At 43.6% G+C, this 94,829-nt stretch carries 97 protein-coding genes, 9 tRNA genes, 7 rRNA genes and 2 other annotated features (1 of these 115 only partly in view); of the genes, 9 read left to right on the top strand and 104 right to left on the bottom strand.

All coding sequences use genetic code 11. The features are described 5' to 3' along the window. Positions 1 to 135: 135 nt before the first annotated feature. Together ACZ5B7_RS00930 and ACZ5B7_RS00925 are read right to left on the bottom strand one after the other, a co-directional pair. Positions 136 to 1,685 (bottom strand): 16S ribosomal RNA (locus ACZ5B7_RS00930). 257 nt (positions 1,686 to 1,942) lie between these two features. Continuing rightward, on the bottom strand, positions 1,943 to 2,173 hold the full coding sequence (locus tag ACZ5B7_RS00925) for a hypothetical protein (RefSeq protein ID WP_213148243.1): 231 nt from the start codon (positions 2,171 to 2,173) through the stop codon (positions 1,943 to 1,945). A gap of 136 nt (positions 2,174 to 2,309) precedes the next feature. Here ACZ5B7_RS00925 and pdaB point away from each other — a divergent pair, with 136 nt between their 5' ends. Next, a complete protein-coding gene (gene pdaB / locus ACZ5B7_RS00920) occupies positions 2,310 to 3,062 on the top strand; it encodes a polysaccharide deacetylase family sporulation protein PdaB (protein WP_464492278.1) in 753 nt (250 codons plus the stop codon). Between the two features lie 21 nt (positions 3,063 to 3,083). Here pdaB and ACZ5B7_RS00915 read toward each other — a convergent pair whose 3' ends face one another. Next, on the bottom strand, positions 3,084 to 3,773 hold the full coding sequence (locus tag ACZ5B7_RS00915; RefSeq protein WP_464492277.1) for a KinB-signaling pathway activation protein: 690 nt from the start codon (positions 3,771 to 3,773) through the stop codon (positions 3,084 to 3,086). Positions 3,774 to 3,916: 143 nt separating this feature from the next. On the opposite strand from ACZ5B7_RS00915, the gene gerD reads away from it, so the two are divergent. Further along, the gene (gerD, locus tag ACZ5B7_RS00910; protein ID WP_464492276.1) at positions 3,917 to 4,513 is read left to right on the top strand and encodes a spore germination lipoprotein GerD; all 597 of its coding nucleotides are present in this window, start codon (positions 3,917 to 3,919) and stop codon (positions 4,511 to 4,513) included. A gap of 92 nt (positions 4,514 to 4,605) precedes the next feature. On the opposite strand, the gene ACZ5B7_RS00905 is transcribed toward gerD, so the two are convergent. The 3 genes from ACZ5B7_RS00905 to ACZ5B7_RS00895 form a co-directional block, all read right to left on the bottom strand. Beyond that, entirely contained in the window at positions 4,606 to 5,658 is a 1,053-nt protein-coding gene (locus ACZ5B7_RS00905; protein ID WP_464492275.1) for an Mrp/NBP35 family ATP-binding protein, read from the bottom strand. A gap of 146 nt (positions 5,659 to 5,804) precedes the next feature. After that, positions 5,805 to 6,536 (bottom strand): N-acetylmuramoyl-L-alanine amidase CwlD, encoded by a 732-nt coding sequence (gene cwlD, locus ACZ5B7_RS00900; protein WP_378588623.1) that lies wholly within the window; start codon positions 6,534 to 6,536, stop codon positions 5,805 to 5,807. 76 nt (positions 6,537 to 6,612) lie between these two features. Then, a complete protein-coding gene (locus tag ACZ5B7_RS00895; RefSeq protein ID WP_464492274.1) occupies positions 6,613 to 7,056 on the bottom strand; it encodes a YbaK family protein in 444 nt (147 codons plus the stop codon). Positions 7,057 to 7,312: 256 nt separating this feature from the next. On the opposite strand from ACZ5B7_RS00895, the gene ACZ5B7_RS00890 reads away from it, so the two are divergent. The 7 genes from ACZ5B7_RS00890 to ACZ5B7_RS00860 all read left to right on the top strand — a co-directional run bounded on the left by ACZ5B7_RS00890 (position 7,313) and on the right by ACZ5B7_RS00860 (position 12,905). Beyond that, a complete protein-coding gene (locus ACZ5B7_RS00890) occupies positions 7,313 to 7,606 on the top strand; it encodes a hypothetical protein (protein ID WP_464492273.1) in 294 nt (97 codons plus the stop codon). A 133-nt stretch (positions 7,607 to 7,739) separates the two neighbouring features. Continuing rightward, positions 7,740 to 8,816, top strand: coding sequence for a CotH kinase family protein (locus ACZ5B7_RS00885; protein WP_464492272.1), 1,077 nt, complete (start codon positions 7,740 to 7,742; stop codon positions 8,814 to 8,816). A 156-nt stretch (positions 8,817 to 8,972) separates the two neighbouring features. Then, positions 8,973 to 9,689, top strand: a complete 717-nt coding sequence (locus ACZ5B7_RS00880) for an SDR family NAD(P)-dependent oxidoreductase (protein ID WP_464492271.1) — start codon at positions 8,973 to 8,975, stop codon at positions 9,687 to 9,689. Next, the gene (locus ACZ5B7_RS00875) at positions 9,690 to 10,718 is read left to right on the top strand and encodes an S-adenosylmethionine:tRNA ribosyltransferase-isomerase (protein WP_464492270.1); all 1,029 of its coding nucleotides are present in this window, start codon (positions 9,690 to 9,692) and stop codon (positions 10,716 to 10,718) included. A 19-nt stretch (positions 10,719 to 10,737) separates the two neighbouring features. After that, positions 10,738 to 11,097: a VOC family protein gene (locus ACZ5B7_RS00870; RefSeq protein ID WP_464492269.1), complete on the top strand. Its 360-nt coding sequence runs from the start codon at positions 10,738 to 10,740 to the stop codon at positions 11,095 to 11,097. Positions 11,098 to 11,131: 34 nt separating this feature from the next. Then, positions 11,132 to 12,250, top strand: coding sequence for a GAF domain-containing sensor histidine kinase (locus ACZ5B7_RS00865; RefSeq protein ID WP_464492268.1), 1,119 nt, complete (start codon positions 11,132 to 11,134; stop codon positions 12,248 to 12,250). Between the two features lie 13 nt (positions 12,251 to 12,263). Further along, entirely contained in the window at positions 12,264 to 12,905 is a 642-nt protein-coding gene (locus tag ACZ5B7_RS00860) for a response regulator (RefSeq protein ID WP_378588639.1), read from the top strand. A 93-nt stretch (positions 12,906 to 12,998) separates the two neighbouring features. On the opposite strand, the gene ACZ5B7_RS00855 is transcribed toward ACZ5B7_RS00860, so the two are convergent. The 98 genes from ACZ5B7_RS00855 to ACZ5B7_RS00370 form a co-directional block, all read right to left on the bottom strand. Further along, complete coding sequence (locus tag ACZ5B7_RS00855; RefSeq protein ID WP_464492267.1) at positions 12,999 to 15,104, bottom strand: glycoside hydrolase family 3 protein; 2,106 nt, start codon at positions 15,102 to 15,104, stop codon at positions 12,999 to 13,001. A 185-nt stretch (positions 15,105 to 15,289) separates the two neighbouring features. After that, positions 15,290 to 15,682, bottom strand: coding sequence for a 30S ribosomal protein S9 (gene rpsI, locus ACZ5B7_RS00850; protein WP_127484434.1), 393 nt, complete (start codon positions 15,680 to 15,682; stop codon positions 15,290 to 15,292). Positions 15,683 to 15,701: 19 nt separating this feature from the next. Next, entirely contained in the window at positions 15,702 to 16,139 is a 438-nt protein-coding gene (gene rplM, locus ACZ5B7_RS00845) for a 50S ribosomal protein L13 (RefSeq protein WP_213148253.1), read from the bottom strand. 241 nt (positions 16,140 to 16,380) lie between these two features. Next, positions 16,381 to 17,118, bottom strand: a complete 738-nt coding sequence (gene truA / locus ACZ5B7_RS00840; protein ID WP_464492266.1) for a tRNA pseudouridine(38-40) synthase TruA — start codon at positions 17,116 to 17,118, stop codon at positions 16,381 to 16,383. A gap of 13 nt (positions 17,119 to 17,131) precedes the next feature. Next, positions 17,132 to 17,929 (bottom strand): energy-coupling factor transporter transmembrane component T family protein, encoded by a 798-nt coding sequence (locus tag ACZ5B7_RS00835; RefSeq protein ID WP_464492265.1) that lies wholly within the window; start codon positions 17,927 to 17,929, stop codon positions 17,132 to 17,134. Further along, positions 17,926 to 18,795, bottom strand: a complete 870-nt coding sequence (locus ACZ5B7_RS00830; protein WP_464492264.1) for an energy-coupling factor ABC transporter ATP-binding protein — start codon at positions 18,793 to 18,795, stop codon at positions 17,926 to 17,928. The genes ACZ5B7_RS00835 and ACZ5B7_RS00830 overlap by 4 nt, the downstream gene beginning before the upstream one ends. After that, positions 18,771 to 19,610, bottom strand: coding sequence for an energy-coupling factor ABC transporter ATP-binding protein (locus ACZ5B7_RS00825; RefSeq protein ID WP_464492263.1), 840 nt, complete (start codon positions 19,608 to 19,610; stop codon positions 18,771 to 18,773). Before ACZ5B7_RS00825 ends, ACZ5B7_RS00830 begins: the two co-directional genes overlap by 25 nt. Before the next feature lie 356 nt (positions 19,611 to 19,966). Continuing rightward, complete coding sequence (gene rplQ, locus ACZ5B7_RS00820; protein ID WP_464492262.1) at positions 19,967 to 20,329, bottom strand: 50S ribosomal protein L17; 363 nt, start codon at positions 20,327 to 20,329, stop codon at positions 19,967 to 19,969. Between the two features lie 41 nt (positions 20,330 to 20,370). Beyond that, entirely contained in the window at positions 20,371 to 21,315 is a 945-nt protein-coding gene (locus ACZ5B7_RS00815; protein ID WP_213121064.1) for a DNA-directed RNA polymerase subunit alpha, read from the bottom strand. A gap of 173 nt (positions 21,316 to 21,488) precedes the next feature. Continuing rightward, entirely contained in the window at positions 21,489 to 21,878 is a 390-nt protein-coding gene (gene rpsK / locus ACZ5B7_RS00810; protein WP_046524788.1) for a 30S ribosomal protein S11, read from the bottom strand. A gap of 22 nt (positions 21,879 to 21,900) precedes the next feature. Next, a complete protein-coding gene (gene rpsM, locus ACZ5B7_RS00805) occupies positions 21,901 to 22,266 on the bottom strand; it encodes a 30S ribosomal protein S13 (RefSeq protein ID WP_464492261.1) in 366 nt (121 codons plus the stop codon). Between the two features lie 21 nt (positions 22,267 to 22,287). Next, positions 22,288 to 22,401 (bottom strand): 50S ribosomal protein L36, encoded by a 114-nt coding sequence (gene rpmJ, locus ACZ5B7_RS00800; protein WP_000868344.1) that lies wholly within the window; start codon positions 22,399 to 22,401, stop codon positions 22,288 to 22,290. A 35-nt stretch (positions 22,402 to 22,436) separates the two neighbouring features. Beyond that, a complete protein-coding gene (gene infA / locus ACZ5B7_RS00795) occupies positions 22,437 to 22,655 on the bottom strand; it encodes a translation initiation factor IF-1 (RefSeq protein ID WP_007085268.1) in 219 nt (72 codons plus the stop codon). A 282-nt stretch (positions 22,656 to 22,937) separates the two neighbouring features. Then, positions 22,938 to 23,588: an adenylate kinase gene (locus tag ACZ5B7_RS00790; protein ID WP_213121066.1), complete on the bottom strand. Its 651-nt coding sequence runs from the start codon at positions 23,586 to 23,588 to the stop codon at positions 22,938 to 22,940. Positions 23,589 to 23,654: 66 nt separating this feature from the next. Next, positions 23,655 to 24,950: a preprotein translocase subunit SecY gene (gene secY, locus ACZ5B7_RS00785; protein ID WP_464492260.1), complete on the bottom strand. Its 1,296-nt coding sequence runs from the start codon at positions 24,948 to 24,950 to the stop codon at positions 23,655 to 23,657. After that, positions 24,950 to 25,390 (bottom strand): 50S ribosomal protein L15, encoded by a 441-nt coding sequence (rplO, locus tag ACZ5B7_RS00780; RefSeq protein ID WP_213148262.1) that lies wholly within the window; start codon positions 25,388 to 25,390, stop codon positions 24,950 to 24,952. Before rplO ends, secY begins: the two co-directional genes overlap by 1 nt. Positions 25,391 to 25,422: 32 nt before the next feature. Continuing rightward, entirely contained in the window at positions 25,423 to 25,605 is a 183-nt protein-coding gene (rpmD, locus tag ACZ5B7_RS00775) for a 50S ribosomal protein L30 (protein WP_213148263.1), read from the bottom strand. A 13-nt stretch (positions 25,606 to 25,618) separates the two neighbouring features. Further along, entirely contained in the window at positions 25,619 to 26,119 is a 501-nt protein-coding gene (rpsE, locus tag ACZ5B7_RS00770) for a 30S ribosomal protein S5 (protein ID WP_213121070.1), read from the bottom strand. Positions 26,120 to 26,142: 23 nt separating this feature from the next. Further along, positions 26,143 to 26,505 carry a 50S ribosomal protein L18 gene (rplR, locus tag ACZ5B7_RS00765; protein ID WP_464492259.1) on the bottom strand — a complete coding sequence of 121 codons (363 nt, stop codon included), beginning with the start codon at positions 26,503 to 26,505 and terminating at the stop codon, positions 26,143 to 26,145. Positions 26,506 to 26,537: 32 nt separating this feature from the next. Then, positions 26,538 to 27,074, bottom strand: coding sequence for a 50S ribosomal protein L6 (gene rplF, locus ACZ5B7_RS00760; protein ID WP_423800336.1), 537 nt, complete (start codon positions 27,072 to 27,074; stop codon positions 26,538 to 26,540). Positions 27,075 to 27,105: 31 nt separating this feature from the next. After that, entirely contained in the window at positions 27,106 to 27,504 is a 399-nt protein-coding gene (gene rpsH, locus ACZ5B7_RS00755) for a 30S ribosomal protein S8 (protein WP_213121073.1), read from the bottom strand. A 31-nt stretch (positions 27,505 to 27,535) separates the two neighbouring features. Further along, on the bottom strand, positions 27,536 to 27,721 hold the full coding sequence (gene rpsN, locus ACZ5B7_RS00750; RefSeq protein WP_009499044.1) for a 30S ribosomal protein S14: 186 nt from the start codon (positions 27,719 to 27,721) through the stop codon (positions 27,536 to 27,538). Positions 27,722 to 27,744: 23 nt separating this feature from the next. Continuing rightward, on the bottom strand, positions 27,745 to 28,284 hold the full coding sequence (gene rplE / locus ACZ5B7_RS00745) for a 50S ribosomal protein L5 (RefSeq protein ID WP_213148266.1): 540 nt from the start codon (positions 28,282 to 28,284) through the stop codon (positions 27,745 to 27,747). A 26-nt stretch (positions 28,285 to 28,310) separates the two neighbouring features. Next, a complete protein-coding gene (gene rplX, locus ACZ5B7_RS00740; RefSeq protein ID WP_213121075.1) occupies positions 28,311 to 28,619 on the bottom strand; it encodes a 50S ribosomal protein L24 in 309 nt (102 codons plus the stop codon). Positions 28,620 to 28,656: 37 nt separating this feature from the next. Next, the gene (gene rplN / locus ACZ5B7_RS00735; RefSeq protein ID WP_038538479.1) at positions 28,657 to 29,025 is read right to left on the bottom strand and encodes a 50S ribosomal protein L14; all 369 of its coding nucleotides are present in this window, start codon (positions 29,023 to 29,025) and stop codon (positions 28,657 to 28,659) included. Between the two features lie 38 nt (positions 29,026 to 29,063). Next, positions 29,064 to 29,327, bottom strand: coding sequence for a 30S ribosomal protein S17 (gene rpsQ / locus ACZ5B7_RS00730; protein ID WP_066321295.1), 264 nt, complete (start codon positions 29,325 to 29,327; stop codon positions 29,064 to 29,066). Between the two features lie 24 nt (positions 29,328 to 29,351). After that, positions 29,352 to 29,552, bottom strand: a complete 201-nt coding sequence (gene rpmC, locus ACZ5B7_RS00725; protein WP_213121076.1) for a 50S ribosomal protein L29 — start codon at positions 29,550 to 29,552, stop codon at positions 29,352 to 29,354. After that, positions 29,542 to 29,976 (bottom strand): 50S ribosomal protein L16, encoded by a 435-nt coding sequence (gene rplP, locus ACZ5B7_RS00720; RefSeq protein ID WP_423800335.1) that lies wholly within the window; start codon positions 29,974 to 29,976, stop codon positions 29,542 to 29,544. The genes rpmC and rplP overlap by 11 nt, the downstream gene beginning before the upstream one ends. Positions 29,977 to 29,978: 2 nt before the next feature. After that, positions 29,979 to 30,635 (bottom strand): 30S ribosomal protein S3, encoded by a 657-nt coding sequence (gene rpsC / locus ACZ5B7_RS00715; protein WP_213148268.1) that lies wholly within the window; start codon positions 30,633 to 30,635, stop codon positions 29,979 to 29,981. A 3-nt stretch (positions 30,636 to 30,638) separates the two neighbouring features. Further along, entirely contained in the window at positions 30,639 to 30,980 is a 342-nt protein-coding gene (gene rplV, locus ACZ5B7_RS00710; RefSeq protein ID WP_213121079.1) for a 50S ribosomal protein L22, read from the bottom strand. Between the two features lie 17 nt (positions 30,981 to 30,997). Next, positions 30,998 to 31,276, bottom strand: a complete 279-nt coding sequence (rpsS, locus tag ACZ5B7_RS00705) for a 30S ribosomal protein S19 (RefSeq protein ID WP_213121080.1) — start codon at positions 31,274 to 31,276, stop codon at positions 30,998 to 31,000. Between the two features lie 60 nt (positions 31,277 to 31,336). Then, positions 31,337 to 32,167, bottom strand: a complete 831-nt coding sequence (gene rplB / locus ACZ5B7_RS00700; protein WP_423800334.1) for a 50S ribosomal protein L2 — start codon at positions 32,165 to 32,167, stop codon at positions 31,337 to 31,339. Between the two features lie 27 nt (positions 32,168 to 32,194). Continuing rightward, entirely contained in the window at positions 32,195 to 32,479 is a 285-nt protein-coding gene (gene rplW, locus ACZ5B7_RS00695; RefSeq protein ID WP_277398412.1) for a 50S ribosomal protein L23, read from the bottom strand. Continuing rightward, positions 32,479 to 33,102 (bottom strand): 50S ribosomal protein L4, encoded by a 624-nt coding sequence (rplD, locus tag ACZ5B7_RS00690; protein ID WP_213148270.1) that lies wholly within the window; start codon positions 33,100 to 33,102, stop codon positions 32,479 to 32,481. Before rplD ends, rplW begins: the two co-directional genes overlap by 1 nt. A gap of 29 nt (positions 33,103 to 33,131) precedes the next feature. Then, positions 33,132 to 33,758: a 50S ribosomal protein L3 gene (gene rplC / locus ACZ5B7_RS00685; RefSeq protein WP_464492258.1), complete on the bottom strand. Its 627-nt coding sequence runs from the start codon at positions 33,756 to 33,758 to the stop codon at positions 33,132 to 33,134. A 38-nt stretch (positions 33,759 to 33,796) separates the two neighbouring features. Beyond that, complete coding sequence (gene rpsJ / locus ACZ5B7_RS00680) at positions 33,797 to 34,105, bottom strand: 30S ribosomal protein S10 (RefSeq protein WP_034676072.1); 309 nt, start codon at positions 34,103 to 34,105, stop codon at positions 33,797 to 33,799. A 384-nt stretch (positions 34,106 to 34,489) separates the two neighbouring features. Continuing rightward, the gene (gene tuf, locus ACZ5B7_RS00675; RefSeq protein WP_213148272.1) at positions 34,490 to 35,677 is read right to left on the bottom strand and encodes an elongation factor Tu; all 1,188 of its coding nucleotides are present in this window, start codon (positions 35,675 to 35,677) and stop codon (positions 34,490 to 34,492) included. A gap of 127 nt (positions 35,678 to 35,804) precedes the next feature. Continuing rightward, positions 35,805 to 37,886 carry an elongation factor G gene (gene fusA, locus ACZ5B7_RS00670; RefSeq protein WP_464492257.1) on the bottom strand — a complete coding sequence of 694 codons (2,082 nt, stop codon included), beginning with the start codon at positions 37,884 to 37,886 and terminating at the stop codon, positions 35,805 to 35,807. A 48-nt stretch (positions 37,887 to 37,934) separates the two neighbouring features. Next, positions 37,935 to 38,405, bottom strand: coding sequence for a 30S ribosomal protein S7 (gene rpsG / locus ACZ5B7_RS00665; RefSeq protein ID WP_213121086.1), 471 nt, complete (start codon positions 38,403 to 38,405; stop codon positions 37,935 to 37,937). 39 nt (positions 38,406 to 38,444) lie between these two features. Further along, entirely contained in the window at positions 38,445 to 38,867 is a 423-nt protein-coding gene (rpsL, locus tag ACZ5B7_RS00660; RefSeq protein WP_213121087.1) for a 30S ribosomal protein S12, read from the bottom strand. Between the two features lie 102 nt (positions 38,868 to 38,969). Then, positions 38,970 to 39,218, bottom strand: coding sequence for a 50S ribosomal protein L7ae-like protein (locus tag ACZ5B7_RS00655; RefSeq protein ID WP_213148275.1), 249 nt, complete (start codon positions 39,216 to 39,218; stop codon positions 38,970 to 38,972). Between the two features lie 134 nt (positions 39,219 to 39,352). Beyond that, positions 39,353 to 42,952 carry a DNA-directed RNA polymerase subunit beta' gene (rpoC, locus tag ACZ5B7_RS00650; RefSeq protein WP_464492256.1) on the bottom strand — a complete coding sequence of 1,200 codons (3,600 nt, stop codon included), beginning with the start codon at positions 42,950 to 42,952 and terminating at the stop codon, positions 39,353 to 39,355. A 127-nt stretch (positions 42,953 to 43,079) separates the two neighbouring features. Then, entirely contained in the window at positions 43,080 to 46,640 is a 3,561-nt protein-coding gene (gene rpoB / locus ACZ5B7_RS00645; RefSeq protein WP_464492255.1) for a DNA-directed RNA polymerase subunit beta, read from the bottom strand. 245 nt (positions 46,641 to 46,885) lie between these two features. Then, positions 46,886 to 47,494, bottom strand: coding sequence for a class I SAM-dependent methyltransferase (locus ACZ5B7_RS00640; RefSeq protein ID WP_213148278.1), 609 nt, complete (start codon positions 47,492 to 47,494; stop codon positions 46,886 to 46,888). Between the two features lie 109 nt (positions 47,495 to 47,603). Continuing rightward, positions 47,604 to 47,966 (bottom strand): 50S ribosomal protein L7/L12, encoded by a 363-nt coding sequence (gene rplL / locus ACZ5B7_RS00635; protein WP_464492254.1) that lies wholly within the window; start codon positions 47,964 to 47,966, stop codon positions 47,604 to 47,606. A 55-nt stretch (positions 47,967 to 48,021) separates the two neighbouring features. Continuing rightward, the gene (gene rplJ / locus ACZ5B7_RS00630) at positions 48,022 to 48,522 is read right to left on the bottom strand and encodes a 50S ribosomal protein L10 (RefSeq protein ID WP_464492253.1); all 501 of its coding nucleotides are present in this window, start codon (positions 48,520 to 48,522) and stop codon (positions 48,022 to 48,024) included. A gap of 33 nt (positions 48,523 to 48,555) precedes the next feature. Next, positions 48,556 to 48,700: a sequence feature (ribosomal protein L10 leader region), on the bottom strand. 62 nt (positions 48,701 to 48,762) lie between these two features. Next, positions 48,763 to 49,461: a 50S ribosomal protein L1 gene (gene rplA / locus ACZ5B7_RS00625; RefSeq protein WP_464492252.1), complete on the bottom strand. Its 699-nt coding sequence runs from the start codon at positions 49,459 to 49,461 to the stop codon at positions 48,763 to 48,765. A 114-nt stretch (positions 49,462 to 49,575) separates the two neighbouring features. Beyond that, positions 49,576 to 50,001 carry a 50S ribosomal protein L11 gene (gene rplK / locus ACZ5B7_RS00620; protein WP_042453928.1) on the bottom strand — a complete coding sequence of 142 codons (426 nt, stop codon included), beginning with the start codon at positions 49,999 to 50,001 and terminating at the stop codon, positions 49,576 to 49,578. A 405-nt stretch (positions 50,002 to 50,406) separates the two neighbouring features. Next, complete coding sequence (gene nusG, locus ACZ5B7_RS00615) at positions 50,407 to 50,940, bottom strand: transcription termination/antitermination protein NusG (RefSeq protein ID WP_213148282.1); 534 nt, start codon at positions 50,938 to 50,940, stop codon at positions 50,407 to 50,409. 203 nt (positions 50,941 to 51,143) lie between these two features. After that, positions 51,144 to 51,326: a preprotein translocase subunit SecE gene (gene secE, locus ACZ5B7_RS00610; protein ID WP_423800327.1), complete on the bottom strand. Its 183-nt coding sequence runs from the start codon at positions 51,324 to 51,326 to the stop codon at positions 51,144 to 51,146. A 48-nt stretch (positions 51,327 to 51,374) separates the two neighbouring features. After that, positions 51,375 to 51,521, bottom strand: coding sequence for a 50S ribosomal protein L33 (rpmG, locus tag ACZ5B7_RS00605; protein WP_213148283.1), 147 nt, complete (start codon positions 51,519 to 51,521; stop codon positions 51,375 to 51,377). A gap of 113 nt (positions 51,522 to 51,634) precedes the next feature. Beyond that, positions 51,635 to 52,285: an RNA polymerase sporulation sigma factor SigH gene (gene sigH, locus ACZ5B7_RS00600; RefSeq protein WP_213121098.1), complete on the bottom strand. Its 651-nt coding sequence runs from the start codon at positions 52,283 to 52,285 to the stop codon at positions 51,635 to 51,637. Between the two features lie 71 nt (positions 52,286 to 52,356). Then, positions 52,357 to 52,866 (bottom strand): NYN domain-containing protein, encoded by a 510-nt coding sequence (locus ACZ5B7_RS00595; RefSeq protein WP_213148284.1) that lies wholly within the window; start codon positions 52,864 to 52,866, stop codon positions 52,357 to 52,359. 3 nt (positions 52,867 to 52,869) lie between these two features. Beyond that, complete coding sequence (gene rlmB / locus ACZ5B7_RS00590) at positions 52,870 to 53,619, bottom strand: 23S rRNA (guanosine(2251)-2'-O)-methyltransferase RlmB (RefSeq protein ID WP_464492251.1); 750 nt, start codon at positions 53,617 to 53,619, stop codon at positions 52,870 to 52,872. After that, positions 53,616 to 54,041 (bottom strand): Mini-ribonuclease 3, encoded by a 426-nt coding sequence (locus ACZ5B7_RS00585; RefSeq protein ID WP_464492250.1) that lies wholly within the window; start codon positions 54,039 to 54,041, stop codon positions 53,616 to 53,618. Before ACZ5B7_RS00585 ends, rlmB begins: the two co-directional genes overlap by 4 nt. 5 nt (positions 54,042 to 54,046) lie before the next feature. Further along, positions 54,047 to 55,444, bottom strand: coding sequence for a cysteine--tRNA ligase (cysS, locus tag ACZ5B7_RS00580; RefSeq protein ID WP_464492249.1), 1,398 nt, complete (start codon positions 55,442 to 55,444; stop codon positions 54,047 to 54,049). Beyond that, the gene (gene cysE / locus ACZ5B7_RS00575; protein ID WP_464492248.1) at positions 55,425 to 56,093 is read right to left on the bottom strand and encodes a serine O-acetyltransferase; all 669 of its coding nucleotides are present in this window, start codon (positions 56,091 to 56,093) and stop codon (positions 55,425 to 55,427) included. Before cysE ends, cysS begins: the two co-directional genes overlap by 20 nt. 61 nt (positions 56,094 to 56,154) lie before the next feature. Beyond that, positions 56,155 to 56,419: a binding site (T-box leader), on the bottom strand. Positions 56,420 to 56,462: 43 nt separating this feature from the next. After that, entirely contained in the window at positions 56,463 to 57,923 is a 1,461-nt protein-coding gene (gltX, locus tag ACZ5B7_RS00570) for a glutamate--tRNA ligase (RefSeq protein ID WP_464494409.1), read from the bottom strand. Between the two features lie 197 nt (positions 57,924 to 58,120). Then, positions 58,121 to 58,603: a 2-C-methyl-D-erythritol 2,4-cyclodiphosphate synthase gene (ispF, locus tag ACZ5B7_RS00565; protein WP_464492247.1), complete on the bottom strand. Its 483-nt coding sequence runs from the start codon at positions 58,601 to 58,603 to the stop codon at positions 58,121 to 58,123. Positions 58,604 to 58,656: 53 nt separating this feature from the next. Further along, on the bottom strand, positions 58,657 to 59,355 hold the full coding sequence (gene ispD, locus ACZ5B7_RS00560) for a 2-C-methyl-D-erythritol 4-phosphate cytidylyltransferase (protein ID WP_464492246.1): 699 nt from the start codon (positions 59,353 to 59,355) through the stop codon (positions 58,657 to 58,659). A gap of 17 nt (positions 59,356 to 59,372) precedes the next feature. Continuing rightward, positions 59,373 to 60,461, bottom strand: coding sequence for a PIN/TRAM domain-containing protein (locus ACZ5B7_RS00555; protein WP_464492245.1), 1,089 nt, complete (start codon positions 60,459 to 60,461; stop codon positions 59,373 to 59,375). A 194-nt stretch (positions 60,462 to 60,655) separates the two neighbouring features. Further along, positions 60,656 to 61,729, bottom strand: a complete 1,074-nt coding sequence (disA, locus tag ACZ5B7_RS00550) for a DNA integrity scanning diadenylate cyclase DisA (RefSeq protein ID WP_464492244.1) — start codon at positions 61,727 to 61,729, stop codon at positions 60,656 to 60,658. 3 nt (positions 61,730 to 61,732) lie between these two features. Continuing rightward, entirely contained in the window at positions 61,733 to 63,115 is a 1,383-nt protein-coding gene (radA, locus tag ACZ5B7_RS00545; RefSeq protein ID WP_423800319.1) for a DNA repair protein RadA, read from the bottom strand. Between the two features lie 109 nt (positions 63,116 to 63,224). Beyond that, positions 63,225 to 65,666 carry an ATP-dependent protease ATP-binding subunit ClpC gene (clpC, locus tag ACZ5B7_RS00540; protein WP_423800318.1) on the bottom strand — a complete coding sequence of 814 codons (2,442 nt, stop codon included), beginning with the start codon at positions 65,664 to 65,666 and terminating at the stop codon, positions 63,225 to 63,227. Between the two features lie 4 nt (positions 65,667 to 65,670). After that, the gene (locus ACZ5B7_RS00535) at positions 65,671 to 66,753 is read right to left on the bottom strand and encodes a protein arginine kinase (RefSeq protein ID WP_464492243.1); all 1,083 of its coding nucleotides are present in this window, start codon (positions 66,751 to 66,753) and stop codon (positions 65,671 to 65,673) included. Positions 66,754 to 66,755: 2 nt separating this feature from the next. Then, positions 66,756 to 67,304 carry a UvrB/UvrC motif-containing protein gene (locus ACZ5B7_RS00530; RefSeq protein WP_464492242.1) on the bottom strand — a complete coding sequence of 183 codons (549 nt, stop codon included), beginning with the start codon at positions 67,302 to 67,304 and terminating at the stop codon, positions 66,756 to 66,758. A gap of 20 nt (positions 67,305 to 67,324) precedes the next feature. Beyond that, positions 67,325 to 67,786: a CtsR family transcriptional regulator gene (locus ACZ5B7_RS00525; protein WP_213148297.1), complete on the bottom strand. Its 462-nt coding sequence runs from the start codon at positions 67,784 to 67,786 to the stop codon at positions 67,325 to 67,327. Positions 67,787 to 68,349: 563 nt separating this feature from the next. Then, positions 68,350 to 69,225 carry an IS3 family transposase gene (locus tag ACZ5B7_RS00520; RefSeq protein ID WP_464494408.1) on the bottom strand — a complete coding sequence of 292 codons (876 nt, stop codon included), beginning with the start codon at positions 69,223 to 69,225 and terminating at the stop codon, positions 68,350 to 68,352. Positions 69,226 to 69,236: 11 nt separating this feature from the next. Continuing rightward, positions 69,237 to 69,530, bottom strand: a complete 294-nt coding sequence (locus tag ACZ5B7_RS00515; protein WP_213140605.1) for a transposase — start codon at positions 69,528 to 69,530, stop codon at positions 69,237 to 69,239. A gap of 283 nt (positions 69,531 to 69,813) precedes the next feature. Then, positions 69,814 to 69,930: ribosomal RNA gene (gene rrf, locus ACZ5B7_RS00510) — 5S ribosomal RNA — on the bottom strand. Between the two features lie 87 nt (positions 69,931 to 70,017). Next, positions 70,018 to 72,952: ribosomal RNA gene (locus ACZ5B7_RS00505) — 23S ribosomal RNA — on the bottom strand. A gap of 206 nt (positions 72,953 to 73,158) precedes the next feature. Further along, positions 73,159 to 74,708, bottom strand: a 16S ribosomal RNA gene (locus tag ACZ5B7_RS00500). Positions 74,709 to 74,887: 179 nt separating this feature from the next. Further along, positions 74,888 to 74,963 (bottom strand) — tRNA-Ala (locus tag ACZ5B7_RS00495). A gap of 7 nt (positions 74,964 to 74,970) precedes the next feature. Further along, a tRNA-Pro gene (locus ACZ5B7_RS00490) sits at positions 74,971 to 75,047 on the bottom strand. 15 nt (positions 75,048 to 75,062) lie between these two features. Beyond that, a tRNA-Arg gene (locus ACZ5B7_RS00485) sits at positions 75,063 to 75,139 on the bottom strand. Positions 75,140 to 75,151: 12 nt separating this feature from the next. Further along, positions 75,152 to 75,240 (bottom strand) — tRNA-Leu (locus ACZ5B7_RS00480). Positions 75,241 to 75,245: 5 nt separating this feature from the next. Beyond that, positions 75,246 to 75,320 (bottom strand) — tRNA-Gly (locus ACZ5B7_RS00475). Positions 75,321 to 75,330: 10 nt separating this feature from the next. After that, a tRNA-Leu gene (locus ACZ5B7_RS00470) sits at positions 75,331 to 75,415 on the bottom strand. 9 nt (positions 75,416 to 75,424) lie between these two features. Further along, positions 75,425 to 75,500: transfer RNA gene (locus ACZ5B7_RS00465), tRNA-Lys, on the bottom strand. Between the two features lie 99 nt (positions 75,501 to 75,599). Further along, a tRNA-Thr gene (locus tag ACZ5B7_RS00460) sits at positions 75,600 to 75,675 on the bottom strand. Between the two features lie 9 nt (positions 75,676 to 75,684). Further along, positions 75,685 to 75,760, bottom strand: a tRNA-Val gene (locus ACZ5B7_RS00455). Between the two features lie 10 nt (positions 75,761 to 75,770). Continuing rightward, positions 75,771 to 75,887 (bottom strand): 5S ribosomal RNA (gene rrf / locus ACZ5B7_RS00450). 87 nt (positions 75,888 to 75,974) lie between these two features. Then, positions 75,975 to 78,909: ribosomal RNA gene (locus tag ACZ5B7_RS00445) — 23S ribosomal RNA — on the bottom strand. 319 nt (positions 78,910 to 79,228) lie between these two features. Further along, a 16S ribosomal RNA gene (locus ACZ5B7_RS00440) occupies positions 79,229 to 80,778 on the bottom strand. The 16S, 23S and 5S rRNA genes sit together here with 9 tRNA genes alongside, the layout of an rRNA operon. A 350-nt stretch (positions 80,779 to 81,128) precedes the next feature. Beyond that, positions 81,129 to 82,625, bottom strand: a complete 1,497-nt coding sequence (gene lysS, locus ACZ5B7_RS00435) for a lysine--tRNA ligase (protein WP_464492241.1) — start codon at positions 82,623 to 82,625, stop codon at positions 81,129 to 81,131. 179 nt (positions 82,626 to 82,804) lie between these two features. Further along, the gene (gene dusB / locus ACZ5B7_RS00430; RefSeq protein WP_464492240.1) at positions 82,805 to 83,806 is read right to left on the bottom strand and encodes a tRNA dihydrouridine synthase DusB; all 1,002 of its coding nucleotides are present in this window, start codon (positions 83,804 to 83,806) and stop codon (positions 82,805 to 82,807) included. Between the two features lie 35 nt (positions 83,807 to 83,841). Continuing rightward, entirely contained in the window at positions 83,842 to 84,048 is a 207-nt protein-coding gene (locus tag ACZ5B7_RS00425) for a helix-turn-helix domain-containing protein (protein WP_213121119.1), read from the bottom strand. Further along, positions 84,000 to 84,527, bottom strand: a complete 528-nt coding sequence (gene folK, locus ACZ5B7_RS00420) for a 2-amino-4-hydroxy-6-hydroxymethyldihydropteridine diphosphokinase (protein WP_423800314.1) — start codon at positions 84,525 to 84,527, stop codon at positions 84,000 to 84,002. The genes ACZ5B7_RS00425 and folK overlap by 49 nt, the downstream gene beginning before the upstream one ends. Before the next feature lie 2 nt (positions 84,528 to 84,529). Continuing rightward, positions 84,530 to 84,889, bottom strand: a complete 360-nt coding sequence (gene folB / locus ACZ5B7_RS00415; protein ID WP_213148306.1) for a dihydroneopterin aldolase — start codon at positions 84,887 to 84,889, stop codon at positions 84,530 to 84,532. After that, positions 84,882 to 85,727, bottom strand: a complete 846-nt coding sequence (gene folP / locus ACZ5B7_RS00410; RefSeq protein ID WP_464492239.1) for a dihydropteroate synthase — start codon at positions 85,725 to 85,727, stop codon at positions 84,882 to 84,884. Before folP ends, folB begins: the two co-directional genes overlap by 8 nt. 106 nt (positions 85,728 to 85,833) lie before the next feature. Further along, entirely contained in the window at positions 85,834 to 86,763 is a 930-nt protein-coding gene (cysK, locus tag ACZ5B7_RS00405) for a cysteine synthase A (RefSeq protein ID WP_213148308.1), read from the bottom strand. 163 nt (positions 86,764 to 86,926) lie between these two features. Then, entirely contained in the window at positions 86,927 to 87,826 is a 900-nt protein-coding gene (locus tag ACZ5B7_RS00400) for a peptidyl-prolyl cis-trans isomerase (protein WP_464492238.1), read from the bottom strand. 24 nt (positions 87,827 to 87,850) lie between these two features. Continuing rightward, positions 87,851 to 88,729 carry an Hsp33 family molecular chaperone HslO gene (gene hslO, locus ACZ5B7_RS00395; RefSeq protein ID WP_464492237.1) on the bottom strand — a complete coding sequence of 293 codons (879 nt, stop codon included), beginning with the start codon at positions 88,727 to 88,729 and terminating at the stop codon, positions 87,851 to 87,853. 13 nt (positions 88,730 to 88,742) lie between these two features. Then, positions 88,743 to 89,528, bottom strand: coding sequence for a type III pantothenate kinase (locus ACZ5B7_RS00390; RefSeq protein ID WP_464492236.1), 786 nt, complete (start codon positions 89,526 to 89,528; stop codon positions 88,743 to 88,745). 111 nt (positions 89,529 to 89,639) lie between these two features. After that, a complete protein-coding gene (gene ftsH / locus ACZ5B7_RS00385; protein ID WP_464492234.1) occupies positions 89,640 to 91,580 on the bottom strand; it encodes an ATP-dependent zinc metalloprotease FtsH in 1,941 nt (646 codons plus the stop codon). A gap of 135 nt (positions 91,581 to 91,715) precedes the next feature. Next, on the bottom strand, positions 91,716 to 92,255 hold the full coding sequence (gene hpt / locus ACZ5B7_RS00380; RefSeq protein ID WP_277398324.1) for a hypoxanthine phosphoribosyltransferase: 540 nt from the start codon (positions 92,253 to 92,255) through the stop codon (positions 91,716 to 91,718). 25 nt (positions 92,256 to 92,280) lie between these two features. Beyond that, the gene (gene tilS, locus ACZ5B7_RS00375) at positions 92,281 to 93,666 is read right to left on the bottom strand and encodes a tRNA lysidine(34) synthetase TilS (RefSeq protein WP_464492233.1); all 1,386 of its coding nucleotides are present in this window, start codon (positions 93,664 to 93,666) and stop codon (positions 92,281 to 92,283) included. Between the two features lie 276 nt (positions 93,667 to 93,942). Continuing rightward, on the bottom strand, positions 93,943 to 94,829 hold the 3' portion of the coding sequence (locus tag ACZ5B7_RS00370; RefSeq protein WP_423800307.1) for a protein kinase domain-containing protein. Its footprint extends 127 nt past the window's final position; the window shows 887 of its 1,014 coding nt (coding positions 128–1,014); its start codon lies off the right edge, out of view; its stop codon occupies positions 93,943 to 93,945.

Below are 94,829 nucleotides of genomic sequence, written 5' to 3'. Positions count from 1 at the left end.
GCTGAGGATTCACTTCCTCGAGTTACTGCGGCGCAGGAGCAAAAAAATAAGGTTTTGAGAGATAATTCCCTCAAAACTAAACAAACAGAAAACAGTCAACTTCTTATCAGTCCAAAAGGACTGCATTATCCTTAGAAAGGAGGTGATCCAGCCGCACCTTCCGATACGGCTACCTTGTTACGACTTCACCCCAATCATCTGTCCCACCTTAGGCGGCTGGCTCCTTACGGTTACCCCACCGACTTCGGGTGTTACAAACTCTCGTGGTGTGACGGGCGGTGTGTACAAGGCCCGGGAACGTATTCACCGCGGCATGCTGATCCGCGATTACTAGCGATTCCGGCTTCATGCAGGCGAGTTGCAGCCTGCAATCCGAACTGAGAATGGTTTTATGGGATTGGCTTCACCTCGCGGCTTCGCTACCCTTTGTACCATCCATTGTAGCACGTGTGTAGCCCAGGTCATAAGGGGCATGATGATTTGACGTCATCCCCACCTTCCTCCGGTTTGTCACCGGCAGTCACCTTAGAGTGCCCAACTAAATGCTGGCAACTAAGATCAAGGGTTGCGCTCGTTGCGGGACTTAACCCAACATCTCACGACACGAGCTGACGACAACCATGCACCACCTGTCACTCTGTCCCCCGAAGGGGAAATTCCTATCTCTAGGAGTGTCAGAGGATGTCAAGACCTGGTAAGGTTCTTCGCGTTGCTTCGAATTAAACCACATGCTCCACCGCTTGTGCGGGCCCCCGTCAATTCCTTTGAGTTTCAGCCTTGCGGCCGTACTCCCCAGGCGGAGTGCTTAATGCGTTAGCTGCAGCACTAAAGGGCGGAAACCCTCTAACACTTAGCACTCATCGTTTACGGCGTGGACTACCAGGGTATCTAATCCTGTTTGCTCCCCACGCTTTCGCGCCTCAGCGTCAGTTACAGACCAGAAAGCCGCCTTCGCCACTGGTGTTCCTCCACATCTCTACGCATTTCACCGCTACACGTGGAATTCCGCTTTCCTCTTCTGCACTCAAGTCCCCCAGTTTCCAATGACCCTCCACGGTTGAGCCGTGGGCTTTCACATCAGACTTAAAGGACCGCCTGCGCGCGCTTTACGCCCAATAATTCCGGACAACGCTTGCCACCTACGTATTACCGCGGCTGCTGGCACGTAGTTAGCCGTGGCTTTCTGGTCAGGTACCGTCAAGGTACCGGCAGTTACTCCGATACTTGTTCTTCCCTGACAACAGAGCTTTACGACCCGAAGGCCTTCATCGCTCACGCGGCGTTGCTCCATCAGACTTTCGTCCATTGTGGAAGATTCCCTACTGCTGCCTCCCGTAGGAGTCTGGGCCGTGTCTCAGTCCCAGTGTGGCCGATCACCCTCTCAGGTCGGCTACGCATCGTCGCCTTGGTGAGCCGTTACCTCACCAACTAGCTAATGCGCCGCGGGCCCATCTGTAAGTGTCAGCCGAAACCGACTTTCAACCTTCCCTCATGCGAGGGAAGAAGTTATCCGGTATTAGCTCCGGTTTCCCGAAGTTATCCCAGTCTTACAGGCAGGTTGCCCACGTGTTACTCACCCGTCCGCCGCTAACCACCGGGAGCAAGCTCCCAGTGATTCGCTCGACTTGCATGTATTAGGCACGCCGCCAGCGTTCGTCCTGAGCCAGGATCAAACTCTCCAATAAAGTTGAGTTGATTAGCTCAAAAATGTTACGTTGGCTTCGTTTCAAATGAAACGAATATTATTTTTTGTTGACGTTTTTGTTTGTTTAGTTTTCAAAGAACCAACTTACTCCGTCACTCAAGAGCGACTTTATTAATATATCATCTGCTTACTTAAAAGTCAACAACTTTTTTTAAGTTGTTTTTGTGTCAGCAGCGACGTTTATTAATATAACAAGATAATAATCGAATGTCAACAGTCTTTTCAAAAAAACAAAGTTTATCCCTTTTTTTGTTCTTTCTTACCTCTGCGCATGTATTTAAAACACTCATTTGGTGAAGCAACTCTTCTAAATAAATCAAAAAGGATTTTGTATCTTTCCTCCATTGCTCTTTTCACAATATGATCAATACGTTCATCCCTTAAGTCAAAAAGAATTTCATCCATTTCTCTCTTTATTAAGTATTCTATTTCTTTTACTTCCTTCTCGTTGATTAAAAGCCCGTACATAGATAACCTCCAATAAATGGTATGTTATAGTAGTCTTTTCCATTTTGTTTACTTTTATAATAAAAATCTTTCATCATATTTTTAAAAATCTCATCATATGTTTGAGACAAGGATGGCAGTGGACGAGGTGGAAGCGATGAATTTCTTTTTTATTGTTAATGGTAAAGCGTTAAAAAGTGTTGTGTTAATTATGGTTGCCGCTTTCTTTACAGCTTGGTTTCTCTATATGGAGAACCTGACGCAAATCCCTGTATTTTCAACCAAGGATGGTCCAAAAGCCGTTTTCCGAGGTGAAAAGGATGTGGCCCTGACATTTAATATTGGCTGGGGCGACGTTAAAGCAGAGCCTATTTTGGATACGTTGAAAAAGGAAAATGTGAAGTCTGCCACATTCTTTTTATCCGGTTCCTGGGCGGAACGACATCCGGATCTTGTCAGCCGAATTGTCAAGGACGGCTATGAAATCGGCCTGCTTGGTTATAATTATGTAGACTATCGGGACGAAGAGGATGGAAAAATCAGCAAAGACATTTTAAAGGCCCAGGAGGTTTTTAAAAAGTTAAATGTAAAGGGGATTAAACTTCTAAGGGCTCCAACAGGACATTTTGATAAACGCACATTATCGATTGCGAAGCGTTACGGCTATACAGTCGTACATTGGCGTTTGGATTCAAAGGACTGGCAAAATCCAGGTGTTGCAAAGATTGTAGAAAATGTGAAGAATGCAGAAAAAGGTGATATTATTCTTCTGCATGCCTCCGATTCTGCCAAACAAACAGCAGAGGCTTTACCGCTAATCCTGCAGGATCTTAGGAATAAAGGCCTAGAATTCGTAACCGTATCCGAAATGATTGCAAACGGAGAAGTCCAATCTAAAGAAATAAAATAACCAAAAAAACCGTCCGAAATATTAAACGGACGGTTTTTTTGTTAATTTTTTACCTACTTTATTTTTTCCACGATTATTGGTTGATTGGCTTATGCGTTGCTCACGTTCCTTTACTGACTTGGCATTTAATTTATGAAGAACCAGCAGCTGGTAGGCGTTGCAGGCAAGTAACGCTGCCACCATTAAATAGACCCAGCTTTTTTCATTTTCCTGAAGAGCTGGCATCCACTCCACCAGAGTAACAACAACCATAAAGAAAAGAGCAGGAACAAACGCCTCCCGGTTGGTTTGTTTCATTTTATACCAGGCAGCAATCAATCCGACAGCTAATACAAAGACCGCCAACCCTACATAAGGAAGCAGCGAATCTCCCTCTTTTGCAAAATTGACATAGCGAAAATAAACTAAATCAAACAGGGCAAACAGAAGCAGAATGACCTGAACCCCATTCCAAAGGGCGACGGATTTAAATATACCTAATCCGAAGCGATGGACCGTTAAATAGGCAAAAAAGCCCATTTGGCTGATCAAGCTGAATAAAAAGCCCATGAAAAGCAGCCATACCGCTGTGGAAACGATGTCGATTATTTGAAAATCAATAAAATATGACTCAAATTCATTCCAGCGAACAATAAAACCCACAACAGCCGTCGTGATTCCGCCGACTAATAATGTGGTCATAAACAGTCTTACCCAGTTACGGCTTGTCACACTATAAACCCCCATAAAAAATAATACATTCTGATTGTACCAAGCAAAATTTGAAAAATCCATAAAATGAGTGAACCGCGTATAATCTTTCGACATTTTCTTCATTATAAAATTAAGGATTCTTATGTGAAAGGAGCTTCAAAATGAGAGCAAAATTTACTGTGCTCCTCCTGCCTGTTTTTGTTTTTTTAACTAGCTGTTCCGGTAACAACGATCTTAGCGCCGGGTTGCAGCCTGATTATGATCAGACCAAAAAAATGGTCGTGGATATTTTAAAGACGGATGATGGAAAGAAAGCTATCCAAGATGTCATGTCCGATGACAAAATGAAGGAAAAACTGGTGATGGACCAAAATGTCGTGGCTCAGACGATTGAACAAACATTGACCTCTGATAAAGCAACAGAGTTTTGGAAAAAAACCTTCAGCGACGCGAAATTTGCTCAAGGCGTTGCCAAGAACATGCGGGCAGAAAATGAAAAATTACTTAAGGATTTAATGAATGACCCTGAATATAGAGCCATGATGATCGAAGTGTTCAAGGAACCGGAAATTCAAAAGCAAATGGCCGATGCCCTGAAAACCAAGGAGTATCGTGAACAGCTTCAAAATGTAATAACTGAGACTATTGACAGCCCGCTTTATAAAGCAAAAATTCAGGAATTGCTTTTAAAAGCTGCCGAGCAGGCAAATACAAAAGCAACCACAAAAGACAGCAAAAGCGGTGATCAAGGTTCATAATTGTGTTAAAAAATAAAACCTCTTCCAGCCGGAAGAGGTTTTATTTTTGACTGCAGGCCTTTTTTCCATAGCAAGAGCCCATATTTAAAATATTACTTTCCAAGCCGGTCCGCGACTTTTTCGGCAATTTCTAAATAAATTTTTCCTAACTGATGGTCTTCCTGATAGATGGACGGCGCAAAGTCTTCATCGTTCCAGTCAGGCTGGTTAAGTGGCAGGCGTCCAAGCACTTCTGTATTTAGCTCGTCGGCCAACTTATCTCCGCCGCCGCGACCAAACACATATTCCTTTTCACCAGTCAGCTTGCTTTCAAAATAGGCCATGTTCTCAATAACCCCGAGCACTTCATGATCGGTTTTCATCGCCATCGCACCTGCGCGGGCAGCTACAAAGGCTGCGGTTGGATGCGGGGTGGTAACGATAATTTCTTTACATGCCGGCAGCATGCTATGAACATCTAAGGCAACGTCGCCTGTTCCTGGTGGTAAGTCTAGAAGTAAATAATCAATGTCGCCCCACTCTACCTCATTGAAAAAGCTATTCAGCATTTTTCCGAGCATTGGACCGCGCCAGATAATTGGTGAATTATCCTCCACGAAAAATCCCATTGAAATTACTTGAACACCAAAACGCTCAACAGGAATAATCTTTTCGCCTCGGACAACCGGCCGATTCGTAATGCCCATCATATCCGGTACGCTGAAACCGTAAATGTCGGCATCGATAAGCCCGACCTTTTTACCTAAGCGCGCCAGAGCAACAGCGAGGTTAACAGATACCGTCGATTTTCCTACTCCGCCTTTTCCACTGGCAATTGCGATAAAGGTAGTGGACTGGGAATTAAGGAGATTCTTTTCCTTTTCTGGTTCTGCCTGACGATGGGCAGCAAGCACTTCATCAGGCAGCTGGTTGAAGCGGATTCCTACTGTTGCGGCACCTGCCTCCTTCAACAGGTTCACAATTTGCGTTTGTAGCTGCAGCTGCTCACTTGTCCCTGTTCTAGCAATCGCTACCTTGACACTGACATGGCTTTTTTCTTCTTTAATTTTTATCTCTTCTATAGCATTTAATTCTGCTAAAGTTTTATGTAAAAATGGCTCTTTGAGGCTGCCAACAACCTCACGGATTCTTGCTTCAGTTAACATTGAAAAACACCTCACCAATTGAATTCGTTTCCATCTAACAGTATATCATAACTATGGCAATATACAGTTAATTGAATCACACATTAAAACCACCGCCATAGGAATAACCTCAAATAAAAAGAGAAGGTGTTCATTCCCGCCTTCCCCTAATCTGTTTCTTTTAATTCCTTTTCATTCGTGAAATATCTTATGATCCCTTTATATATAGAGGCTGCAACCTTCTCTTGATAGTCCTCCCGCTTTAATCTTGCCTTTTCAGCAGGGTTGGAGAGGAAACCAACCTCGACCAGAACACCCGGTTTTTTTGAATGTTTTAAAATATAAACGCCGCCTATTGGCTTGGCTTTTCGATTAGTATTTTCTAAGTTTTCCCTGAGCTCCTCTTGAATAAATTTGGCCGCCCTGGCATTTTCCTTAAAATGAGGGGCGTAAAAGGTTTGGGCGCCGCTCCATCTTGACGAAGGTATGGCATTTAAGTGAATGCTTACAAAGAAGTCATTATCCTCTTCATTAATCATCTTTAATCTGTTTTTCAGATCCTCCACTTTTCTCCTGCTGTAGCCCCTAGTATCAGCATCTGCCAAATCGGTATCGGTTTCTCTTGTCATCACAACAAGTGCACCCTGCTGCTGCAGATAATCTCTGACCTTTAAAGTGATGTTAAGAGCAATATCTTTTTCAAGCGTCTCGCCCGTACCTGCCCCGCCATCCGGGCCGCCATGGCCCGCATCCAGCAGAATAATTTTTCCGGAAAGCGGAAGACTCCATTCCTTCCAGGAATCGTCCTCGGCAAAATCATACTGTAAAATTAAAAATAGTGCTAATAAGCCAACTGAAAAAAAAATGATTTTTATTCTTTTTGTTACCAACCAAATCATTCCTTCCCGCTCGTCCCTTGTTCAATAATTTATATGGGACAAGGCGGGACTTTAGAACAGGAATGAAGGCATTGAATTAATGAAGCCGAAGCTTATGGCGTCTTTGCCCCTTTTCATAGCCCTCTCTCCACCAGATATGGACATATTGTTCACAGTGATAATAGAGCGATTCACTCATGACGCCCTCTTCGCCATTTCCCCAATAAAGAAGGAAATTAAATAACGTATCAATTAAATGCTTTTCTTCATTAAAGCAGCGCATTCTTACCTGTTCCATACTTTCCCCATGGTAGCCAAATTTGCTAAATTTAGCTCCTAATAGAAAAGCTTCAAGTGCAACATCATAACAGGCCTCTTCCACCCCAGAATTCATAATCAGGCTTGAGGCAATCTTGGTCGATCCAAAATATTGCCGCACTCTCTCTTTTAATGTATTAATGGATAGGTCCCGAAGCACGGACCGTTCGTATTTAATCTGTTTTTCACGTCTTTTTTCTTTAAAGGTTGTAATCACAGTCACTTCTTTTCACCTCTTAGGACTATTCTTCATCCTTCCTTACGAAGAAATGCAAAAGTCCCAGCCGTTTTCATTTCCAATTTTTATCCTAACTGGACAAATGGGCAAAACCTCTTCTTCCAAAATGCTATTCGCCCTTTTTAATGAAAAAAGTTCCTGTGGACAAAATTATACGTTTATACTAGTTCAATTGCCGTCTCTAAAGTACCCCTTTATTTATAAAATACAGTACAAGCCATCGAAAGGAGGTGGTTCTTAGATGCCCCACAGCCCAAGTGGTTCTAACAGCAGCCCAAGCAATACTGCTAGCCCAACAAACCCAGCTTTCCCTGCTGATTGTGCTAACGATGTAGCCGTTCTTGATGTGAATCCTGGAAACGGACGTGTTCAAGACGTTGACTTTGCCCCTGATAATATCGTTTTACAAGGTTGTACAATCACTACAACTGGAGCAAATGCAACTCCTTTGGCAGATGCCGTAAGATGCTTATCCCAAAATGGCTTCCGCTTTATAGGAAGCGTTGGCAACAGAGCGATCTTCATTAGATGCTAATCTAATGAAAACGATGGAAAACCAAGGGACTTTGCCCCTTGGTTTTCCTTGGTATTTTTCGGCGAATTATTTGACGATGTTAAAACTCTTTTTCCAATGAAGTCAAAATACAGTAGAAAGGAGTAACTTTCTAATGGACCAAAAACGGGAATTACCAGTGTACATGTTATCCTTTCATCGTTGGGATCTTCAGGAACTTTCGTTTCCTCTAAGACCCTACGATGATCCAGTTCCCGGAAATTTATATATTGAGGATATGAAATTTTCAATTGCCACCCAATTCAGAGGAAACTATACAAAAAAACTCCCAAAAAGATCCTATTTCGTTCAATTGCAGCGTCCACAACTCCTTAATGGGGCCCGCGAGTTGCATCTCAACGCTGAATACAAGGACCCCTCCTCCATTCGTAATAAGCTTTCCCTCGATTTGTTCCAGGTCTTTGGGGTTCTTTCACCCCGTTCCCAGCATGTTCGTTTGTACCTGAATGGCCAATATGAGGGCGTCTACTTGCATTTGGAATCTGTCGATGATTTATTTTTTAAAAAAAGAGGCCTTCAAGTCGATTCCATTTATTATGCGGTCAAGCCTGATGCCGATTTTTCACTCTACCGCTATAAATCTGAAGAATTGAAAGAGTCGCTTCTTCTCGGATACCAACGTAAATTTGGAACAACTTCTGATGACATCAAATTAATTGATTTTATCAATATAATTAATAACACTCCCCATGACAAATTTGAGGAAGTAATTTCGAGGCACCTCGATGTCGAAAAGTATCTCCGCTGGCTAGCTGTCGCCGTCTGTACCCAAAACTATGATGGTTTTAAAAAAAACTATGCCTTATACCGAAACCCAGAAACTCAATTATTTGAAATCCTCCCCTGGGACTATGATGGGACATTCGGCCGGGATTGGGATGCCGACATTATTAAACCTGATTTCCTATCCATCAATGGTAAAAATCATTTAACAAAGAAACTGTTGGAATGCCCTGCTTTTCGTAAGCAGTACCGGGGTTTGATGGAAGAACTTCTTGATACATTATTTACTCCTGACTATTTTGAACCAATCATCACTTCACTAACCGAATCTATCAGTCCATATCTTCTCTTTACAAATGAGGAACAGAGGGAAATTTTCGATGGGGAAAAAGATTTTATGCTCTCGTTTATAAAAGAGAGGAATCGATACTTAAGAAATTTAACATGAAACAGCTCCCCCCAATGCGGGGGTTTTATTATGTCTTACAGTTCCCCCTTTCGGATTTCAGCCAAAAGTCGTAGAAAAGTTCAAGCTTTTTTCTGACGGAAGATTTTCTAGAAATAGTTATGCTTAACTCATCAAGAATAAAGGGGAGAAACCGTTATGGAAAATCAAGTGGTGATGATTACTGGAGCATCAAAGGGATTGGGGAGAGCATTAGCTTTGGCTTTTGCCGCAAAAGGGGCAAAACTTGCAATCTGTGCAAGGTCAGCAGAAGCTCTATTCAAAGTAAAGGAGGAAGCTCAAAGGTTTGGAGCTGAGGTGTTGGCTGTTACTGGAGATATCTCAAACCCCCGCGATGTGGAACGGTTTGTTGCCATGGCCGAGAAAGCCTTTGGCCATATTGATGTTTTGATTAATAATGCCTCCATGTTGGGGCCAAGTCCAATGCCATTATTGCTTGATTACCCTGAAGAAGATTTTGCGGAGGTACTTCAGGGTAATGTGATGTCTACTTTTTCAGTAACAAGAAGAGCCATTCCTGGAATGCTCCAGCGAAATATCGGATCGATTATCAATGTGACCTCTGAAGCGGGCCACGTCGGCTACGCCGGATGGGGAGCATACGGAATTTCTAAATTTGCGGTTGAAGGCCTGACACAAACATGGGCAGATGAGTTAAGCGAAACAAATATCCGGGTCAACATGGTAGATCCAGGAGAAATGGATACCGACATGCATCGGTTGGCCGTTCCAGATTGCGATTACCCGCTTGCAAAACCGGAGGATATCGTGGACATATTTTTATACCTTGCTTCCGATAAGTCAGTAGGTGTTACCGGCAAACGGTTTGAAGCACAGTCAGAGGAGGGATTGTAAATGCCGGCAAAAGCGTTGGATTTCTATCTTCCCAATGAATTAAATGCCTCCCATCCTCCTGAAAAACGCGGAGTAAGGAGAGATCATGTCCGGATGATGGCACTTAACCGCTATACAGGCGAGGTTAAGCATGACCATTTCTTTCGACTGGCAGATTACCTAAAGCCTGGAGACCTGGTTATTTTAAATAACAGTCGGACCATTCCCGCTATATTACATGCTAAGTGGCTGAGAAGTGCCGGTCAAATTGCACCTAATATAGAAATCCGGCTGTCGAGGCGCAGATTCGGTGATACATGGGAAGCTCTTATTGTTGCCAATACCGTAAAAATTGGCGATGCACTTCAATTTTCACCGGAATTAACTGCAATGGTAATAGGTGAAAAAGCACACTCACCGTTAAAAATCATTCAGTTTTCAAAGAAAGGAACAGACTTATTTAATATCATCTATGCTCTTGGAGAGCCGGTCCGCTACGAATATATTGAGTATCCTTGGGAACTGGACTACTACCAAACAGTGTTTGCTTGTCATCCTGGCTCAGTGGAGATGCCCTCGGCAGGAAGAGCATTCAGCTGGGAGCTGATTTTTCAATTAAAGCGAAAAAACATCGAGCTTGATTTTATCCAGTTGCATACAGGATTAAGCTATCTCCTTGATGACAGCTGGCATCAGACACCAGCGGAGAATGAGGAAGAATATCATATTTCTGAACAAACAATAGAGCAGATTCGTCAAACAAAAGCTTCTGGTAATCGGGTTATCGCAGTTGGAACGACTGTGGTCAGAGCTCTCGAGACCGCTGCCCGAAACGGTGCCCTTTCAGGGGTGACAAATCTCTATATTGACCAACACTTTCCTTTAAAAATTGCCGATGGTATCATTACAGGTTTTCATGAGCCAAAAGCAAGCCACCTTGACATGCTTTCGGCCTTTATTCGGGAACAACATTTGCTTCAAGCATATGAGCAAGCGATAGCCTGCGGTTATTTATGGCATGAGTTTGGCGATATGAACCTTATTATCTAATGGAGAGGATGGGTATGGCATGCGATTTCACCATTATGCCTTGGAAGTGCACGAACTTGAGGAAGCCATTGCTATTTATAAAAGCTATTTTGGTTTTCAAGAAGAAGGCAGGCTCTCTTTCATGGATGAAGAGATTGTATTTCTTGTATCTGAAGATTTCCGGCTTGAGTTAATTTCTGGGCCTCAGCAAAATGAAAGGAACACACATCTTTGTTTTGAAGTAGACAATCTTCCCGATATGATGAAAAAGTTGGATGACGAAACAAGGATTGAGGGGCCCTACAAGCTTCCGAATGGCTGGGAGACCGTGTTTTATGAGGGGCCAAATCAAGAAATCATTGAATTTTTACAGACTTTTCGAACATCTAATACGCTATAATGACAGTAGATAATGTCGGTGGGAGGAGAATTCGATGTCTGCTGCGGCTGGGTACGAAGAAATCAGCATTTTAAAGGAAATCGCTGAGCTTTTAAACGAAGGAACAGATATAAGGAATATATTGTCCGGGGTATTGAAAAAACTCCTCCATGTAACGGGCTTGCAAACTGGCTGGATATTCTTAATGGACGAAAATGGTATGCATCAGCTCGCAGCTGATGCAGCCCTCCCGCCTGCTTTAGCCCAGGACGGAAAGCGGCGGATGTGCCAGGGCAAGTGCTGGTGTGTAAACAAGTACAATAACGGGCAGCTGAACAAAGCTACGAATATTATGGAATGTAAACGAATTGAAGATGCCATCGAGGAAAAGGCTGGAGAAACTTGCGGTTTAACCCACCATGCAACCGTTCCACTAAGGGCAGGAGCAGAACGGTTCGGCATCTTAAATGTAGGCTCACCATATAAAACCCATTTCGAAAAAAATGAACTTGCCCTGCTTGAAGCAGTTGCCTATCAAATTGGAACGGCCTTAAAACGAATTAAATTAACCCAGAGAGAACAAGAAACAGCGCTAGTTGCTGAGCGTAACAGGCTGGCGAGAGATCTTCACGATTCCGTGAACCAGCTGTTATTTTCCCTCAGCCTTACTGCAAGAGCCGGAGTGGAAATGGCACAAACAGATGATGTAAAGCAAACGTTCGGCTACATTCAGGATATGGCCCAGGAAGCACTCGGTGAAATGCGCGCATTGATTTGGCAGCTGAGACCGCATGGACTGGAAAATGGGATTGTCAGCGCCTTGAGAAGCTATGCTGAAATGCTTGGATTGTCAATTCAAACAAAGGTTGCGGGTGCGGCCAACATTCCCGGTAAGGTCGAAGAAGCATTGTGGCGAATTGGTCAGGAGGCACTGGCCAATTGTAAAAAGCATTCCCAGACAACGGCTGTTCAATTATTTTTCCAAATGTCCAGCGATAAAGTTCATTTGGTCATAAAGGATGCCGGCTGCGGCTTCCATTATGATGAAAGCCTAGAAATCCCCTCATTGGGGTTAAAAAGTATGAAAGCACGGGCAGAAGCGTTAAATGGGACCTTTCATTTAAAAAGCAAAACGGACAGCGGGACGGAAATCAAAATTGAAATTCCGTTGTAGGAGGGAAAATTCAGTGAGTATACGGATACTAATAGCAGACGACCATCATGTTGTTAGACGGGGATTGGCCTTTTTCCTGCGGACGCAAAACGACCTTGATGTGATTGGGGAAGCAGCAAACGGAGAAGAAGCGGTTGAACTGGCTAAATCATTGAAGCCGGATCTTATTTTAATGGATTTGGTGATGCCGGAAATGGATGGAATCCAGGCAACTACAATCATTAAAAAGGAACAGCCAGAAATCAAAATTATGATGCTGACCAGCTTTTCCGACCAGGACCATGTGATTCCCGCTTTGGAAGCAGGTGCATCAGGTTTCCAATTAAAGGACATTCAGCCAGATGAATTGGTAACGTCCATTAAAAGAATCATGAGCGGAGAAAACCAGCTTCATCCAAAAGCGACTTCGCATTTATTGGCTAATTTGTCCTCTAAAAATAAACCTGAACGGGATTTAATCGAGGAATTAACAAAAAGAGAGCTTGATGTGTTAAAAGAAATTGCCAAAGGAAAAAGCAATAAAGAAATTGCCGGTGCTCTTTTTATTACCGAAAAGACAGTCAAAACACATGTTTCAAACCTGCTTGCAAAGCTCGAACTCGCCGACCGGACACAGGCTGCTTTATATGCGGTCAGGAATCACTTAGTAGACTAAGGACGAATGTGGAATGATTACATTCGTTTTATTATGCAAAAAAGGCCCCAGTCAATTAAACTGAGAGCCTTTTTAGCCTGCTACTGAACGTTATTAATATGTTAGTCCATGACCAAGTTTATAGACGTTACCATCGCGATCTTCATAGGCATATTTAAGCCCTTCAGGCATATATTTGTCCTTGTCAAAGCCTGGCACATCGTTTCTTGATACACAGTCTCCATTTTCATCCACAGCAATAACTTCCTCACTCGCTGGCAATGTCAATGGCAATACGCCAATTGGTTTGAAATTACCTGCCATTACCTCAAACTGTGCATTATAGTACGTATCGTAACCAGCAATCAGGGCATCTGCAAGCGGTTCAACATTTCCAAGGATCCACGGCAAAATGAAATTAACACCTATAATGACCTTGCCTCCGCGATCATGAACACTATCGGCAACTTTCTTTAGATTAGCCATGTTACTTAGAGTCGTTTCTTCGTAATCAGTTCCATCCATTGCTTTTTCCGGTTTATTCTCGCAAATTTCCAGCTCTAACAACCCTGGTGTAGCATTAAAATAAGCACCGGATTTTGGATGTAAAAATAAAATCGCAGTTTCCGCTTCTTCATAGTTATCAGTCAAGCTAAACAAGCCAAGTTCCTGGCATTCCTTCCTAGCCTTTTCCGTATAAGAAGCTGCGCGTTCAGGTTCCTTATGGAAAACTTCCACATAAACTTTCTTCGCACCAGTTAAAGGCAATGTCTGATTTGAATTTTTCAAAACAGTTACTGATTTTTTATGAGCTTCATATGCAGCGTCCCAATTTGCTTGATTACTTATCACTGCAGCGGCATTTTCCGGTGACACGTATGTACGATCATCGAATAATCCTAACGCAAACATTTCGGTAAGTAGCCTTATGTTTGCTTCATCAATACGGTTTTCACTAATCAATCCATTTTGGATTGCTAATTTTAGATTTTCAACATCATTTGTATCGGAAACCAGATCCGTTCCCGCATTGACGGCTTTTGCAAAACGTTCTGCCTCAGTCTTATCTTCAACGCCCCAGCTCATTTTATTGGTGACGCCGCTATCGCTGTTGATATAGCCTTTGAATCCAAGTAATCCTCTAAGGATGTGTTGTAAAAAATACTGATTAAAGGTAAAGCCAACCTCTTCGAATGGGATATCTTCACCTTGGAATTTTTGAACTGCACTTTTTTTGATGCTAGGAATCGAGTAATATGGCATGAAGGATGAGCTGCCATGTTCTACTGCTGCTTGGAACGGCGGCAGGTGATACTTTTCTAAGCTTCCAGGAGTTGGGTATAGATTCCATTTCCCCTCTTCATAATGTGGATCAAAGCCATTTTCCCTTGCTCCGCCTCCAGGAAAATGCTTAGTTGTCATTGCAATACTATGACTGCCTAATTCTTCCCCTTGGAATCCGTCAATGACACGACCGATGACATCAGAAATAAATTCTGGGTCTTCACCAAAAGTTCCATATATCCGCTGCCATCTAGGGTCTGTGACGGTATCAGCCATATACATATAACCCTTCCTTATCCCAACAGCATCCCATTCAGTACGGGCTATTTCGGCAAATTGGCTGATTAACGAGGCGTCACCGCCATTTTTCATCTCTCCTTTAGCGGCTGCTGCAAGCCCTAAAGTCCCCGGCCATGTGGAAAAAATCCCAGCTGCATCATTCATACCAAAGATAAATTCAGTATTTTCATTTCTTGAATTAGATGCTATTAAGCAAGGAATACCAAGACGTGTTCCCTCGCATACTTCATTCATGGTATTGACCCATTCTGCCATTTGAGCTGGACTCCAATTGTCCCGAAGGATGAAGTGGCGCAAATGCATATTTTCAATTGTATGAGTTGTACCGTATACCTTGGCCAAGGCAAAAATCGTTTCGCCCTTTTCCACAATCCCCTCATCTAACACACCATCATGACTTGTCTTGCTTTTATCCTTTTGCGTAAGACCCATCTGACGGGTATTGATTAACATCATCCCGACCTTTTCATCGAGATTCATCAATGAAACAAGATTCTCGGCACGTTCTTTCGGGCTCAAGCGCCAATCCTTATAAGGCTCTAATTTCCCACTATTATTCAAATCCTTAAATTTTAATCCATCAACTTCAATCAGTTTCTTTACCCTAACTTCCAACCTCGGTTGCTTATGCTCCAATTTGTTTACCTCCTAAACTAATTCATTCTAATTATATACTAATTTGAAGCACGGGGACGCTTCTTATGCTTCCCAATTTTGAAATTTAGATGAAGGAGTAGGAAAAGAATTTTAAAACATTAATACTAAATACAAAAAAGACCCCCAACCAATAGAGTTGAGAGTCTTTGAACGTTTGCAAAAGATTAACGCTTTGAGAACTGAGGCGCACGACGAGCACCTTTAAGACCGTATTTTTTACGCTCTTTCATACGTGCATCACGAGTTAATAGACCAGCGCGCTTTAATGTTGGACGGTATTCTGGGTCAGCTTGAAGTAATGCGCGAGCAATACCGTGGCGGATTGCGCCAGCTTGACCAGTGTAGCCGCCGCCGCTTACGTTTACAAGAACATCGTAGCTGCCAACAGTTTCAGTAGCTACTAATGGTTGTCTTACAACAACACGTAAAGCTTCGAATGGGATATAAGTGTCGATGTCACGATCGTTAATAACAATTTTACCTGTGCCTGGAACTAAGCGTACACGAGCAACTGAGCTCTTACGACGGCCAGTACCGATATATTGAACTTGTGCCAAGTTAATTCCCTCCTCTTAATTAACCGCGAAGTTCGTAAACTTCAGGTTGTTGTGCTTGGTGTTTATGTTCTGCACCAGCATAAACGTGTAATTTTTTGAACATTTGACGGCCAAGAGAATTCTTTGGAAGCATGCCTTTTACAGCTTGCTCAAGCATTTTCTCAGCATAGTTCGTACGCATTTCAAGAGCAGTTCTCTGCTTTAAACCGCCTGGGTGATTTGTGTGACGGTAGTAGATTTTGTCGTTTATTTTGTTACCAGTTAATTCAATCTTAGATGCATTAAGAATGATGACATGATCACCAGTGTCAACATGTGGTGTATAAGTTGGCTTATGTTTACCACGTAGGATAGATGCTACTTCAGAAGCAAGACGTCCAAGAGTTTTGCCCTCAGCATCAACTACGTACCATTTGCGCTCGATATTGTTGGCATTTGCCATAAACGTTGTACGCATGAGTTTCCCTCCTATTAAATCGTAAAAATAATATTTTCGCACCTTCACTGGCTATTTCCGTTCAATTCTGTTCCGGGAATGAACAGGACGCCACTTTGTGCAGTCATTTTCAAAAGCTATATTTTCAATCACGATGAAGACTTTCCGGGGCTTTATCGTGGGATTAAAAACACACACATATAATATAATAAATACTTAAGGTAAAATTGTCAAGAAGATGTTACACCTGGATGGGTTGTTTTTAATAAAGCACTTCCCAAAGGTATAACCCACGTGCTGGAGCAGTTTTTCCGGCAGCAGACCGGTCCTTCTTTTCCAAAATGGAAGGAATTTCTTCAGGTGACAGGTCACCAGATCCCACCGCCAACAAAGTCCCCACAAGAATCCGCACCATGTTGTATAAAAAACCATTGCCGACAAAGCGGATAGTCAAAAGATCGCCATCCAATAAAAAGTCTATCTCCTTAATTGTCCTAACCTTGTCCTGAACCTCCGTCTTAGCGGCGCAAAAGCTGGTAAAGTCATGGGTTCCAAGCAGATACCTGCTTGCCTCCCGCATTGCCTCCAAGTTCAAAGCATAGGGATAGCGGTACACATAATTCCGCTGAAACGGGTCCCTAAAACCAGATAATTGCAATTGATATCGGTATTCCTTTCCCACAGCATCAAAACGTGCATGAAACGCATTATCAGCCTTGTCAACAAATAAAACGGCCAAATCCTCTGGAAGCAAAGAATTAAGGGCAACTACCCAGCGATCTTCAGGAATTGCCAGCGGTGAATCAAAATGAATCACCTGCCCCTTGGCATGGACCCCCGCATCCGTTCGGCCGGAAGCAGTTACCTTCACAGGGACGCCCTTATGAATTTTCGCCAGGGCTGCTTCAAGCTCTGCCTGCACCGTCCGCCCTTTTGGCTGGACCTGATAACCGAGAAACCCGGTGCCGTCATATGAAATAATTGCTTTATACCTCTGCATCAGCCTATCTCCATTATGAACGTAATAGGACCAACAAAATCGTTAATACTGCAAGAAGAATGATTTGTATGGTATCTGCAGCAGCCCAGCTTAACTGGCGGTATTTTGTCCGGCCTTCTCCGCCGCGGTAACCCCTTGCTTCCATGGCGACCGCCAGCTCCTCGGCACGCTTAAAGGAACTGACAAACAGCGGAATGAGAAGCGGAATAACAGCCTTGATCCGCTCTTTTAGAGGGCCGCTCGCAAATTCCACACCGCGGGCAATCTGTGCTTTCATAATTTTGTCGGTTTCCTGCATAAGAGTTGGAATAAACCGTAATGAAATCGACATCATTAGTGCCATTTCATGAACAGGAAAGCGGACTTTCTTTAAAGGATTTAATAATGTCTCTAATCCATCCGTTATCTCAATCGGAGTCGTCGTTAACGTCAACAAGGAGGTCATTAAAATCAAAAAGAAAAATCGCAAAGAAATAAAAATTCCCATCTTGAGGCCTTCTTCGTAGATCTTCACGGGCCCCCAGTGAAAAATAAGACTGCCACCTTTAGTAAAAAACAATTGCAGAATAAAAGTAAACAGGACAAGCCATATGATTGGCTTCAGGCCGCCATATAAAAACCGAATAGGAATTTTTGATAATCCCAGCATTAAAAAAGTATATATACCAATAAGTGCATAAGTTAGCCCATTGTTTGCCAAAAAGATGACACAAACAAACAAGAAAATAATAATCAGTTTGGAACGAGGGTCCATTTTATGAATAAGAGAATCAGCCGGTACATAGCGTCCAAAAATCATTTTTTCCATCATGAGCGGACACCTCTCTTTAAAAGTTCTGAAATGGCAGCCGATAGCTCTTCAATGGAAAGGTAAATTTTATCCAGCTTACTTCCTATTTTTTCTTCAAGCTTCAGCTGAAAACGGACGACCTCAGGTACATCTAGTCCCATTTGAATTAATTCGGCAGTCTCTGAGAAAATCTCTTCTGGAGTGCCCTTTTTGGCGACCTGGCCCTGCTGCATGATGACGATTTGGTCAGCGTACCTTGCTGCGTCCTCCATGCTGTGAGTGACAAGAATAGTTGAGAGGCCCCTCTCCTTATGAAGCGAATAAAACATATCCATAATCTCTTTTCGGCCGCGCGGATCCAGACCGGCAGTAGGCTCGTCCAAAACGATGACATCAGGACCCATTGCCAATACCCCGGCAATCGCAACCCGCCGCATTTGTCCGCCAGAGAGATCGAATGGTGATTTTTCTAAGATTTCTTCACCGAGTCCAACCTGTTTTAAGGCAACTCGTGCCCGCTTTTTTGCCTCTGATTCGGAAACGCCAAAATTCATCGGGCCAAAAATAATATCCTTTTCCACTGTTTCCTCAAATAATTGATGTTCAGGGAATTGGAATACAATTCCGACCTTTTGCCGGACTGCCTTTAAATTTTTATTTTTTTGATGAGCCTTTATTTCCTGGCTGCCAATTAGCACCGTTCCTTCTGTCGGCTGCAAAAGAGCATTTAAATGCTGCAAAACAGTGGATTTACCTGAGCCGGTATGGCCGATTAAAGCGAGATAGGTTCCGGATGGAATATCAATCGAAACATCAGAAATAGCAAGTCTTTCAAATGGGGTATTAGCTTGATAACGGTACTCTACAGATTTAAGCGAGATGTCCATAACTCTGTCACCAACTCTTCTTCCGATAAATAATTCTTTGTAAACGTAAGACCCATTTGACGAAATGCCTTTGTCATTTTCACTGAGAATGGAATATCCAGCCCCAGTTCAACTAATTCTTCATCAAGTGAGAAGATTTCTTCGGGAGTACCCTCCCGGTAAACCTCTCCTTTATTCATCACAATAATTCGGTCAGCTTTCGCCGCCTCATCTAAATCATGCGTAATGGAAATAACCGTCAACTGTTTTTCTGCCTTTAAATCTCTAACCGTTGCTAAAACCTCTTCTCTTCCTCTAGGGTCCAGCATTGATGTTGCTTCGTCTAATATAATGATTGCGGGTCGTAACGCCAGAACACCAGCTATCGCGACACGCTGCTTTTGACCGCCCGAGAGATGGTGGGGCTCTTGATATAGAAATTGATCCATCTTCACCTTTTTCAAGGCATCCTCAACACGATGAACCATTTCATTCCGTGGTACCCCCATATTTTCTAAACCAAAAGCCACATCATCTTGGACTGTGGTTCCGACGAATTGATTATCTGGATTTTGAAAGACCATTCCCAGTTGTTTTCGGATATCCCAGATTGTCTCTTCATTCAAAGGTAAACCGCAGACGGTTATTTCACCGGACTTAGGAAACTGCAGCCCATTAAGAAGCTTGGCCATCGTAGATTTACCGGAACCATTATGACCGACGATCGCCAGCCACTCACCTTCAAAAATATCAAATGTAACGTTATTTAAAGCATACCGTTCCTGATCATCATATTGAAACGAAACTTCCCTCAAGCTGACGATTGACTTTTTCATCCTGCTTCCCCCCTCGCCTCAACTCTGCTCTTTTATTATAAAAAAATCCATATATACAAAAAAAGCCTGCACCTCATCCCCAGGCAGGAACGATTTTCAACTGCCTTTACAAAACATTTCCATTTAGGAAATAGGAGGAGGTGCATGAGCTAGACGAGTCGCAAAAAAGATTACCAAAAGTTATTCTTTCCGGAAGCAAATGGAGCTTGCTTATTTCGCTCCAGCTAGTGGAGTCACGCTCATCGTAACGCTCTTTTTGGCTTGGTTCGTACATATATACTTGTATTTACAGAAAAAGGGCACAGAACAAGTTTGTTCTTAAACTGTCCAATACCCTTGTTGTCTGTTAGAAAATATTAAACTAACTCGATAATAACCATTGGTGCACCATCACCGCGGCGTGGTCCAAGTTTCATAATGCGGGTATAGCCGCCTTGGCGCTCTTGGTAACGTGGAGCAATGTCAGTGAAAAGCTTTTGTAATGCATCAGTACCTGTTTCAGTATTTGCTACTTCGTTACGAACGTATGCAGCAGCTTGACGACGGGCATGTAGGTCACCGCGTTTGCCAAGAGTGATCATCTTCTCAACAGTTGAGCGAAGTTCTTTCGCACGAGTTTCTGTTGTTTCAATGCGCTCGTTGATGATTAAATCAGTTGTTAAATCACGAAGCATAGCTTTACGCTGTGCGCTTGTGCGTCCTAACTTTCTGTATGCCATGAAGGGTTCCCTCCTTTTTGAAGTCGTTGAACGGATTTAGACTAGTCGTCTTTACGTAAGCCTAATCCAAGCTCTTCTAGTTTTGCCTTCACTTCTTCAAGTGATTTGCGGCCTAAGTTACGTACCTTCATCATATCTTCTTCAGTCTTATTCGCTAATTCCTGAACAGTGTTGATGCCTGCACGCTTTAAGCAGTTATAAGAACGAACGGATAGATCGAGTTCTTCAATGGTCATTTCAAGAACTTTTTCTTTCTGATCTTCTTCTTTTTCAATCATGATTTCAGCATTTTGAGCTTCATCAGTAAGACCAACAAAGATGTTTAAATGCTCAGTCAAAATTTTCGAACCAAGTGCAATCGCTTCTTTTGGCCCAGTGCTTCCATCTGTCCAAACATCAAGCGTTAGCTTGTCATAGTTTGATAATTGACCTACACGGGTGTTTTCTACCTGATAAGAAACACGAGCAACAGGAGTGTAAATGGAATCAATCGGAATGACACCGATTGGCTGATCCTCTCTTTTGTTTTGATCAGCTGGCGTATATCCGCGACCGCGTTTAGCAGTCAAACGCATATGAAGATGTCCATTTGCAGATAATGTTGCAATATGAAGGTCTGGATTTAAAATCTCCACATCACTGTCATGCGTAATGTTGCCAGCCGTAACAGGTCCTTCACCTTGAACATCAATTTCAAGTGTCTTTTCTTCATCAGAATAGATTTTTAAAGCTAATTTTTTAATGTTTAAAATGATGGATGTTACATCCTCTACGACGCCTTCAATTGTTGAGAACTCATGAAGTACCCCATCGACCTGAATCGAAGTAACAGCGGCACCTGGGAGTGAAGATAATAGGATACGACGTAAGGAGTTACCCAAAGTGGTACCATATCCACGCTCAAGTGGCTCTACGACGAATTTGCCGTATTTGGCATTTTCGCTGATCTCAACCGTTTCGATTTTTGGTTTTTCTATTTCGATCATCCAATAACCCTCCTTCAAAACGTCGAAACCTCGATTAGAGTTCTAATCGAAATTCCCCCATGTATACGTTCCCGTTTTGTGCACAACAACTGGAATAAGATTTCTGTATAAAAGTCAATAAATTCATATCATATCCCATTATAGACAGATGATATAAATTCTATACAGAAAAATTACACACGACGGCGTTTTGGCGGACGGCATCCGTTATGTGGAACAGGAGTAACGTCTTTAATTGCCGTAACTTCAAGACCAGCAGCTTGAAGAGCACGAATAGCTGCTTCACGACCTGCACCAGGGCCTTTAACTGTTACCTCTAAAGTTTTCATACCATGTTCCATTGATGTTTTTGCTGCAGTTTCAGCTGCCATTTGCGCTGCGAATGGAGTAGATTTACGAGAACCTTTAAATCCAAGCGCACCTGCACTAGACCAAGAAATTGCATTTCCATGAACATCAGTGATGGTTACGATCGTATTGTTAAATGTTGAGCGGATATGAGCAACCCCAGCTTCAATATTCTTTTTAACACGACGCTTACGTGTATTAGTTTTACGAGCCATTTAATTTAACCTCCTTTGCCGATTACTTCTTCTTGTTCGCAACAGTCTTACGAGGACCTTTGCGTGTACGGGCGTTGTTTTTCGTATTTTGTCCACGAACCGGTAAGCCGCGACGATGACGCAATCCGCGGTAGCAGCCAATTTCCATTAAACGTTTAATGTTAAGTGAAATTTCACGGCGAAGGTCACCTTCAACCTTTAGCTTGTCAACGATATCACGGATTTTGTTTAATTCATCTTCAGTTAAATCACGTACACGAGTATCTTCAGAAACAGCAGCTTCTGCTAAGACTTTTTGTGCAGTTTTTTTGCCAATACCATAAATGTAAGTTAAAGAGATAACTACACGTTTTTCACGTGGAATATCTACACCAGCAATACGTGCCATATATGTGCACCTCCTTGTCGATTAACCTTGTTTTTGTTTATGTTTAGGGTTTTCACAGATAACCATTACTTTGCCGCGTCTGCGGATAACTTTGCACTTTTCGCAGATCGGTTTAACAGATGGTCTTACTTTCATTATCCTAACCTCCTTGAGTTTCGGAGTGCAAACAATTATTTGAAACGATAGGTAATTCTACCGCGCGTTAAGTCATATGGAGAAAGCTCAACAGTCACTTTGTCACCTGGCAAGATCCTGATAAAGTGCATGCGGATTTTCCCGGAAACGTGAGCCAGCACAGTATGACCATTTTCCAATTCTACCTTAAACATTGCATTTGGCAAAGTTTCAATGACTTTACCTTCAATTTCAATTACATCATCTTTGGCCACAGTCTCGTCCCCCTTCTCTTTAAAGAATTATCGTTCGTAAGACTAGTAATGTAAAGCGAGTCTTCTCGTTCGTACGTAGTTAGCAACCCTACAATTTTAACATATTGTTGTGTCTTTGTCCGCAAGTAATTTCTGCATAAAAGAAGAATAATTTCTTCAGTCATTCTTGCCCAACTCTCGGTTCTGCATACCCAGTACAATAGAAAAGCCAGTTACTTGCACATACAATTGAATTCTATGAGAGAAAAGCGAGAGTCGCGTGCCAATTGGAAATGATGAGCATTAACGAAGACCCCGCAAAAGTTCTTCAATATCAGCAAATACTTTGTTAATATCCTGCTGACCATCAAGAGTACGCAAGTACCCTTTCTCTTCATAAAAAGATAATAATGGTTCTTGCTGTTTGATATTGACATCTAATCTGTTTTGAACTGTTTCAGCGTTATCATCTGCTCTCTGATATAGCTCACCGCCGCAACGGTCGCATACACCCTCTTTTGCAGGAGGATTGAATACTAGATGATAGGTTGATCCACATTCCTTACAGATACGACGGCCAGTCAAACGCTCCATTAAAATGCTTTTATCAACATTTATATTGATTACGTAGTCGATTTTTTTATTTAAATCTACTAGTAAATTTTCTAATGCATCTGCTTGAGGTACTGTTCTAGGAAAGCCATCAAGTAAAAAGCCATTTTGACAGTCTTCTTTACTTAACCGTTCACGAACGATGCCGATTGTTACTTCATCAGGAACAAGCTCGCCTTTGTCCATGAAGGATTTAGCTTTTAAACCCAGTTCAGTTCCTTCCTTCATTGCTGCACGGAACATATCTCCAGTTGAGATATGAGGGATGCGGTATTGTTCAACAATTTTTTCAGCCTGAGTGCCCTTACCTGCACCAGGTAGCCCCATTAATACTAAATTCACACATATTCCCCCTCGTGCTATATGTGAGGTTTATTGGGGCCCATTAAAGGGTCCCGCAAAACCCTTTTATTTAATAAATCCTTTATAGTGACGTTTAACTAATTGTGCTTCAAGCTGCTTATACGTTTCTAGTGCAACACCGACGACGATCAGCAAGCTTGTTCCGCCAATTTGTGCCGATTGTGGCAGATTCGCAATTTTAATAAATAAAACTGGAAGTACTGCAATAATAGCAAGAAAAATGGCGCCGATAAAGGTCAACCGATATAGGACGCGTGTTAAATATTCCTGCGTGCTCTTTCCAGGACGAATTCCAGGGATATAGCCGCTCTGCTTTTGTAAGTTTTCCGCTGCTTGTTCAGGGTTAACTTGAATAAAGGCATAAAAATAAGTAAACGCGATAATTAACGCTGCATAAAGTGTCATCCCGATTGGATGAGAATAATCAAAAACTTTCATAATCCATAGCGTTACATCATTCGTTGGGAAGAAGGATGCAATCGTTCTTGGCGTAACAATAAACGAAACGGCAAAGATTACAGGGATTACTCCAGCTGCATTTACTTTTAATGGCATATGGGTAGACTGGCCGCCCACAGGATTACGTCCTACTGCCATCCGTTTCGCATATTGAATTGGAATTTTCCGAGTTGCCTGTTGGATGAAAATTACACCCACTACAATAGCAATAATTGCTACTGCAATTAGAACAACAGTCACGATACGTAGGAATAATTGCTCGCCTGCATTTTCAAACTGCTGAACATACATTTGATTTAAAACATTTGGGATTCCGGCAACAATACCTGCAAAGATGATGATAGAAATACCATTTCCAACACCTTTAGCAGTAATTTGCTCCCCTAACCACATTAAGAACGATGTACCGGCAGTCAGCACAACGGCAATTAATAAATACGTTCCAATTCCAGGGTTTTCAATCAATTGTCCTTGAGACAAATTGTTAAAGCCGTATGACATACCTAATGCTTGGATAAACCCAAGCACGACGGTAAAATATCGAGTGAATTGGGCAAGCTTCCGACGCCCTGCTTCACCTTGCTTTGACCACTCCGTAAACTTTGGAACAACGTCCATCTGCAGGAGCTGAATAATAATTGAAGCAGTGATGTAAGGCATAATCCCCATTGCAAAAATAGAGAATTGCTTTAATGCGCCTCCGCCGAATGTATTTAAAACACCGAAAACACTTAGCTTATCTTGTGCAGCTAGCGCTTCAGCATTTACATTCGGAACTGGAATGAAAGTGCCGATTCGAAATACGACTAACATTAAAAGGGTGAATATGATCTTTCGACGTATATCACCCACGCGCATAAAATTGGAGATTGTCTGGAACATTAGATCACCTCAGTAGTTCCACCGGCAGCTTCGATCGCTTCCTTAGCAGCAGAGGAGAATTTATGAGCTTTAACTGTAAGCTTTTTCTCTACGTTCCCTTTAGCAAGAATCTTGATTCCTGCTTTTTCGTTACTTACCACACCTGATTCGATAAGAAGTTCTGGAGTAACTTCTGTACCTTCTTCAAAGCGGTTCAATGCATCAAGATTAACTACGGCGTACTCTTTACGGTTAAAATTGGTGAAACCGCGTTTTGGTAAACGACGGAATAATGGTGTTTGACCACCTTCAAAACCGATACGGACACCGCCGCCTGAACGAGCATTTTGTCCTTTATGACCTTTACCTGCAGTCTTACCTTGACCAGAGCCGATACCACGGCCTAAACGCTTACGCTCATGACGAGAACCTTCGGTAGGCTTTAATTCATGAAGTTTCATATTGGCACCTCCTTATGAAAGAAAACAATGAATTATTGTTCTTTTACTGTTACAAGGTGAGCAACTTTAGTAATCATACCGCGAATAGCAGCGTTATCTTGATGCTCAACTGTTTGATTTAATTTACGTAAACCTAGCGCTTTAACTGTTTCGCGTTGGTCTTGTGAACGACCGATTACGCTGCGGCTGAGGGTAACTAAAAGTTTATTCGCCATTTGATTTCCCTCCTTATCCTAACAGTTCTTCTACTGATTTACCACGTAATTTTGCTACGTCTTCAGCACGTTTAAGTTGTTTTAATCCTTCTACAGTAGCACGTACCATGTTAATTGGCGTGTTAGTACCTAATGATTTAGATAGGATATCCTGAACACCTGCTAATTCTAGTACTGCACGAACAGGACCGCCGGCGATAACTCCAGTACCTTCAGAGGCAGGCTTTAGAAGTATTTCACCAGCACCAAAACGTCCAATTACTTGGTGAGGAACAGTTGTTCCAACCATTGGCACTTCTACTAGGTTTTTCTTTGCATCTTCGATTGCTTTGCGGATTGCATCAGGTACTTCCTGCGCTTTACCAGTACCGAAACCGACATGGCCGTTTTTATCTCCCACTACGACAAGTGCAGAGAAACGGAAGCGACGTCCACCTTTAACAACCTTCGCAACACGGTTAACTGTAACTACGCGTTCTTCAAGTTCAAGTTTGTTTGGATCAATGCGACGCATCTAATTTGTCCCTCCTTTGTCTATTAAAATTGTAAGCCATTTTCGCGGGCAGCATCAGCTAATGCTTGAATACGTCCATGGTAAAGGTATCCTCCACGGTCAAATACAACTGCAGAGACTCCTTTTTCCACCGCACGTTTAGCGACTAATTCTCCAACCTTTTGTGCAGCTTCAATATTGCTAGTTGACTCAAGGCTAAGTTCTTTATCTAATGTAGAAGCACTTGCTAAAGTAACTCCATTAGTGTCATCGATTACCTGTGCATAAATATGCTGGTTAGAACGAAACACGTTTAGACGTGGACGAGCAGAGGTACCGCTAAGCTTCGCACGAACACGAGCGTGTCTTTTACGGCGAGTAGCGTTTTTATCTTGCTTCGTAATCATTTACGTCACTCCTTTCGTTTACTTATGCGGCATTACTTACCTGTTTTACCTTCTTTGCGACGAACAAATTCGCCTTCGTAACGGATTCCTTTGCCTTTATACGGCTCTGGAGGACGAACTTGACGGATATTTGCTGCTAATGCACCAACACGTTCTTTGTCAGTACCTCTTACAGTAATTTTTGTATTTGCAGGAACTTCAATTTCAAGACCTGTTTCAGGTTCGATTTCAACTGGATGAGAGTATCCAACGTTTAGTACAAGCTTGGTACCTTGCTTTTGAGCACGGTAACCAACCCCGATCAACTCTAATCTCTTTTCGAAGCCTTTAGAAACACCTTCAACCATATTTGCGAGTACCGCACGAGTTGTACCGTGCAATGCGCGGTGTTCTTTCACATCTGATGGACGAGAGATGGTTACAACATTCTCTTCAACGTTAATTGTAATATCTGGATTAAAAGAACGAGAAAGCTCGCCTTTTGGTCCTTTAACAGTAACAGTGTTGTTGTTCACAGCAACTGTTACACCTGCTGGGATTTCAATAGGTTTTTTTCCTACGCGAGACATTTAGTGCACCTCCATTCATTCAAAAAATCTCTTACCAAACGTATGCTAAAACTTCTCCGCCGATTTGTTTAGCACGAGCTTCCTTATCAGTGATCACGCCTGTTGAAGTAGAAACTAGCGCAATACCAAGTCCATTTAAAACACGCGGCACTTCGTTAGATTTTGCATAAACGCGAAGACCAGGCTTGCTTATACGCTTCAATCCAGTAATAACACGTTCGTTATTTGCACCGTATTTTAAGAAGATACGGATGATACCTTGTTTATTGTCTTCGATATATTCCACGTCACGGATGAAACCTTCACGCTTTAGAATTTCAGCGATTTCTTTTTTGATATTAGAAGCAGGTACTTCTAATTTCTCGTGACGCACCATATTCGCATTACGAATGCGAGTGAGCAAATCAGCAATTGGATCTGTCATGACCATTGTTTTTTACCTCCTTCCACAAACTCTAGTTTTACCAGCTAGCTTTTTTAACACCAGGAATTTGTCCTTTGTATGCTAATTCACGGAAACAAATACGGCAAAGCTTAAATTTACGATATACAGAGTGTGGACGACCACAGCGTTCGCAGCGTGTGTACTCTTGTACTTTGTATTTAGGCGTGCGCTTTTGTTTCGCAATCATTGACTTCTTAGCCACGTTTTCGCCTCCTTATTTAGCGATTACTTTTGGAACGGCATTCCGACTTGAGTTAACAATTCACGAGACTCTTCATCAGAATTTGCAGTTGTTACGATAACGATATCCATACCACGAACCTTGCTTACCTTATCGTAATCAATCTCAGGGAAAATTAGCTGTTCTTTAATACCCAATGTGTAGTTGCCGCGACCATCAAATGCTTTTTTAGAAACACCACGGAAGTCACGTACACGTGGTAAAGAAACAGAAACTAACTTATCAAGGAATTGATACATACGCTCACCGCGAAGAGTGACTTTTGCACCAATTGGCATTCCCTCACGAAGACGGAAACCAGCGATAGATTTTTTCGCACGAGTTACTAAAGGCTTTTGACCAGTGATCATTGCTAATTCTTCAACTGCATTATCAAGAGCTTTAGCATTTTGAACTGCGTCACCAACACCCATGTTAATAACGATTTTTTCAATCTTAGGTACTTGCATAATGGATTTATAGTTGAACTTGCTCATAAGAGCAGGCGTGATTTCTTTTAAATACTTTTCTTTTAGGCGGTTCATAGAGTGTACCTCCCTTCTTCTTTAGACTATTTATCTAATAATTCACCGGATTTTGCTACTCGGACTTTCTTGCCATCTACCGATTTGTAACCTACACGTGTAGGGTTACCTGTTTTAGGATCGATAGGCATTACATTTGATACATGAATTGGAGCCTCGAAGCTGATAATGCCGCCCTGTGGGTTTGCTTGTGAAGGTTTAGCGTGTTTTTTCACGATGTTCACGCCTTCTACAAGAACACGGCTTTCTTTAGGATAAGCAGCCAGGATTGTACCTGTCTTGCCTTTATCCTTACCAGAGATGACTCTGACCTTATCACCTTTTTTTACATGCATCCGTAAGCACCTCCTTAAAGGCAATTGGAATTTATAATTATAGTACTTCTGGAGCTAGAGAAACAATCTTCATAAAGTTATTGTCGCGAAGTTCGCGGGCAACTGGTCCAAAGATACGAGTTCCACGTGGGCTCTTATCTTCTTTAACAATTACACATGCATTTTCATCAAAACGGATGTAGGAACCGTCAGGACGGCGGACACCGCTCTTTGTACGTACAACAACAGCCTTAACAACATCACCTTTTTTAACAACGCCACCAGGTGTTGCTTGTTTCACTGTACAAACGATAATATCGCCGATGTTAGCCGTTTTTCGGCCAGAACCACCAAGAACTTTAATGGTAAGCACTTCACGTGCACCAGAGTTGTCAGCAACTTTCAAACGTGATTCTTGTTGAATCATGTGTGTAACCTCCCTTCGGAAAAACTATCTCCGAACAATTAAATAATAACTGCTTTTTCTACTACTTCAACTAAACGGAAGCGTTTTGTAGCTGAAAGCGGGCGAGTTTCCATAATACGTACGATGTCGCCAACTTTTGCTTGATTTTGCTCATCATGAGCTTTGTACTTTTTAGAGTACTTTACGCGTTTACCGTAAAGGGGATGCTTTTTGTATGTTTCGACAAGAACAGTTACAGTCTTATCCATTTTGTCAGAAACAACGCGTCCAGTGTAAACCTTGCGCTGGTTACGTTCACTCATCACTCGTGAACCTCCTCTCGGATTTTACTTATTAACGCTGATTTCTCTCTCGCGAATCACAGTTTTCATGCGAGCGAGCGATTTCCGTACTTCACGGATACGAGCTGTATTTTCAAGTTGTCCAGTCGCCAATTGAAAGCGAAGGTTGAAAAGCTCTTCTTTTAACGATTTTACTTTTTGTTCAATTTCAGCAGTGGTAAGGTCACGAATTTCATTAGCTTTCATTTGATTCACCACCAATTTCTTCACGTTTTACAAACTTACACTTTACAGGAAGTTTGTGTGCTGCAAGACGAAGAGCTTCACGAGCAGTTTCCTCAGAAACGCCGGCAATTTCAAACATGATTTTTCCAGGCTTAACTACTGCTACCCAGCCTTCAGGTGAACCTTTACCGGAACCCATCCGTACTTCTAGAGGCTTTGCAGTATATGGCTTGTGAGGGAAAATCTTAATCCAAACTTTACCGCCACGTTTCATGTAACGAGTCATCGCACGACGAGCAGCTTCGATTTGACGGTTAGTCACCCAGGATGCCTCCATTGATTGCAAACCGAATTCACCGAATGATACTTCAGTACCGCCTTTTGCGTTTCCACGCATGTTACCACGATGTTGACGGCGGAATTTTACGCGTTTTGGCAATAACATGATTATTTGCCTCCTTCCCCAGTTTTCTTCTTAGTAGGAAGGATCTCTCCACGATAGATCCATACTTTTACACCAAGTTTACCGTAAGTTGTATCGGCTTCTGCTGTAGCGTAGTCGATATCAGCGCGAAGTGTATGAAGTGGAACAGTTCCTTCGCTATAATGTTCTGAACGAGCGATATCGGCACCACCAAGACGGCCGGATACCATTGTTTTAATACCCTTTGCGCCAGCACGCATAGCACGTTGAATTACTTGCTTTTGTGCGCGGCGGAAAGATACGCGGTTTTCTAATTGACGAGCAATGTTTTCAGCAACTAACTTCGCATCAACATCAGCCTTCTTGATTTCAAGAATGTTGATATGAACGCGTTTGCCAGTTAATTGGTTTAATGCTTTACGAAGTGATTCCACTTCAGTACCGCCTTTACCGATTACCATACCAGGCTTCGCTGTATGGATTGTAACGTTAACGCGGTTCGCAGCACGTTCGATTTCAACTTTAGACACAGAAGCATCTTTTAAACGCTTCGTGATGTATTCACGAACCTTAATGTCTTCGTGTAAAAGATCAGCAAAGTCTTTACCTGCGTACCATTTAGATTCCCAATCACGGATGATTCCGATACGCAAACCGACTGGATTTACTTTTTGACCCACAGCTTATCCCTCCTTCTTCTCTGATAAAACGATTGTAATGTGGCTTGTGCGCTTGTTGATTTGGCTTGCACGGCCCATAGCGCGTGGACGGAAACGTTTTAAGGTTGGACCTTCATCAACAAATGCTTGGGATACTACCAAGTTATTTACGTCCATTTCATAATTGTGCTCAGCATTTGCCATAGCGGATTTTAAAACTTTTTCAACAACTGGAGAAGCAGCCTTCGGAGTCAGATTTAAAATCGCCACCGCTTCACCAACTTGCTTTCCTCGAATTAAATCGACGACTAAGCGGACTTTACGAGGAGCAATTCGGACTGTTCTTGCAACAGCTTTAGCTTGCATTGGGATGCCCTCCTCTCTTAACGTCTTGTTTTCTTATCATCGTTACCATGACCTTTGTAAGCACGTGTTGGAGCGAATTCTCCAAGCTTATGTCCTACCATGTCTTCAGTAACATACACAGGCACATGTTTACGGCCATCATAAACGGCGATCGTATGACCGATAAATTGTGGGAAAATCGTAGAACGACGAGACCAAGTCTTAATCACTTGTTTCTTATCGGATTCATTTAACTTTTCAACTTTAACCATTAAATGATCATCAACGAATGGTCCTTTTTTTAAGCTGCGACCCATGAATGAACCTCCCTTCGTGAGCGGTCTACGGCTCTGTCTTTGAACCGTAGTTCAATCACGTTATTTTTTACGACGACGAATAATAAGTTTGTCGGATTTGTTTTTCTTCTTACGAGTTTTGTAACCAAGAGTCGGTTTGCCCCAAGGAGACATTGGAGACTTACGTCCGATTGGTGAACGTCCTTCACCACCACCGTGTGGGTGATCGTTAGGGTTCATAACAGATCCACGGACAGTTGGACGCACGCCTAACCAGCGAGAACGACCAGCTTTACCGATTTTAATAAGTTCATGCTGTTCGTTTCCTACTTGACCGATAGATGCACGGCATTCAGAAAGAATCATGCGAGTTTCACCAGAAGTTAAACGTACAAGTACGTATTTACCTTCTTTACCAAGTACTTGAGCGCTTGTTCCAGCAGAACGAACTAACTGGCCGCCTTTACCTGGTTTTAATTCGATGTTGTGTACTACTGTACCAACAGGAATGTTTGCTAATGGAAGTGAGTTACCTACTTTAATATCTGCCTCAGGGCCAGACATTACCTCCATGCCTACTTCAAGATTTTTTGGAGCTAAGATATAACGCTTTTCACCATCAGCATAGTTGATTAGTGCAATGTTTGCAGAACGGTTTGGATCGTATTCGATAGTGGCAACGCGTCCAGGAATGCCATCTTTGTTACGTTTAAAGTCGATTAAACGATATTGACGCTTATGGCCGCCACCTTGATGACGAACAGTTAACTTACCTTGGTTGTTACGGCCGCCTTTGCTCTTTAATGGAGCTAAGAGTGATTTTTCTGGAGTACTTGTTGTGATTTCAGCGAAATCAGAAACAGTCATCCCACGACGTCCGTTAGAGGTAGGTTTGTACTTTTTAATCGCCATTTTATTTCCCTCCTCTTATATTAGATTTTAGCTTTCAAAGAATTCGATTTCTTTGCTGTCAGCAGTTAGTTTAACGATTGCCTTGCGGCGTTTGTTTGTGTAACCACCAAATTTACCCATACGCTTGAACTTACCTTTGTAGTTCATGATGTTGACTTTATCAACTTCTACGCCAAAGATTTCTTCGACAGCATCTTTAACTTGAGTTTTATTAGCCTTAACATCCACTTCAAAAGTATATTTCTTTTCAGCCATTAGGTCAGTAGTACGTTCAGTGATAACGGGGCGCTTAATGATATCGCGTGCATCCATTATGCAAGCACCTCCTCTACTTTTTCAACCGCTGCTTTAGTCATGATTAATTTATCATGATTTACAACGTCTAATACGTTGATTCCATCAGCAGTTACAACTGTTACACCAGGAATGTTGCGAGCAGATAATGCTACGTTTTCATCAAGGTCAGCTGTAACGATTAACGCTTTTTTCTCAACAGAAAGACCATTTAAAACAGCTTTGAAGTCTTTTGTTTTTGGAGCATCGAACGCTAAGCTTTCAAGTACTAACACTTTTTCTTCTAGAACTTTAGATGATAGTGCAGATTTGATTGCTAAACGACGAACCTTTTTCGGTAATTTATAGCTGTAGCTGCGTGGTTGTGGACCAAATACAGTACCACCTCCGCGCCATTGTGGAGAACGGATAGACCCTTGACGAGCACGACCTGTTCCCTTTTGGCGCCATGGTTTACGACCACCGCCGGCTACCTCAGAACGATTTTTAACTTTATGAGTTCCCTGACGTAAAGAAGCTCTTTGCATAATGATCGCTTCAAATAATACGTGTTGGTTAGGTTCAATACCAAATACGGATTCGTTTAACTCGATTTCACCAACTTGTGAACCGTTTTGGTTAAATAATGCTACTTTCGGCATTCCTATGTTCCTCCTTTCTTATGAAGTGATTATGCTTTAACCGCACCTTTGATTTTTAGTAACGCTTTTTTCGCGCCTGGAACGTTACCTTTGATTAAAAGTAGATTGCGCTCAGCGTCAACCTTAACGATTTCAAGGTTTTGAACAGTAACTTGCTCTCCGCCCATACGTCCAGGTAATAATTTACCCTTGAATACACGGTTTGGAGCAACTGGTCCCATTGAACCAGGACGACGGTGGTAACGAGAACCGTGAGCCATTGGGCCGCGTGATTGTCCGTGGCGCTTGATAGAGCCTTGGAAACCTTTACCCTTTGAGATTCCTGTTACATCTACTAAATCGCCTGCAGCGAAAATATCAACTTTGACTTCTTGACCAACTTCATAGCCTGCTAAGTCATCTCCGCGGAATTCGCGAACGAAGCGCTTAGGAGCAGTATTTGCTTTTGCAGCATGTCCCTTTTCAGGTTTGTTAGCTAACTTTTCACGTTTATCTTCGAAACCTACTTGAATAGCTTCATAGCCATCAGTTTCCGCAGATTTCTTTTGAAGAATAACGTTTGGAGCTACCTCAACTACTGTTACAGGAATTAAGTTCCCGTTCTCAGCAAATACTTGAGTCATACCAATCTTTCTTCCTAAGATTCCTTTGGTCATGTAAGTCACACCTCCTAATTTTGTAAAATTTTATTTGCTTATAATTTGATTTCGATATCTACACCGGATGGTAAATCTAATCTCATTAATGCATCAACTGTTTGTGGAGTTGGATTAACGATGTCGATTAGACGCTTATGTGTCCGCATTTCAAATTGCTCACGAGAATCTTTGTACTTGTGAACCGCACGAAGAATCGTATAAATAGATTTTTCAGTTGGAAGCGGAATCGGACCAGACACAGCTGCACCTGAACGCTTTGCTGTTTCAACGATTTTTTCTGCAGATTGATCAAGGATTCTGTGATCATATGCTTTTAAGCGGATACGAATTTTTTGTTTTGCCATTATTTTCCCTCCTTTATTCGCCTATTTTTAAAATAGACATTTCTCAGTGAGAATTTCCCTAACACAGCGCCATGGCAAAGCGGCCGGGTGTGTCAGCAACCTCCCACATCATCGCAGTCAAAGACCAACATTGTCTATTATACATAAAACATAAAGCAAACGCAACATTTATTACGATTTTTTTTAGTCTTATGTCCTGAACACTTTTATTATTATAAAGGTTGATATACATGATTTCAACACATAATAATAATCTCCAGTAATCTCCTAATTAAATTACATTTAAACATTCATAATTATATAGAAGAAACACGGAAAATTTTTTTAAAGAACAATATAAAAAAGCAGCTGGATCGTCACCCAGCTGCTTCTGTTATTGATTAATTACTCAATGATTGTAGTGATTGAACCTGAACCTACAGTACGTCCACCTTCACGGATAGAGAACTTAGTTCCTTCTTCAATCGCAACTGGTGCTATAAGCTCAACAGTCATTTCTGTGTTATCGCCAGGCATGATCATTTCAGTACCTTCTGGAAGAATGATGATACCAGTGATATCAGAAGTACGGAAATAGAATTGTGGACGATAGTTTGAGAAGAATGGAGTATGACGTCCACCTTCTTCTTTAGATAATACGTAAACTTGTGCTTTGAACTTTGTGTGTGGAGTGATGGACTTTGGCTTAGCCAAAACTTGTCCACGCTCGATTTCTTCACGGGCTACACCACGAAGAAGGGCACCGATGTTGTCACCAGCTTCAGCAAAGTCAAGAAGCTTACGGAACATTTCTACACCTGTTACAGTTGTAGATTTTGGCTCTTCAGTGAAACCAACGATTTCAACTACGTCACCAACTTTAACTACGCCACGCTCAACGCGTCCTGTAGCTACTGTACCACGACCAGTGATAGAGAATACGTCCTCAACTGGCATCATGAATGGCTTGTCAGTGTCACGAGTTGGGTTTGGAATATAGCTGTCAACAGCATCCATAAGTTCGATAATTTTTTCTTCCCATGCTGCATCGCCTTCTAATGCTTTAAGAGCAGAACCTTTGATAACTGGAGTGTCATCGCCAGGGAAATCGTATTCAGAAAGAAGGTCACGAATTTCCATTTCTACTAATTCAAGTAATTCTTCGTCGTCAACCATGTCACACTTGTTCATGAATACAACAAGGTATGGTACGCCTACCTGACGAGAAAGAAGGATGTGCTCACGAGTTTGTGGCATTGGACCATCAGTTGCAGATACAACAAGGATACCGCCGTCCATTTGTGCTGCACCAGTGATCATGTTTTTAACATAGTCAGCGTGTCCTGGGCAGTCAACGTGTGCATAGTGACGTGCATCAGTTTCATACTCAACGTGTGCAGTAGAGATTGTGATACCACGTTCTCTTTCTTCTGGAGCACCGTCGATTTGATCGTATGCACGAGCTTCTGCTTTACCTTGCTTAGCAAGTACAGAAGTGATTGCAGCAGTTAAAGTAGTTTTACCATGGTCAACGTGTCCGATTGTACCAATGTTAACGTGTGGCTTTGAACGGTCGAATTTAGCTTTTGCCATTTGGAAAATCCTCCTTTGGATTATAAAAATTAAGTATATTTAAGCGGAAACTGTAAAGAGGTTGTCCTCGTTTCACAGTTTCCATTCTTACATAAGTAGTTATACTTTAAAGATAAGTAAAAATCAATTACTCACCTTTATTTTTTTTGATGATTTCTTCAGAAACTGATTTAGGTACTTCTTCGTAGTGATCAAAGTGCATAGAGAATACTCCACGACCTTGTGTGCTAGAACGAAGCGCAGTTGCATATCCAAACATTTCTGATAGAGGAACCATAGCACGAACAACTTGTGCGTTACCACGAGCTTCCATACCTTCAACACGTCCACGACGTGCAGTGATTTGTCCCATAATGTCCCCAAGATATTCTTCAGGGATTACAACCTCTACCCTCATCATTGGTTCAAGGATTACTGGCTGACACTTAGATGCTGCATTTTTAAGTGCCAATGAAGCGGCAATTTTAAACGCCATTTCAGAGGAGTCAACATCATGGTATGAACCATCGAATAGTCTTGCTTTAATATCAACTAATGGATATCCGGCAAGAACACCGCGTTGAAGCGCATCTTCAAGTCCCGCTTGGACTGGAGCGATGTATTCACGAGGAACAACACCACCGACAATACCGTTTTCGAACTCGAATCCTTTTCCTTCTTCGTTAGGTGAGAATTCGATCCAAACGTGTCCGTATTGACCGCGTCCACCAGACTGACGAGCGAACTTACCTTCAACTTGTGCAGAAGCACGGAATGTTTCGCGGTAAGCAACCTGCGGTGCACCTACATTAGCTTCAACTTTGAATTCACGACGCATACGGTCAACGATGATATCTAGGTGAAGCTCACCCATACCAGCGATGATTACTTGTCCAGTTTCCTGGTCAGTATGTGCACGGAAAGTCGGATCTTCTTCTTGCAGCTTTTGCAGAGCAGTTGTCATTTTGTCTTGGTCAGCTTTTGATTTAGGTTCAACTGAAAGCTGGATTACTGGCTCTGGGAATTGCATAGACTCTAGGATAACAAGGTTTTTGTCGTCACATAGAGTATCACCAGTAGTTGTATCTTTCAAACCTACAGCAGCAGCAATATCACCGGCATAAACCTTTGAGATTTCTTGACGGCTGTTTGCGTGCATTTGCAGAATACGTCCGATACGTTCACGTTTGCCTTTAGTTGAGTTCTGAACATATGATCCAGACTCTAAAGTACCAGAATAAACACGGAAGAACGTTAATTTACCAACATAAGGGTCTGTCATAACTTTAAATGCAAGAGCTGAGAATGGCTCTTCGTCACTTGAGTGACGCTCAACGATTTCCTCTTCATCATCCACAGCATGACCTTTGATGGCAGGTACATCTAATGGAGATGGAAGGTAATCGATAACTGCATCTAACATTAACTGAACACCTTTGTTTTTGAAAGCTGATCCACAGATAACTGGGTAGAATTCAACGTTAACAGTACCTTTACGGATTGCGGCTTTCAACTCTTCTTTTGAAATTTCCTCTCCGCCAAGGTATTTTTCCATTAACTCTTCATCAAGTTCAGCTACTGCCTCAACTAATTTTTCATGATATTCTTCAGCTTGTGCACGGTATTCTTCTGGAATCTCACGAACTTCAATATCAGTTCCTAAGTCGTTTCCGTAGAATACAGCGTTCATTTCCACAAGGTCAATGATGGCTGAGAATTGATCTTCAGCACCAATTGGTAACTGAATTGGATGAGCATTCGCTTGCAGGCGTTCATGTAATGTTTTCACAGAGTACAGGAAGTCTGCGCCGATTTTGTCCATCTTGTTTACGAATACTACACGTGGTACTCCGTATGTTGTTGCTTGACGCCAAACTGTTTCAGTTTGTGGTTCAACACCTGACTGAGCATCCAGAACAGCTACCGCACCATCAAGTACACGAAGGGAACGTTCTACTTCAACAGTGAAGTCTACGTGTCCTGGTGTGTCGATGATGTTAACTCTGTGGCCTTTCCATTGTGCAGTTGTTGCAGCGGATGTGATTGTGATTCCGCGTTCTTGTTCTTGCTCCATCCAGTCCATCTGAGAAGCACCTTCATGTGTTTCACCGATTTTATGAATCTTACCAGTGTAATAAAGGACACGCTCAGTGGTAGTCGTTTTACCGGCATCGATGTGTGCCATGATGCCGATATTACGAGTATTTTCTAAGGAGAACTCTCTTGCCATTGGGTCTTTCTCCTTCCTAGTAGAAAGTTTTTATATTTGAAGGTTAGATTACCAACGATAGTGAGCAAACGCTTTGTTTGCTTCAGCCATTTTGTGTGTATCTTCACGTTTCTTAACAGATGCACCAGAGTTGTTTGCTGCATCCATGATTTCGTTCGCTAAGCGCTCTTCCATTGTTTTTTCACCGCGAAGACGTGCATAGTTTACCAACCAGCGAAGACCAAGAGTTGTACGGCGGTCAGGACGCACCTCAACTGGAACTTGGTAGTTAGCACCACCGACACGGCGTGCTCTTACTTCTAGAACTGGCATGATATTTTTCATTGCTGCTTCGAATACTTCCATAGGTTCTTTTCCAGAACGCTCACGGATTGTATTAAATGCAGAGTAAAGAATTTCTTGAGATTTACCTCTTTTACCGTCAATCATCATTTTGTTGATAAGACGAGTAACTAATTTTGAATTGTAAAGTGGATCTGGTAACACGTCTCTCTTTGCTACAGGACCTTTACGTGGCATGCTTTTTCCTCCTTTCAAAGAAGCTTCTATATAGTATGATTATTTCTTAGCTGCTTTTGGTCTCTTAGTACCATATTTTGAGCGGCCTTGCATACGGTTGTTAACTCCAGCTGTATCAAGCGCTCCGCGTACGATGTGATAACGTACCCCTGGTAAGTCTTTTACACGTCCGCCACGGATAAGAACAACACTGTGCTCTTGAAGGTTGTGGCCAATACCAGGAATGTATGCAGTCACCTCGATACCATTTGTCAAGCGTACACGAGCATATTTACGTAACGCTGAGTTTGGTTTCTTTGGAGTCATTGTACCAACACGAGTACATACCCCGCGTTTCTGTGGTGAAGATACATTTGTTTGTGATTTTTTGAAGCTGTTATAACCTTTATTTAGCGCAGGTGATTTTGACTTCTCAGTCGTTGACTGACGTGGCTTGCGCACTAATTGGTTAATTGTAGGCATGTTTTTTCCTCCCTTCATTAATTGTAAGCCCACACATCCAGGTGGTTCATTTTTTTGCAAAAACAAAGTTTTTGCAGACTACTCTATCTACAAAAACAGTTTTTAACGGATAATTGCAACAGCGGCCGCACCTACTTGAATTCCGCATGCTTTACCAAGCTTTTTCATGGAGTCGACATACAGAACAGGAACTTCTAAGTCTTGGGCTGTTGTGACCACCTGTGCCGTAACTTTTTGGTCAGCATCTGCCGCGATAATCAGCTCTTCGACTTTTCCTTCCTTTAGTGCTTTCACTGCTTGTTTTGTCCCTATAATAAAACTCTTCGCCTGCAATACTTTTTCATAAGACATGATTGCTATCCTCCAAAGTATCAGGTGTATAGGAGCACCTTTGATATAGTAACATCTTAGAAAATAGTTGTCAACAAAACATTTAAATTTTTTCTTAAAATAGAGGCTGACGAAGGTCAGCCTCTGACATTTATTTAATCAATTGTTACCGGCTCTTCTGAGGTTGTATCCCGAAGGACTGGCTCTGCTTTGCGGTAGCGCTGCATACCTGTTCCGGCAGGAACCAGTTTCCCGATGATAACATTCTCTTTTAAACCAAGCAATTCATCGCGCTTGCCCTTAATTGCTGCATCGGTAAGAACTCTTGTTGTTTCTTGGAATGATGCTGCAGACAAGAATGAATCAGTTTCAAGAGATGCTTTGGTAATACCAAGTAATACAGGACGCCCTGTAGCCGGTATTTTGCCGTTTAGTAAAGCTGATTCATTGGCATCCGTAAACTGGTGAATGTCTAGCAGTGTACCCGGTAATACATCTGTATCTCCAGCCTCACTGACACGCACTTTGCGGAGCATTTGGCGGACCATAACCTCGACGTGCTTATCGCCAATTTCAACACCCTGCATCCGGTAAACCTTTTGCACTTCACGAAGCAGGTATTCCTGAACGGAAATTACATCTTTTACCTTAATCAGTTCTTTTGGATCGATTGATCCTTCGGTTAATTCCTGACCTCGTTCAATCCGGTCTCCGACAGCAACCTTCAGACGGCCAGTATACGGAGCAGTATAACTGCGCTGCTCAACTTCACCTTGAACAACAATTTCGTGCTGGCGGTCTCGGCCTTCGTTAATGCTGATGACCACACCGTCAATTTCTGAAATTACAGCCTGCCCTTTAGGGTTACGCGCTTCGAAAATTTCCTGAATACGCGGCAAACCTTGCGTAATATCGTTACCCGCAACACCGCCGGTATGGAATGTACGCATCGTTAGCTGTGTTCCTGGCTCACCGATAGACTGGGCCGCAATAATACCAACCGCTTCACCCACTTCGACCTCTTGACCAGTCGCTAGGTTACGGCCGTAACATTTTTTACAAACACCATGGCGGGTGTTACATGTAAATGCCGAACGGATTTTAACCTCTTCAATTCCAGCCTCTACAATGACAGTGGCAAGGTCTTCTGTAATTAGGCCATTTTCCGGAACAAGGATTTCCTTTGTTTCAGGATGTTTAATAGGCGTACGTGCATATCGGCCAATTAGACGCTCTTCAAGTGGTTCAATAACCTCTGTACCATCTTTTAAAGCGCTGATAGTAAAGCCGCGGTCTGTTCCACAGTCATCCTCACGAACAATAACGTCCTGTGCAACGTCAACGAGACGGCGGGTTAAGTAACCTGAGTCAGCTGTCTTAAGGGCTGTATCGGCAAGACCTTTACGCGCACCGTGAGTAGAGATAAAGTACTCTAATACCGTTAATCCTTCACGGAAACTTGACTTGATTGGTAACTCGATGATACGACCTGCCGGGTTGGCCATCAGACCACGCATACCTGCTAACTGTGTAAAGTTAGATGCATTACCACGGGCACCGGAGTCACTCATCATGAAGATTGGATTAGTCTTATTCAAGGATTTCATCAATTTACCTTGAATAGTATCCTTCGCCTGGCTCCAAATAGAGATGACACGGTCATAACGCTCATCCTCTGTAATTAAACCACGTCTAAACTGTTTAGTAACATTATCAACCTTAGCCTGCGCATCATGAAGAATTTGCCCTTTCTCTTTAAGTACGACGATATCGGCAACACCAACAGTAATACCGGCTTTAGTTGAATATTTGAAACCTAAATCCTTCATGCGGTCGAGCATTTTGGATGTTTCGGTAATTTTGAAACGCTTGAATACTTCCGCAATGATATTACCAAGAATTTTCTTCTTAAACGGATCAATCAAAGGCATATTTTTAATCTTTTCTTTGATATCCTCGCCTTTTTCGACAAAGTACTTAGCAGGTGTTTCAACCTCTAAATTGTGTTTAGTTGGTTCATTGATATAAGGGAATGATTTTGGAAGAATCTCATTAAACACAAGCTTACCAACGGTTGTGATTAACAGCTTGTTGTTTTGTTCTTCTGTAAAAGTCTCATTTCCTAAATTACCGGCATTAACAGCAACCCTTGTATGCAGGTGAACATAGCCGTTTTGATAGGCAAGAAGGGCTTCGTCCGTATCATTAAACACCATGCCCTCACCGACGGCACCTTCTCTTTCAAGAGTTAGATAATAGTTTCCTAATACCATGTCCTGTGAAGGAGTAACAACCGGTTTACCATCTTTCGGGTTAAGAATGTTTTGGGCAGCAAGCATTAAAAGACGGGCTTCAGCCTGCGCTTCTGAAGAAAGCGGTACGTGCACAGCCATTTGGTCTCCGTCAAAGTCGGCATTGTATGCAGTACATACTAACGGGTGAAGACGAATAGCACGGCCTTCAACGAGCGTAGGTTCAAATGCCTGGATCCCTAAACGGTGAAGCGTAGGGGCACGGTTTAACAGAACCGGATGCTCCTTAATGACATCTTCAAGCACATCCCAAACATCTGGGGACACTCTTTCAATTTTGCGCTTTGCTGATTTAATATTATGGGCTAATCCCTTTTCAACAAGCTCCTTCATCACAAATGGCTTAAATAATTCAAGCGCCATTTCTTTCGGAAGTCCGCATTGATACATTTTTAGATTAGGACCTACGACGATAACCGATCGGCCGGAATAGTCAACACGTTTTCCAAGCAGGTTTTGACGGAAACGCCCTTGCTTACCTTTCAGCATATGGGACAGTGACTTTAACGGACGGTTACCAGGACCTGTAACCGGGCGGCCGCGGCGGCCGTTGTCAATTAAAGCATCGACGGCTTCCTGGAGCATCCGCTTTTCGTTTTGAACGATAATGCTAGGCGCACCCAGGTCTAATAAACGCTTTAAACGATTGTTACGGTTAATCACACGGCGATATAAATCGTTTAAGTCAGAAGTCGCAAATCTTCCGCCATCTAATTGAACCATTGGGCGCAGCTCCGGTGGAATGACCGGAAGAACATCTAACACCATCCAAGATGGTTCGTTCCCGGAATTACGGAATGCTTCGAGAACCTCAAGACGTTTAATCGCACGTGTACGGCGTTGGCCTTGAGCTGTTTTAAGCTCTTCTTTTAAACCATCAACTTCTTTATCTAAATCGATATCTGACAGCAGTTTCTTGATGGCTTCTGCACCCATAGATGCTTGGAATTTATTACCGTACTTTTCACGATAGGCACGATATTCTTTTTCTGATAATAGCTGTTTCTTTTCAAGAGCAGTGTCACCTGATTCTGTCACTACATATGAAGCAAAGTAAATGACTTCTTCAAGCGCCCTTGGAGACATGTCTAAAACAAGCCCCATTCTACTTGGAATGCCTTTAAAATACCAGATATGCGAAACAGGTGCGGCAAGTTCAATATGCCCCATTCGTTCGCGGCGGACCTTTGCACGAGTAACCTCTACACCGCATCGGTCACAGACAACACCTTTATAACGGACACGCTTGTACTTTCCGCAATGACATTCCCAATCCTTTGTCGGACCAAAAATTCTTTCGCAGAATAAACCGTCCTTTTCTGGCTTTAACGTACGATAGTTAATGGTTTCAGGTTTTTTAACCTCACCGAATGACCAAGAGCGGATTTTATCCGGTGATGCAAGACCTATTTTCATGTACTCAAAATTATTAACGTCCAGCAAGGGGCCTACCTCCCTATTTATGTCCAGGTTTTACCCTTATATAAAAGCTTAAAAGCGCACCAAGGAACAGCAATAGCTTGTTCACAGCAGGAGCTATTCTCTTAAGTGCGCTTAAACTAAGAATGGATTACTCTTTTGAACCTACTTTTTCGGATTCAAAGCTTGGTGCGTCAGGAACGATGTTTAATGTGTCGACTTGTTGTATGTCCTCTTCATCTTCCATATCGCGCATTTCAATCTCTTCTTCATCACCGGATAAGATTTTGACATCCATACCCAAGCTTTGAAGTTCTTTGATTAATACCTTAAATGACTCAGGAACGCCCGGTTCTGGAACATTTTCGCCTTTTACAATGGCTTCATATGTTTTAACCCGGCCAACCACGTCATCCGACTTAACCGTAAGAATCTCCTGCAGCGTGTATGCAGCACCATATGCTTCAAGCGCCCATACCTCCATCTCACCGAAACGCTGTCCGCCAAACTGGGCTTTACCGCCAAGCGGCTGCTGTGTAACAAGTGAGTAAGGACCTGTTGAACGTGCATGCAATTTATCGTCAACCATGTGAGCAAGCTTAATCATATACATGACCCCGACTGATACACGGTTATCAAATGGTTCACCCGAACGGCCGTCATAAAGAACCGTTTTGGCATCGCGGGCCATGCCGGCCTCCTCAATCGTTGCCCATACATCTTCCTCACGTGCACCGTCAAAAACTGGCGTTGCAACATGAATACCAAGAGCTCTGGCAGCCATACCTAAGTGAAGCTCAAGAACCTGCCCGATATTCATCCGAGAAGGTACCCCTAATGGATTTAACATAATATCAACCGGTGTGCCATCTGGAAGGAATGGCATATCCTCTTCCGGTAAAATTCTTGAGATAACCCCTTTATTCCCGTGGCGTCCCGCCATTTTATCGCCTGCGGAGATTTTCCGCTTTTGAACGATATAGACACGGACTAACTGATTAACGCCCGGAGGCAGTTCATCGCCATCTTCACGGTTAAAGACTTTTACATCCAGAACAATACCGCCTCCGCCGTGTGGAACACGAAGAGAAGTATCACGGACTTCACGAGCCTTTTCACCAAAGATAGCATGTAAGAGACGTTCTTCAGCGGTCAATTCTGTTACCCCTTTTGGTGTAACCTTACCAACTAAAAGGTCTCCGTCTTTTACTTCTGCACCAATTCTTATGATTCCACGTTCATCGAGATTTCTTAATGCATCCTCGCCGACGTTAGGAATATCACGAGTAATTTCCTCTGGTCCAAGCTTTGTATCACGAGATTCAGATTCATATTCCTCGATATGAATAGAAGTATAGACATCGTCTTTTACAAGACGTTCACTCATGATAATCGCATCTTCATAGTTGTATCCATCCCAATTTATGAATGCAACAAGAACGTTTCTTCCTAACGCTAATTCGCCAAGCTCCATAGATGGACCATCAGCAAGAATTTCACCTTTTTTGACACGGTTGCCAACAGCCACAATCGGACGCTGGTTATAGCATGTGCCTTGGTTGGAACGGATAAATTTCAACATCCGGTATTTATCGAGGTCACCTTTAACCTCTTGACCATCTATCTCTTTCACACGACGCACCCATACCTGACGGGCTTCAACGTGTTCCACAATACCATCATGCTTACAAATAACCGCTGCACCGGAGTCTTTTCCGGAGACATATTCCATGCCGGTACCAACTCTTGGCGCCTCAGGCTGCATTAATGGGACCGCCTGACGCTGCATGTTTGCACCCATCAGTGCACGGTTGGAGTCGTCATTTTCAAGGAACGGAATACATGCCGTTGCAGCTGAAACAACCTGCTTTGGTGATACGTCCATATAATCGACCCGGTCGCGTTTAACAACCGTGTTCTCACCACGGAAGCGGGCAATAACATCTTCATCAAGGAAGGAGCCATCATCACCAAGACGGGCATTCGCCTGAGCGACAACATAATTGTCCTCTTCATCGGCTGTTAAATAATCAATTCGGTCTGTCACATTACCTGTATCAGGATCAACACGGCGGTAAGGCGTTTCTATAAATCCAAAGCGATTAACTTTTGCATAGCTTGATAATGAGTTAATCAAGCCAATGTTCGGACCTTCCGGTGTTTCAATCGGACACATCCGGCCATAGTGAGAGTAGTGAACGTCACGAACTTCCATACCGGCACGTTCACGTGTTAAACCACCTGGTCCAAGCGCTGATAAACGACGCTTATGGGTTAATTCCGCAAGCGGGTTTGTCTGATCCATGAACTGTGATAACTGTGAACTTCCGAAGAACTCTTTGATGGAAGCAATAACTGGACGAATATTGATTAACTGTTGCGGCGTTATCGTTGCTGTATCCTGAATGGACATTCTTTCACGAACAACGCGCTCCATCCGGGACAATCCAATTCGAAATTGGTTTTGCAAAAGCTCACCAACAGAACGAAGACGTCTGTTCCCCAAATGGTCGATATCATCTGTATCGCCTACTCCGTGCAGCAAATCAAAGAAGTAGCTGATTGACGCAATAATATCAGCAGGAGTGATATTTTTAATTGGTTCTGCCACATAGGCATTACCTAAGACATTAATAACCTTTTCATTTTCATCGCCAGGAGCGTAAATCTTGATGCCCTGCATAATGATTTCTTCTTCCACTACACCACCAACAGGGTTGTAGCTTTTGAAATTAATATTTTTCTCAAGCGCAGGCAGGATTCTATCCAGATTTCTTCTATCCAAAACAGTTCCCTTTTCTGCAATGATTTCACCTGTTTCAGGGTCTGCCAGCGTTTCCGCTAAGCGCTGATTGAATAGGCGGTTTTTAATGTGAAGCTTTTTATTAATTTTATAACGACCTACATTAGCCAGGTCATATCGTTTCGGATCAAAGAAACGAGAAATCAATAAATTCTTCGCATTTTCAACAGTCGGAGGTTCACCTGGACGAAGACGTTCGTAAATCTCAAGTAACGCTTTATCAATACCTTCCGTATTATCTTTTTCAAGCGTGTTGCGGAGATATTCGTTATCACCAATCAATTCAAGAATTTCTTGATCAGAGCCGAAACCAAGTGAACGCAAAAGAACCGTAACGGGCAGTTTCCGAGTACGATCGATTCTGACATATACGACATCCTTGGCATCTGTTTCATATTCAAGCCAAGCGCCGCGGTTCGGAATGACAGTAGCTGTGTAGCCCTTTTTTCCGTTTTTATCGGTTTTTCCGCTGAAATAAACGCTCGGTGAGCGCACCAGCTGCGAAACAATAACACGTTCCGCACCATTAATAACAAACGTGCCAGTTTCCGTCATTAACGGAAAGTCACCCATGAATACATCTTGATCCTTTACTTCGCCTGTTTCTTTGTTTACAAGACGTACTTTGACACGCAATGGAGCAGAATATGTAACGTCCCGTTCTTTTGATTCTTCTACAGAATACTTTGGATCGCCAAGACTGTAATCAATAAATTCCAGTGATAAGTTACCTGTAAAATCTTCAATCGGTGAAATATCCTGGAACATTTCACGCAATCCCTCATCAAGAAACCACTGATAAGAAGAGGTTTGGATTTCAATAAGGTTTGGTAACTCTAAAACTTCACTGATTCGTGCGTAACTCCTCCGCTTCCGGTGGCGTCCATACTGAACTAGTTGACCTGTCAACTGATTCACCCCTCAAATCAAGCGTAATTTAAAAATCTATGCACATCTTTTGAGCAGTGCTTTAAAGCCCTATCCAAAAGACAAAAAGAAAAAGGGTTTTTTCCCAAAAACCACATTTTCACATTTTGACTATTATTTTGTCATCATTTCCTTTTTATCCCTATTTTATACAGACAAAATGTATTTATAGGAATAATTCGGTAAATATTATGATGGCATTTTATAATGCTATCACAACGACACTATCAAGTCAACTGTTTTTTAGCCTTTATGATGAAATATCCTTTTGATTTGTTAATTACTTCAGCATTAGAAAACAGTTCTTTCATTTTCTCCATCGCCGAGGGAGCTCCCTGCTTCTTTTGAATGACTACCCATAATTCACCGCGGGCAGCAAGACGCTCATAAGCTTGTTCAAAAATATCATGAACAGTCTTTTTTCCGGCACGAATGGGGGGATTAGTTAAAATAGCGGAAAAGGAATCTTCCTTTACACTAAGAAGCCGGTCACTTTCATAGATTTTTACATTCTCAATTTTGTTGAGAACGGCATTTTCCCTCGCCAATTCAAGAGCCCGTTCATTCACATCTACCATATGAATGATCCGGTCTGGGTTGGCCTTTGCAATAGATAAACCAATGGGGCCATATCCGCAGCCAACATCGAGAATAGGACCGTTTATTTCCGGAATCGTATAAGATTCAATTAATAGACGTGAGCCAAAATCTACCTCTCTTTTTGAAAAAACTCCGTTATCCGTTTTAAACCGAAATTGATGGTTTCTTAAGGTGAAGTCCCAATATTTCGGGTCACTTTCAACCTTTTGGGAACGAGAATAGTAGTGTTCAGTCAAACGACTCACCTCCCGAGGATATAGGATAGAAGACAATGAGGCACCAGGACCTTTTTAAGATAGCCAAAAAAAGCCCGCTTATGCAGCGGACTTTTTTATAACGTTAAGATTACTTAACTTCAACGTTTGCTCCAACTTCATCAAGCTTAGCTTTGATTGCTTCAGCTTCTTCTTTAGAAACGCCTTCTTTAACAGGCTTTGGAGTGTTGTCAACAAGGTCTTTTGCTTCTTTAAGTCCAAGACCAGTGATTTCACGAACAACTTTGATAACTTTGATTTTTTGATCGCCAGCAGAAGCTAGGATTACATCAAACTCAGTTTGCTCTTCAACAGCAGCAGCACCTGCGCCGCCAACCATTGCTACAGGAGCAGCAGCAGTTACGCCGAATTCTTCTTCGATTGCTTTTACAAGATCGTTAAGTTCTAAAACAGTCATAGATTTAACTGCTTCAATGATTTGTTCTTTAGTCATTTTAATTTTCCTCCTTAATTTTCATTCCGTTATTGGTTAAGCGATAAGTTTTAACTTACGCGCCTTGTTCTTCTTTTTGATCTGCAACTGCTTTTGCTGCAAGAGCAAGGTTGCGGATTGGTGCTTGAAGCACGCTGAGTAACATAGAAAGCAAGCCTTCGCGTGAAGGAAGTTCAGCTAGAGCTTTAACTTCTTCAACAGTTGCGACGTTACCTTCGATAACACCCGCTTTTAATTCTAACGCTTCGTTCTTTTTAGCAAAATCGTTTAAGATTTTCGCTGGTGCTACTACATCTTCAGTACTGAACGCGATTGCGTTAGGACCTGTTAATGCATCGTTTAAGCCAGCAAGACCTACTTCTTCAGCCGCACGGCGAGTCATAGAGTTTTTATAAACCTTGAACTCAACGCCAGCTTCGCGAAGTTGTTTACGAAGTTCAGTCACTTGACCAACTGTAAGGCCACGGTAGTCAACAACAATTGTTGATACGCTAGCTTTTAGCTTTCCAGCAATTTCTTCGACAACCTGTTTTTTAGCTTCGATTGCACTGCTCATCTTAACACCTCCTGTAGAATGTCTACATTTATACCGGTCAGTAAAATGCCTCTATATCATAGATTAGACATAGAGGCAGCATAATCAGCTAAAAAGATAGCTTAATTTATCGCATAACCTCGGCAGGATTATTAAGCACATAAGCCCCTGCTGTCTACGGTACAAATGTTTGTTATATTAAACAACAAAATTGATTATATAAAATCTAATTTCGATTGTCAATTGGAAAAATTAGTTACCTTATCTCGCTGCAACAGTAGAAGGATCTACCTTGATTCCAGGTCCCATTGTTGAAGTAACAGTTACGTTCTTCATGTAAGTACCTTTAGCAGCAGATGGCTTTACTTTTAACATTGTTTCGAACACAGTAGTGAAGTTCTCAACAAGCTTTTCGTTTTCGAAAGAAGATTTACCGATAGGCACGTGGATATTTCCAGCTTTGTCAACACGGTATTCAACTTTACCTGCTTTAATTTCATTGATTGCTTTTGTTACATCAAATGTAACTGTGCCTGTTTTAGGGTTTGGCATTAAGCCTTTAGGTCCTAAAGTACGACCTAATTTACCAACTTCACCCATCATGTCAGGTGTTGCTACGATTACATCGAACTCGAACCAACCTTGTTGGATTTTGTTGATGTATTCTGCATCGCCAACATAATCAGCGCCAGCTGCTTCTGCTTCTTTCACTTTTTCACCCTTCGCGAATACTAATACGCGTTGAGTTTTACCAGTTCCGTTTGGAAGCACAACTGCTCCACGGATTTGCTGGTCAGCTTTCTTAGGGTCAACACCTAAGCGGAAAGCAACTTCAAGAGTTGCGTCGAACTTCGCAATATTTGTTTGCTTAGCAAGTTCAATTGCTTCTGCAATTGGGTAAGCTTTTGAGCGATCTACAAGCTTAGCAGCTTCTAGGTACTTCTTACCTTTTTTAGCCATTTTTATTTCCTCCTAAATTGTGGTTTTAACGTCGTATAACTCCCACGAAAAAGGTTGCGAGTATTTTAAAACTGCGCAACCCCTTCATTACAACATAACAGTTACTTACATGGATTAGTCTTCGATAACGATACCCATGCTGCGTGCAGTACCTTCAACCATGCGCATTGCTGCTTCAACGCTAGCTGCGTTTAGGTCAGGCATTTTTTGTTCCGCAATCTCGCGTACTTTATCACGCTTTACTGTTGCTACTTTATTACGGTTAGGCTGGCCTGAACCAGACTGGATTCCAGCTGCTACTTTCAAAAGAACGGCAGCAGGAGGAGTTTTCGTAATAAATGTAAATGAACGGTCTTCAAACACCGTGATTTCAACAGGAATAATCAATCCAGCTTGATCTGCTGTACGAGCGTTAAATTCCTTACAGAATCCCATGATGTTAACACCGGCTTGACCTAGTGCAGGACCAACTGGCGGCGCAGGATTTGCTTTACCAGCAGGGATTTGTAATTTAACAACTTTAATTACTTTTTTAGCCACGAGACACACCTCCTTAAAGTCCGTGATGTGGTTAATAGGGTATTAACCCTCCCACTCATCTGAAGTCTTTATATGAATACAAAGAGCTTGACAAAAGTCTTGTCCAAGGAGTTTTCCTTAGACATACTGACCTATGAAATATTATCATTTTTTAAAACTGATTTCAAGTTTTTTTACAATATCAAATAATTTTTCTTTAAAATTGGCCAACTTACCCTCTAAAAAGGGCTGTTGATTTGCGCTCCAGGGGCTCGCTTTCCGCGGGCGGTTCGGGGAGCCTCCTCGGCGCCTTTAGCGCCTGTGGGGTCTCCCCTGCCCCGTACTCCCGCAGGAGTCTCGCCCCTTCCGCTCCAATCAACAGGTTAGCAAAACTATGTCATCAACTTTGCTTACTATCAATATTAATTAAAGCTTATCAATTTGTGTGAATTCAAGTTCTACTGGGGTGTCGCGGCCGAACATGTTGACTAGTACTTTAAGCTTAGCTTTGTCCTTGTCCATTTCTTCGACGACTCCTGTGAAGTTTGCGAATGGGCCTTCTTTGACTTTGACGGTTTCGCCGATTTCGTAGTTAACGTCAATGCGCTTTTCTTCTACGCCCATACGTTTCAGCAAACCAGTCACTTCTTCCGGAAGCAGTGGAGTTGGCTTTGAACCTGATCCAGCAGAACCAACGAACCCTGTTACACCCGGTGTATTCCGTACGACATACCAAGAATCGTCGGTCATCACAAGCTCAACCAACACATATCCAGGGAACACCTTACGTTTGACAACCTTTTTCTTACCGTTTTTAATTTCTGTTTCTTCTTCTTCCGGAACTACGACACGAAAGATTTTATCTGACATGCCCATGGATTCCACACGTTTTTCTAAATTAGCCTTTACCTTATTCTCATAGCCTGAGTAAGTATGAACAACATACCAATTCTTTTCCATTTAAGAGGACTTGTGCGTCCGTCCCTCCCTAATTTAAATTCAACTATTTTTTTGACTGTCTAGCTTCAGCGCCTAGGGGCTCGGGGTCATAAGCCCCTGGTCAAGGCGCTTCCGCTTTTCTGAACAAATTAAAAAACCCGCTAATGACGGGTTTTTTGCTAAAAATTCCTTGTGTTTTCCATTATACCATGAAGTACAAGTTATTATTCAAGAATTAACCGAATCAATTTTGAAATTCCCAAATCTAAAACAGCAAAGAAAACGGCAAAAAAAGCAACAGTTGTTATAACAGTTACAGTAGAGCGAGTCAGTTCTCCGCGTTTTGGCCAGCTGACTTTTCTCATTTCACGAACTACGTCACTGAAGAATTTCTTTATGCGAGACATTTAGTAACCCCCAACTATCGTAAATAGCAATGCTAGAATGTTAATCTTTTATTTTGTTTCACGATGAACAGTATGCACACCACAGGTTTTACAATATTTATTTAATTCCAATCTCTCTGTTTGTGTATCCTTGCTGACGGTGGAATAATTTCTTGAACCGCAGATTGTGCAGGCAAGAACTCTCTTTTTACTCATCCTTAGGCACCCTCTTTATATCCCTAAAAATGTATCATGACCCCTATTTATTGTCAATAACATTCGACAGGAGATTCGGTGAACTGACATAAATCTGTGAGCGCATACAAAACTTACAGGGAAAACTCGCGAAACTCCAGGTACCGCTCTAGCTTTCTTTTTACACGCTGCAAGGCATTATCAATCGATTTCACATGACGGTTAAGTTCTTCAGAAATTTCCTGGTACGATTGCCCATCCAAGTACAGGGCCAATACCTTTCGTTCTAAATCACTTAACAATTCCGTCATTTTTACTTCTATATGGTCAAACTCTTCCTGGTTAATGATTAGCTCTTCCGGGTCGAGAACCTTTGCACCCGATAATACATCCATCAACGTCCGGTCTGATTCTTCATCGTAAATAGGCTTGTCCAATGAAACATAGGAATTTAACGGAATATGCTTCTGCCTCGTTGCCGTTTTGATGGCTGTGATGATTTGCCTTGTGATGCACAACTCAGCGAATGCTTTGAAGGAGGTCAGCTTGTCCTCCCTAAAATCGCGGATCGCCTTATACAGACCAATCATTCCTTCTTGAACAATATCTTCCTTATCCGCGCCAATTAAAAAATAGGATCTTGCTTTCGCACGTACAAAATTTCGATACTTATGGATTAAAAAATCCAAAGCTTCGCTGTCGCCTTGGTGAACCAAATCGACAATTTCCTCGTCTTCCATTACGAAAAACTGCTCGTTAACATTTGTCCCGAAGTCCGCACTCAACTTAAGATCCCCTCCACCGAACAAGCATAGATAGTATTATTATACATTAGAAATTTTTTGAAGTCGATAGCTCACTTCTGTCCACGGCGCCATTTTTCAAAAATTTCTGCCATTTCTTCGCTAATCGGTATTTTGTAGAAAGGTTTTTTCTCTTGAATTTTTTTTACCTTTTTCTCAATTCCTTTTTCAATGGAGGACATTTCTATTTCTAATTCACGGGCTGATTTTCTTAAAGCACCCTGTCCAAAAATTTGCCATTGCTCTGTAAAATCAGAAGTGGCCACGTGAACTTGTGTTCTTCGATTACTCAGGCTGATCGCCATTTTTTCAATCCGTTCATCCGCTGATTCATTTTCCTTCGTAAAAATGACTTCAACCTTGTGATTTTCATACTTTTTTTCCGTTCCTTTTACATAATGAGCGTCAAAGACAACGATTACCCGAAAGCCGGAAAAGGCCTGATATTCGGCCATTTTTTCCACCAGTCGGTCCCTTGCTGCCGGAAGGTCCCGGTCTTTTAATGCTTTAAGCTCCGGCCACGCCCCGATAATGTTATAGCCATCGACTAGCAGGATATCCATATACTATCCCTCTAAGGTGTGCCGTTTCCGGTATACCTCATACATCAGCAGTGCCGCCGCAACAGAAGCATTTAAGGATGTAACATGACCCGCCATTGGCAGATGAATAAGAAAATCACACTTATCACGGATTAACCGCCCCATTCCTTTTCCTTCGCTGCCAATCACAAGGCCAAGCGGAAGCGTTCCGTCCATTTGCCGGTAATCCTGTTGTCCCTTCGCATCTGTCCCGGCAATCCAGACTCCCCGTTCCTTTAGATCATCTATAGTACGAGCCATGTTTGTTACCCGGACAACCGGTATATATTCAATGGCTCCTGTCGAAGCTTTGGCGACCGTTGCCGTTAAGCCAACTGCCCTTCGCTTTGGAATGATGATGCCGTGCGCTCCGACTGCATCTGCAGTTCTCATGATCGAGCCGAGGTTATGAGGATCCTCAATCTCATCCAGCAGTAAAAAGAAAGGAGGCTCGTTGTTCTTTTCCGCCGCCGCAAACAAATCATCCAATTCGGCATACTGATAGGCTGCGACATAGGCAAGGACACCTTGATGGTTCTGGTCAGTAATCTGGTCGATTTTTTTCTTTGGGACTAATTGCACGAGGACATTTCCTTCTTTGGCCAATTGGGTAATCTGCTGCATTTGCCCGCGCTGTGACCCTTCTGCAATTAAAATTTTATTGATATCCCGTTTTGATTTTAGCGCCTCAATCACCGGATTTTTACCCACGATGTATTCCTGTTCCTGATTCATGTTGACGTTCCTCCTTTCTTATTTTCCACATAGAAAAACGACTGGCGGACGAGTTCTTCTAGGCGGTCCTTCCTTCCCATTAAATATAAATAGCCGATTAACGCCTCAAAGGCCGTGCTGTATCGGTAGGTTTGGACATCGGTATTTTTCGGGACAGTTCCTGATTTCGCATTTCTGCCGCGCATAACAACCGCCATCTCCTCCTCTAGCAAAAGCCCTTCATCCATCATTTGAAAAAGAATCTGGCATTGCGCTTTTGCAGAAACATACCTCGTCCCTTCTCTGTGCAGCTGATGAGGTCGGACCCGCCCGCTGAACAAGAGGTGACGCCTTACATATGTTTCATAGACAGCGTCACCCATGTAAGCAAGTGCGAGACTATTCAATTGGCTGGCATCGACTGTTTTATCGTAATCAAGCATTTAAATTAGCCTCTTTTCCACCTTGTACCTTGTGGGGTATCCTCTAAAATGATATTCATTTCCTTTAACTGGTCACGAATTTGGTCAGCCAATTGGAAGTTACGGTCCTTTCTGGCCTGAATCCGCTGTTCAATTAGGGCATCAATTTCTTCATCCAGTAATTCTTCTTGTTCAAAAGTCAGGCCAAGAACAGCAAACAGCTCTTCGAATTGCGCTGTAAACGCATCAATGACTTCTACCGCAGTATTTTTTTCCATGAGGTAATAATTTGCCAGTTTCGATAACTCAAATAAAACTGAAATGGCCTTGGCTGTATTAAAATCATCGTCCATCGCTTCGATAAATTCATCGCGGTGTCTGCTGATTTTATCAAGCCATTCTCGATTATTTTCCGTCAAGTTTGCGCTGTTCTCACGGCGGTGTTTTAAATTTTGGTAAGAGGTGGTTAACCGTTCAAGGGCTGCCGTTGTGCTCTCCAATAACTCCTGACTGTAATTGATTGGATTGCGGTAGTGCACGGACAGCATAAAGAATCGTAACACCTGTGGGTTTATTTGCTTAATAATGTCATGGACCAGCACAAAGTTGCCAAGTGACTTTGACATTTTTTCATTATCAATATTAATATAGCCATTATGCATCCAATAGCGGGAAAAGATTTTTCCGCTTAACGCCTCGGATTGGGCAATTTCGTTTTCATGGTGCGGGAAGGTTAAATCCTGTCCGCCAGCGTGGATATCAATGGTCTCACCAAGATATTTTTTTGCCATCGCCGAGCATTCGATATGCCAGCCCGGTCTTCCCGGACCCCACGGGCTCTCCCAGAAAATTTCTCCTTCCTTGGCTGCTTTCCATAAAGCAAAGTCCAGGTTATCTTCTTTTTTCTCGCCTACTTCAATTCTAGCTCCAGCCTGCAGTTCATCAATTGGCTGGTGGGAAAGCTTGCCGTACTCCTCAAAGTGGCGAGTTCGGTAATAAACATCCCCCTCAGACTCATAGGCGTAACCCTTCTCGATTAATTGGCTGATAAAGTCGATAATAATATCCATGTTTTCCATGACACGCGGATGGACATCTGCCTTTTTACAGCCTAGTGCCAAAACATCTTCAAAATAGGCCTCAATAAACCGATTCGCAATCGTTGGTACATCTTCTCCGAGCTGATTGGCAGCGCGGATCAATTTATCATCGACATCCGTAAAGTTGGATACATATTTGACGTCGTAACCGCGGTATTCTAAATAACGGCGGACCGTATCAAATACAATTGCCGGGCGCGCATTTCCGATATGGATATAATTATAGACAGTTGGCCCGCAAACATACATTTTGACCTTGCCTTCTTCAAGCGGTACAAAGGTCTCTTTCTTGCGGGTAAGTGTATTATACAGTTGAATGGCCATTAACTTTTGTCCTTTCCTCTTTTAATTCTGCCAGTTCCTTTTTCATTTGATCCAGTTCCAGTTGCAAATCTTTAAAGCGATCCGCAACCGGGTCTGGCAAGTCGGAATGGTTTAAATCTTTCCCAACACGAATGCCGTCCTTCATGACGACTCTTCCCGGAATTCCCACGACCGTGGAGTTCGGCGGAACTTCCTTTAAAACTACCGATCCGCCGCCGATTTTGGAATTTTCGCCGATGGTTATCGAGCCTAAAACCTTGGCACCAGTAGAGATGAGTACATTATCCTTAATAGTCGGATGACGCTTTCCTTTTTCTTTCCCTGTACCGCCTAGTGTGACCCCTTGATAAATCGTAACATTATCGCCAATTTCACAGGTTTCTCCCACAACAACGCCCATTCCATGGTCGATAAAAAACCTTCTGCCTATTTTTGCCCCTGGATGAATTTCAATTCCTGTGAAGAAGCGGCTTACTTGTGAAATAACTCGAGCAATGAAAAACAATTTTCTCTTATAGAACCCATGCGCCATTCGGTGCGCCCAAATGGCATGCAGACCTGAATAAGTTAGAATTACTTCCAAATAGCTTCTTGCTGCCGGATCCTGGTCAAATATTACATCAATATCCTCCTTCAATGTTTTGAACATTGATACTCCCCCCTTTGTTTTATACCCCTTTTTATAAAATAAAAAACGCCTCTGTCGTAAAGACAGAGACGCTTGATTTTAACGTGGTTCCACTCTGATTAGGTCACAATGAATACAGACACAAAAACTGTGTTGTGCGCATTAATATGGCCTCACTCTACCTGTTAACGGAAAGGTTCCGCCCAAATCTACTCCAGAGGCAATCTGTTTCGAAGTGGGGCTCCGAGGTGCATTTTCAAAAAATGAGTGGCTTAAACCACTTTCAGCCGGTGATGGTTCTCTCTTTAAAGCATCATTTTTCTACTTTTCCTCATCAAAGCTTTAGCTCGTTTTATAATACTTATACTATATTACATTTTTTCTTGAATGTTAACTAATAATTTGCTTAATTCTATTTTGAACTTTCTCGCGGCCTAAAAGTTCAATCGATTTTGGCAGGTCTGGTCCATGGGTTTGCCCCGTCACAGCGGCCCGAATCGGCATAAACAGGTTTTTCCCCTTTTGCCCTGTTGATTTTTGGACAACCTTCATCGCGGCCTGGATGCCTTCTGCCTGGAAGCTTTCAAGCTGATCAAGCTCCTGTGAGAAAGCCTTTAACACCTCTGGAACTTGTTCTCCGCCCAGTACTTCCTTCGCTTCTTCTTCATAGTCTGCCTCGTCCTTAAAGAACATATCCGAAAGCTCGACGATTTCCGCGCCAAAGCTCATTTTTTCCTGAAGGAGAGAAACCAAAGTGCGGACCCATTGTTGTTCTTCCTCTGACAGGTTCTCGCTGACACGGCCGGCCTTGATTAAATGCGGCAGGGAAAGTTCCACTACCCGCTCTAGCTCTACTTTTTTCATATATTGATTGTTCATCCAAGCAAGCTTTTGTTTATCAAATAATGCCGGTGATTTGGACAGTCGCTCTGCATCAAAGATTTGAATAAATTCTTCTTGCGCGAAAATCTCCTCTTCCCCTGCAGGAGACCAGCCGAGCAAGGCAATAAAGTTAAATAATGCTTCTGGCAGATAACCCAATTCCTCGTATTGCTCGATAAATTGAATGATGGACTCGTCCCGCTTGCTCAATTTCTTACGGCTTTCATTCACAATTAGCGTCATATGTCCGAAAATGGGCGGCTCCCAGCCTAATGCTTCGTATACCACCAGTTGCTTTGGCGTATTGGAGATATGGTCATCGCCGCGCAGAACATGCGAGATTTCCATGAGACGGTCATCGATAGCAACCGCAAAGTTATAGGTTGGTGTGCCATCCTTCTTAACCATTACCCAGTCTCCGCCAATCGTATCTGATTCAAAGGATACAGTTCCTTTAACCATGTCATCAAAGGTATACGTCTTTCCTTCCGGAACAATGATGCGGACGCTTGGCTTGCGGCCTTCTGCCTCCAAACGGGCGCTGTCTTCCGGAGTTAAGTGCCGGCACTTGCCGGAGTAATGGGCGGTTTCACCACGGGCAATTTGCTCTTCCCGTTCTTTCTCCAATTCTTCTTCTGTACAGTAGCATTTATAAGCCTTTCCATTCTCTAAGAGCTGCTTATAATAGGTTTCATAAATATCGTTTCTTTCCGATTGGCGGTACGGACCGTATTCACCACCGACATCGACACTTTCATCCCAGTCCATTCCAAGCCATTTTAAATATTTTAATTGGCTTTGCTCGCCGCCTTCAATATTACGTTTCTTATCGGTATCCTCAATCCGGATAATAAACTTTCCGCCTTTATTGCGGGCAAACAAATAATTAAACAGTGCCGTACGGGCATTCCCGATATGTAAATGTCCGGTTGGACTTGGAGCGTACCTTACTCTAATCTCATTTGACATCATAATGCCTCCTCAGAAAAGCGGAAGCGCCTTGCCCAGGGGCGACAAGCATAAGACGAGCCGGCGAGAAGGTTGCTCTTTAACCTTCTTGACGGATCGGCTTATGACCTCGAGCCCCTAGGCGCTGCAGCTAGACAGCTTTCCCATTTAGTTCTTATCCCGATTTATTTTATCACTTGGCAGAACCTCAATAAAGTCTAAACCCTAACCTTTTTTAACAAAACAACTGCCTGGGCCGCAATCCCTTCGCCTCTGCCAGGAAACCCGAGCTTTTCAGTTGTGGTCGCTTTCACATTGACCTGCTCCGGAGATGCCTCGAGAAGCTCGGCAATCCGCGCCTGCATCTCGCCAATGTAGGGAGCCATCTTTGGTTTTTGGGCAATGATTGTACAATCAGCATTAACAAGCTCATATCCTTTTTCTTTCACGATTCCCCAGACACGCTCCATCAGCTTAGCCGAATCAGCGTCCTTAAAGTTTGGGTCGGTATCAGGAAAATGCCTTCCGATATCGCCTTCGCCAATTGCCCCTAAACAGGCATCGGAAACGGTATGTAATAATACGTCGGCATCGGAATGCCCCAACAGCCCTTTTTCATATGGAATCGTGATACCACCAATAATCAGAGGGCGTCCCTCGGTTAATTGATGAACATCAAAGCCCTGGCCAATTCGAAACATAATTCAAACTCCTTTTTATCCAGCTCCAGCGCCTAGGGGCTCGGGGCCCCTGGTCAAGGCGCTTCCGCTTTTATATTTCTCTTTTTTAAAATCGCTTCTGCAAAAAATAAATCCTCTGGTGTTGTAATTTTGATATTATCATAATCGCCTTCCACCATCGCAACTGGATGTCCCAATCTTTCTACCAAACTGGCATCATCAGTGCCGAGAAAGCTTTCTCTTTCTGCTTTTTCATAGGCCTGATGGAGGAGGGAAATGCGAAAAGCCTGCGGGGTATGTACTGCCCACAAGCTCGAACGTTCTACAGTCTCTGTTACAGTACCGCCCATGACTTTTTTCATCGTATCTTTTGCAGGCACGCCAATAATGGCAGCACCGGTCTCCTCTGTTACTCCCGTTAAACGGAGGATATGCTCTTTTTTGATAAACGGTCTGGCGGCATCATGAACAAGAATTATCCCATCGGTTTTGATGGTTTTTAACGCATTATAAATGCTGTGCTGGCGTTCAGAACCGCCTGGAACCATACTGACGGACTTTTTGATATGATGTTTATTGATTAAATCCGTGAATTCCTTTTCATCCTGCGGATTTACCGCTAAAATAATGGCCTCGCAATCCTCATCATCCGCAAAAACTTTAAGTGTATGAATGAGGATTGGCACACCTTCAAGTTCAAGCAAAAGCTTGTTTTTCCCCGCCCCCATTCGCTTTCCGGAACCGGCGGCAGGGATGATGACCCGGTAAGTCATAAATAACACAATCCTTTTTACAAAGCTTTTTCTAAAAGTTTCGGTTTGGCAAAAATCATTCTGCCGGCAGATGTCTGCAGGACGCTCGTTACGAGAACATCAATTCGTTTGCCGATATATTCTCTTCCTTCTTCCACAACAATCATCGTCCCGTCATCCAAATAGGCAACACCTTGATGATATTCCTTACCATCCTTGATTACTTGAACAGTTAATTCTTCACCTGGAAGAACGACTGGCTTCACAGCATTTGCCAGATCATTGATATTCAAAACGGAGACATTTTGGAATTCACAAACCTTATTTAAGTTAAAATCATTCGTCACAAGAATTCCGTTCGTTATTTTCGCCAGCTTAACGAGCTTCGAGTCGACTTCCTGAATTTCTTCAAAATCTCCCTCGTAAATCTCTACTTTTACAGCCAGCTCCTTTTGGATTCTATTTAAGATATCCAATCCTCGTCTGCCGCGATTGCGTTTCAACACGTCAGAAGAGTCCGCAATATGCTGCAATTCCTCAAGCACAAATTGGGGAATGACAATCGTCCCATCCAAGAATCCAGTTTGGCAAATATCAGCTATGCGTCCATCAATAATGACGCTTGTATCCAATATTTTTAAAGATTTAAATTCCGCCTTATCTGTTTCCTCTTCAGCGGTCTTTTTCTTGCCGCTACCTCGGCCAAACAAACCGAGAAGTTCATCGCGTTTTTTAAATCCCACCTGGAATCCTAAATATCCAAATAACAAGGTCAATAGAATCGGGGCCACTTCATTTAAGATTGGTACTTGTACGGCATTTAGGGCAAAGCCGATCAAGAAAGCAACCAACAAGCCAAATATTAGGCCAATACTCCCAAATAAAACATCTGTAACAGGAATCTTTACTAATGAATCTTCCGCCCATTTAATAAAATTAATAACGTAATCTACTGCCCAAAAGGTTATAAGATAAAAAATAATAGCACCTAAAATAGCAGTGACATAGGAATTATTGATAAGTTGGCTATCATTTAGATGAAGTAGAACAAGTAATTGCGGCAAAAACAAAATTCCAAGCGTTCCCCCAGTAATGAGAAAGCACGCCTGCACAATTCGTTTTAACATTCCTTCACCTCCTCTTTTTCATTATAAACACAATAGGAAAATTGAAACGTTGCAAGTAAGATTATTTTTCCAAATTGTGTTGATTTTGAAACAAATTTGTTACGTTAAAATCTAGGGTAGCATCGAAAAATGGGAGTGTCAAATAAATGAAAAACATTTATTTTAACATAGCCTTTTAGATTTTTTCAATAGTTTTATAGATGACGATCCGTATATAATCGCTCTTTAATTAATTTGAAGCCCTCTTTGATTTTATTCGCACGTATTTCCCCTATTCCCTCCACGTCATCAAGGTCTTCAACTGTTGCAGTCAGAATATTTGTCAGATTTCCAAAGTTATTGATAAGATTTTCGATGATGACACCAGGAAGCCTGGGGATTTTATTAAGAATCCGATATCCGCACGGATTTCGGTATTCATCGAGGTGAACATAGCCTAGGTACCCCAATAGCCTTAACAAAACCATGTCGTCTATGGTCCCGCTCGCCGTCATAGTCTGCATCCGCTGCAGGACTTCGTTTGGTTTTACCTCTCTATCAAACGCATAGTCCTTCATAATCAGCATCATTTCTTCTTCCAGTTCTGTCAATATTTCATTCATCTGCAGCCGAATCAACCTGCCTTCAGTCCCCAGTTCATACAGGAACCCCAGCAGTTCGTTTTTAATCTTTAAGACCATTTCGAAGCGGTGGAGGACAAGCAGAAAATCATTATACGTAACAGAATCCTCAAATTCTAAAATACTTAAATTGGTAATGCTTTGCTCTAGGACGGATTTATATTTTTCCAGTGTTTGAATGGCCTGATTCGCCTTTGTTAAAATGACACCTATGTCCTTGAGGGCATAACGAAAATTCCCCTGATACAAAGTAATAACATTTCTTCTTTGGGAAATTGCAATCACAAGCGCTTTTGTCTGCTTGGCGACCCGTTCGGCTGTTCTGTGCCGCATCCCCGTTTCCGTAGAGGCGATATCAGTATCTGGGGCAAGCTGGGCGTTAGCAATCAAAATTTTATTTCCGGTTTCATTTAAGATGATTGCCCCGTCCATTTTCGCCAATTCATATAAAAAGCTTGGTGAAAAGGAACAATTAATTTCAAATCCCCCGTCGACTATCGCTTTTACTTTTTCGTTATAGCCAATCACAATCAACCCTCCGGTATTAGCCCGTAAAACATTATCAAGTCCTTCTCGAATAGGGGTACCCGGTGCAATTAACTGTACTACATCATGAATGGATAGTTCCCCTGATCTTTTATTGTCCATCCACTACCCTCCCAAAGCCGCCTTCAGCGCCTCGCTGACCGACGAAACACCGATGAGTTCGACACCTATTGGCCCATTCCAGCCACTAAGATTATTAGCCGGCAGGATAACCCGCTCAAATCCCATTTTGGCAGCCTCCTGAACACGCTGCTCGATTCTTGAAACCCGTCTCACTTCTCCCGTTAAGCCGACCTCCCCAATAATACAATCTGTCGGCCTTGTTGGTTTGTCCCTAAAACTTGAAGCAATGCTTACGGCAATCGCCAAATCTATGGCCGGTTCATCCAATTTCACTCCGCCGGCTACCTTTAAATAGGCATCTTGATTGGCGAGGAGCATTCCGACCCGCTTCTCTAGAACAGCCATTAAGAGCGGTACTCGGTTGTGGTCAATCCCTGTTGCCATCCTTCTCGGATTCCCAAAGCTGGTGGGCGAAATAAGTGCTTGGATTTCCACAAGAACAGGCCGGGTCCCTTCCATCGAAGCGACAACAGTCGATCCTGCCGCACCTCTAGAGCGCTCCTCCAAAAAAATTTCCGATGGATTTTCGACCTCTTCAAGGCCAAATTCCTTCATTTCAAAAATTCCCATTTCATTTGTGGATCCAAAGCGGTTTTTTACAGCACGTAAAATTCGATAGGTATGGTGTCTTTCACCCTCAAAATAAAGGACCGTATCCACCATATGCTCGAGCAGCCTAGGACCGGCAATCGACCCTTCTTTTGTAACATGCCCGACAATAAAGATGGCAATCCCTTTCGTTTTGCCAATTCTCATTAATTCAGCCGTACATTCGCGAACCTGAGAAACACTACCGGGTGCTGAGGTAACCTCCGGGTGGTAAACCGTTTGGATGGAATCGATAATGACAAAGCTTGGATTTGTGCTTTCAATGGTCCTGTTAATTTCCTCAAGGTTTGTCTCCGCATATACCATTAAATTTGGCGAGGCGATGTTCAGCCGTTCCGCCCGAAGCTTGGTTTGCCGTAAGGATTCCTCACCGGATATGTACAATACTTGATGATCCTTATTTGCTAGCTGTGAAGATACTTGCAGAAGAAGCGTTGATTTTCCGATGCCCGGGTCGCCGCCAATTAATACCAATGACCCCTTAACAACTCCGCCGCCAAGAACGCGGTTCAATTCCTTTAAGTCAGTATGGATTCTCGGCTCGCTGACCGTTTCAATCGAAGTAATCGGAACCGGTTTAGAAAGAATGCCTGAACCACCCTGAGAATGGGCAAATGCTCCCCGTCTTTGCGCCCCGGTAACCTCTACTTCTTCGACCATTCGATTCCAGCCGCCGCATCCTGGGCATTTTCCCATCCATTTTGGTGACTCATAACCGCAGTCCTGACACATGAATTTTGTTTTTCGCTTTACCATTCTTGCTCTTCCTCTCTGTGCGAAAAAGACGTTCCTTTACATGGAAAAAGAGGTACACGATTTTACATTATTTACGTGTACCTCCCTTAGTTGGTTTCATCTTACATAATTATTTTGCCAAACTCGTTTGCTCAGCTGATCTGACGACAAATTCACCATTCTCGACGTCAATAACAGCAAGCTGGCCGGTCAATAAATTCCCTTTTAGCAGCTCTTCCGACAGGCGGTCTTCAATATGTTTTTGAATGGCCCGTTTAAGCGGTCTTGCCCCATATTCAGGGTCATAGCCTTCTTCGGAAATTTTCCCTTTTGCCGCCGGTGTTAGTTCGATTTCTATTTTTTGTTCCTTTAATCGCTTAATTAACTGATCAGATAGTAATGTAACAATTTCCTCCAAATGCTTTTTCTCAAGTGCATGGAAGACGATTATTTCATCAATCCGGTTCAGGAATTCAGGACGGAATGCTTTCTTCAGCTCTTCCATGACTTTGCCCTTCATGTCTTTGTAGTCCTGGGCAGAATCCTGGATATTAAAGCCGACATACTTATTCCGCTTCAGGGCTTCCGCACCGACGTTAGATGTCATAATCAGAACTGTATTGCGGAAATCGACTGTTCTTCCCTTCGAGTCGGTTAAGCGGCCATCTTCCAATACCTGGAGCAGGATATTAAACACATCTGGGTGCGCCTTTTCAATTTCATCCAAAAGGACAACTGAATATGGCTTTCTGCGGACTTTCTCGGTTAATTGTCCGCCCTCCTCATATCCTACATAGCCTGGAGGGGAACCGACAAGGCGGGATGTCGAATGCTTCTCCATATATTCCGACATATCGATCCGGATCATCGCATCCTCATCACCAAACATTGCTTCAGCAAGGGCACGGGCTAATTCTGTTTTCCCGACCCCGGTTGGTCCTAGGAAGATAAAGGAGCCAATCGGCCGCTTTGGATCTTTTAATCCTGCTCTCGCACGGCGGACCGCTTTAGATACAGCCAAAACTGCCTCTTCTTGACCAATCACGCGAGAATGCAAAATTTCTTCTAAGTTAAGCAGTCTTGCTGTTTCTGTTTCTGCAAGTTTAGAAACAGGAATTCCAGTCCAGCTCGATACAACGCTGGCAATATCCTCAACTGTTACTTGATTATTTTCTTTGCCCTGCTTTTCCTTCCAGCTTTTCTTCGTTTCTTCAAGCTGCTCACGCAGGCGCTGCTCTGAATCCCTTAATGATGCCGCCTTTTCGAATTCCTGGCTTTGCACGGCTGCATCCTTTTCCTTCCGCACTTCCTCGAGCTTCACTTCCAGCTCTTTTAAGTTTGGAGGAGTGGTATAGGAACGGAGACGAACCTTAGACCCTGCTTCGTCGATTAAATCAATCGCTTTATCAGGCAGGAAACGGTCTGAGATATAACGGTCGGAAAGCTTTACCGCTGCTTCAATCGCCTCATCGGTAATGGAGACACGATGGTGGGCTTCATAGCGGTCACGCAGCCCTTCTAAAATTTGAACGGATTCTTCCGCAGTCGGCTCATCCACCCGAATCGGCTGGAAGCGGCGCTCTAAGGCAGCATCCTTTTCGATATATTTGCGGTATTCATCAAGGGTTGTCGCCCCGATACATTGCAGCTCGCCACGGGCAAGCGATGGTTTTAAAATATTGGAAGCATCAATGGCGCCTTCCGCCCCGCCAGCACCGATTAATGTGTGCAATTCATCAATGAACAGGATGATATTTCCGGCTTGGCGGATTTCATCCATTACTTTTTTCAGACGGTCTTCGAATTCGCCGCGATACTTGGTTCCCGCAACTACTGTTCCCATATCAAGTGTCATGACACGCTTATCGCGAAGGATCTCTGGCACCTCATTATTGACAATCTGCTGGGCAAGGCCTTCTGCGATAGCTGTTTTACCAACCCCAGGCTCGCCAATCAATACCGGGTTGTTTTTAGTCCGGCGGCTCAGCACCTCGATTACACGCTGAATTTCCTTGCTGCGGCCAATCACTGGGTCAAGGCTGCCTTCCCTTGCGATGGCTGTTAAATCTCTTGCCAGGCTGTCAAGTGTAGGCGTATTGGCACTGGCAGATGCTCCGCCATGCTGACCGCCGCTCTCATTGCTGCCTAATAATTGCAATACCTGCTGGCGCGCTTTATTCAAGCTTACCCCAAGGTTATTAAGGACTCGGGCTGCCACCCCTTCTCCCTCACGGATCAGTCCAAGCAGAATATGCTCTGTCCCGACATAGGAATGTCCTAGTTTGCGTGCTTCATCCATTGAAAGTTCAATTACCTTTTTGGCTCTCGGAGTGTAGTGAATAATCTGTGAGGCTTCCTGCCCTTTGCCAATTAAATTCTCCACTTCTTTTTGAATCTTATCTGAGCCTAATCCAAGTCCATAAAGAGCTTTAGCTGCAATCCCTTCACCCTCGCGGATTAATCCCAATAAAATATGCTCAGTTCCAATGTTGTTATGCCCAAGACGAATTGCTTCTTCCTGTGCTAAAGCTAGAACCTTTTGTGCTCTTTCAGTAAAACGGCCGAACATCATACTATCACTCCTCACCAATATTTTTAGATTCCATTATAAAACGTTCCCGAATTAATGCCGCCCGCCTTATGTCTCTTTCATGCGGTCTTAATGGTCCTCCAGCATATTGCTGAAGAAAACCAGGCTGCGTTAAAATCATCAATTCATTTAAGATGTTCTTTGATACATAATTTATATATCCCATATCTATTCCAAGACGAACATCCGATAAACACTTTGCAGCTTCTTTCGTTTCAATAATCCGGCTGTTGGTTAGGACCCCTAGGGACCTGAACACCCTGTCTTCTAATTGTATGTTCGAAGTTTTGCGTAATGCTTCACGTGCCGACCTTTCTTGTGAAATTAACTGGCTGACAACCCCCATTAAATCGCGGCACATGTCTTCTTCAGATTTTCCAAGGGTAATTTGATTGGAAATTTGAAAAATATTGCCGAGTGCTTCACTTCCTTCACCGTAAATTCCCCGAACCACAAACCCTAATTGATTGATGGCTGGAATAATCCGGTTAATCTGCTGTGTTAAAATTAAACCCGGCAAATGCATCATCACCGATGCCCGAAGGCCAGTGCCGACATTTGTTGGACAGCTTGTTAAATAGCCGTATTTTTCATCAAAAGCATACTGGAGATGACCTTCAAGCCAATCGTCAATTTCATTGGCAGCATCTAATGCTTCTTTTAGCTGCAGCCCAGGAAATAGGCATTGAATCCGTATATGATCCTCTTCATTAATCATTATACTAACTTCTTCATTTTCGGATAATAAAACGGCACCATATGGTGAATCCTCTGCCAATTGCGGGCTGATTAGATGTTTTTCAACCAAGACCCTCTTTTGCAGCGGCTGTATCTCACCTATTTTCAACAATTCCAAATGTCCAAAGTTTCGGAGGCTGGAAGTTTCCAAAATGCCCTCCAGCTCATTAATAACCTGTTTAGCTTCCTCATGTGAAAAAAGAGTTGGGAATTTATATGCTTCCAAGTTTCGCGCCAAGCGAATTCTCGAGCTGAGGACAATATCGGATTCAGGCCCTTCCTCACTCATCCAGGAGCTGACCGCTTGATTTAAAAAACGTTCGAGCGACACCGTTACTCCCCTCCCTCATGACCAGCCGCTAATTTTTTCTCCAGCTGACGGATTTCATCGCGGATGGTTGCGGCCTTTTCAAATTCTTCATGGATAATAGATTCTCTTAACAAGTTTTTCAGTTCATCAATTTGCTTGCGGAGATAAATGGCCCCGCCAACTCTTTTTGGAATTTTCCCGTTATGGGTCCAATTTCCGCCATGAAGCCGCCTTAGAACAGGTTTTAATTGTTCTTTAAAGGTCTCATAGCAGTGGGAACAGCCGAAGCGTCCTACTTTCAAAAACTGTGGAAATGTCATGGAACATTGGTGGCATTGCAGGATTTCTGCCTGTTGAAACGGGCTCTCGGTTGGCTGTTGAAATGCCGGGTCGAAATTTAATAAACCTGCTAATAAATTATTAAAAGAAAACCCTGATTCACCATTAAAAATAAACATATCGCCCTTTTCCTGAGCACACTTTTCACAAAGGTGCACTTCCGTCTTTTCACCATTAATAATTTTTGTAAAATGGAGTGCCGCAGGCCTTTGATTACATTCTTGGCAAATCATACTTTCACCCTCTGGCTATATTATTTATATTTCAAAGATGTTAACATTGCCTTTAACATTCTTGCTCTTAATTCATCCCGGTATGGAAGTTCAATATACAAAACAGACCGATCAATCACGCTTAACATAATTTTAGCCTCTCTTTTTGTAATAATCTCTTCCTGAATAAGCCGGCCAATCACATCCTCCGCACTTGCCTGACTGCAACGGCTATGGATAAGTGACAGCAAATGGTCAATCAATTGGGCCGAATCATGAGACTGCACCTTAATAATCCGGATATATCCGCCCCCGCCCCGTTTGCTTTCCACGACATACCCCCGTTCAATCGTGAATCGGGTGTTAATGACATAGTTAATTTGTGAAGGAACACATTGAAATTTATCAGCAACCTCGCTGCGTTTGATTTCCACAATATCTTCTTCACTCATATCCAAAACCTGCTTCAGATATTTCTCGATAATATCGGAGATGTTTCTCATCTTCCCACCCCCTTGCACCATCTGACTTTGACTATATTTGACATTAATTATACTCAATTTTATTTCCAGATGCAACGATTCACTATTATATGATTTTCTCCAAATCTCGCGGTTGCGAAACCTATGATTGATGGGAAAAAACTACTAAATTTGAAGGATTGTGATGCATGGGGACGGTTCTTGTGCATCAAATAGGGAATGTAGTCTGGGAATGTGGGGCATGGGGACCGTTCGAGATAATCAACGAACACAGATTAAAAAGACAGATTAAAGACATTTTGACATTCCGTTTTGGTGATTTTGTCTTTAATAAGGTGGATAAAGGACATTTTGACCTTTGTATGGGTGATTTTGTCTTTGAGAAGCCAGATAAAAGACATTTCGGCCATGCTCAAGGGCCATTTTGTCTTTGAAAAGCCGGATAATGGTCTTCTGTCAAGAAAGTGGACAGTAAAATTTAAGACTTTTAGAAACCAAACCACTACCGCACTTCGTTTGGTACGGTATTAGAAATGATCAGTCGAAAAGCATGACTGCTCATTTCCTAACACCAAATGGCTATATTATGAGGTATATGCAACTTCATCTTGCCGGTGGTTTCTCTCGAATTGATTCGGTGAATTGTGCCCTAAAGTAGAGTGTTTTCGTTTTTCATTATAAAAACTATTTAAATAATGATTAATGGCTTTTACGGCTTCAGCCCTGGTCTTAAAGCGTCTTCTGTAGATCAAGTCTTTCTTGATTGTGGCATGAAAAGACTCAATACATGCATTGTCGTAAGGATCGCCCTTTCTGCTCATACTGATATGCATGTTTTTCCCTTTCAGGATGTCGATATAATCATTTGAACAATACTGGGACCCACGGTCCGAATGATGGATTAACCCTTCACTAGGCTGCCTTGTAACAATCGCCATATTTAATGCTTGTATGGATAGCTCCTTTTTCATATGTGAAGCCATACTCCAGCCTACGATTTTTCTTGAGAATAGATCCATAACGGATGATAAATAAACCCAGCCTTCAAGCGTCCAAATGTACGTAATGTCAGTTACCCATGCTCGGTTGGGCTTTTCAACATTAAATTGGCGATTAAGCAGGTTAGGATAAATGTGTAAATCATGATTTGAATTAGTAGTAATGACAAACTTTTCTTTTGGTGTGGCTGTTAAACCCATCTCTTTCATCATACGTGCAACCGTCTTTTGAGAAATGGTATAACCCCACTCCACCAAGTCGGCATGGACCCTGGGGCTCCCATACGTACCATAGCTCTCGTGAAATGATTTACTTATTTTTTGCTTGATTTCTTTACGGTAGGCATCTTTCTCAGATTGAGGTTTATTCTGGATCCTTAGCCATTTATAATAGCCACTTGATGATACTTTAAGAACTTTGCACATCTTCGCCACAGCGTGCTCATCAGAGTGGGCTTGAATGAACGTATAAATTACGCTTGGTTTTTCGTGAAGATGTGCATGGCCTTTTTTAGAATTTCGTTTTCCTCTTTCAATTTTTGTATCTCTTTCTCGTGTTGCTTTTTCAGTTTTTCAAGTTCTGTGGGTGTAAGATAGTTTTCTCCAGCTTTCCCAGCACTTGTTTTAGTCCTGTAAGCTGCCACCCATCGACTAACAGTTTTAGGGGAGATCTCGAGTTCAAAAGCTACCTGGGAGGCTTTTTTCCCCTCCTCAACGATTAACTTTGCAACATATTCTTTATACTCTTGAGAATGATGTTTACCCATGTGAACACGTCCTTTTAAATGATGATTGTATTATAATCTAAATCTCATTTTTACGTGTCCACTTTTTAGACTAACCTCAATAAAGGACATTTTGCCCTTCATCCCCAGACGGTTTTGTCTCTATAAACTCCATTAAAGACATTTACTTATCCACCTAGTGAATATTTGTCCTTAATAAATCGCGATGAAAAGTTTTTTCAGTTTCTTAAACGGTTCGTATGCATCATTCATGTCTAAATCGCCAACAAAAAAAGACAACCATTTTCAGGTTGTCTTTTTATTTGCCCGGCAGCGTCCTACTCTCACAGGGACTTGCGTCCCAACTACCATCGGCGCTGAGAAGCTTAACTTCCGTGTTCGGGATGGGAACGGGTGTGACCTTCTCGCCATTGCTACCGGACCTATTGAATTAGAGGTTTCATTCCCTCAAAACTAGATAACGCAGAAGAAGTTTAGTAAAAACGAGTTCACCTTACTTAATTATGACTTGGTTAAGTCCTCGATCGATTAGTATCAGTCAGCTCCACACGTCACCGCGCTTCCACCTCTGACCTATCAACCTGATCATCTTTCAGGGATCTTACTAGCTTGACGCTATGGGAAATCTCATCTCGAGGGGGGCTTCATGCTTAGATGCTTTCAGCACTTATCCCGTCCGCACATAGCTACCCAGCGATGCCTTTGGCAAGACAACTGGTACACCAGCGGTGCGTCCATCCCGGTCCTCTCGTACTAAGGACAGCTCCTCTCAAATTTCCTGCGCCCACGACGGATAGGGACCGAACTGTCTCACGACGTTCTGAACCCAGCTCGCGTACCGCTTTAATGGGCGAACAGCCCAACCCTTGGGACCGACTACAGCCCCAGGATGCGATGAGCCGACATCGAGGTGCCAAACCTCCCCGTCGATGTGGACTCTTGGGGGAGATAAGCCTGTTATCCCCAGGGTAGCTTTTATCCGTTGAGCGATGGCCCTTCCATGCGGAACCACCGGATCACTAAGCCCGACTTTCGTCCCTGCTCGACTTGTAGGTCTCGCAGTCAAGCTCCCTTGTGCCTTTACACTCTGCGAATGATTTCCAACCATTCTGAGGGAACCTTTGGGCGCCTCCGTTACACTTTAGGAGGCGACCGCCCCAGTCAAACTGCCCACCTGACACTGTCTCCCACCCCGATCAGGGGTGCGGGTTAGAATTTCAATACAGCCAGGGTAGTATCCCACCGACGCCTCCACCGAAGCTGGCGCTCCGGTTTCTCAGGCTCCTACCTATCCTGTACAAGCTGTACCAAAATTCAATATCAGGCTACAGTAAAGCTCCATGGGGTCTTTCCGTCCTGTCGCGGGTAACCTGCATCTTCACAGGTACTATAATTTCACCGAGTCTCTCGTTGAGACAGTGCCCAGATCGTTACGCCTTTCGTGCGGGTCGGAACTTACCCGACAAGGAATTTCGCTACCTTAGGACCGTTATAGTTACGGCCGCCGTTTACTGGGGCTTCGATTCAGAGCTTCGCTTGCGCTAACCCCTCCTCTTAACCTTCCAGCACCGGGCAGGCGTCAGCCCCTATACTTCGCCTTGCGGCTTTGCAGAGACCTGTGTTTTTGCTAAACAGTCGCCTGGGCCTATTCACTGCGGCTCTTCGGGGCTATTCACCCCAAAAAGCACCCCTTCTCCCGAAGTTACGGGGTCATTTTGCCGAGTTCCTTAACGAGAGTTCTCTCGCTCACCTTAGGATTCTCTCCTCGCCTACCTGTGTCGGTTTGCGGTACGGGCACCTTTTATCTCGCTAGAGGCTTTTCTTGGCAGTGTGGAATCAGGAACTTCGGTACTATAATTCCCTCGGCATCACAGCTCAGCCTTATGGCAAGCGGATTTTCCTACTTGCCAGCCTAACTGCTTGCACGCACATATCCAACAGTGCGCTTACCCTATCCTCCTGCGTCCCCCCATCACTCAAACGATAAAGAGGTGGTACAGGAATATCAACCTGTTGTCCATCGCCTACGCCTTTCGGCCTCGGCTTAGGTCCCGACTAACCCTGAGCGGACGAGCCTTCCTCAGGAAACCTTAGGCATACGGTGGATGAGATTCTCACTCATCTTTCGCTACTCATACCGGCATTCTCACTTCTAAGCGCTCCACCAGTCCTTACGGTCTAGCTTCAACGCCCTTAGAACGCTCTCCTACCGCGGACACCACAAGGTGTCCACCCACAGCTTCGGTGATACGTTTAGCCCCGGTACATTTTCGGCGCAGAGTCACTCGACCAGTGAGCTATTACGCACTCTTTAAATGGTGGCTGCTTCTAAGCCAACATCCTGGTTGTCTAAGCAACTCCACATCCTTTTCCACTTAACGTATACTTTGGGACCTTAGCTGGTGGTCTGGGCTGTTTCCCTTTTGACTACGGATCTTATCACTCGCAGTCTGACTCCCACGGATAAGTCATTGGCATTCGGAGTTTGTCTGAATTCGGTAACCCGATGAGGGCCCCTAGTCCAAACAGTGCTCTACCTCCAAGACTCTAACTACGTGAGGCTAGCCCTAAAGCTATTTCGGAGAGAACCAGCTATCTCCAAGTTCGATTGGAATTTCTCCGCTACCCACACCTCATCCCCGCACTTTTCAACGTGCGTGGGTTCGGGCCTCCATCCAGTGTTACCTGGACTTCACCCTGGACATGGGTAGATCACCTGGTTTCGGGTCTACGACTACATACTAATTCGCCCTATTCAGACTCGCTTTCGCTGCGGCTCCGTCTCTTCAACTTAACCTCGCATGCAATCGTAACTCGCCGGTTCATTCTACAAAAGGCACGCCATCACCCATGAACGGGCTCTGACTACTTGTAGGCACACGGTTTCAGGATCTCTTTCACTCCCCTTCCGGGGTGCTTTTCACCTTTCCCTCACGGTACTGGTTCACTATCGGTCACTAGGGAGTATTTAGCCTTGGGAGATGGTCCTCCCTGCTTCCGACCGGATTTCACGTGTCCGGCCGTACTCAGGATCCACTCAGGAGGGAACGAAGTTTCGACTACAGGGCTTTTACCTTCTATGGCTGGCCTTTCCAGACCGCTTCATCTACCCCGTTCCTTTGTAACTCCATGTTGAGTGTCCTACAACCCCGAAAGGCAAGCCTTTCGGTTTGGGCTGTTCCCGTTTCGCTCGCCGCTACTCAGGGAATCGCGTTTGCTTTCTCTTCCTCCGGGTACTTAGATGTTTCAGTTCCCCGGGTCTGCCTTCAATACCCTATGTATTCAGGTAAAGATACTGCTCCATTACGAACAGTGGGTTTCCCCATTCGGAAATCTCCGGATCGGCGCTTACTTACAGCTCCCCGAAGCATATCGGTGTTAGTCCCGTCCTTCATCGGCTCCTAGTGCCAAGGCATTCACCGTGCGCCCTTTCTAACTTAACCTAAAAGGTTTTACTTACTCTTAAAAATAAGAGAGAAAAACTAAAATGGCGATTACTCGGTTCTTACTTGGTTACTTCTTCTTTTACGATTATCTAGTTTTCAAGGAACAAAAAGTTTTGAGAGATAATTCCCTCAAAACTAAACAAACAAGAAACAATCAAACAAACATGTATTGTCTGGCTCATATGTCCAGCTTATATCCTTAGAAAGGAGGTGATCCAGCCGCACCTTCCGATACGGCTACCTTGTTACGACTTCACCCCAATCATCTGTCCCACCTTAGGCGGCTGGCTCCTTACGGTTACCCCACCGACTTCGGGTGTTACAAACTCTCGTGGTGTGACGGGCGGTGTGTACAAGGCCCGGGAACGTATTCACCGCGGCATGCTGATCCGCGATTACTAGCGATTCCGGCTTCATGCAGGCGAGTTGCAGCCTGCAATCCGAACTGAGAATGGTTTTATGGGATTGGCTTCACCTCGCGGCTTCGCTGCCCTTTGTACCATCCATTGTAGCACGTGTGTAGCCCAGGTCATAAGGGGCATGATGATTTGACGTCATCCCCACCTTCCTCCGGTTTGTCACCGGCAGTCACCTTAGAGTGCCCAACTGAATGCTGGCAACTAAGATCAAGGGTTGCGCTCGTTGCGGGACTTAACCCAACATCTCACGACACGAGCTGACGACAACCATGCACCACCTGTCACTCTGTCCCCCGAAGGGGAAATTCCTATCTCTAGGAGTGTCAGAGGATGTCAAGACCTGGTAAGGTTCTTCGCGTTGCTTCGAATTAAACCACATGCTCCACCGCTTGTGCGGGCCCCCGTCAATTCCTTTGAGTTTCAGCCTTGCGGCCGTACTCCCCAGGCGGAGTGCTTAATGCGTTAGCTGCAGCACTAAAGGGCGGAAACCCTCTAACACTTAGCACTCATCGTTTACGGCGTGGACTACCAGGGTATCTAATCCTGTTTGCTCCCCACGCTTTCGCGCCTCAGCGTCAGTTACAGACCAGAAAGCCGCCTTCGCCACTGGTGTTCCTCCACATCTCTACGCATTTCACCGCTACACGTGGAATTCCGCTTTCCTCTTCTGCACTCAAGTCCCCCAGTTTCCAATGACCCTCCACGGTTGAGCCGTGGGCTTTCACATCAGACTTAAAGGACCGCCTGCGCGCGCTTTACGCCCAATAATTCCGGACAACGCTTGCCACCTACGTATTACCGCGGCTGCTGGCACGTAGTTAGCCGTGGCTTTCTGGTCAGGTACCGTCAAGGTACCGGCAGTTACTCCGATACTTGTTCTTCCCTGACAACAGAGCTTTACGACCCGAAGGCCTTCATCGCTCACGCGGCGTTGCTCCATCAGACTTTCGTCCATTGTGGAAGATTCCCTACTGCTGCCTCCCGTAGGAGTCTGGGCCGTGTCTCAGTCCCAGTGTGGCCGATCACCCTCTCAGGTCGGCTACGCATCGTCGCCTTGGTGAGCCGTTACCTCACCAACTAGCTAATGCGCCGCGGGCCCATCTGTAAGTGTCAGCCGAAACCGACTTTCAACCTTCCCTCATGCGAGGGAAGAAATTATCCGGTATTAGCTCCGGTTTCCCGAAGTTATCCCAGTCTTACAGGCAGGTTGCCCACGTGTTACTCACCCGTCCGCCGCTAACCACCGGGAGCAAGCTCCCAGTGATTCGCTCGACTTGCATGTATTAGGCACGCCGCCAGCGTTCGTCCTGAGCCAGGATCAAACTCTCCAATAAAGTTGAGTTGATTAGCTCAAAAATGTTACGTTGGCTTCATTTCAAAAGAAATGAATAATTATTGTTTGTTGACGTTTTGTTTGTTTAGTTTTCAAAGAACTATTTAATCCGCCTCTCAAAGGCGACTTTTATATATTAACAAAGCAAATTAACAATGTCAATATATTTTTAAAAATAAATGGTGGAGCCTAGCGGGATCGAACCGCTGACCTCCTGCGTGCAAAGCAGGCGCTCTCCCAGCTGAGCTAAGGCCCCGTTAAAATGGTCGGGAAAACAGGATTCGAACCTGCGACCCCTTGGTCCCAAACCAAGTGCTCTACCAAGCTGAGCTATTTCCCGTACTATTAAATTTGATGGCGCGCCCGACAGGAGTCGAACCCATAACCTTCTGATCCGTAGTCAGACGCTCTATCCAATTGAGCTACGGGCGCTTATTTTATAAATGGTGCCGAGGACCGGAATCGAACCGGTACGGTAGTCACCTACCGCAGGATTTTAAGTCCTGTGCGTCTGCCAGTTCCGCCACCCCGGCAAATATGGAGCGGAAGACGGGATTCGAACCCGCGACCCCCACCTTGGCAAGGTGGTGTTCTACCACTGAACTACTTCCGCGATATTAAAATGGTGCGGGTGAAGGGAGTCGAACCCCCACGCCTTGCGGCGCCAGATCCTAAGTCTGGTGCGTCTGCCAATTCCGCCACACCCGCATATTAAAATGGTGAGCCATGAAGGACTCGAACCTTCGACCCTCTGATTAAAAGTCAGATGCTCTACCGACTGAGCTAATGGCTCGTACAATAAGAAATGCTAAACTACCTAGTTATTCTGCTTAAAATCCCTTCGGGATTTCGCGCACGCTTCCGCTGATGCAATTCAATGAAGTAAGAAGCGTGGTGCCGGCTAAAGGACTTGAACCCTCAACCTACTGATTACAAGTCAGTTGCTCTACCAATTGAGCTAAGCCGGCATAATAATATGGTGGAGGATGACGGGATCGAACCGCCGACCCTCTGCTTGTAAGGCAGATGCTCTCCCAGCTGAGCTAATCCTCCATATATGATGGCCCGGCAGCGTCCTACTCTCACAGGGACTTGCGTCCCAACTACCATCGGCGCTGAGAAGCTTAACTTCCGTGTTCGGGATGGGAACGGGTGTGACCTTCTCGCCATTGCTACCGGACCTATTGAATTAGAGGTTTCATTCCCTCAAAACTAGATAACGCAGAAGAAGTTTAGTAAAAACGAGTTCACCTTACTTAATTATGACTTGGTTAAGTCCTCGATCGATTAGTATCAGTCAGCTCCACACGTCACCGCGCTTCCACCTCTGACCTATCAACCTGATCATCTTTCAGGGATCTTACTAGCTTGACGCTATGGGAAATCTCATCTCGAGGGGGGCTTCATGCTTAGATGCTTTCAGCACTTATCCCGTCCGCACATAGCTACCCAGCGATGCCTTTGGCAAGACAACTGGTACACCAGCGGTGCGTCCATCCCGGTCCTCTCGTACTAAGGACAGCTCCTCTCAAATTTCCTGCGCCCACGACGGATAGGGACCGAACTGTCTCACGACGTTCTGAACCCAGCTCGCGTACCGCTTTAATGGGCGAACAGCCCAACCCTTGGGACCGACTACAGCCCCAGGATGCGATGAGCCGACATCGAGGTGCCAAACCTCCCCGTCGATGTGGACTCTTGGGGGAGATAAGCCTGTTATCCCCAGGGTAGCTTTTATCCGTTGAGCGATGGCCCTTCCATGCGGAACCACCGGATCACTAAGCCCGACTTTCGTCCCTGCTCGACTTGTAGGTCTCGCAGTCAAGCTCCCTTGTGCCTTTACACTCTGCGAATGATTTCCAACCATTCTGAGGGAACCTTTGGGCGCCTCCGTTACACTTTAGGAGGCGACCGCCCCAGTCAAACTGCCCACCTGACACTGTCTCCCACCCCGATCAGGGGTGCGGGTTAGAATTTCAATACAGCCAGGGTAGTATCCCACCGACGCCTCCACCGAAGCTGGCGCTCCGGTTTCTCAGGCTCCTACCTATCCTGTACAAGCTGTACCAAAATTCAATATCAGGCTACAGTAAAGCTCCATGGGGTCTTTCCGTCCTGTCGCGGGTAACCTGCATCTTCACAGGTACTATAATTTCACCGAGTCTCTCGTTGAGACAGTGCCCAGATCGTTACGCCTTTCGTGCGGGTCGGAACTTACCCGACAAGGAATTTCGCTACCTTAGGACCGTTATAGTTACGGCCGCCGTTTACTGGGGCTTCGATTCAGAGCTTCGCTTGCGCTAACCCCTCCTCTTAACCTTCCAGCACCGGGCAGGCGTCAGCCCCTATACTTCGCCTTGCGGCTTTGCAGAGACCTGTGTTTTTGCTAAACAGTCGCCTGGGCCTATTCACTGCGGCTCTTCGGGGCTATTCACCCCAAAAAGCACCCCTTCTCCCGAAGTTACGGGGTCATTTTGCCGAGTTCCTTAACGAGAGTTCTCTCGCTCACCTTAGGATTCTCTCCTCGCCTACCTGTGTCGGTTTGCGGTACGGGCACCTTTTATCTCGCTAGAGGCTTTTCTTGGCAGTGTGGAATCAGGAACTTCGGTACTATAATTCCCTCGGCATCACAGCTCAGCCTTACGGTGAACGGATTTTCCTATTCACCAGCCTAACTGCTTGCACGCACATATCCAGCAGTGCGCTTACCCTATCCTCCTGCGTCCCCCCATCACTCAAACGATAAAGAGGTGGTACAGGAATATCAACCTGTTGTCCATCGCCTACGCCTTTCGGCCTCGGCTTAGGTCCCGACTAACCCTGAGCGGACGAGCCTTCCTCAGGAAACCTTAGGCATACGGTGGATGAGATTCTCACTCATCTTTCGCTACTCATACCGGCATTCTCACTTCTAAGCGCTCCACCAGTCCTTACGGTCTAGCTTCAACGCCCTTAGAACGCTCTCCTACCGCGGACACCATGAGGTGTCCACCCACAGCTTCGGTGATACGTTTAGCCCCGGTACATTTTCGGCGCAGAGTCACTCGACCAGTGAGCTATTACGCACTCTTTAAATGGTGGCTGCTTCTAAGCCAACATCCTGGTTGTCTAAGCAACTCCACATCCTTTTCCACTTAACGTATACTTTGGGACCTTAGCTGGTGGTCTGGGCTGTTTCCCTTTTGACTACGGATCTTATCACTCGCAGTCTGACTCCCACGGATAAGTCATTGGCATTCGGAGTTTGTCTGAATTCGGTAACCCGATGAGGGCCCCTAGTCCAAACAGTGCTCTACCTCCAAGACTCTAACTACGTGAGGCTAGCCCTAAAGCTATTTCGGAGAGAACCAGCTATCTCCAAGTTCGATTGGAATTTCTCCGCTACCCACACCTCATCCCCGCACTTTTCAACGTGCGTGGGTTCGGGCCTCCATCCAGTGTTACCTGGACTTCACCCTGGACATGGGTAGATCACCTGGTTTCGGGTCTACGACTACATACTAATTCGCCCTATTCAGACTCGCTTTCGCTGCGGCTCCGTCTCTTCAACTTAACCTCGCATGCAATCGTAACTCGCCGGTTCATTCTACAAAAGGCACGCCATCACCCATGAACGGGCTCTGACTACTTGTAGGCACACGGTTTCAGGATCTCTTTCACTCCCCTTCCGGGGTGCTTTTCACCTTTCCCTCACGGTACTGGTTCACTATCGGTCACTAGGGAGTATTTAGCCTTGGGAGATGGTCCTCCCTGCTTCCGACCGGATTTCACGTGTCCGGCCGTACTCAGGATCCACTCAGGAGGGAACGAAGTTTCGACTACAGGGCTTTTACCTTCTATGGCTGGTCTTTCCAGACCGCTTCATCTACCCCGTTCCTTTGTAACTCCATGTTGAGTGTCCTACAACCCCGAAAGGCAAGCCTTTCGGTTTGGGCTGTTCCCGTTTCGCTCGCCGCTACTCAGGGAATCGCGTTTGCTTTCTCTTCCTCCGGGTACTTAGATGTTTCAGTTCCCCGGGTCTGCCTTCAATACCCTATGTATTCAGGTAAAGATACTGCTCCATTACGAACAGTGGGTTTCCCCATTCGGAAATCTCCGGATCGGCGCTTACTTACAGCTCCCCGAAGCATATCGGTGTTAGTCCCGTCCTTCATCGGCTCCTAGTGCCAAGGCATTCACCGTGCGCCCTTTCTAACTTAACCTAAAAGGTTTTACTTACTCTTAAAAATAAGAGAGAAAAACTAAAATGGCGATTACTCGGTTCTTACTTGGTTACTTCTTCTTTTACGATTATCTAGTTTTCAAGGAACAAGGCTACGGACTTCAATCACATCATGACTAAACATCAGAGCGTTACTTCTTGCAGCCTTGCGACGAGCTGAGGATTCACTTCCTCGAGTTACTGCGGCGCAGGAGCAAAAAAATAAGGTTTTGAGAGATAATTCCCTCAAAACTAAACAAACAAGAAATAATCAAACAAACATGTATTGTCTGGCTCATATGTCCAGCTTATATCCTTAGAAAGGAGGTGATCCAGCCGCACCTTCCGATACGGCTACCTTGTTACGACTTCACCCCAATCATCTGTCCCACCTTAGGCGGCTGGCTCCTTACGGTTACCCCACCGACTTCGGGTGTTACAAACTCTCGTGGTGTGACGGGCGGTGTGTACAAGGCCCGGGAACGTATTCACCGCGGCATGCTGATCCGCGATTACTAGCGATTCCGGCTTCATGCAGGCGAGTTGCAGCCTGCAATCCGAACTGAGAATGGTTTTATGGGATTGGCTTCACCTCGCGGCTTCGCTACCCTTTGTACCATCCATTGTAGCACGTGTGTAGCCCAGGTCATAAGGGGCATGATGATTTGACGTCATCCCCACCTTCCTCCGGTTTGTCACCGGCAGTCACCTTAGAGTGCCCAACTAAATGCTGGCAACTAAGATCAAGGGTTGCGCTCGTTGCGGGACTTAACCCAACATCTCACGACACGAGCTGACGACAACCATGCACCACCTGTCACTCTGTCCCCCGAAGGGGAAATTCCTATCTCTAGGAGTGTCAGAGGATGTCAAGACCTGGTAAGGTTCTTCGCGTTGCTTCGAATTAAACCACATGCTCCACCGCTTGTGCGGGCCCCCGTCAATTCCTTTGAGTTTCAGCCTTGCGGCCGTACTCCCCAGGCGGAGTGCTTAATGCGTTAGCTGCAGCACTAAAGGGCGGAAACCCTCTAACACTTAGCACTCATCGTTTACGGCGTGGACTACCAGGGTATCTAATCCTGTTTGCTCCCCACGCTTTCGCGCCTCAGCGTCAGTTACAGACCAGAAAGCCGCCTTCGCCACTGGTGTTCCTCCACATCTCTACGCATTTCACCGCTACACGTGGAATTCCGCTTTCCTCTTCTGCACTCAAGTCCCCCAGTTTCCAATGACCCTCCACGGTTGAGCCGTGGGCTTTCACATCAGACTTAAAGGACCGCCTGCGCGCGCTTTACGCCCAATAATTCCGGACAACGCTTGCCACCTACGTATTACCGCGGCTGCTGGCACGTAGTTAGCCGTGGCTTTCTGGTCAGGTACCGTCAAGGTACCGGCAGTTACTCCGATACTTGTTCTTCCCTGACAACAGAGCTTTACGACCCGAAGGCCTTCATCGCTCACGCGGCGTTGCTCCATCAGACTTTCGTCCATTGTGGAAGATTCCCTACTGCTGCCTCCCGTAGGAGTCTGGGCCGTGTCTCAGTCCCAGTGTGGCCGATCACCCTCTCAGGTCGGCTACGCATCGTCGCCTTGGTGAGCCGTTACCTCACCAACTAGCTAATGCGCCGCGGGCCCATCTGTAAGTGTCAGCCGAAACCGACTTTCAACCTTCCCTCATGCGAGGGAAGAAATTATCCGGTATTAGCTCCGGTTTCCCGAAGTTATCCCAGTCTTACAGGCAGGTTGCCCACGTGTTACTCACCCGTCCGCCGCTAACCACCGGGAGCAAGCTCCCAGTGATTCGCTCGACTTGCATGTATTAGGCACGCCGCCAGCGTTCGTCCTGAGCCAGGATCAAACTCTCCAATAAAGTTGAGTTGATTAGCTCAAAAATGTTACGTTGGCTTCATTTTAAAAGAAATGAATAATTATTGTTTGTTGACGTTTTTGTTTGTTTAGTTTTCAAAGAACTATTTAACCTGCCGCCTAAAAGCGACTTTTTTATCATACCAAGTTATCAACTTAATGTCAACAACTTTTTTAATATCTTTTGTCGAAGACTTAATGTCTCGCAACAACAGATATTAATATACCACCATTAATAATTTCGTGCAATAGTTTTTATCAGTTTTTTTAAACCTAAGTGCAAGTTTAAATATTCACTCTTTTTATTGAAAAATAAAAGGAAAAGTGCTGTCTTAACAGCACTTTTCCATAAAGTTACTTATGACGCATTAGCGGGAATAACAGAACATCACGAATCGATGGTGAGTTTGTCAATAACATTACTAAACGGTCAATACCGATTCCTAGACCGCCTGTTGGAGGCATTCCATATTCCAATGCCTCTACGAAATCTTCATCCATCTCGTGCGCTTCATCATTACCCTGCTCGCGTTCTTTTAACTGTGCTTCAAAACGCTCACGCTGATCAATCGGGTCGTTCAACTCTGTAAAAGCATTAGCATGCTCACGGGCAACGATAAACAGCTCAAAACGGTCTGTAAAGCGCGGGTCCTCGTCATTTTTCTTCGCAAGCGGAGAAATTTCAACCGGATGTCCATAAATGAATGTAGGTTGTATCAACTTTTCTTCTACTTTTTGCTCAAAGAATTCATTAACGATATGACCATACAGCATATGCTCAGTAATTTCTACACCATGTTCCTTCGCAAGCTGACGGGCTTCCTCGACGCTCGTCTCTTTCCAGAAATCAGCACCAGTGTATTCTTTGATGGCGTCAACCATGTGGAGTCTTTTCCACTCCGGCTTGAGGTCTACTTCATATTCTCCGTACTGTACAGTTGTTGTACCTAATACTTCTTGCGCAATATGAGCGATGAGGTTTTCTGTCAAACTCATAATATCGCGATAGTCAGCATATGCCTCATATAATTCAATCATCGTAAACTCAGGATTATGACGTGTAGAAACACCTTCGTTACGGAATACCCGGCCGATTTCATAAACCTTTTCAAGACCACCGACAATCAAACGCTTCAAATGAAGCTCAATTGCAATTCGCATGAACAGCGGCATATCAAGAGCATTATGATGTGTGATAAATGGTCTCGCAGATGCTCCGCCAGCAATGGCATGCATCATCGGTGTTTCAACCTCTAGATAACCATGGTCATCTAAATAACGGCGCATTGATTGAATGATTTTACTGCGGGTAATAAAGGTTTCTTTGCTTTCCTGGCTCATGATTAAATCTAAGTAACGCTGACGGTAGCGCTGTTCGACGTCCTTTAAGCCATGGAATTTATCCGGCAGCGGGCGGAGTGCTTTCGTTAAGAACACAAAGTTATCAACTTTAACAGATAACTCGCCAACTTTCGTTTTAAATAAGGTTCCGTGTACTGCTACAATATCGCCTAAGTCAGCTGAATCAAAAATCTCATATGACTCTTCGCCAACTGCGTCCTGTCTTACGTATAATTGAATTTGGCCAGTTAAATCCTGGATATGGGCAAATCCAGCTTTCCCTTTGCCGCGTTTCGTCATAATTCTCCCGGCAATAGCAACAGTCACATTTAGGGTTTCCAATTCCTCTTTATCAACTTCGTCATATTGACTGATTAACTCTTGACTGCTATGTGTACGATCAAAACGTTTACCAAAGGGATCTAGCCCTTTTTCCCGCATCGAATGCATTTTTTCACGTCTGACCTTTAATTGGTCATTTAATTCTTCACTCACAACTATCAACTCCATTAATCATTTTATGTAAAACGCATGTTAAACCGCGCATCTGCATACTTCTATTATTTTACACAAACTGAAGAATTCAGACATCTAAAAAAGATAGAATACAATAAAAACTGCCAGTAACCCACTGGCAGCCTTAACATCAAACAAAATAATTATAGAAAATGGCACAATTTATGTCAAATTCAGCCTACTATTGCCTGGCTTTGTTCTTTTGCCTCTGCATCTACTACTAATTCGTTTAACAAGGAAACGAGCTGTTCACGTGTAAGACACTCATTGACGGCGTTACGCGCATTGGCATTGCCGCGGATACCTTTTAAATACCAAGCAGCATGCTTGCGCATTTCACGGACTGCGATATCCTCGTTTTTCAACGCAATCAAACGATCGAGGTGAAGGATACAAACATCAATTTTTTCACGGACAGATGGTTCGCCCATTAATTTCCCCGTTTCTAAATATTGAACCGTACGATAAATCATCCACGGGTTTCCAAGTGCAGCCCGGCCGATCATGACGCCGTCAACACCGGTTTCATCCAGCATTCTTTTGGCATCCTGTGGTGTTTGCACATCACCGTTGCCGATGACAGGAATATTTACTGACTGCTTTACTTCACGGATAATATCCCAATTCGCTTTTCCTTCGTACATTTGGACGCGCGTTCTACCGTGCAGCGCAACAGCTTTCCCGCCTGCCTTTTCAATCATTTGTGCGTTTTTAACTGCAAAGATATGGTCTTCATCCCAGCCCATCCGCATTTTAACCGTAACAGGCTTTTCAACCGCATCTACTACAGCCGAAACCATTTCATAGATTTTATTAGGATCGAGCAGCCATTTCGCACCTGCATCACATTTTGTGATTTTTGGAACCGGACAGCCCATATTAATATCGATAATATCAGCGTTCGTATTTTTATCGACGAATCTTGCTGCCTCGACAAGCGTTTCTTTTTCGCCGCCAAAAATTTGCAGGCTCAATGGTTTTTCCCGCTCATCAATATAAAGCATGTTCATTGTTTTTTCATTTTTAAAAACTATACCTTTGTCGCTGACCATTTCGGCGCAGACCAATCCGGCGCCAAACTCTTTTACCGTCAGACGGAATGCCGAGTTACAGACTCCAGCCATAGGCGCCAAGACGACAGGGTTCTTCATTTCAATATTGCCAATTTTCAGCATTAAACGTCCTCCTTAACTAAAATTTTTCTATCCATCTATTCCTTTGGTGCTAAATCTTCCTTGGTTATTTTTAAAGACAGCGCAATTTTCTCCAGCAGCTCCTCTGCTGGCAGACGGTTGCCCCGCTCAATTTCTCCCAAAATGGAAACTGATACCCCCAGTTCCTTTGAAAAGCTCTCTTGTGTAAAACCTTTTAGCTTCCGATAGGCTCGAATCCGCCTTCCCCACTTTTCTGCTTCCATATTCGGACTCCTTCTTTATCTTGTAATTCAACCATATATGCTCTAAGAGGCTTCTTCATCCCCGAAATATGAATATCTGGATTTATTTCAAAAAGCGGAATCATTACAAACGCCCGTTCCAGCATCCGCGGGTGCGGAACGATAAGCTTCTCTGTTTCAATATTTTCGTGATTGAACGTCAAAATGTCAAGGTCAATCGTCCGCGGCCCCCATCTGATCTCCCTTTTCCTGCCAAGTTCCTGCTCGGTTTTTAAACATGTATCCAATAGTTCATTGGCGTTTAAGACTGTTTTAACCTCGATTACCATATTTAAAAATAAATCCTGATCCTCATAGCCGATAGGATCTGTCTCGTATATAGAGGACTTATTTACCAACTGAATTCCCGGATGATTGGTTAAGATTTGGATAGCCTTCGCCATATTATCATAACGGTTTCCGATATTTGAGCCAAGGGCAATAAATGCTGTATTTTCCACTTTTATCTTCTCCTTGTAATCTCGACAGCAACGGATTCGTAATGGCCGGGAATAGGAGGATCCGGCTTTATCACCTTCACCGTAACCTCTTCAACTAAAGGAAATCCTAATAAGACACTTCCGGCAATTTTCTCAGCGACTGCCTCGACCAACTTTTTAGGTTCACCCTCGACTACTTCCTTACATAATTGATAAAGCTCACCGTAATGAACAGAATGTTCAAGCGCGTCAGTTTCACCTGCTGCTTTTAAATCCAATGAGACCGACAAATCGACAGAAAAGCGCTGTCCCAATACGGTTTCTTCGGGAAAAACGCCGTGGTACCCGTAAAACTCCATACCATTAACATATATTTTATCCAAGCATGTCACCCTTTCCCATCATTGCATCCATCATTCTTGCCATCCTGCTCATTTCTTTGACATCGTGAACACGGATCATTTGGCAGCCTTTTTGAATGCCGTAACAGATGGTTGCCCCTGTACCCTCCATTCTTTCGTTAACAGGCAGATTTAAGGCCTGTCCAATCATCGTTTTTCGGGAGGTTGCCAAGAGAACCGGGTAGCCAAGCATCACAAGCTTATCCAAATTTTGCATCATCAACAGATTTTCTTGATAGTCCTTAGCAAACCCAATGCCCGGGTCGAGAATAATATTTTCATCCTTCACACCAGCTTTTTTAACAATCGCGATGCTTTCATATAAATCATTGATGACGTCCCTTACAAACAATCGATAATTTCGATCATGGCGATTGTGCATTAGGATAATTGGAACATCATATTCCGCCGCAACCTCACCCATCCGCTCATCCGCCTTTGCCCCCCAGATATCATTAATAATATGGGCACCAGCTTGGATCGCCTGCCTGGCCACTTCCGCTTTGTATGTATCAATCGAAATTGGCACTTGAACTTGTTTGGCAATGGCCTCAATAATCGGAACTACCCGCTTAATTTCTTCCTCCTCAGGAACCACCGCAAAGCCAGGACGGGTAGATTCTCCTCCGATATCAATAATATCAGCGCCAGCTTCAACCAGTTTCTTAGCATGTTCAACAGCCTTGTCAATATTATTAAATCTACCGCCGTCGGAGAATGAATCTGGTGTGGCATTGAGGATTCCCATCACAATGGTTTTTTTGCTCATGTCCAATGTGTATGGCCCGCAATGGATGTTTTGTTCAAAAGCTGCATTCATCCCATTCCCTCCTAAAAACTCTTATCCTTTAATCATACAATAAAAGAGGACCAGGACACAAAAAAAGAGGACGCCGGCAATTGCCGACGACCCCCTGTCCGTTCACTTATTCTACATCGTATTGATATAGAGGAGTACTTAAATAACGCTCGCCGTTATCAGGTATAATTGCTAATACTTTTTTGCCTTTTCCAAGTTCCTTTGCCACTTTTAATGCTGCAGAAATAGCAGCGCCGGAAGAAATACCGCCAAGAATTCCTTCTTCTCTGGCCGCGCGGCGGGAAGCATCAAATGCTTCTTCCGTGCTAATTTGAACAACTTCATCATAAATTTCTGTATTTAATGTATCAGGGACGAAGCCAGCACCAAGGCCTTGCAGCTTATGCGGACCTGGCTTACCGCCAGATAGAATTGCTGAATCCTGCGGCTCAACAGCATAGATTTTTACATTAGGGAATTTTTCACGGATAACACTGCCGGCACCTGAAATAGTTCCGCCTGTACCAATACCGGAAACAAATCCATCAAGCTGATCCATTTGCTCGACAATTTCTTTCCCTGTTGTTTTGCGGTGAACCTCAGGGTTGGCTTCGTTTTTGAACTGTTGCGGCATAAAGTAGCCGTTTTCAGCAACTAAAGCTTCTGCGCGAGCAATAGCTCCCTTCATTCCTTCTGGTCCTGGTGTAAGAACTAATTCAGCACCATAGGCGCGAAGCAGATTCCGTCTTTCTAAGCTCATTGTTTCTGGCATTACAAAAACAGCTTTATAGCCCTTTGCAGCAGCTACCATCGCAAGTCCGATACCTGTATTGCCGCTTGTAGGCTCAACAATTGTATCGACACCTGGTTTGATTAAGCCTTTTTCTTCTGCAGCTTCAATCATTGCTAATCCGATACGGTCTTTTACACTGCTACCTGGATTAAAGTATTCAAGCTTTAAATAAACATCTGCGCTATTTTCATCAACTAATTTGTTAAGCTTTACAATCGGTGTTTGCCCAATTAATTCTGTAATGGAATTTGCCACACGAACCATCTGAAATCTCTCTCCATTCTATTCCGAGTATTTTTATTGGATTTATATATATTGAATTTACCAGTTTTATACTTGTTTTGTCAATCATTTTGACTAGGGAATTTTGTGAAAATTTTCGAAACAGATTTGCCTAAAAGAAAAACACAAGATGGATTCCTGTGCTTTAATTTGTTTCGTTATTTTTCCCGTAAAACCAGTTTACCTTGGCTTCTTTCCAGAAGGAAGAAGCAGAGGCTGGGGCCTTCATCTGCTCTAAGGCCAATTGGCGGCGGACTTGTTTTTTAACCTCGTCGAAGGAGTACTTTTTACCGCTGATTTTGCCTTCCATTTTGATGATGGCGTACCCATCGTCAATCTTAAATGGTTTACTATAAGCTTTTTTCTTTAATTTTTTTGCCGTGTCAATATAACTTTCTGGGTATCGCTCATCGCCATCACTAATATATCCAATATCTCCGCCTTCATTCGCGGAGAATTCATCAATGGAACGCTCCATGGCCAAAGCTGAAAAACTCGACCCTTGCGCCAATTCTTTTATCGCCTTATTCGCTTCTTCCTTGGTTTTCACTACAATATGGGATAGATGATAAATTTCCGGAACATCATATAAATCCTTGTTCTTTTGGTAATAGCTCTGTAATTCTTTATCAGAAATAATTACATCTTTTGTCAAAAGCTCTTGCAGGAGAAGACTGTCCTGAATTTGTTCCTTCCACCTTTTCTCATCAAGCTGATTTTTTTGGCTGAATGCGCTGTTCGTGGCCTGCAGGAGCCGAAATTCACGTTCAACCTCTTGGTCTGAGATTTTAATGCCATACTTCTTTGCCATCTCACGAATAACCTTTTGGTCAATCAACTCTTTTAAGATATCTTTCCCATATCTTTTTTCCAATTCATTTAGCCATTCCTGCCTTGTAACTGACTGCTTCCCCACGGTTGCCACAGCTTCATCATTTATTGCAGTCCCGCCATCTCCGGTTCCCTTTGCCAGAAAAAAGGCGATGGTTAAACAATTCAGCATGATAAGGCCGGCGATTACCATCCACAGTTGCTTTTTCCCCAAGCCTAATTCTCTCCCCATAAACGATTATTTAGCTGATTCTTTCAATTCCTTCAGCTCTTCTTTTGTAAAGAGGTATTTCTCGTTACAGAAATGGCAATGAGCCTCTGCCTGTCCATCCTCTTCAATCATCGCGGTAATCTCATGGGCACCTAATCCGACGATGGCATCAGCAAAGCGCTGTTTTGAACAAGTGCATTGAAATTTGACCGGCATGGTCTCCAAGATTTTCACATTCTCTTGTCCAAAAAGTTCATTTAAAATTTCTTCAGGAGTTAAACCCTTTTCCACCAATTTCGAAATAGGCGGAATCGTCTTTAACCGTTCCTCCAATTTGGTAATAACGGCATCTTCTGTTCCAGGCAGGATTTGCAGGATAAAGCCGCCAGCTGCCAGAATGGAATCATCAGGATTCACCAAGACACCCACACCTACTGAGGACGGGACTTGCTCAGATGTTGCAAAATAATATGTAAAATCCTCTCCGAGTTCTCCTGAAACAAGCGGAACCTGGCCGGAAAAGAAATCCCTGAGGCCAATATCCTTTACAATCGCTAATGTCCCGTCCGTTCCGACCGCGCGGCGGACATCAAGCTTACCATGCTCGTTCGATTCAAAATCAACCTCTGGGTTGGTCACATATCCGCGCACCTCACCGCTTGCGTTACTATCGACGAGAATCGGACCAAGCGGGCCGCCTCCATCGATTTTGATGGTCAGCTTTTCATCGCCCTTAAGCATCGCCCCCATCATCACCCCTGCGGTCATTGCACGGCCAAGCGCGGCTGAAGCCGTTCTCCATGTTTGATGACGTCTTTGCGCCTCACTGACTGTTTCCGTCGTGCGGACGGCATATGCCCTTATATTTCCATCATAGGCAAGCGCCTTAACTAAATAATCGTTCATGTTAAACCCCTTTCTAGTTGCTATTCTTTATATTATCCATATTCCGTTTATAGATAAGGTGAAGCCCCTTTAAAGTTAAAAATGGATCGACTACATCTATAACGGTTGACTCTTGAGCAATTAAACTGGCAAGCCCGCCAGTTGCAATAACAGTCGGCTTTTTCTCACTATGCTCTGTCATCCGTCTGACAATGCCTTCAACCTGTCCAACATAGCCATAAACAATGCCAGCCTGCATAGCAGCAACGGTGTTTTTCCCAATAACTCCTTCCGGACGGGCAATCTCAATACGCGGCAGCTTTGCTGCTCTTGAATACAAAGCTTCAGTAGAAATGCCAATTCCCGGTGCAATGGCACCGCCCATGTACTGGCGTTCCTCATTTACATAGCAATAGGTAGTGGCTGTTCCGAAATCAACAATTACTAATGGACTGCCGTACTCATGGATCGCTGCAACAGCGTTTACAATTCTGTCTGCTCCAACCTCACGAGGGTTTTCATATTTAATATTTAGGCCTGTTTTAATGCCAGGACCAACAACCAGCGGTTTCACATGAAAATACTTATGACACATTCTCTCTAAGGCGAACATGATTGGCGGAACAACAGATGAAATAATAATTCCATCTATATCAGAAAAAGCAAGGCCTGAATAATCAAACAAAGACTTAATATTCATACCGAATTCATCTTCTGTACGGTTCCGGCTTGTTTCCACCCGCCAATGGTATTTGAGCTCTTCTCCTTTGTAAACACCAAGGACAATATTTGTATTCCCCACATCAACAACGAAAATCACATCTATCACTCACTTTTTAGGAAATTTTCATTTATATGCAAACATAATACCATATTTACATTGCCGGTGAAAAAAAATAAGAGTGCTTCTGCTGAAGCACTCTTCTTCATTTTATTTATTTTCAGGATCGTTAGGAGCATCTTCCTTAACGTCTTCATCCTTTTTCATGTTAATATTTACCTTCACATCATCTGCTTTTTTAGTATCCAAGCGAACAGATTCTAATTCAGCAGGATCTTCCGGCATATGGCCATTTTCAATCAAATACTTAATTTGCTCTGCATTTAGTGTTTCCACTTCTAGCAGGGTTTTTGCAATAAGGTCAAGTTTATCACGATTTTCAGTAAGGATTTGTCGGCATCTTTCATAAGATTCCTTTATAATCCGTTGAATCTCAAGGTCAATTTCATAAGCAATGGCATCAGAATAATTTTGTTCATTATGAAGGTCACGTCCTAAGAACACCTGACCACCTTGCGCCTGGCCAAATTGGAGCGGCCCAAGCTTATCGCTCATTCCAAATTCCGTAACCATTCTACGGGCAATGCCAGTCGCACGCTGGAAGTCGTTATGAGCGCCGGTGCTTACCTCACCAAACACAATCTCTTCTGCGACCCGTCCTCCCAATAAACCAACAATCTTATCAAGAAGTTCTGGCTTTGTCATGAAATAGCGGTCTTCTCTCGGAAGCATCACGGCATAACCGCCTGCCTGCCCGCGCGGCACAATCGTTACCTTGTGAACCATATCCGCTTCATCCAGGACTAAGCCGATAACAGTATGGCCGCCTTCGTGGAAAGCAACAATCCGTCTTTCCTTTTCTGAAATGACCCGGCTCTTTTTCGCTGGTCCGGCAATCACGCGGTCAGTTGCTTCATCGATATCAACCATCTCGATTTTCTTTTTATTTTGACGGGCGGCAACAAGGGCTGCCTCATTCAATAAGTTTTCCAGGTCTGCACCTGAAAAGCCAGGTGTACGCATCGCAATATTTTTTAAATTAACAGCTTCATCCAACGGCTTATTGCGGGCATGGACTTTAAGCACTGCCTCACGGCCATTGACATCCGGACGGTCTACCGTAATCTGACGATCAAAACGTCCTGGGCGAAGTAATGCAGGGTCTAAAATATCTGGTCTGTTGGTAGCTGCAATGATAATGATTCCTTCATTGGCACCAAAGCCATCCATTTCGACAAGCAATTGGTTCAATGTCTGTTCGCGTTCATCATGCCCGCCACCTAGACCGGCGCCACGCTGACGTCCTACAGCATCAATTTCATCGATAAAAATAATACATGGTGCGTTTTTCTTCGCATTTTCAAACAAATCACGCACGCGGGATGCACCGACCCCGACGAACATTTCTACGAAATCAGAACCGCTGATTGAGAAGAACGGAACGCCTGCTTCACCGGCTACTGCCCGGGCAAGCAAGGTTTTACCTGTTCCTGGAGGTCCGACTAAAAGAACTCCTTTAGGAATCCGCGCACCAAGCTCAGCAAACTTACGAGGGTCTTTTAAGAATTCAACGACTTCCACTAACTCGGCCTTCTCTTCATCTGCACCGGCAACATCTCTAAAACGGACCTTTTTCTTATCGTCGTTATAAAGTCTTGCTTTAGATTTCCCAAAGTTCATAACTCGGCTGCCGCCGCCTTGGGCTTGGTTTAATAAAAAGAAGAATAAAATAAAGATAATCACAAACGGAATGATCGAAGTAAAGAAAGTTACCCAGCCGCTTGTTTCTTTAGCGGGCATTACTTCTACCTTGGAATCAGCTTTATCAATGCGATCAAGGATTTTTTCGCTGTTTGGAATATAGGTAATAAATTTTTTATCCCCAGCTTCCAACACTCCACGAACCTCATATACTCCCCGCTCAGGTTGCATCGAAAATGATTTAACTTCACCATTTTCCAGTTGTGTTACGAACTTATCATAGGAAATATGATCGGTTGGTTCATTGCTGCCATTAAAAAAGCTGACTACGCCAATAATGACTAAAAATATTAATAAATAAAAGATGGTATTACGGAAAATCCGATTCATCTCTTACCTCCTCCCGCGGGTAAAGACTATATTAAATAGTATCATAGAAAATCCTGTTAATTCAAGGAATTGCCCTCGCCATAATAGGTTTTGGACAGCGAGAATAATGCCTTATTTTTTGGTTCCGATTAATGATTATTTGCTATATACTTCCGGCTTTAAAACACCAATATATGGAAGGTTTCGGTATTTTTCCATGTAATCCAAACCATAGCCTACCACAAATTCATCAGGAACAATAAAACCAACAACATCAGCTTGTATCTTGCTTTTTCTACCCGCCGGCTTATCCAGGAGCGTGACAATTTTTATGGATTTTGCCTTACGGTAATGGAATAAATCGACTAAATAGCTGAGTGTTAAACCGCTGTCGATAATATCTTCGATAATTAGGATGTCTCTTCCTTCTACAGATGTATCCAAATCCTTAATTATTTTTACCTCTCCGGAGGAAACCATCGCGTTTCCGTAACTGGAAACATCCATAAAATCCATTTCCAAATAGCAATCCATTCGTTTTAACAAATCAGCCATAAAAGGCAATGCACCTTTTAAGACTCCAATTGCAAGGGGGAAGCGATCTTTATATTCCTCGGTTAATTGAGCCGCTAACTCCTTTACTTTTTCTTGTATTTCCTCTTCTGATACTAATACTTCCTTAATATCCTGGTTCATTATTAGTGTGCCCCCTAGAAGATGTTTACTTAATATATGTAAGTAGTATATATTGTTTAGCTGACATTTCTATACCTTCAAATGATGACTTTTTAAGACCTGGCAGCCATAGGATACTCCCTTCCCTGTCTGTTATGACCGGCCATGTATCCCTGTCATGAAGCGGGATTTTTTGGTCAATAAAGATATCTTTTAACTTTTTGGAACCTGTCATCCCTTTTAAGGTCATTCGGTCGCCTTTTTTTCTTGTCCGAATGATAATCGGAAAGGTTACTCTCTCGGTGTCAAACACCGCCATATTGACAGGAATATCAGCAATATCTAAACCGGTGTACTCTACCTTAACAGTGGTGCCATTAGGCAGATTAATCATTCCAGGCTCATTCACCTCAAAAAGATATTGTTCCACTTTAACGGGCTTAAATTCAAAGGATAATTCCTGATAAGAACGGATTACTTTTAACCCGCCCGGAAAATCCAATTTCCCCGATGGTCCGCCGCGCTGGATTAGATTAAAAACTTGGTCGATATGGATGGCTGAAAGATCTGCGCACCTTTTTTTGTAAAGATAGTTTAATATTAGTTGAATACCCCTTCTTTGTAAAGGCAAAGGCAATTCGAGAAATCTCCCAATGTCAATCAAAATTTTATCGGCTTTCCTTTGTTTTTCTACTGTATTCATTTTTTCAATCGTTAATTCCTGAAGAAATGATTCATCCACTTGCAGGTCTTCGCTAAATCGCTGAAACTGTTCATGGACAAGAGGATTTTCCAATTTTAAAAAAGGAAGAACTTCACTGCGAAACCGATTTCTACTGTATACACCCTTTTTATTGCTTGGGTCGATTCTTGGTGTAAGCTGATGCTTTTGGCAATACTGTTCAATTTCACCCTTTGTTACACATAAGAACGGGCGAAATATTGTGCCGAAATAGAAGGGGCGGGAGAAAGGAATGCCAGCCCTGGCCAATCCTGTACTGCCCCTTGTAAAGCGCATGAGAATCGTTTCGATTTGATCATCACCATGATGTCCAAGAGCCAAATAGGGGGCTTGATACTTTTCCATAACTTGCGAATAAAAGGAGTATCGTACTTCCCTGCCAGCTACCTGTGAGCTTTTCCCTTCCTTCTTCATGATGTCCGTTACATTAACCCGGATCATTTCAAAAGGAACTCCATACTGTTGACAAAATTCCTTAACGAACATAGCATCCTCATAGGATTCCTGGCCGCGAAACATATGGTCAACATGGGCAACAATAATCGTCAGGTTCTGTTTTTCCTTCTTCCTTAGCAGGAAGTCGAGCAGCGCCAACGAATCAGGCCCGCCTGAAACCCCGACAACAATTCTTTTATCTTTAAGCTTAAATGAATGCCGGTTAAGAAAGTCCTCAACCTTGGCTTCTAACATACAGATACACACTCTCTAAAATCAATGTTTTTAGAAAAACTTAAGTTTAGAATACCACTCTTTTAGAGTAACTATCAAAATTATAGGCCCGTTTGAAAAAGAAATATTTCATAAAAACCTGAACTCTTGTTATTTACGGAGAAAGAATAAAAAAGTTTCATTTTTTTGCTAATAAGAAAGAATAAAATTTTTCCAAATTTTATACTTCCTTAACGCATAAATTCAACTACGCCTCTGTCATCGTCCTTACGGACTCGCCAATCGGCGAGTTTTCATTTAAAGCAGTTTTAAAAAAATATATAGCCCATACAATACACTTAGCACTATGGCAATAAAGAAAAATTCCAGCCAGCCGCTTTTTTTCTTTTTCTTTCGGAAATCGCGGCGGGAAATGTTAATATTCCCTTTTGGGGATTGTGCTGAATGCTGGCCGGGTCTGACCCCTTTGGATACCGGTTTGGAATCCTTTTTTGGCTGGTCGCTGATGGTGTCCAATAGGTCTGATCTCATTTGGCTGGCACTAGGATAATGTCCCATTAAAGCCTTTAGGATAACCCGTTCATAGCGATGCAGTTCCGGTTTTAAACGAATCGCCTCCCTTAATTGCTCTATTCCGCCTGTTGTTTTTTTAAAACGCTTAGGATATGCAGTATTAATCATCATCATCGCTGCCGAGAACAAATCATAGGTTGCTTCGGCCTTTCTGGAGCCCAAGCCCCAATAGCCGCGATCATAGAACTCCGTGAATTCTTTAATGGCTCTTCCCTCAATTGTTGTTCCGCCGACATCAATGCACCTGATTTTCGGAGGAGGGCCAGTCACAATCAGGTTTTCCGGTTTTAAGTCCCCAAAAATCCAGCCGCTGCCATGCAGCCTATCAAGATCACTTAATAATTGCAGGAACAAAATCGGCATCCATGATTTTCCCTTCTGCTCTAAAAAGGAAAGCAAATCGGGTCCCTGAATATATTCCATCACATAAAACGAAATAGGGCGGGAGTTCCCTCTGCCAACTTGCCAATCATCGACATCAAACAAAGAAGGCCCAAGGGTTTCTTGGCCCTGGACCTTTGCAAAGGATTTTAAAACGTTTACCTCAGACGTGATGGACATACCGTTATCGCTCATTTTTAGAGCGACCTGTGTATTATTATTCTTTGCAA

Source organism: Neobacillus sp. S1115, assembly GCF_055385565.1.
The sequence above is the reverse complement of the archived record's forward strand: the minus strand, read 5'-3'. Positions and strand labels throughout refer to the sequence as shown.

Coding starts and splice junctions, on each gene's coding strand:
- ACZ5B7_RS00925 (WP_213148243.1), bottom strand. CDS start 2,173: ATGTACGGGCTTTTAATCAACGAGAAGGAAGTAAAAGAAATAGAATAC.
- pdaB (WP_464492278.1), top strand. CDS start 2,310: ATGAATTTCTTTTTTATTGTTAATGGTAAAGCGTTAAAAAGTGTTGTG.
- gerD (WP_464492276.1), top strand. CDS start 3,917: ATGAGAGCAAAATTTACTGTGCTCCTCCTGCCTGTTTTTGTTTTTTTA.
- ACZ5B7_RS00905 (WP_464492275.1), bottom strand. CDS start 5,658: ATGTTAACTGAAGCAAGAATCCGTGAGGTTGTTGGCAGCCTCAAAGAG.
- cwlD (WP_378588623.1), bottom strand. CDS start 6,536: ATGATTTGGTTGGTAACAAAAAGAATAAAAATCATTTTTTTTTCAGTT.
- ACZ5B7_RS00890 (WP_464492273.1), top strand. CDS start 7,313: ATGCCCCACAGCCCAAGTGGTTCTAACAGCAGCCCAAGCAATACTGCT.
- ACZ5B7_RS00885 (WP_464492272.1), top strand. CDS start 7,740: ATGGACCAAAAACGGGAATTACCAGTGTACATGTTATCCTTTCATCGT.
- ACZ5B7_RS00880 (WP_464492271.1), top strand. CDS start 8,973: ATGGAAAATCAAGTGGTGATGATTACTGGAGCATCAAAGGGATTGGGG.
- ACZ5B7_RS00875 (WP_464492270.1), top strand. CDS start 9,690: ATGCCGGCAAAAGCGTTGGATTTCTATCTTCCCAATGAATTAAATGCC.
- ACZ5B7_RS00870 (WP_464492269.1), top strand. CDS start 10,738: ATGCGATTTCACCATTATGCCTTGGAAGTGCACGAACTTGAGGAAGCC.
- ACZ5B7_RS00865 (WP_464492268.1), top strand. CDS start 11,132: ATGTCTGCTGCGGCTGGGTACGAAGAAATCAGCATTTTAAAGGAAATC.
- rplM (WP_213148253.1), bottom strand. CDS start 16,139: ATGCGTACAACGTTTATGGCAAATGCCAACAATATCGAGCGCAAATGG.
- truA (WP_464492266.1), bottom strand. CDS start 17,118: ATGCAGAGGTATAAAGCAATTATTTCATATGACGGCACCGGGTTTCTC.
- ACZ5B7_RS00835 (WP_464492265.1), bottom strand. CDS start 17,929: ATGATGGAAAAAATGATTTTTGGACGCTATGTACCGGCTGATTCTCTT.
- ACZ5B7_RS00830 (WP_464492264.1), bottom strand. CDS start 18,795: ATGGACATCTCGCTTAAATCTGTAGAGTACCGTTATCAAGCTAATACC.
- ACZ5B7_RS00825 (WP_464492263.1), bottom strand. CDS start 19,610: ATGAAAAAGTCAATCGTCAGCTTGAGGGAAGTTTCGTTTCAATATGAT.
- rplQ (WP_464492262.1), bottom strand. CDS start 20,329: ATGGCATACAGAAAGTTAGGACGCACAAGCGCACAGCGTAAAGCTATG.
- ACZ5B7_RS00815 (WP_213121064.1), bottom strand. CDS start 21,315: ATGATCGAAATAGAAAAACCAAAAATCGAAACGGTTGAGATCAGCGAA.
- rpsK (WP_046524788.1), bottom strand. CDS start 21,878: ATGGCTCGTAAAACTAATACACGTAAGCGTCGTGTTAAAAAGAATATT.
- rpsM (WP_464492261.1), bottom strand. CDS start 22,266: ATGGCACGTATTGCTGGTGTAGATATTCCACGTGAAAAACGTGTAGTT.
- rpmJ (WP_000868344.1), bottom strand. CDS start 22,401: ATGAAAGTAAGACCATCTGTTAAACCGATCTGCGAAAAGTGCAAAGTT.
- secY (WP_464492260.1), bottom strand. CDS start 24,950: ATGTTCCAGACAATCTCCAATTTTATGCGCGTGGGTGATATACGTCGA.
- rplO (WP_213148262.1), bottom strand. CDS start 25,390: ATGAAACTTCATGAATTAAAGCCTACCGAAGGTTCTCGTCATGAGCGT.
- rpmD (WP_213148263.1), bottom strand. CDS start 25,605: ATGGCGAATAAACTTTTAGTTACCCTCAGCCGCAGCGTAATCGGTCGT.
- rpsE (WP_213121070.1), bottom strand. CDS start 26,119: ATGCGTCGCATTGATCCAAACAAACTTGAACTTGAAGAACGCGTAGTT.
- rplR (WP_464492259.1), bottom strand. CDS start 26,505: ATGATTACGAAGCAAGATAAAAACGCTACTCGCCGTAAAAGACACGCT.
- rplF (WP_423800336.1), bottom strand. CDS start 27,074: ATGTCTCGCGTAGGAAAAAAACCTATTGAAATCCCAGCAGGTGTAACA.
- rpsH (WP_213121073.1), bottom strand. CDS start 27,504: ATGGTCATGACAGATCCAATTGCTGATTTGCTCACTCGCATTCGTAAT.
- rplE (WP_213148266.1), bottom strand. CDS start 28,284: ATGAACCGCCTAAAAGAAAAGTATTTAAAAGAAATCACGCCTGCTCTT.
- rplX (WP_213121075.1), bottom strand. CDS start 28,619: ATGCATGTAAAAAAAGGTGATAAGGTCAGAGTCATCTCTGGTAAGGAT.
- rplN (WP_038538479.1), bottom strand. CDS start 29,025: ATGATTCAACAAGAATCACGTTTGAAAGTTGCTGACAACTCTGGTGCA.
- rpsQ (WP_066321295.1), bottom strand. CDS start 29,327: ATGAGTGAACGTAACCAGCGCAAGGTTTACACTGGACGCGTTGTTTCT.
- rpmC (WP_213121076.1), bottom strand. CDS start 29,552: ATGAAAGCTAATGAAATTCGTGACCTTACCACTGCTGAAATTGAACAA.
- rplP (WP_423800335.1), bottom strand. CDS start 29,976: ATGTTATTGCCAAAACGCGTAAAATTCCGCCGTCAACATCGTGGTAAC.
- rplV (WP_213121079.1), bottom strand. CDS start 30,980: ATGCAAGCTAAAGCTGTTGCAAGAACAGTCCGAATTGCTCCTCGTAAA.
- rpsS (WP_213121080.1), bottom strand. CDS start 31,276: ATGGGTCGCAGCTTAAAAAAAGGACCATTCGTTGATGATCATTTAATG.
- rplB (WP_423800334.1), bottom strand. CDS start 32,167: ATGGCGATTAAAAAGTACAAACCTACCTCTAACGGACGTCGTGGGATG.
- rplW (WP_277398412.1), bottom strand. CDS start 32,479: ATGGATGCACGCGATATCATTAAGCGCCCCGTTATCACTGAACGTACT.
- rplD (WP_213148270.1), bottom strand. CDS start 33,102: ATGCCGAAAGTAGCATTATTTAACCAAAACGGTTCACAAGTTGGTGAA.
- rplC (WP_464492258.1), bottom strand. CDS start 33,758: ATGACCAAAGGAATCTTAGGAAGAAAGATTGGTATGACTCAAGTATTT.
- rpsJ (WP_034676072.1), bottom strand. CDS start 34,105: ATGGCAAAACAAAAAATTCGTATCCGCTTAAAAGCATATGATCACAGA.
- tuf (WP_213148272.1), bottom strand. CDS start 35,677: ATGGCAAAAGCTAAATTCGACCGTTCAAAGCCACACGTTAACATTGGT.
- fusA (WP_464492257.1), bottom strand. CDS start 37,886: ATGGCAAGAGAGTTCTCCTTAGAAAATACTCGTAATATCGGCATCATG.
- rpsG (WP_213121086.1), bottom strand. CDS start 38,405: ATGCCACGTAAAGGTCCTGTAGCAAAGAGAGACGTGTTACCAGATCCA.
- rpsL (WP_213121087.1), bottom strand. CDS start 38,867: ATGCCTACAATTAACCAATTAGTGCGCAAGCCACGTCAGTCAACGACT.
- ACZ5B7_RS00655 (WP_213148275.1), bottom strand. CDS start 39,218: ATGTCTTATGAAAAAGTATTGCAGGCGAAGAGTTTTATTATAGGGACA.
- rplL (WP_464492254.1), bottom strand. CDS start 47,966: ATGACTAAAGAACAAATCATTGAAGCAGTTAAATCTATGACTGTTTTA.
- rplJ (WP_464492253.1), bottom strand. CDS start 48,522: ATGAGCAGTGCAATCGAAGCTAAAAAACAGGTTGTCGAAGAAATTGCT.
- rplA (WP_464492252.1), bottom strand. CDS start 49,461: ATGGCTAAAAAAGGTAAGAAGTACCTAGAAGCTGCTAAGCTTGTAGAT.
- nusG (WP_213148282.1), bottom strand. CDS start 50,940: ATGGAAAAGAATTGGTATGTTGTTCATACTTACTCAGGCTATGAGAAT.
- secE (WP_423800327.1), bottom strand. CDS start 51,326: ATGTCTCGCATAAAGAAATTCTTCAGTGACGTAGTTCGTGAAATGAGA.
- rpmG (WP_213148283.1), bottom strand. CDS start 51,521: ATGAGTAAAAAGAGAGTTCTTGCCTGCACAATCTGCGGTTCAAGAAAT.
- ACZ5B7_RS00595 (WP_213148284.1), bottom strand. CDS start 52,866: ATGGATATCCTGCTAGTCGATGGCTATAACATTATCGGGGCGTGGCCG.
- rlmB (WP_464492251.1), bottom strand. CDS start 53,619: ATGAATCAGGAACAGGAATACATCGTGGGTAAAAATCCGGTGATTGAG.
- ACZ5B7_RS00585 (WP_464492250.1), bottom strand. CDS start 54,041: ATGCTTGATTACGATAAAACAGTCGATGCCAGCCAATTGAATAGTCTC.
- cysS (WP_464492249.1), bottom strand. CDS start 55,444: ATGGCCATTCAACTGTATAATACACTTACCCGCAAGAAAGAGACCTTT.
- cysE (WP_464492248.1), bottom strand. CDS start 56,093: ATGTTCAAAACATTGAAGGAGGATATTGATGTAATATTTGACCAGGAT.
- gltX (WP_464494409.1), bottom strand. CDS start 57,923: ATGTCAAATGAGATTAGAGTAAGGTACGCTCCAAGTCCAACCGGACAT.
- ispF (WP_464492247.1), bottom strand. CDS start 58,603: ATGTTTCGAATTGGCCAGGGCTTTGATGTTCATCAATTAACCGAGGGA.
- ispD (WP_464492246.1), bottom strand. CDS start 59,355: ATGACTTACCGGGTCATCATCCCTGCCGCCGGTTCCGGAAAGCGAATG.
- ACZ5B7_RS00555 (WP_464492245.1), bottom strand. CDS start 60,461: ATGTTAAAACGAATTGTGCAGGCGTGCTTTCTCATTACTGGGGGAACG.
- disA (WP_464492244.1), bottom strand. CDS start 61,729: ATGGACAATAAAAGATCAGGGGAACTATCCATTCATGATGTAGTACAG.
- radA (WP_423800319.1), bottom strand. CDS start 63,115: ATGGTAAAGCGAAAAACAAAATTCATGTGTCAGGACTGCGGTTATGAG.
- clpC (WP_423800318.1), bottom strand. CDS start 65,666: ATGATGTTCGGCCGTTTTACTGAAAGAGCACAAAAGGTTCTAGCTTTA.
- ACZ5B7_RS00530 (WP_464492242.1), bottom strand. CDS start 67,304: ATGATTTGCCAAGAATGTAATCAAAGGCCTGCGGCACTCCATTTTACA.
- ACZ5B7_RS00525 (WP_213148297.1), bottom strand. CDS start 67,786: ATGAGAAACATCTCCGATATTATCGAGAAATATCTGAAGCAGGTTTTG.
- ACZ5B7_RS00515 (WP_213140605.1), bottom strand. CDS start 69,530: ATGGGTAAACATCATTCTCAAGAGTATAAAGAATATGTTGCAAAGTTA.
- lysS (WP_464492241.1), bottom strand. CDS start 82,625: ATGGAGTTGATAGTTGTGAGTGAAGAATTAAATGACCAATTAAAGGTC.
- dusB (WP_464492240.1), bottom strand. CDS start 83,806: ATGCTGAAAATTGGCAATATTGAAATGAAGAACCCTGTCGTCTTGGCG.
- ACZ5B7_RS00425 (WP_213121119.1), bottom strand. CDS start 84,048: ATGGAAGCAGAAAAGTGGGGAAGGCGGATTCGAGCCTATCGGAAGCTA.
- folP (WP_464492239.1), bottom strand. CDS start 85,727: ATGAATGCAGCTTTTGAACAAAACATCCATTGCGGGCCATACACATTG.
- cysK (WP_213148308.1), bottom strand. CDS start 86,763: ATGGTTCGTGTGGCAAATTCCATTACAGAATTAATTGGGCAAACACCG.
- hslO (WP_464492237.1), bottom strand. CDS start 88,729: ATGAACGATTATTTAGTTAAGGCGCTTGCCTATGATGGAAATATAAGG.
- ftsH (WP_464492234.1), bottom strand. CDS start 91,580: ATGAATCGGATTTTCCGTAATACCATCTTTTATTTATTAATATTTTTA.
- hpt (WP_277398324.1), bottom strand. CDS start 92,255: ATGAACCAGGATATTAAGGAAGTATTAGTATCAGAAGAGGAAATACAA.
- tilS (WP_464492233.1), bottom strand. CDS start 93,666: ATGTTAGAAGCCAAGGTTGAGGACTTTCTTAACCGGCATTCATTTAAG.